The organism is Afifella sp. H1R, from assembly GCF_021462425.1.
Lineage (GTDB): Bacteria > Pseudomonadota > Alphaproteobacteria > Rhizobiales > Afifellaceae > Afifella > Afifella aestuarii.
Window position 1 is genome coordinate 625674 of record NZ_JAKEDY010000002.1, and the last position, 115343, is coordinate 741016.

94 protein-coding genes, 1 tRNA gene and 1 pseudogene (2 of these 96 cut by a window edge) are annotated in these 115343 nt (G+C 64.3%); 36 read left to right on the top strand and 60 right to left on the bottom strand.

Annotated elements, in window-relative coordinates; genetic code table 11:
- Together L0F51_RS14540 and L0F51_RS14545 are read right to left on the bottom strand one after the other, a co-directional pair.
- Window positions 1-601, bottom strand: the beginning of a protein-coding gene (locus L0F51_RS14540; protein WP_234629902.1) for a plasma-membrane proton-efflux P-type ATPase. 1877 nt of this gene lie to the left of the window's left edge; the window shows 601 of its 2478 coding nt (coding positions 1-601); it begins with the start codon at window positions 599-601; its stop codon lies off the left edge, out of view.
- A gap of 280 nt (window positions 602-881) precedes the next feature.
- On the bottom strand, window positions 882-1505 hold the full coding sequence (locus tag L0F51_RS14545) for a cupin domain-containing protein (RefSeq protein WP_234629903.1): 624 nt from the start codon (window positions 1503-1505) through the stop codon (window positions 882-884).
- Between the two features lie 270 nt (window positions 1506-1775).
- Here L0F51_RS14545 and L0F51_RS14550 point away from each other — a divergent pair, with 270 nt between their 5' ends.
- From L0F51_RS14550 to L0F51_RS14565, 4 genes are all read left to right on the top strand, one after another.
- On the top strand, window positions 1776-2519 hold the full coding sequence (locus tag L0F51_RS14550) for a substrate-binding periplasmic protein (RefSeq protein ID WP_370642417.1): 744 nt from the start codon (window positions 1776-1778) through the stop codon (window positions 2517-2519).
- 79 nt (window positions 2520-2598) lie between these two features.
- Window positions 2599-3255, top strand: a complete 657-nt coding sequence (locus L0F51_RS14555) for an amino acid ABC transporter permease (protein ID WP_234629904.1) — start codon at window positions 2599-2601, stop codon at window positions 3253-3255.
- Window positions 3252-3983 (top strand): amino acid ABC transporter ATP-binding protein, encoded by a 732-nt coding sequence (locus tag L0F51_RS14560; RefSeq protein ID WP_128290323.1) that lies wholly within the window; start codon window positions 3252-3254, stop codon window positions 3981-3983. Before L0F51_RS14555 ends, L0F51_RS14560 begins: the two co-directional genes overlap by 4 nt.
- Before the next feature lie 23 nt (window positions 3984-4006).
- On the top strand, window positions 4007-5272 hold the full coding sequence (locus tag L0F51_RS14565; protein ID WP_234629905.1) for an FAD-binding oxidoreductase: 1266 nt from the start codon (window positions 4007-4009) through the stop codon (window positions 5270-5272).
- A 177-nt stretch (window positions 5273-5449) separates the two neighbouring features.
- Here L0F51_RS14565 and L0F51_RS14570 read toward each other — a convergent pair.
- The 12 genes from L0F51_RS14570 to L0F51_RS14625 form a co-directional block, all read right to left on the bottom strand.
- Window positions 5450-5534, bottom strand: a tRNA-Leu gene (locus L0F51_RS14570).
- A gap of 41 nt (window positions 5535-5575) precedes the next feature.
- Complete coding sequence (locus L0F51_RS14575) at window positions 5576-6655, bottom strand: hemolysin family protein (protein WP_234629906.1); 1080 nt, start codon at window positions 6653-6655, stop codon at window positions 5576-5578.
- 65 nt (window positions 6656-6720) lie between these two features.
- A complete protein-coding gene (gene ybeY / locus L0F51_RS14580; protein WP_234629907.1) occupies window positions 6721-7221 on the bottom strand; it encodes an rRNA maturation RNase YbeY in 501 nt (166 codons plus the stop codon).
- A 6-nt stretch (window positions 7222-7227) separates the two neighbouring features.
- Window positions 7228-8259, bottom strand: coding sequence for a PhoH family protein (locus L0F51_RS14585; protein ID WP_234629908.1), 1032 nt, complete (start codon window positions 8257-8259; stop codon window positions 7228-7230).
- Window positions 8259-9635, bottom strand: a complete 1377-nt coding sequence (gene miaB, locus L0F51_RS14590; RefSeq protein WP_234629909.1) for a tRNA (N6-isopentenyl adenosine(37)-C2)-methylthiotransferase MiaB — start codon at window positions 9633-9635, stop codon at window positions 8259-8261. The genes L0F51_RS14585 and miaB overlap by 1 nt, the downstream gene beginning before the upstream one ends.
- A gap of 67 nt (window positions 9636-9702) precedes the next feature.
- Window positions 9703-10548, bottom strand: a complete 846-nt coding sequence (locus L0F51_RS14595; RefSeq protein WP_234629910.1) for a 1-acyl-sn-glycerol-3-phosphate acyltransferase — start codon at window positions 10546-10548, stop codon at window positions 9703-9705.
- 131 nt (window positions 10549-10679) lie between these two features.
- Window positions 10680-11159 carry a GNAT family N-acetyltransferase gene (locus L0F51_RS14600; RefSeq protein WP_128290330.1) on the bottom strand — a complete coding sequence of 160 codons (480 nt, stop codon included), beginning with the start codon at window positions 11157-11159 and terminating at the stop codon, window positions 10680-10682.
- Window positions 11156-11875, bottom strand: coding sequence for a tRNA (adenosine(37)-N6)-threonylcarbamoyltransferase complex dimerization subunit type 1 TsaB (gene tsaB / locus L0F51_RS14605; RefSeq protein WP_234629911.1), 720 nt, complete (start codon window positions 11873-11875; stop codon window positions 11156-11158). The genes L0F51_RS14600 and tsaB overlap by 4 nt, the downstream gene beginning before the upstream one ends.
- Before the next feature lie 63 nt (window positions 11876-11938).
- On the bottom strand, window positions 11939-12493 hold the full coding sequence (locus L0F51_RS14610; protein WP_128290332.1) for a NifU family protein: 555 nt from the start codon (window positions 12491-12493) through the stop codon (window positions 11939-11941).
- A gap of 141 nt (window positions 12494-12634) precedes the next feature.
- Complete coding sequence (locus tag L0F51_RS14615; RefSeq protein WP_234629912.1) at window positions 12635-13300, bottom strand: O-methyltransferase; 666 nt, start codon at window positions 13298-13300, stop codon at window positions 12635-12637.
- A 78-nt stretch (window positions 13301-13378) separates the two neighbouring features.
- On the bottom strand, window positions 13379-14266 hold the full coding sequence (locus L0F51_RS14620) for a bifunctional helix-turn-helix domain-containing protein/methylated-DNA--[protein]-cysteine S-methyltransferase (RefSeq protein WP_234630369.1): 888 nt from the start codon (window positions 14264-14266) through the stop codon (window positions 13379-13381).
- An 80-nt stretch (window positions 14267-14346) separates the two neighbouring features.
- Window positions 14347-14880 (bottom strand): DUF2244 domain-containing protein, encoded by a 534-nt coding sequence (locus L0F51_RS14625; protein ID WP_234629913.1) that lies wholly within the window; start codon window positions 14878-14880, stop codon window positions 14347-14349.
- On the opposite strand from L0F51_RS14625, the gene nth reads away from it, so the two are divergent.
- Complete coding sequence (gene nth, locus L0F51_RS14630) at window positions 14774-15616, top strand: endonuclease III (RefSeq protein WP_370642418.1); 843 nt, start codon at window positions 14774-14776, stop codon at window positions 15614-15616. The genes L0F51_RS14625 and nth overlap by 107 nt on opposite strands.
- Before the next feature lie 173 nt (window positions 15617-15789).
- Here the strand turns inward: nth and cysK are convergent, their stop codons facing one another.
- The 7 genes from cysK to dut all read right to left on the bottom strand — a co-directional run bounded on the left by cysK (window position 15790) and on the right by dut (window position 23318).
- Window positions 15790-16782, bottom strand: a complete 993-nt coding sequence (gene cysK, locus L0F51_RS14635; protein ID WP_234629915.1) for a cysteine synthase A — start codon at window positions 16780-16782, stop codon at window positions 15790-15792.
- Between the two features lie 207 nt (window positions 16783-16989).
- Window positions 16990-17448 (bottom strand): hypothetical protein, encoded by a 459-nt coding sequence (locus tag L0F51_RS14640; RefSeq protein WP_128290338.1) that lies wholly within the window; start codon window positions 17446-17448, stop codon window positions 16990-16992.
- A 137-nt stretch (window positions 17449-17585) separates the two neighbouring features.
- On the bottom strand, window positions 17586-18911 hold the full coding sequence (locus tag L0F51_RS14645; RefSeq protein WP_234629916.1) for an alpha-amylase family glycosyl hydrolase: 1326 nt from the start codon (window positions 18909-18911) through the stop codon (window positions 17586-17588).
- Between the two features lie 198 nt (window positions 18912-19109).
- Complete coding sequence (proX, locus tag L0F51_RS14650) at window positions 19110-20132, bottom strand: glycine betaine/L-proline ABC transporter substrate-binding protein ProX (RefSeq protein ID WP_234629917.1); 1023 nt, start codon at window positions 20130-20132, stop codon at window positions 19110-19112.
- 77 nt (window positions 20133-20209) lie between these two features.
- The gene (gene proW / locus L0F51_RS14655; RefSeq protein ID WP_234629918.1) at window positions 20210-21412 is read right to left on the bottom strand and encodes a glycine betaine/L-proline ABC transporter permease ProW; all 1203 of its coding nucleotides are present in this window, start codon (window positions 21410-21412) and stop codon (window positions 20210-20212) included.
- Entirely contained in the window at window positions 21405-22610 is a 1206-nt protein-coding gene (gene proV, locus L0F51_RS14660; RefSeq protein WP_234629919.1) for a glycine betaine/L-proline ABC transporter ATP-binding protein ProV, read from the bottom strand. The genes proW and proV overlap by 8 nt, the downstream gene beginning before the upstream one ends.
- 234 nt (window positions 22611-22844) lie before the next feature.
- Window positions 22845-23318 (bottom strand): dUTP diphosphatase, encoded by a 474-nt coding sequence (dut, locus tag L0F51_RS14665; protein ID WP_234629920.1) that lies wholly within the window; start codon window positions 23316-23318, stop codon window positions 22845-22847.
- Window positions 23319-23537: 219 nt separating this feature from the next.
- Here dut and L0F51_RS14670 point away from each other — a divergent pair, with 219 nt between their 5' ends.
- Complete coding sequence (locus L0F51_RS14670; RefSeq protein ID WP_234629921.1) at window positions 23538-24428, top strand: MBL fold metallo-hydrolase; 891 nt, start codon at window positions 23538-23540, stop codon at window positions 24426-24428.
- A 43-nt stretch (window positions 24429-24471) separates the two neighbouring features.
- Here L0F51_RS14670 and L0F51_RS14675 read toward each other — a convergent pair whose 3' ends face one another.
- The 11 genes from L0F51_RS14675 to mutM all read right to left on the bottom strand — a co-directional run bounded on the left by L0F51_RS14675 (window position 24472) and on the right by mutM (window position 46423).
- Window positions 24472-26103 (bottom strand): alpha-D-glucose phosphate-specific phosphoglucomutase, encoded by a 1632-nt coding sequence (locus tag L0F51_RS14675; RefSeq protein ID WP_234629922.1) that lies wholly within the window; start codon window positions 26101-26103, stop codon window positions 24472-24474.
- Window positions 26100-27575 (bottom strand): glycogen synthase GlgA, encoded by a 1476-nt coding sequence (gene glgA / locus L0F51_RS14680; RefSeq protein WP_234629923.1) that lies wholly within the window; start codon window positions 27573-27575, stop codon window positions 26100-26102. The genes L0F51_RS14675 and glgA overlap by 4 nt, the downstream gene beginning before the upstream one ends.
- 8 nt (window positions 27576-27583) lie before the next feature.
- The gene (gene glgC, locus L0F51_RS14685; RefSeq protein ID WP_234629924.1) at window positions 27584-28864 is read right to left on the bottom strand and encodes a glucose-1-phosphate adenylyltransferase; all 1281 of its coding nucleotides are present in this window, start codon (window positions 28862-28864) and stop codon (window positions 27584-27586) included.
- Window positions 28865-29006: 142 nt separating this feature from the next.
- Window positions 29007-30839, bottom strand: a complete 1833-nt coding sequence (gene malQ, locus L0F51_RS14690; RefSeq protein WP_234629925.1) for a 4-alpha-glucanotransferase — start codon at window positions 30837-30839, stop codon at window positions 29007-29009.
- 57 nt (window positions 30840-30896) lie between these two features.
- Window positions 30897-32972: a glycogen debranching protein GlgX gene (glgX, locus tag L0F51_RS14695; RefSeq protein ID WP_234629926.1), complete on the bottom strand. Its 2076-nt coding sequence runs from the start codon at window positions 32970-32972 to the stop codon at window positions 30897-30899.
- Between the two features lie 36 nt (window positions 32973-33008).
- Window positions 33009-35228 (bottom strand): 1,4-alpha-glucan branching protein GlgB, encoded by a 2220-nt coding sequence (gene glgB / locus L0F51_RS14700; RefSeq protein ID WP_234629927.1) that lies wholly within the window; start codon window positions 35226-35228, stop codon window positions 33009-33011.
- Window positions 35225-38500, bottom strand: a complete 3276-nt coding sequence (gene treS / locus L0F51_RS14705) for a maltose alpha-D-glucosyltransferase (RefSeq protein WP_234630370.1) — start codon at window positions 38498-38500, stop codon at window positions 35225-35227. The genes glgB and treS overlap by 4 nt, the downstream gene beginning before the upstream one ends.
- Before the next feature lie 68 nt (window positions 38501-38568).
- Window positions 38569-40575, bottom strand: coding sequence for an alpha-1,4-glucan--maltose-1-phosphate maltosyltransferase (locus L0F51_RS14710; protein WP_234629928.1), 2007 nt, complete (start codon window positions 40573-40575; stop codon window positions 38569-38571).
- A gap of 157 nt (window positions 40576-40732) precedes the next feature.
- Window positions 40733-44470 (bottom strand): bifunctional proline dehydrogenase/L-glutamate gamma-semialdehyde dehydrogenase PutA, encoded by a 3738-nt coding sequence (gene putA / locus L0F51_RS14715; protein WP_234629929.1) that lies wholly within the window; start codon window positions 44468-44470, stop codon window positions 40733-40735.
- A 214-nt stretch (window positions 44471-44684) separates the two neighbouring features.
- Entirely contained in the window at window positions 44685-45458 is a 774-nt protein-coding gene (locus L0F51_RS14720) for an enoyl-CoA hydratase (protein ID WP_234629930.1), read from the bottom strand.
- Window positions 45459-45532: 74 nt separating this feature from the next.
- Window positions 45533-46423 carry a bifunctional DNA-formamidopyrimidine glycosylase/DNA-(apurinic or apyrimidinic site) lyase gene (mutM, locus tag L0F51_RS14725; protein ID WP_234629931.1) on the bottom strand — a complete coding sequence of 297 codons (891 nt, stop codon included), beginning with the start codon at window positions 46421-46423 and terminating at the stop codon, window positions 45533-45535.
- Window positions 46424-46543: 120 nt separating this feature from the next.
- Here mutM and ubiE point away from each other — a divergent pair, with 120 nt between their 5' ends.
- The 3 genes from ubiE to coaBC are packed head-to-tail and all read left to right on the top strand — an operon-like array spanning window position 46544 to window position 50168.
- Window positions 46544-47293, top strand: coding sequence for a bifunctional demethylmenaquinone methyltransferase/2-methoxy-6-polyprenyl-1,4-benzoquinol methylase UbiE (gene ubiE, locus L0F51_RS14730; protein ID WP_234629932.1), 750 nt, complete (start codon window positions 46544-46546; stop codon window positions 47291-47293).
- Between the two features lie 27 nt (window positions 47294-47320).
- Window positions 47321-48892, top strand: a complete 1572-nt coding sequence (ubiB, locus tag L0F51_RS14735) for a 2-polyprenylphenol 6-hydroxylase (RefSeq protein ID WP_234629933.1) — start codon at window positions 47321-47323, stop codon at window positions 48890-48892.
- A gap of 40 nt (window positions 48893-48932) precedes the next feature.
- Complete coding sequence (gene coaBC, locus L0F51_RS14740; RefSeq protein ID WP_234629934.1) at window positions 48933-50168, top strand: bifunctional phosphopantothenoylcysteine decarboxylase/phosphopantothenate--cysteine ligase CoaBC; 1236 nt, start codon at window positions 48933-48935, stop codon at window positions 50166-50168.
- 47 nt (window positions 50169-50215) lie between these two features.
- On the opposite strand, the gene L0F51_RS14745 is transcribed toward coaBC, so the two are convergent.
- The 3 genes from L0F51_RS14745 to dctP form a co-directional block, all read right to left on the bottom strand.
- On the bottom strand, window positions 50216-52687 hold the full coding sequence (locus L0F51_RS14745) for a glycogen/starch/alpha-glucan phosphorylase (RefSeq protein WP_234629935.1): 2472 nt from the start codon (window positions 52685-52687) through the stop codon (window positions 50216-50218).
- A gap of 144 nt (window positions 52688-52831) precedes the next feature.
- Window positions 52832-54409 (bottom strand): malonyl-CoA synthase, encoded by a 1578-nt coding sequence (locus L0F51_RS14750; RefSeq protein WP_234630371.1) that lies wholly within the window; start codon window positions 54407-54409, stop codon window positions 52832-52834.
- Between the two features lie 66 nt (window positions 54410-54475).
- Window positions 54476-55555 (bottom strand): TRAP transporter substrate-binding protein DctP, encoded by a 1080-nt coding sequence (gene dctP / locus L0F51_RS14755; protein ID WP_234629936.1) that lies wholly within the window; start codon window positions 55553-55555, stop codon window positions 54476-54478.
- 199 nt (window positions 55556-55754) lie between these two features.
- Here dctP and lnt point away from each other — a divergent pair, with 199 nt between their 5' ends.
- Together lnt and L0F51_RS14765 are read left to right on the top strand one after the other, a co-directional pair.
- Window positions 55755-57377: an apolipoprotein N-acyltransferase gene (lnt, locus tag L0F51_RS14760; protein ID WP_234629937.1), complete on the top strand. Its 1623-nt coding sequence runs from the start codon at window positions 55755-55757 to the stop codon at window positions 57375-57377.
- Between the two features lie 93 nt (window positions 57378-57470).
- Window positions 57471-57899 carry a helix-turn-helix domain-containing protein gene (locus L0F51_RS14765; protein WP_234629938.1) on the top strand — a complete coding sequence of 143 codons (429 nt, stop codon included), beginning with the start codon at window positions 57471-57473 and terminating at the stop codon, window positions 57897-57899.
- 76 nt (window positions 57900-57975) lie between these two features.
- Here the strand turns inward: L0F51_RS14765 and L0F51_RS14770 are convergent, their stop codons facing one another.
- The 4 genes from L0F51_RS14770 to L0F51_RS14785 form a co-directional block, all read right to left on the bottom strand.
- Entirely contained in the window at window positions 57976-58722 is a 747-nt protein-coding gene (locus tag L0F51_RS14770) for a M48 family metallopeptidase (protein ID WP_234629939.1), read from the bottom strand.
- Between the two features lie 165 nt (window positions 58723-58887).
- The gene (locus tag L0F51_RS14775) at window positions 58888-59319 is read right to left on the bottom strand and encodes a DUF2852 domain-containing protein (RefSeq protein WP_092811783.1); all 432 of its coding nucleotides are present in this window, start codon (window positions 59317-59319) and stop codon (window positions 58888-58890) included.
- A gap of 173 nt (window positions 59320-59492) precedes the next feature.
- Window positions 59493-61124, bottom strand: coding sequence for a polyhydroxyalkanoate depolymerase (gene phaZ / locus L0F51_RS14780; RefSeq protein WP_255701446.1), 1632 nt, complete (start codon window positions 61122-61124; stop codon window positions 59493-59495).
- A gap of 89 nt (window positions 61125-61213) precedes the next feature.
- Window positions 61214-62014: an ABC transporter permease gene (locus L0F51_RS14785; RefSeq protein ID WP_234630373.1), complete on the bottom strand. Its 801-nt coding sequence runs from the start codon at window positions 62012-62014 to the stop codon at window positions 61214-61216.
- A gap of 226 nt (window positions 62015-62240) precedes the next feature.
- Between L0F51_RS14785 and L0F51_RS14790 the strand changes: the two genes are divergently transcribed.
- A complete protein-coding gene (locus L0F51_RS14790; RefSeq protein WP_234629940.1) occupies window positions 62241-63008 on the top strand; it encodes an NAD(P)-binding domain-containing protein in 768 nt (255 codons plus the stop codon).
- Window positions 63009-63023: 15 nt separating this feature from the next.
- On the opposite strand, the gene L0F51_RS14795 is transcribed toward L0F51_RS14790, so the two are convergent.
- The 6 genes from L0F51_RS14795 to L0F51_RS14820 form a co-directional block, all read right to left on the bottom strand.
- The gene (locus L0F51_RS14795) at window positions 63024-63779 is read right to left on the bottom strand and encodes an ABC transporter ATP-binding protein (RefSeq protein WP_234629941.1); all 756 of its coding nucleotides are present in this window, start codon (window positions 63777-63779) and stop codon (window positions 63024-63026) included.
- A 116-nt stretch (window positions 63780-63895) separates the two neighbouring features.
- Window positions 63896-64207, bottom strand: a complete 312-nt coding sequence (locus tag L0F51_RS14800; RefSeq protein WP_128290368.1) for an HPr family phosphocarrier protein — start codon at window positions 64205-64207, stop codon at window positions 63896-63898.
- On the bottom strand, window positions 64204-64605 hold the full coding sequence (locus L0F51_RS14805; protein WP_092811793.1) for a PTS sugar transporter subunit IIA: 402 nt from the start codon (window positions 64603-64605) through the stop codon (window positions 64204-64206). Before L0F51_RS14805 ends, L0F51_RS14800 begins: the two co-directional genes overlap by 4 nt.
- Window positions 64606-64659: 54 nt before the next feature.
- The gene (locus L0F51_RS14810; protein ID WP_234629942.1) at window positions 64660-65106 is read right to left on the bottom strand and encodes an HPr kinase/phosphorylase; all 447 of its coding nucleotides are present in this window, start codon (window positions 65104-65106) and stop codon (window positions 64660-64662) included.
- Between the two features lie 6 nt (window positions 65107-65112).
- On the bottom strand, window positions 65113-66909 hold the full coding sequence (locus L0F51_RS14815) for a sensor histidine kinase (protein ID WP_234629943.1): 1797 nt from the start codon (window positions 66907-66909) through the stop codon (window positions 65113-65115).
- A gap of 14 nt (window positions 66910-66923) precedes the next feature.
- Window positions 66924-67625: a response regulator transcription factor gene (locus L0F51_RS14820; RefSeq protein ID WP_234629944.1), complete on the bottom strand. Its 702-nt coding sequence runs from the start codon at window positions 67623-67625 to the stop codon at window positions 66924-66926.
- A gap of 293 nt (window positions 67626-67918) precedes the next feature.
- Here L0F51_RS14820 and L0F51_RS14825 point away from each other — a divergent pair, with 293 nt between their 5' ends.
- Together L0F51_RS14825 and L0F51_RS14830 are read left to right on the top strand one after the other, a co-directional pair.
- The gene (locus tag L0F51_RS14825; RefSeq protein WP_234630374.1) at window positions 67919-69532 is read left to right on the top strand and encodes a phosphoenolpyruvate carboxykinase; all 1614 of its coding nucleotides are present in this window, start codon (window positions 67919-67921) and stop codon (window positions 69530-69532) included.
- Between the two features lie 140 nt (window positions 69533-69672).
- Window positions 69673-71145, top strand: coding sequence for a gamma-glutamyltransferase (locus tag L0F51_RS14830; protein ID WP_234629945.1), 1473 nt, complete (start codon window positions 69673-69675; stop codon window positions 71143-71145).
- A gap of 4 nt (window positions 71146-71149) precedes the next feature.
- Here the strand turns inward: L0F51_RS14830 and L0F51_RS14835 are convergent, their stop codons facing one another.
- The 6 genes from L0F51_RS14835 to rph form a co-directional block, all read right to left on the bottom strand.
- Window positions 71150-71908: a tRNA (guanosine(46)-N(7))-methyltransferase TrmB gene (locus L0F51_RS14835; protein WP_370642420.1), complete on the bottom strand. Its 759-nt coding sequence runs from the start codon at window positions 71906-71908 to the stop codon at window positions 71150-71152.
- A complete protein-coding gene (gene metK, locus L0F51_RS14840) occupies window positions 71850-73019 on the bottom strand; it encodes a methionine adenosyltransferase (RefSeq protein ID WP_234629946.1) in 1170 nt (389 codons plus the stop codon). Before metK ends, L0F51_RS14835 begins: the two co-directional genes overlap by 59 nt.
- A 153-nt stretch (window positions 73020-73172) precedes the next feature.
- Window positions 73173-75329, bottom strand: coding sequence for a transglycosylase domain-containing protein (locus L0F51_RS14845; protein WP_234629947.1), 2157 nt, complete (start codon window positions 75327-75329; stop codon window positions 73173-73175).
- A gap of 86 nt (window positions 75330-75415) precedes the next feature.
- Window positions 75416-76573, bottom strand: coding sequence for a radical SAM family heme chaperone HemW (gene hemW, locus L0F51_RS14850; protein WP_234629948.1), 1158 nt, complete (start codon window positions 76571-76573; stop codon window positions 75416-75418).
- Window positions 76574-76579: 6 nt separating this feature from the next.
- The gene (gene rdgB / locus L0F51_RS14855) at window positions 76580-77230 is read right to left on the bottom strand and encodes an RdgB/HAM1 family non-canonical purine NTP pyrophosphatase (protein ID WP_234629949.1); all 651 of its coding nucleotides are present in this window, start codon (window positions 77228-77230) and stop codon (window positions 76580-76582) included.
- Window positions 77230-77943, bottom strand: coding sequence for a ribonuclease PH (gene rph / locus L0F51_RS14860; protein WP_234629950.1), 714 nt, complete (start codon window positions 77941-77943; stop codon window positions 77230-77232). Before rph ends, rdgB begins: the two co-directional genes overlap by 1 nt.
- Window positions 77944-78074: 131 nt before the next feature.
- On the opposite strand from rph, the gene hrcA reads away from it, so the two are divergent.
- From hrcA to pyrE, 3 genes are all read left to right on the top strand, one after another.
- Window positions 78075-79136: a heat-inducible transcriptional repressor HrcA gene (hrcA, locus tag L0F51_RS14865; RefSeq protein ID WP_234629951.1), complete on the top strand. Its 1062-nt coding sequence runs from the start codon at window positions 78075-78077 to the stop codon at window positions 79134-79136.
- A gap of 107 nt (window positions 79137-79243) precedes the next feature.
- Window positions 79244-79918 (top strand): nucleotide exchange factor GrpE, encoded by a 675-nt coding sequence (gene grpE, locus L0F51_RS14870; RefSeq protein ID WP_234629952.1) that lies wholly within the window; start codon window positions 79244-79246, stop codon window positions 79916-79918.
- 189 nt (window positions 79919-80107) lie between these two features.
- Window positions 80108-80671: an orotate phosphoribosyltransferase gene (gene pyrE / locus L0F51_RS14875; RefSeq protein ID WP_234629953.1), complete on the top strand. Its 564-nt coding sequence runs from the start codon at window positions 80108-80110 to the stop codon at window positions 80669-80671.
- Window positions 80672-80689: 18 nt separating this feature from the next.
- On the opposite strand, the gene L0F51_RS14880 is transcribed toward pyrE, so the two are convergent.
- Entirely contained in the window at window positions 80690-81301 is a 612-nt protein-coding gene (locus L0F51_RS14880; protein ID WP_234629954.1) for an alpha-ketoglutarate-dependent dioxygenase AlkB, read from the bottom strand.
- Between the two features lie 290 nt (window positions 81302-81591).
- On the opposite strand from L0F51_RS14880, the gene dnaK reads away from it, so the two are divergent.
- The 11 genes from dnaK to trxA all read left to right on the top strand — a co-directional run bounded on the left by dnaK (window position 81592) and on the right by trxA (window position 99842).
- Complete coding sequence (gene dnaK / locus L0F51_RS14885; RefSeq protein WP_234629955.1) at window positions 81592-83517, top strand: molecular chaperone DnaK; 1926 nt, start codon at window positions 81592-81594, stop codon at window positions 83515-83517.
- Between the two features lie 350 nt (window positions 83518-83867).
- The gene (gene dnaJ / locus L0F51_RS14890) at window positions 83868-85007 is read left to right on the top strand and encodes a molecular chaperone DnaJ (protein ID WP_234629956.1); all 1140 of its coding nucleotides are present in this window, start codon (window positions 83868-83870) and stop codon (window positions 85005-85007) included.
- Between the two features lie 172 nt (window positions 85008-85179).
- Complete coding sequence (locus L0F51_RS14895; protein ID WP_234629957.1) at window positions 85180-85683, top strand: methyltransferase domain-containing protein; 504 nt, start codon at window positions 85180-85182, stop codon at window positions 85681-85683.
- A complete protein-coding gene (locus L0F51_RS14900) occupies window positions 85683-86261 on the top strand; it encodes an NADPH-dependent FMN reductase (protein ID WP_234629958.1) in 579 nt (192 codons plus the stop codon). Before L0F51_RS14895 ends, L0F51_RS14900 begins: the two co-directional genes overlap by 1 nt.
- Before the next feature lie 254 nt (window positions 86262-86515).
- A complete protein-coding gene (gene ahcY / locus L0F51_RS14905; RefSeq protein ID WP_234629959.1) occupies window positions 86516-87916 on the top strand; it encodes an adenosylhomocysteinase in 1401 nt (466 codons plus the stop codon).
- Window positions 87917-88084: 168 nt separating this feature from the next.
- The gene (locus tag L0F51_RS14910; RefSeq protein WP_234629960.1) at window positions 88085-90556 is read left to right on the top strand and encodes a PAS domain-containing sensor histidine kinase; all 2472 of its coding nucleotides are present in this window, start codon (window positions 88085-88087) and stop codon (window positions 90554-90556) included.
- Window positions 90553-92076, top strand: coding sequence for a tRNA (adenosine(37)-N6)-threonylcarbamoyltransferase complex ATPase subunit type 1 TsaE (gene tsaE / locus L0F51_RS14915; protein WP_234629961.1), 1524 nt, complete (start codon window positions 90553-90555; stop codon window positions 92074-92076). The genes L0F51_RS14910 and tsaE overlap by 4 nt, the downstream gene beginning before the upstream one ends.
- Window positions 92077-92117: 41 nt before the next feature.
- Complete coding sequence (locus L0F51_RS14920; RefSeq protein ID WP_205649846.1) at window positions 92118-92816, top strand: nucleotidyltransferase family protein; 699 nt, start codon at window positions 92118-92120, stop codon at window positions 92814-92816.
- Between the two features lie 4 nt (window positions 92817-92820).
- Window positions 92821-95934 carry a double-strand break repair protein AddB gene (gene addB, locus L0F51_RS14925; RefSeq protein ID WP_234629962.1) on the top strand — a complete coding sequence of 1038 codons (3114 nt, stop codon included), beginning with the start codon at window positions 92821-92823 and terminating at the stop codon, window positions 95932-95934.
- Window positions 95931-99470, top strand: a complete 3540-nt coding sequence (addA, locus tag L0F51_RS14930; protein ID WP_234629963.1) for a double-strand break repair helicase AddA — start codon at window positions 95931-95933, stop codon at window positions 99468-99470. The genes addB and addA overlap by 4 nt, the downstream gene beginning before the upstream one ends.
- A 51-nt stretch (window positions 99471-99521) precedes the next feature.
- Window positions 99522-99842, top strand: a complete 321-nt coding sequence (trxA, locus tag L0F51_RS14935) for a thioredoxin (RefSeq protein WP_128290393.1) — start codon at window positions 99522-99524, stop codon at window positions 99840-99842.
- Between the two features lie 63 nt (window positions 99843-99905).
- Here trxA and L0F51_RS14940 read toward each other — a convergent pair whose 3' ends face one another.
- The 7 genes from L0F51_RS14940 to L0F51_RS14970 all read right to left on the bottom strand — a co-directional run bounded on the left by L0F51_RS14940 (window position 99906) and on the right by L0F51_RS14970 (window position 106174).
- Window positions 99906-101216 (bottom strand): folylpolyglutamate synthase/dihydrofolate synthase family protein, encoded by a 1311-nt coding sequence (locus tag L0F51_RS14940; protein WP_234629964.1) that lies wholly within the window; start codon window positions 101214-101216, stop codon window positions 99906-99908.
- Between the two features lie 3 nt (window positions 101217-101219).
- Window positions 101220-102188: an acetyl-CoA carboxylase, carboxyltransferase subunit beta gene (accD, locus tag L0F51_RS14945; RefSeq protein WP_234629965.1), complete on the bottom strand. Its 969-nt coding sequence runs from the start codon at window positions 102186-102188 to the stop codon at window positions 101220-101222.
- 9 nt (window positions 102189-102197) lie between these two features.
- The gene (trpA, locus tag L0F51_RS14950) at window positions 102198-103055 is read right to left on the bottom strand and encodes a tryptophan synthase subunit alpha (RefSeq protein WP_234629966.1); all 858 of its coding nucleotides are present in this window, start codon (window positions 103053-103055) and stop codon (window positions 102198-102200) included.
- Window positions 103045-103290: a hypothetical protein gene (locus tag L0F51_RS14955; RefSeq protein ID WP_234629967.1), complete on the bottom strand. Its 246-nt coding sequence runs from the start codon at window positions 103288-103290 to the stop codon at window positions 103045-103047. The genes trpA and L0F51_RS14955 overlap by 11 nt, the downstream gene beginning before the upstream one ends.
- A gap of 10 nt (window positions 103291-103300) precedes the next feature.
- The gene (gene trpB / locus L0F51_RS14960) at window positions 103301-104548 is read right to left on the bottom strand and encodes a tryptophan synthase subunit beta (RefSeq protein WP_234629968.1); all 1248 of its coding nucleotides are present in this window, start codon (window positions 104546-104548) and stop codon (window positions 103301-103303) included.
- 30 nt (window positions 104549-104578) lie between these two features.
- Complete coding sequence (locus L0F51_RS14965; RefSeq protein WP_234629969.1) at window positions 104579-105286, bottom strand: phosphoribosylanthranilate isomerase; 708 nt, start codon at window positions 105284-105286, stop codon at window positions 104579-104581.
- 72 nt (window positions 105287-105358) lie between these two features.
- A complete protein-coding gene (locus L0F51_RS14970; protein WP_234629970.1) occupies window positions 105359-106174 on the bottom strand; it encodes a carboxylesterase in 816 nt (271 codons plus the stop codon).
- A gap of 96 nt (window positions 106175-106270) precedes the next feature.
- On the opposite strand from L0F51_RS14970, the gene L0F51_RS14975 reads away from it, so the two are divergent.
- The 8 genes and pseudogenes from L0F51_RS14975 to pheT all read left to right on the top strand — a co-directional run bounded on the left by L0F51_RS14975 (window position 106271) and on the right by pheT (window position 114925).
- Window positions 106271-107434 carry a glycosyltransferase family 4 protein gene (locus tag L0F51_RS14975; RefSeq protein WP_234629971.1) on the top strand — a complete coding sequence of 388 codons (1164 nt, stop codon included), beginning with the start codon at window positions 106271-106273 and terminating at the stop codon, window positions 107432-107434.
- Between the two features lie 159 nt (window positions 107435-107593).
- A pseudogene (gene infC / locus L0F51_RS14980) lies at window positions 107594-108124 on the top strand (translation initiation factor IF-3); the annotation flags it as partial.
- Between the two features lie 624 nt (window positions 108125-108748).
- A complete protein-coding gene (rpmI, locus tag L0F51_RS14985; protein WP_234629972.1) occupies window positions 108749-108949 on the top strand; it encodes a 50S ribosomal protein L35 in 201 nt (66 codons plus the stop codon).
- Window positions 108950-108961: 12 nt separating this feature from the next.
- Window positions 108962-109363 carry a 50S ribosomal protein L20 gene (gene rplT, locus L0F51_RS14990; protein WP_234629973.1) on the top strand — a complete coding sequence of 134 codons (402 nt, stop codon included), beginning with the start codon at window positions 108962-108964 and terminating at the stop codon, window positions 109361-109363.
- A 141-nt stretch (window positions 109364-109504) separates the two neighbouring features.
- Entirely contained in the window at window positions 109505-110587 is a 1083-nt protein-coding gene (gene pheS, locus L0F51_RS14995; RefSeq protein WP_234629974.1) for a phenylalanine--tRNA ligase subunit alpha, read from the top strand.
- Window positions 110584-110754 carry a hypothetical protein gene (locus L0F51_RS15000; protein ID WP_234629975.1) on the top strand — a complete coding sequence of 57 codons (171 nt, stop codon included), beginning with the start codon at window positions 110584-110586 and terminating at the stop codon, window positions 110752-110754. Before pheS ends, L0F51_RS15000 begins: the two co-directional genes overlap by 4 nt.
- A 108-nt stretch (window positions 110755-110862) precedes the next feature.
- Window positions 110863-112197 carry a globin-coupled sensor protein gene (locus tag L0F51_RS15005; RefSeq protein ID WP_234629976.1) on the top strand — a complete coding sequence of 445 codons (1335 nt, stop codon included), beginning with the start codon at window positions 110863-110865 and terminating at the stop codon, window positions 112195-112197.
- Window positions 112198-112519: 322 nt separating this feature from the next.
- A complete protein-coding gene (gene pheT / locus L0F51_RS15010) occupies window positions 112520-114925 on the top strand; it encodes a phenylalanine--tRNA ligase subunit beta (protein WP_234629977.1) in 2406 nt (801 codons plus the stop codon).
- A 149-nt stretch (window positions 114926-115074) separates the two neighbouring features.
- Here pheT and L0F51_RS15015 read toward each other — a convergent pair whose 3' ends face one another.
- Window positions 115075-115343, bottom strand: partial view of a universal stress protein gene (locus tag L0F51_RS15015; RefSeq protein ID WP_234629978.1) — the 3' portion only. Its footprint extends 214 nt past the window's final position; the window shows 269 of its 483 coding nt (coding positions 215-483); the start codon falls outside the window, past its right edge; its stop codon occupies window positions 115075-115077.

Sequence of the window (115343 nt, forward strand, 5' to 3'; positions counted from 1 at the left end):
TCATCTCACCGAGTTTCACGACGGAGCCGGAATAGGCGGTGTCGCCCGCGGCCTTGTCGACGGGCAGGGATTCACCCGTCAGAGCCGCCTCGTCGGCGCTCAGATAATCGCCGGCGACGAGCCGGATGTCGGCGGGCGTGACATTGCCGATGCGCAAAAGCACGACATCGCCCGGCACCAGATCCTTCGCGGGCAGCGTCTGCCAGGTGCCGTCACGCAAGACGCGGGCGGTGAGTGCCAGGCTCTCCTTCAAAAGCTCGATAGCGTTGCCGGCCTTGCGCTCCTGCCAGAAATCCACGGCCGCGTTGACGAGAAGCATGGTGACGATGATGGCGAAATCGGCCCAGTCACCGAGCGCTGCGGAGAGGATTGCAGCCGCCTCGATCATCCACGGGATCGGCGCCCAGAAATAGCGCATGAGACGCTGGAGAGGGCTCGTCTTCTCTTCGCTGATGGCGTTTTCGCCGAACTTCGCCAGCCGCTCCTGGGCCGTCTCGCTCGTCAGGCCGGTTTTGAGATCGGTCTCCGGCAGGGGCGCCTCAGCCGGCGTCGCACCCTCCGGCAATTCTTGAGGGGGCTGTGGGGCCGTTTTATCGTTCATATCTTCGATCCTCCGCCAGATCACGACCAGGGGAACAGCGCTGCGCGCCCCGCCGTATCCGCGTCATCTCCTGTGATGAAGGATCCTCCTTAACGTCTGACTGCACCGACCCGCCGAAGGTGAATTCGGCGATCGCCGGTGGTGCGGCTTATGCTGCCGCAGCGTCACCAACGCCTCAGAAAAGGCGATCTTGTGGAGACAAAATTAAGTTCGCGAAAGATTTGGCCGAGAGGGCGTCGCTTCCGCGCGGAGCGCGGGCTGGTGGCCGGGCTTCGTCCCCTCACCAGACCGGCGGCGTGGTGACCCAGAGAATGCGCGTCCTCGCCTCTGCGAGGTTGCGGAAGCGGTGCGGCAGTCGGCTTTCGAAGGCGAAGGCATCGCCCTCCTTCAAACGGTAGACGCTGCCGTCGACGAAGAGCTCCAGGCGGCCTTCGAGTACGACGCCCGTCTCTTCGCCATCGTGGCTGTAGGCTTCCTCGCCCGAGCCGCCGCCAGGCTCCAGGACGATCTCCATCATCTGGAGCGTGCCTTCTTCGTTCGTCGTCAGGAAGGATTTGATCATGCCCTTGGCGCCGAAATCCACCTGCCGGCGTTCGGCCGCACGAACGATGCGCCGGGCTTCGAGTTCGGACTTCGCCTCCATGTCGCCGAAGAGCGTGAAGACCGGCATGTCGAGCACGTTGCAAATCGCCCTCAGCGCCCGCACGGAAGGCGAAGAAATGCCCCGCTCGATCTGACTCAAGAGACCGACCGAGATTCCGGCGCCGTCAGCGACCTGCTTCAGCGAAAGACCGCGGCTGCGGCGGGCTTCGCGGACCGCCGAGCCGAGCGAACGGTCCTCTTCCCCCGGCTCTTTGTCGAGTTCCTGGACGGCCAGGGCTTCGCGCGGGTTCGAACCCATCATCCGTACGCTCTCTTTTTCATCACCATGAACACAATATGGGATTTCTGCTTTCTGGGAAACCGTTCGGCAGCGAGCTTCGCCATTCCAGCTCCTCGAAGCCAAGGAACACGCCGACCTCTGCCACAAAATCATTCAATTCGCGGGTTTGCGCGTTTATCGAATTTCATGATAATGAACGTATGCGCGTTTTCCTGACGCGTCCGATCGCCAAGCCTCGCTCAGTTGCGGCGCTTTTATCGATCACAGCGGAAGAAATAAATGGGGAATTTCATGGATATGAAACACGTCGCCTCGCTCGCCTTCGGTCTCGCGATGGCGTTTGCAGCCCCTGCCTATGCCGAATCCGTCAATGTCGGCGTCACCACGACAGGCGTTCCCTTCACCTTCGTCGACACGGCCAGCCAAGAGCCGACGGGCGCGATGGTCGATCTCGCCAAGGCCATCACGGCGGATATCGGCGACGAGGCCGAGTTCAAGGTGGTGGCGTTTTCCGCACTGATCCCCGCACTTTCCAGCGGCAAGATCGACCTCATCTCGGCCGGCATGTTCGCCACCGACGAGCGCAAGAAGGTGGTCGACTTCTCCACCCCCGTCTATTCCTACGGCGACGCCATGTTCGTCGCGGCAGACGATACGACGGACTACACCCTCAATGATCTGAAGGGGGAGACGGTCGGCGCGCAGATCGGCACGACCTTTGCCGACAAGCTTCAGGCTCTCGGCACCTTCGGCGAGGTGAAGCTCTACGATTCCATCGCCGACATCATGCGCGACGTGAAGCTCGGACGCATCAAGGCGGGCTTCGGCGACAAGCCGATCGTCGCCTATCAGGTCTCCCAAAAGCCGGAGCTCGGCGTGCGCCTCGTGGAGGGCTACGAGCCCATGCAGAAGGGCGATGTCGCTGTGGCCGTCTCCAAGGAAAATCCCGCCCTTCTGGAAAAGGTCAATGGAGCGATCGCGAAGCTGAAGGAGAGCGGCGAGCTCGACAAGATCTTCGCCAAATACGGCCTGTGAGAGAGGCTTTCGAACGTCGCGGTATGATCCTTCTCATGCGTGAGGCAGCCTTCGGGCCGCCTCACCGGCGAGGTCTCGCATGAGCGACTTTTTCGTCAGTGCGCAAACCTACCTGCCCATCCTCCTCAAAGGCATGTGGCTGACGATTTCCGTCACGCTCCTGTCGCTGGCGCTTGCCACCGCGCTCGGGCTGGTCTGGGCGTTGTTTCGCACCTCGGGCCTCCGCTGGCTTTCCATCTCGACACGCATCGTGGTGGAATTCGTGCGCGGCATCCCGATCCTGGTCGTCCTCTTCTACATCTATTTCGTGATGCCGGAATTCGGCCTCGACCTCACCGCCTTCCAGGCGGGCGTGGCGGGCCTCGCGCTCACCTATTCCTGCTATATCGGCGAGACGTTCCGGGCGGGCATCGAGGCCGTCGACCGGGGCCAGGTGGAGGCCGCCAAATCGATCGGCATGAAGACGCCCTTGATGATGCGGCGGGTGGTGCTGCCGCAGGCCTTCAAGATCGTGGTGCCGCCCTATGCCAACAACATGGTGATGCTTCTGAAGGATTCCTCGCAGGTGTCGGTGATTTCGGTCGCCGAGCTCACCATGCAGGGCAAGATGCTCGCCTCTTCCACCTTCGACAACATGACCGTCTTCACGCTCGTCGCACTTCTCTATCTGTGCCTGACGGTCCCGCTCAATTTCGCCATGCGCTATGTCGAGGTGAAGATGGGACCGGCGCGATGATCAAGCTCGAAAACGTCCATAAGAGCTTCGGCGACCATGAAGTCCTGAAGGGCGTCGACGCGGAGATCGACAAGGGGCAGGTCGTGTGCCTGATCGGCCCGTCGGGTTCCGGCAAATCGACGCTTTTGCGCTGCATCAACGGGCTCGAAACCTACCAGGCCGGCCGGATCAGCATCGACGACGAGACCGTCGACGTCACCGCGCCTTCGATCCACGATCTGCGCACGCGCGTCTCCATGGTCTTCCAGCGCTTCAATCTTTTCCCGCACAGGACGGCGATCGAGAACGTCATGGAAGGGCCGCGCTACGTCCTGAAGCAGGACAAGGCGGCGGTGCGGGAGAAGGCGGAGCGGCTGTTGACGCGGGTCGGGCTCGCCGACAAGCTCAACGCCTATCCCGCTGCCCTTTCCGGCGGCCAGCAGCAGCGCGTGGCGATTGCCCGGGCGCTCGCCATGGAGCCAGAGGCGATCCTCTTCGACGAGCCGACCTCGGCGCTCGATCCCGAAATGGTCGGAGAAGTCCTGCAGGTGATGCGGGCGCTGGCGGAAGAGCACATGACCATGCTCGTCGTCACGCACGAGATCCTGTTTGCGCGCGAGGTCGCAGATCGCGTGCTTTTCCTGGACGGTGGCCGCATCGTCGAGGAAGGTGCGGCCGATGAGGTGCTGCGGCAGCCGAAGAACGAACGCACCCAGGATTTTCTACGCCGCGTCACCCATCCGGTTTGATCATCGAACCTTCGGACACTGCCATGTCAGAACATGTCGCTTCTCTTTGGGCCGCCACCGCCACGCCGGCGCCGGACACACTGCCGCTCATCGGCGAGGTCAGTGCGGATGTCGCCGTCATCGGCGCGGGCTTTACGGGTCTTTCCACCGCGCTCAGGCTCGCCGAAGGCGGCGCCAAGGTCGTCGTCATCGACGCATACGAGCCGGGCTTCGGCGCGAGCGGGCGCAATGGCGGCCAGGTGATCCCCGGCCTCAAATACGATCCCGAGACGCTCGACAAACTCTACGGCGAGGCCACGACGGAGTTTGCCGGACGCACGGCGGACACGACGTTCGCGCTCATCGCCAAACACGGCATCGCCTGCGATGCCGCCCAGCACGGCTGGATCCAGGCCTCGCTCAAAGAGAGCCACCTGCCGCTCCTGCGCACCCGCATGGAAGAGTGGCAGCGGCGCGGAGCGCCGGTGGACATGCTCGACGCCGCTGGCATGGCGGAAAAGACCGGCAGCGCGCGCTTCGCCGGCGGCTGGATCGACCGCCGCGCCGGGCGCCTGCACCCGCTCAAATACGCCCGCGGGCTTGCCAAAGCGGCGATCGCGGCCGGCGTGCGCGTGTGCGGCGACAGCGAGGCGCGTTCGCTCACACGCACGGAGAGCGGCTGGATGATTGCGGTCGGCTCAAGGGGCAAGCTCCGCGCCAATGAGGTGGTCGTGGCGACCAACGGCTATACCGGCAGCCTGTGGCCCAAGCTGAAGGCGACGGTGGTGCCGGCCATCAGCATCCAGATCGCCACCAGACCGCTTCCCGAGGACCTTCTCGCCAAAATCTTGCCCGAGCGCAGCGTCGTCTCAGACAGCCGGCGCATCGCCAATTATTTCCGCATCGGCCCGGAGAACCGCTTCATGATCGGCGGGCGCGGCCCCTTCGGCACCCCGGAAGTGCCAGGCCATTACCGCCGGCTGATTGCGGCCGTGCACACGCTCTACCCGCAGACGCGGGAGCTCGCGATCGACTATTTCTGGGCCGGACGCGTGGCGATGACGCGCGATCACCTTCCGCACGTGCATCAGCCGGCGCCCAATCTCACCATGGCACTCGGCTACAACGGCCGCGGCGTCGGGCTTGCGACCTCGCTCGGCCAGGCGATCGGCGCGCATCTTCTCGACCGCTCAGCACCCCTGCCGCTGAAGCTCACCGACATCACGCCTTTGCCGGCGCACGGCCTGCACCCGATCTACGCCACGGCGATGATCAACTATTACCGGCTGAGAGATTTTTTCGAGAAGTAGGGCGACAACTTTCGGCGCCCGTTCGCGAGGATGGGCGCCAAGCGTCTCCGCCAAACCTGAAGCCACGCACCCAAGCCGCGCTCACGCCCGCGAAGGGCGGCAAAAGCATAAAAATGTCGTTGGAAGAACGCTTTTGCGGGGTGCCGGCGCGCCTCAATCGGCGCGCCTCCCGAAATGTGGTGCCCAGGAGAGGACTCGAACCTCCACGCCTTGCGGCACACGGACCTGAACCGTGCGCGTCTACCAATTCCGCCACCTGGGCTCGGGAGCGGGCACCCCCTTAAGCCCTGCCGAGGGGTGAAGTCAATCGGAAGTGTCGCTTGATGACGGACTTTCCGTCGCGCGCGGCTTATCGGCAATCTGAAGGGCCGGCGGGGCACCCGACGGGGCCGGCAAAGCGGGGTCTGCGGCCTGGCGGCTCTTCACCCTTTGCACCAGCCGTCCCTTGCGCCGCTCGCGGATCCTGACCCGCTTGATTCGGCGCGGATCGGCCTCCAGGATCTCGATCTCGAAACCGTCGAGCGCATTGACGATCTCGCCCCGGACCGGGATGCGACCAAGCAGCGTATAGATGAGCCCGCCCACGGTCTCGACCTCCTCGCCGAGCTCGCCCATCTGGAAGGCCGGGCCGATCACGTCGGCCAGCTCGTCGAGTTCGGCACGGGCATCGGCGACGAAGACGCCTTCCGCCACCTTGGCGATATCGGCATCTTCCTCGTCGTCGTGCTCGTCTTCGATTTCGCCGACGATGGTTTCCACGAGATCCTCGAGCGAAACGAGACCGTCGGTGCCGCCATATTCGTCGATGACGAGCGCCATCTGGGTGCGTCCTGCCTGCATCCGCTCCAGGAGCATCCGCGCCGGCATGGAAGGCGGCACGAAGAGGATGGGGCGGATGATGCCGGACGAGCGCAGCGGCTGGCTGAGATCGACGGGCGAGAAATCCAGAGAGGCAGAGAAGCGAAAGCGGCGTTCCGTCTCCTCCTCGGCCGCAGCCATGCTTTCAGGCTGCTCCAGATCCTTGCGCGCATGCTCCAGCATCCAGCCCACGACGTCTTTCAGATGGACCATGCCCATCGGATCATCGAGCGTTTCGCGATAGACGGGCAGGCGCGAATGCCCGGCCTCCTTGAAGGCCATCAGGACGGTCGCGAGCGGCACGTCATGGTCGACCGCGTCGATATCGGCACGCGGCACCATGACATCGTCGACGCGCATATCCCCGAGCTTGAGGACGGCGCGCAGCATGGCGCGCTCTTCCGGCGCGAAGGCTGCTCCGTCGACTTCGTCGGCGGCGAGCACATGCTCGATTTCGGATCGCGCCGAACCGTTCGACTTGCCGCCGATCAGGACCTTGAAAGTCGCGCGCAGGCGATCTCCCACACTTTCGGGCGTAGATTCAGAGACATCGTAAGAAAGTCCCGCAGGACTTCGAGATCGGTCGTCGTTCATGATCCTGGGACCGGAAAGGCAGCATCGGCCTGACGATAGGGATCGGCAATGCCGAGCCGGGCCAGCGCGTCCTTCTCCAGCGTTTCCATCTCCTCTGCTTCACTGTCTATTTGGTGATCATGGCCCAGCAGATGCAAGCAGCCATGCACCAGTAAATGGGCGAAATGGTCGAGAAAAGCTTTCTTCTGCTCTTCGGCTTCACGCTCGATCGTCTCAAAAGCAAAGACGATGTCGCCCAAAAGGGGCCCCGGCGGCTGCGGATAGGACAAGACGTTCGTCGGCTTGTCCTTGCCGCGCCAGTCACGATTGAGGCGCGCGATCGTCGCATCGTCGGTCAGGACGATGCTGAGTTCGACAGGCTCAAGGACACCTTGCGGAGGCGTCCAGCCGGCCACGGCAAGGGCCGCGTCGACGGCCTTGTCCATCAACCGGTCGAGCTCGTCCTGCGAAGGCCAGGCCTCCGTCTCGCGAATCACGTCGATCGCAACGGCAGACATGTGTCCTCAGAGCTCGCCCTTGGAGACGGCACGGCTTTGCTTGTCATAGGCGTCGACGATGCGCTGCACGAGAGCGTGGCGCACCACGTCCTCCGCGCCGAAGCGCACGATCTCGATGCCTTCCACGCCGTTGAGGATGCGCGTCGCTTCCATGAGGCCGGAAATGTCGCCTTCCCTGAGATCGATCTGCGTCGGATCGCCCGTCACCACCATTTTCGACCCCTCGCCGAGACGGGTCAAAAACATCTTCATCTGCATGGCGGTGGTGTTCTGCGCCTCGTCGAGAATGACGACGGCATGGGCGAGCGTGCGCCCGCGCATGAAAGCGAGCGGCGCGATCTCGATCGTGCCGGAGGCTAAAAGCCGCTCCACTTTGTCGGCGGCCATCATGTCATAGAGGGCGTCGTACAGAGGCCGGAGATAGGGATCGACCTTCTCGCGCATGTCACCCGGCAGAAAGCCGAGCCGCTCGCCGGCTTCGACGGCCGGGCGCGACAGGATGATGCGTTCGATGTCGCCGCGCTCCAGAAGGGCGGCGGCGAAGGCGACCGCGAGATAGGTCTTGCCGGTGCCGGCCGGACCGATGCCGAAGATGAGCTCGCAGCGGTCCATCGCACGAATATACGTGTCCTGGCGCGGCGTGCGGGCGGTGACGGAGCGCTTGCGCGTGCCGATCTGAGCAAGCTGCACGCGCGAGCCCGTCTCCAGGCTCGGCAGCGACCATTGTGCGCCCGGCGTGTCGGCCATGCGGATCGCACCCTCCACGTCGCCCTGAAGCACGTCATGGCCTTCCAGGAGGCGCTGATAGAGCGTGTTGAGGATGGCGCGCGCCTGACGCAGCTCGTCCGGCTCACCGATCAGGCGCACGACATTGCCGCGGGCGACGGCTTCGACGCCGATCCGCCGCTCGATCAGGGCAAGGTTCTGGTCGTATTCGCCGAAAAGAGCACTCGCCAGACGGTTGTCGTCGAAGACGAGTTCGATCTCTTCCGAAGTCGCGGATCTTTCCCGCTTCGGCCGCGGACGCGACACTGCCATCAGGCGGAAAGCCTTTCCAATGGGGGGCTCATCAGGCTGGCGAAAAGAGAGTTGGCGCCGATCTCATCCACCTTCACGGAGACGATCTCGCCAATGAGATGCGCCGGCGCATCGACATGCACGGCCTGGAGGAACGGCGAGCGGCCGACGAGCTGGCCTGGACGCCTGCCGGGCTTTTCCAGGAGCACATCGATCACCCTGCCCTGCATGGCCGCATTGAAGCGCGTCTGCTGCTCGCTCAAAAGCGCCTGAAGGCGCTGCAGACGTTCCGACTTCACGGCTTCGTCGAGCTGCTCACGCTCGGCCGCCGGCGTGCCGGGACGCGGCGAATATTTGAAGGAATAGGCCGAGGCGTAGCCGACGCGGGCGACGAGATCCATCGTGGCGGCGAAATCGTCCTCGCTCTCGCCCGGAAAGCCGACAATGAAATCGCCCGACAGAGCAAGATCGGGGCGCGCTTCACGCAGCCGGTCGACGAGACGGAAATACTCCTCGCGCCCATGACGGCGGTTCATGGCGGCCAGGATCTTGTCGGAGCCCGACTGCACGGGAAGATGCAGATACGGCATGAGCTTGTCGCAGTCGCGGTGGGCGGCGATCAGATCGTCGGCCATGTCGCGCGGATGCGAGGTCGTGTAGCGGATGCGCTCCAGCCCCTCGATGTCCGCCAGCTCCAGCACGAGACGGGCAAGCGACCAGTCGGACCCGTCCTCGGCCTCGCCGTGATAGGCGTTGACGTTCTGGCCGAGGAGCATGATCTCGCGCACGCCGGAGCCGACGAGGCGCCGCGCTTCGGCGAGGATCTTGGCGACCGGACGGGAGAATTCGCCGCCGCGCGTATAAGGCACGACGCAGAAGGTGCAGAACTTGTCACAGCCTTCCTGCACCGTGAGGAACGCCGCCGGATTGGCCGCAAGCCCGGGACGGGCGCGCGCTCGCGACGGAATATGGTCGAATTTGTCTTCCGCCGGGAATTCGGTTTCCACCGCCGCGCCGCCTTCACGGGCGCGCGCAAGCGCGGCACCGAGACGATGGTAGCTCTGCGGGCCGACGACGACATCGACGATCGGCGCGCGCCGGATGATCTCCTTACCCTCGGCCTGCGCCACACAGCCGGCGATGGCGATCTCCACGCGCCGGCCTTCCTCCTTCGCCGCCTCTTTCAAGGGGCGCAGGCGGCCGACCTCGGAATAGACCTTTTCGGCGGCCTTTTCGCGGATATGGCAGGTGTTCAGGACAATAAGATCGGCGTCTTCCGCCGTCTCGACAGCATCATAGCCGTCACGTGCCAGCACGTCCGTCATACGATCGGAATCGTAGACGTTCATCTGACATCCGTACGTCTTGATGAAAACTTTGCGTCTCGCCGTGTTCATGAAAAACGGCGCGTGCTCCTCGCCAAGCGCATCATATACCAGCTTTAACCGAATTGAGCCGCGCTCGCTAGGCCCTTTCAGGCTCAGGTTCAAGCGATATTTCTTCGGCCATGCGCATCACTTTTTGGGGATCGCGGCCGGCATTGAGCTCGGCCACCACCTCTTTGACGAGCGCACCCGCCGCGCGGGTGACGCGCTTGCGGTCGCCGTCGCGCGCGATCGTTACGGGTGGCAGGAAGGCGACATGCACGTCGACCGCGCCCTGTGACATCAAGCGGCTCAGATGCGGCAGGAGATCCATACCGCCATACCAGGCGACCCAATGCCGGTGCTGGCGACCGAAAGGCATGCCGAGCATGCGGGTATAGGCTATCGCCACCGGCTGCAGCGTGACGGGCCGGCCGTCCGAAAAACTGCGCTGGGCGGCCCCGACGATGGCAGAGCGAAAGGCGAGCACCTTGTTGCCGTCGGACGACGTGCCTTCGGGAAAAAGCACCATGACATCGCCCGCGACGAGGCGCGCAGCGATTTCATCGGCCGCTTTGCCGGTCTGATGGCGCCTATCCCGGTCGATGAAGACGGAGCGCTGCAATTTGGCGAAAAGGCCGAAAAGCGGCCAGTCGGCCACCTCCTTCTTGGCGATGAACGAGACCGGGGCGATCGCGCTCAAGACCGGGATATCGAGCCAGGAGATGTGATTGGCGAGGAGAAGCAGCGGGCGTTCGCCGGCGATCTTCCCATGCACGAAAAGGTGGATATCGAAGAGGCGCAGAACAAAGCGGTGCCAGTACAGCGGCACGATCTTCGCCCAACGGCCACCGAGCCAGAGGCCCAGCGCCTGCGCCGGGATGGCAAAAGGCAGAGACAGGAGGAAGAGAAAGGCCGCCACGGCAAGCCGGAGATGTGCAAACATCCGAGCCTTACCCTGCGATCGGCGCCGGCACGGCGCGCACCAGGCGGAACGAGAGACCGCCGCAACGGCAGGCACTCGCAGGATGCGGGCAACGCGGCGTGTCTTGCATGGGCTTGTCTCCGGTGCTGCGGCTAGAGGAGATCCCGGCGCATGACAAGCGCCGGCAGGCGGGTCTGATCATCGCGGGCATAATAGGCCGGCCTTTTGCCGACCTCCTCGAAGCCGAGCTTGCGGTAGAGCGAGACGGCGGCCGCGTTGCCGGCCTCCACCTCCAGATGCAGCGTCGCCACCCGCTCGTGGTAGAGCCGGCGCATCGTCTCTTCGACGAGCCTCTGGGCGATGCCGCGCCGCCGATAGGCGTTCAGGACGGCAAGCGTCAGCACCTCCGAATCGTCCGCTGCCTGACGATAAAGGATGAAGCCGGCCGGCGCCCGACGCGTCACGCGACCGGTATGGAACGCCACCAGCGCCTTCACGCCATTCTGAGACAGGAAGGACGCGAAGTCGCCATCGGTCCAGGCGTGACGGAAGGCGTCGGCGTGGATGCGGGCGAGAATCGGGCTGTCCTCGGACGTCGCCTCGCGCAGGGTGATCTCGGTGCGGGGAATCATGATGTCTTAAGGCGCCGTCTCAGGGATTTGTCCGTCTGCGGTTTGGCGTCGGGAGGACGCAGATAAAGCGGTGCGGGCGGGCTCAGCGCATGCCCTGAAAGGGCAAGACGGGCGACCATGGCGATGTCGGCGGAGGGACGCGCATCGGCGACGATTGCGGGAAGACCGTCGGCTGCGAGCATCCCCGCAATACCATTGGCGCCCGCGCCGCAAAGCACGAGCCCCTCGAACGCATAGGGCGCAAGAAAGGCGGCCGCCTCGTCCTGCACCTCCCGTTGCGAGGCGATGATCTCCTCTCGGGAGGAAATCTCTTCCATGCGCAGGAAGACGTTGCCGCGGCCGGCATCAAGGATCGCTGCGACGAGACCCGCCGCACGATGCGCGGCCTCGCCGTGGCGCACGCCCTCGCACAGCGCCTCGAGGACATCGACGCCGAGGGCAGGGATTTGCAGTGCGAGCGCAAGCCCGCGGGCGGCCGCAACGCCGATGCGGATGCCGGTGAAGGAGCCCGGGCCGAGCGTGGTCGCAACCGCCGTCAGATCGGAATAATCGACGGAAGCGTCAGCCAGGCATTCCTCGATCAAGGGGAAAAGCCGCTCGGCGTGACCGCGGCCGATCTCCACCTCGCGGCGGGCATGACAATTGATCTTGCCGTCTTCGAGGGTCGCGAGCGCGACGGCGCAAAAAGGTCCGGCAGTGTCGAGGGCGAGAAGCATCACCCCCGCTCTACTCACGGGGGCAATCGCTGTCGAGATGAAGAAAGCGAAGGGCTGACCCGATCAGACCGGGCGCACCTCCTGAACGTCCGGCACGAAATGACGCAAAAGGTTCTCGATGCCGTGCTTCAAGGTCGCCGTCGACGACGGACAGCCGGCGCAGGCGCCGCGCATGTTGAGAAACACGACGCCGTTCTTGAAGCCCTTGAAGGTGATGTCGCCACCGTCATTGGCGACGGCCGGGCGCACGCGCGTCTCGATCAATTCCTTGATCATGCCGACCGTCTCACTGTCGGCATTGTCGAAGAATTCGTCGCCGTCTTCTTCCTCATGCGCGTCGGCGAGCACCGGCTCGCCGGAGAGGTAATGCTCCATGATGGCGCCAAGGACGGCCGGCTTCATGTGCTGCCATTCCGCATCGTCCTTGGTGACGGTGATGAAATCCTGGCCGAGGAAGACGCCGGCGACGCCGTCCACGGCGAAGATCCGTTCCGCCAAAGGCGAAGATGCGGCTTCTTCCGCTGTGCGGAAATCGCGCGTATCGGCCGGCAGCACGTCCCGCCCGGGCAGGAATTTCAGCGTTGCTGGGTTGGGCGTTTCTTCGGTCTGGATGAACATCGAAACCTCATCGCACGCGACAAATTGCGCGCTTTCACATCGTGGACCGGAGATGGACCCGGCGCCCCGCTTCGTCAAGGGCGGCGCGACCGGTGCCATCTTCCGGCAAACCTCTGACCCACCTGCCGAAGCGCCAGCCCGTCAGACAACGAGGGCGAGAACGAAGCCGTCCCATCCCTTGGCACCCACGGTCTGGATCGCCGTCGCGGAGAGGCGCGGCTCATCACCGATCATCTCCAGGAATCGGCGTGTGCCGACGACACCCGGCTCGGAGGATTGCGGGTCTCTCACCTTCCCGTCGCGCACGACATTGTCGCCGAGGATGACGGTGCCGGACCGCGAGAGCTTCAGCGCCCATTCCAGATAGGCCGGGTTGTTCGGCTTATCTGCGTCGATGAAGATGAAATCAAATGGTCCCTCCCCGTCCTCGACGAGGCGCGGCAGCGTCTCGAGCGCCGGGGCGACACGGATCTCGACCTTCTCCGCCAGCCCTGCCCTCGCGATATTGCCGCGCGCCACCACCGCATGCTCTTCCGCCGCTTCGAGGCTCACGAGACGGCCATCGTCCGGCAGGGCACGGGCCAGCCAGATCGTCGAATAGCCGCCGAGCGTGCCGATTTCGAGAATACGTTTTGCCCTCGCCATGCGGGCGAGAAGGTGAAGAAGTTTGCCCTGAGCCGGGGAGACATCGATCGCCGGGAGGCCGGCCGCCTCGTTGGCGGCGAGCGCCGCCTGAAGCGCGTCATCCGACCCCACGACGGTCGCTTCGAGATAGCTGTCGACCGCCTGCCATTCCTTTGTCGTCATCGTCGTCTCCCGCTCGGCCGTCAGACTATGCGGATGGGCTGTCCCGAGGTCCAGCCTGAGCGAGACCCGCGGGCGGCTTCAATCCTTCGTGAGGAGCCCCGATTCCCAGCCGAGCATGGCGCGCTTGCGGGTGATGCCCCAATGGTAGCCGGTGAGCGCGCCCTTCGCCCCGACGACGCGATGACAGGGGACGACGAAGGAGATCGGATTGCGGCCGACAGCGGCACCGACGGCACGGGCCGCCTTCGGCCGTTCGAGCTTTTTCGCCAAAGCGCCGTAGCTCGTCGCCGCGCCCACGGGAATTTTGAGGAGGCTTTCCCAGACGCGCACCTCGAAGTCGGAGCCGATGAAGACGACGCGCAGAGGCTCCTCGGCTCGCCAGGCGGAGGGTTCGAAGACGCGCTCGGCATAGCGCGCCGTCGCGTCCGGGACATGGCGATAGCGGGCCTGCGGAAACCGCCCCGTCATTTCGGCAAGTGTCGCCTCTTCCTCGCCCGGATCGGCGAATGCGAGGCCGGCGAGGCCGTAATCCGTCACCAAAAGCAGAGCCTTGCCGAAGGGCGAGGCGTGGAAGCCATAGGCGATCTCCAGCCCCTCGCCCCGGCTCTTATAGGCGCCCGGCGTCATGGCGTGGTGGGTGACGAAGAGATCGTGGAGGCGCCCAGGACCCGAAAGGCCGAGCTCGTAGCTCGTGTCGAGAAGATTGGCGGATTGATCGAGAAGCCGCTTGGCGTGATCGAGGGTGACCGCCTGCAGAAACCCCTTTGGCGACAGGCCGCACCAGCGCGTGAACAGCTTGTGCAGGCGCGTCGGGCTCATGCCGACCTCTGCGGCAATCTCCTCGAGTTCCGGCTGGTCCCGGTAATTCCGGCTGAGATAGGCGATCACCGCGCAGACGATTGCGTAGTCGGTCTCGGGGTTCGTCGGGTCGCGGTTCGTCATGGAAGAAGCAAGGGGGCTGTGCATGGTCATAGCGGTCCTCCAGGCTGTACGATGACCGCGCTTCGACGCCGCTGCCACCCGTTTCTTGCACATCGGGTGGTGGCCTAGCCCGCCTCCATCATGGTTTCGGCAAAGGCAGGCGGACGTCTGACGGCATGGAGCGCGTCGCGCAGCGCATCGGCAAGGCTCGCCCGGTCGTCGGGATTGAGGAATTCACCGATGGTCACATTCTCGCCCCGGCTGACGAGGTGAAGGCGCACCACGCCTTCGTCTTCGAGCTCGCGCACCTCCAGCCGGCTCCAATAGGGATCGAGCCTCAGCTCACGCGCCCGCCCATTCGGGGCGACCTTGCGGATGAGGAGATCTCTGCGGCTCACGGTCACGTCCTCGAAGGCACGACCGGAGCGGTAACTGAGCGCGAAGGCGCCCCACAGGATCAGGAAGTCGAGGCCAAAAAAGGCGCCGATCGGCCAGGCTCCGAGACGCCAGAACAACAGGCCGGATAGAAAACAGGTGGCGCCGAAGACCGCCATGACCGCAACAAAGCCCCGCGGGCCGAGCGAACGGTGCGGCGTCAACGTGACCGAAAAGATCTCCGCGTCGCCGGAGGCGGCGACAGGCGCGTTGCTCTCATTCATTTGGAATGATTATAGGGAGAAGATGGGCAAAAACACGAGTGTCAAAAGGAAGAAAGCGGCTCCCGCCGGCTCCCTCCTATCCAAAGACGAGATCGTCACCTTGTTCTCGCGGCTGAAGGCGGAGCGGCCGGAGCCGACGAGCGAGCTCGTGCACACCGACCCCTACACGCTGCTCGTCGCTGTGGTTCTGTCGGCGCAGGCGACGGATGCCGGGGTCAACAAGGCGACCAAAGAGCTCTTCCGCGTCGCCCCGACCCCGGACAAGATGGTGGCGCTCGGCGAGGAGGCCGTGCGCGAGCACATCAAGACGATCGGACTTTACCGCAACAAGGCGAAGAACGTCGTGGCGCTGTCGCAGCAGCTCATCGCCGAATATCAGGGCGAAGTCCCGCCGAGCCGGGAAGCCCTGGAAAAGCTGCCGGGCGTCGGGCGCAAGACCGCCAATGTCGTCATGAACGTCGCCTTCGGCGAAAAGACCATCGCCGTCGACACGCATATTTTTCGGGTGTCCAACCGGACGGGGCTCGCGCCCGGCAAGGATCCTCTCGCCGTGGAGCTGATGCTCGAAAAAGTCGTGCCCGACGATTTCAAGCTCCACGCCCATCACTGGCTGATCCTGCACGGGCGCTATGTCTGCGTGGCGCGCAAACCGAAATGCCCCGATTGCGTCATCGCCGATCTCTGCCGTTACGAGGCGAAGACGGAGCCGGCCGGATTGGTGCTGGACAAGGGATAAGCGGTCCGATGTGAGCGCGCGGCTCCTTCCTGCGCCTCAGCAAGCGAACAACAGGCGCAGCACGCGTCACCTGCCCCCGCGATGAAAAAGGGGGCCCAACGAAAAAGGCGGCCCGAAGGCCGCCTTTCCCGGAGAATATGGTGCGAAGCCTGTGTCGGCGTCGATCCTGTCTCTTACTCGCCGAGACCTTCGAAAAGCGGCGTCGACAGATAGCGCTCGGCGAAGGAGGGGATGATCACGACGATGTTCTTGCCCGCAAATTCCGGCCGCTGGCCGAGCTTCACGGCAGCCGACAGGGCCGCGCCTGAAGAAATGCCGACAGGCACGCCTTCGAGCTGCGCGACGAGGCGGGCATATTCGAAAGCTTCGTCGTTGGTCGCCGGAATGATCTCGTCATAGATCGAGGTGTCGAGCACCTTCGGGGCAAAGCCTGCGCCGATGCCCTGGATTTTGTGCGGGCCGGGATTGCCGCCGGCCAGAACCGGGCTGTCGGCCGGCTCGACCGCAACAATGCGGATATCGGGCTTGCGCTCCTTCAGCACCTGGCCGGTGCCGGTGATGGTGCCGCCCGTGCCAATGCCGGCCACGAGAGCATCGATCGCGCCGCCGGTATCGTTCCAGATCTCCTCAGCCGTCGTCTTGCGGTGAATCTCCGGATTGGCCGGATTGTCGAACTGCTGCGGCATGACGGAATTCGGCGTCTGCTCGAGAAGCTCTTCCGCCTTGGCGATGGCGCCCTTCATGCCCTTCGGGCCTTCGGTGAGGACGAGCTCGGCGCCCAAGAGCGCCACCATCTTGCGACGCTCGATCGACATCGTCTCGGGCATGACGAGGACCAGCTTGTAGCCCTTGGCGGCCGCTGCGAAGGCGAGCGCGATGCCGGTGTTGCCGGATGTCGGCTCAATCAGCGTCGTCTCGCCGGGCTTTGCCTTGCCGTCGCGCTCCAGCGCTTCCAGCATGGCCACGCCGATGCGGTCCTTGACCGAGGCGATCGGGTTGAAGAATTCGAGCTTCGCCAGAAGATTGGCCTGAACGCCCTTCTCCTTGGCGAGCTTGTCGAGCCGTACGATGGGCGTGTCGCCGATCGTCTCGGTAATCGAATTGTAGATGCGGCCACGGCCCGGCTTGCGGGCAGTGACGTCGCGCTGAAGCGCCTGATCGTTCATGGCGTCCTCCGTCGGAAATTTCGGAAATCTCTAGGCCAACAACCTAGGCCCCGCCGCTGTTCCCGGCGAGGTGCAGCTCCGCGATTCCAGCCTCCAGAACAGAACACGATTTCAGAAACACGGGCGCACAGAGCACGAGATTCCATTTCATCCGAAGCGCAAGGCGGACCCTGCCGTCCATGTCCGTCGATGCGCCCCAACGATCATTTATCGGCGGCGGCGCTCGATCATGTCGGTGGCGAGCGCCGTCGCCACGCCGAAGATGATATGCATGCCGAAGCGCTTGCCGGCCTGACCCTCGGGAGCGCGAAAGCGGCCATGGGCGATGCCGACCGCACGGCCGAGGCCCGCCGAGGTCACGACATGCAGGAGCGCGCCGAAACCCGCCCCGAGGAGCGCCGGCGAGACCGTCGGAAAGCGCTCGCGCACAACCGAATAGGCCTGACCGAAGCCCGCGGCGGCGAGGAGATGGTTGCCCTGGGCCGATGCCCAGACACGCGCATCGTGCCGGCGCGAGAGGGCCTGCGAGGGCCGATCGAACAGCGCCTCCTCCTCTTCTGGAAGCGCGATGTCGGCCAGTCCGCTCTGACGGCCGGCCGCGATCACGGCGGTCACGATCGCGCCGCCGATGAGGCCGCCCAACATGGCATTGATGGTGCTGGTCAAGGGCTGCTCCTTTGTCTCCACCTCAGGGTTGTCGATACCAACTGCCGGGCGGCCCAAAAGGATGCGCAAGGGCCTCATGGCCAAGAAATGCTGCGCGCCCGCGGCGTCGTGTTATCTCCCGGGTAGGGCGTGGGGCATCAGCAGCAAAACACTGCAAAGCCATGCCCCGGAACCACAGCGACACGCTCCGCGCCATCGCCTTCGAGGGTCGCCTCTCCCGCAAGCCGCTCGCGCGCCGCCGGTACCGGCAGGCGGGCCGGTGCATCCTGCAGATTGAGGGCGACCAGTATCTTTTCCCCCTCTGCCGCGCTCTCATAAACGAGTGCTGAATTTTCGAGATGATGCACCGTGACCCGCGCGCCGTGCAGCCAGGCATGGCGCCGCCGCAGGCCGATCAACTCCTGATGCAGACGGAAGATCGGCGCCCCGAGCTCCGACAGCTCAGCGGAGCTCTCGGGAAACGCCGGGCGGATCGCATCATCGCCACCGATCCGGTCTTCCTTGACGCCCCGGAAAGCCTGTTCGTCCCCGTAATAAACGAAGGGCGTGCCAGGCAGGGTGAAGAGGAGCACCACGGCATGCGGCAGATGACGCTCGTCGGTGAGCTTGGAGGCGATGCGTGTCACGTCGTGATTGCCGAGGAAGGCGACGGGCACGAAATCGTCCAAAAGCGCGTCATTGCGCTCCAAGGCCCAGGCGAGCTCGAAGAAGTTGCGGTCGTTGAGGGCGCTCCATAAGGCCTTCCACAATTCGTACTGGGTGAGCGAATCCAAGCCCGATTCCCGGACGATGGCTGGATAGTCGCCGTGAATGACCTCGCCGAAGATGAAAGCGTTCGGGTGCTTCTGGCGAAGGCCAGGCAGGATCTTTGCCCAGAACGCTGGCGACACGGCGTAAGCGGCATCGAGGCGCCAGCCATCGGCACCACGCGTCAGCCAGTGATCCATCACCGAGGCGACGTATTCCGCCACGGCCGGCTCGTCATGATTGAGCGCAACGAGCTGATCATGGCCTTCGAAACTCTCGTATTGCGGCTCGCTGCCAGGCCGCCAGTCCTGCGGCCATGTCAGGCGAAACCAGGCCGCCTTATCGCTTTTTGGGCTGTGCTCGATCACATCGCGGAAGAACGGGTGGTCACGGCCGACATGGTTGAACACGCCGTCGAGAATGATCTTGAGGCCGCGGGCATGAGCCTCGTGGACGAGATGATCAAAGTCGCCATCGTCACCGAGGCGGCGGTCGACGGCGAAATAATCGAGCGTGTCGTAGCCGTGCGTGGCCGACTGAAAGATCGGCCCCAGCGCAAGTGCAGAGGCGCCGAGCTCCACGGCATAGTCGAGGTAGTTTTCGAGCCGCGGGAGGCGGTGCGCCACCGGCGCGGCGCGATCGTTCTCCGCCTCCGCGCCCACAAAACCCAGCGGATAAACATGCCAGGCAATGGCGTGCCTCACCCAATCGACCATGCGTCGCCCCCTTTTCGCTTCAGCCTGTCGTCGTGCCACCGCAAAGAGCGCGGTCCCGAGATTTGACCACCCCTGCGCGCTCGAAAGAACCCGCACGCGGCCCAGGAAAGTGGCCAAAGAAAAAGGCCGGCTCGCTCGGAGCCGGCCTTCCAGAATTCTTGGATGCGGCACCGCGGCCGCATCCTGGTGGGCTGTCGCTTACTCGGCCGCGGCGCGAGCCTGGTCCAGCCAATCGTTCCAGGTGTCCTGATGGGCCTTGATCCAGGCATCAGCGTGACGCCCGATGTCTTCCTCAGAATCCTGGCCGTCGCGCATCAGAAGGTTCTCAGCGGAAATGTCGTTCGCCGAGATCTCCATGACGGAGAAGAGCTTCGCGGCCGCCGGGTTGGCTTCCGCAAATTCGCGGTTGGCAGCGATCTTCTGCTCGTTCGCCTGGAAGCCGTAGTTGGAGCCGTCCGGCAGCGAAGTGTCGACGTCCTTGCGCTCACCCGGAAGCGAAGAGAACGGCACGTTCAGCCAGACCACGTCCTTGCCCGGAACGAGCACGCCCGACACCCAGTAAGGCGTCCAGGTGTAATAGAGGACCGGCTCGCCCTGCTTGTAGCGGGTGATCGTGTCGGCGATGATCGCGGAATAGGAGCCCTGGTTGTGGGTGACCGTGTCGCGCAGGTCGAACGCGTCGAGCTGATGCTCGATCACCTTCTCGCAGCCCCAGCCCGGGGTGCAGCCGGTGAGGTCGGCCTTGCCGTCGCCGTCATGGTCGAAGATCTTGGCGATCTCCGGATCCTTGAGCTGGCCGAGATTGGTGATGTTGTGCTCTTCGGCCGTCTTCTTGTCGATCAGATAGCCCTGCAGCGCGCCCGGTGAGTAGACGCCTTCGCGGTAGATCTTATCCGTGCCGCCGGCTTCCTCGAAGAAATCCTTGTGCAGCGGATCCCAGCTGTCGGCCATGAAGGTGCCGTCGCCATTGGCGAGCGCCACATAGGCCGTCGCATATTCCAGCTCCTTGATCGGCTGGACGTCGTAGCCCAGCTCTTCAAGCGCCTTGTTGACGAGAACGGTCTGGAAGGTCTCCTCCGCAATAGAGGATTTGAGCGGAATCACTTCCACGCCTTCGCCCGGCTTGTCCTGGGCAAGCGCAGAGCCCGCGGCGAGCGCGGCCGTGAGGCCGGCAGCAGCCGCAAGCCCGCGCAAGGCTTTCGGTGTCATCGGGTAGTTCATGATGTGATCTCCCTTCGGGGTTTTCAACGTGGCCGCAAAGCGGCCGTTTCTGCAGGTCCGGCTGGGTGCTGCCGGGCCTACGCTTCTCTGGGCTCGGTCTTCGCGTTCTTCGACGCTGCAGACCCCCGCCCGGTGAGGCGCCGCACCAATCCGACCGGGCCGGTCTCGTACCAGGCGATATTGCCGCGGTCCCGTTTGGTGATACCAAGCGACTGTGTCATCCGGTCGATGATGATGGCCAAAAGCACGATGCCAATGCCGCCCACGGTGGCGAGGCCCATATCGAGACGGCCGATGCCGCGCAGAACCATCTGACCGAGGCCGCCGACCGCAATCATAGAGGCGATCACCACCATCGACAGCGCCAGCATCAGCGTCTGATTCACGCCGGCCATGATCGTCGGCATGGCGATCGGCAGCTGCACCTTGTAGAGGAGCTGCCGCTTCGATGAGCCGAAGCTCTTGGCTGCTTCGATGAGATCGCCCGGAACCTGGCGGATGCCGAGATTGGTGAGGCGGACCAGAGGCGGCAGCGCGAAGATGATCGTCACGATGACACCCGGCACGTTGCCGATACCAAAAAGCATCACGATCGGCACAAGATACACGAAGGCCGGCGTCGTCTGCATGGCATCGAGGATCGGCCGGACGATCTGCGCGACGCGGTCGTTGCGCGCCAGCCAGATGCCCATCGGCAAACCGATCAAAATGCAGAAGAAGACTGAGGTGAAGACCAGCGCCAGCGTCACCATGCTCTGATCCCAGGCGCCGATCGCGCCGATGAAGGTCAGAGCGATTACCGCGCCGATGCCGAGCCGTGGCCCAGCCGCCTGCCAGGCGAGCAGACCAAGGAGGACGATCATGACGACTGCCGGCACGCCGAGAAGGGCGCTTTGAATGGCCGACAGCACCCAATCGATCGGCAGGCGCACGGCCTGAAAGATCGGACGGAAATTGGCGACCACCCAGTCGAGGAGATGCTCCACCCAGTCTTCGATCGGAATGATCGCCCGATCGAACGGATGCATGATATCGAAATGGTGCTGCGGCGGGGGTGCCGCCTGGCTCAACCAATCCGGCGTCGAAGAGCCGCCGCCGGCCGGAACGCCGGCATCGGAACCGCCGCTCGCGCCCCAGGGATTGGCGGAACCGGAGGCCGCATCGGCCGCTCCGGAGGCGGCGCCATCTGAGGTCTGTGCGACAGCGTCGGCGCCGGAAGAGGCCGCGCTGTCGGCACCACTTTGGGCCGACGAGGCCCAGGGATTGCTGGTCTCAGGCATCTTGCGCGGTCTCCCTGTCCAAGGCTTGCAGAAGCAGCGCCCTTGAGACGACGCCGAGATAGCGCCCATTGTCGTCGACCACCGGCAGGCCGCAGGGCGCGGCCGCAACAGCGCCGATGATCTCTCCGATCCTCGTATCCGCCTTCAAAGGCTCGATATCGGGAAGGAAGGCATTCCGGAGCTCCGGTTTTCCCGACTTCACCTGCTCTTCGAGCGAGGCGGCGGACACCACGCCGTGGAAATGCTGACGCCGGTCGAGGACATAGGCATAGTCGCGGTCGGCCTTGCCGATCCGCTGCAAAATGCTGCGGATCTGGCCGTCGCGCTCCACCGTCGTCACCTGCTCCCGCACGGCCACGTCGCCGGCGGTGAGGACGTTCGACACGTTCACGCCGCGGAAGAAGGAAGCGACGTAATCATCGGCCGGGTTGTTCAAGATCTCGTCAGGTGTACCGACCTGGACGACGCGGCCGCCTTCCATGATGGCGATGCGATCACCGATGCGCATCGCCTCGTCGAGATCGTGGGAGATGAAGATGACGGTGCGCTGCTGCTCTTCCTGCAGTGTCACAAGCTCGTCCTGCATCTCCGTTCGGATCAACGGATCGAGGGCCGAGAAGGCTTCGTCCATCAGAAGGATGGATGGATCGTTGGCGAGCGCGCGCGCCAGACCGACGCGCTGCTGCATGCCACCCGAGAGTTCGTTGGGGTAACTGTCGCCGCGGGCCTCGAGCCCGACCTGGGCGAGCGCGGTGCGGGCTCTTTCCTCACGCTGGGCCAGCGGCACGCCGGCGAGCTCCAGCCCGAAGGCGGCGTTCTGCACAACGCTCAGATGTGGCATCAGCGCGAAGGATTGAAACACCATGCTGATGTGTTTGCGACGGAAATGCATGAGCTCCTTGTCGGACATGGCCGCAATGTCGGAGCCCTTGACGATGATCTCGCCAGCGGAAGGATCGATCAGCCGGTTCAACATGCGCACGAGCGTCGATTTGCCGGAGCCGGAAAGCCCCATCACGACAAAGATTTCGCCCTCGTGAACCGTAAAACTGGCGTCACAGACGCCGACCGTCATCCCCGTCTTCTCGTATATCCCGTCTTTATCGAGCCCCTCCCGGTAGAGGGAGATCGCCTTGGCGGGGTCGTCGCCGAAAACCTTAAAAAGATTTTTGACAACAAGCGTCTCGCTTTCGCTCAAGTCGCTTGGTCCTTTGCGATTTCAACTAAAAGAGGATTGGGTGGCAGGAGAGGTATGGCCGAGGGGCCGATGAGTCAACCTTTAGCCGCCATCTTTTCGCCTCAATGGAGCCAAGATCGGCGGTTTTCCGGGGCTGCGAGCCATCTCGAAGAGGAGCGCACAAATTGCATCTCCTCGAACACTTTTCATCTCGTGAAACGGATGTGCGCGATCTTGTGGATCGATCCGACGAGATCAGCCCGTCGAGCCGAAGCCGCCCTCACCCCGCTCGCTAAGGCCCGAAAACTCCGCCACTTCCTGAAAACGCGGTGTCAGGACCGGCACGAAAAGCATCTGCGCGATGCGTTCTCCGGGCTCGATCAGGATGGCGTCACCCGAGGCGTTGCGGTTCCAGGCGCTGATCATGATCGGACCGTGATAGTCCGCGTCGATCAGCCCCACGCCATTGCCGAGAACAAGGCCCCGTTTGTGCCCGGCCCCGGAACGCGGCAGGATCAGAGCCGCGATGTGGGGATTGGCAATCGAAAGGGCGAAGCCCGCCGGAATGAGCACCGCGGGCGCTCCGGCATCGAGCGTAAGAGGCGCTTCGAGGCACGCCCTGAGATCGACCCCGGCCGCCATTGCGGAATGCGCGAAGGGCAGGCCCCAATCCCGGAGACGCTCATCCAGGATCTTGATTTCAACGCGGGGCGACGCATCGACGCTCATCAGCACTCTTCCTCACCAGGGCCGGCCATAGCTCACAAAGGACACGGCTCACCAAGGGCATGGGGCCGGCTCGTCAGGCGGGGCGCTCTTCGCAGGCCATCCCGATCGCCACGGCGTTGCAGGAAGGGTCCCGCCGGTCAAGGGAGCAGAGGGTGGTCACCCACATTTGCAATTTTCTGAATGTGATCCATGTGGTGGGCGTCAGGAACCAGAGAGGACATGATGCGCCATTCCGCAAAGCCCGCCGTGACCGCTTTTTTCGATAAACGAACGTTTTCCGTGCAGTATGTCGTGGCAGATCCCGCAACGAAGCGCTGTGCGATCATCGACCCGGTGCTCGATTACGATGAGAAATCCGGGGCGACGGCCACCTTCAACGCCGACCAGATCCTCGCTTTTGTCGAACGCGAAGGGCTCGTCGCGGAATGGATCCTCGACACGCATCCGCATGCCGACCATCTCTCGGCTGCCCATTACCTGCAGGAAAAGACCGGCGCTCCCCGCGCCATCGGCGCGCATGTCGCCGACGTGCAGAAGCTCTGGAAGGGTCTCTACAACTGGCCGGACTTCCCGGCTGACGGGCGCCAATGGGACAGGCTTTTCGCGGATGGCGACGATTTCCGCATCGGCGAGATCGAAGGCCGCGTCATGTTCTCTCCGGGCCACACGCTTGCCTCCGTCACGTACGTCATCGGCGATGCGGCCTTTGTCCACGATACGCTGTTTCAGCCGGATTTCGGCACGGCGCGGGCGGATTTTCCCGGCGCCGATGCCGCGACGCTTTGGAACTCTATCCAGGAGATTCTGAAGCTTCCCGAGGAGACGCGCCTCTTCACCGGCCACGATTACATGCCGGACGGGCGCGAGCCGCAATGGGAATCGACGGTCAGCGAACAGAAGGCGAAGAACAAACACCTCCAGCAGGCGCAAACGCAGGCCGCCTATGTGGAACTGCGCAACAAGCGCGACAAAAACCTGCCGATGCCGAAGCTGATCCTGCACGCGTTGCAGATCAATATGAACGGCGGGCGCCTGCCGGAACCGGAGGCAAATGGCCGGCGCTATCTCAAGATTCCACTCAACACGCTCGAAGGCGCGGCCTGGGAGTAGGGCTTCAGGCCGCGCTTTTCTCCTCACACAAAGGCATCACCGCTCAGGTGATGACGTCGGGCTCGGTGCGGCCGGTGTGTTTTTCGATCCCGGCCACCTCGCCCGCGGCCGCAATGATTTCGGCGAGCGCCTGCTGCGGCTCCTGAGTGTGATCGCCGCCCGCCGGCTCGAAGCGCTCCAGGTAGACACGCAAGGTCGCGCCCTCCGTGCCGGTGCCCGACAGCCGGAAGACGGCGCGGCCGCCGCCCTCGAAGAGAATGCGAAGCCCCTGATGCTCGGCGAGGGAGCCATCGATCGGGTCGTGATAGGCGAATTCGTCGGCGCCTTCGATGGTGAGGGAGCCGGCTGTCTCACCCTTGAGAGAGCCGAGGCGTGCCGTCAGCTCCGACATCAGCGTTTCCGCACGCTCCGTCTCGATCGCCTCATAATCGTGGCGCGTATAGTAATTGCGCCCGAAGCGCGCCCAATGCTCGCGCACGATCTCGGGAATCGACTGACGGCGGACGGCGAGGATGTTGAGCCACAGAAGCACCGCCCACAGACCGTCCTTCTCGCGCACATGGTCGGAACCGGCCCCAGCACTTTCCTCGCCGCACATGGTGATTTTTCCGGCATCGAGAAGATTGCCGAAGAATTTCCAGCCGGTCGGCGTCTCGTAGAGGGAAATGCCGAGCTCTTCGGCCACGCGGTCGAGGGCGCGGCTCGTCGGCATGGAGCGCGCCATGCCGGCAAGGCCACGCTTGTAGCCGGGCGCAAGATGCGCATTGGCGGCAAGGACCGCAATCGAATCGGACGGCGAGACCGGCAGGCCGGGGCCGAGAACGAGATTGCGGTCGCCGTCGCCATCGGAGGCCGCGCCCATATCGGGCGCCTCCGGCGCTGCCATGAGGTCGAAAAGCGCCTTGGCGTGGACGGGGTTCGGATCGGGGTGCAACCCGCCGAAATCCGGCAGCGGCTCACCGTTGCGCACCGTCCCCACGGCCGCCCCCAGGCGGCCTTCCAGGATCGCCTTCGCATAGGGGCCGGTCGCAGCATGCATCGCATCGTAGGCGAGGCGGAAGCCGGAGGCGAAGAGCCCCGAGATCGCATCGAAATCGAAGAGCTCTTCCATGAGGGCGGCATAATCGGTGACCGGATCGATCACTTCGATCATGACACCGTCATGCTCGACCGTCGCCACTTTGGAGAGGTCGATCTCGTCGAGATCGGCAATCTTGTAAGAGGAGAGCGTCTGCGTCGCCGCGTAGATCGCGGAGGTGACGTTTTCGGGGGCCGGCCCGCCATTGGCGAGATTGTATTTGAGACCGAAATCGCCGTGCTCGCCGCCGGGATTGTGACTGGCGGAGAAGATGAAGCCGCCCGTCGCCTGACGCTTGCGGATAACGCAGGAGGCGGCCGGGGTCGACAGAAGCCCGTTCTGGCCGATGATGAGATGCTTCGCGCCTCCAGCCGCGAGCATGCGCACGAGCGTTTTGATCGCCTGACGATTGCCGAAGCGGCCGTCACCGCCGATCACCATCGTGGCGCCTTCAACGCCGCCGATACCTTCGATGATCGCAGCGATGTAGTTTTCGAGATAGCCGGGCTCCAGAAAGGCCGCGGTCTTCTTCCTGAGGCCCGACGTGCCGGGCTTCTGTCCGGCGATCGGCTTTGTCGACACGGTCTCAATGTTCACCTTGTCTCTCCCATCTTCTTCTGGCGCGCGTCTTTGAGCATGCGCCGGTAGAGGTTTCTGTAGAGCCGGGCCGAGGCGGACCAGCCGAAATCGGAGTGCATCGCGGCGCGCCGGGCGACACGCCAGGCTTTTCGGTCGGCCCACAGATCGAAGGCACGGTCGAGCGTATGGCGCAATCTTTCAGGGGTTACCGGCGCGAATTGGAAGCCGGTCGCCGTTCCCGCCTGAACGGCAGCGGCATTGGCATCGATGATCGTGTCGGCGAGCCCGCCGGTGCGCGAGACGATCGGCAAAGTGCCGTAGCGCAGGCCGTAGAGCTGGGTCAGGCCGCAGGGCTCGTAGCGCGATGGAATGACGATCGCATCCGCCCCCGCCTGCAGGAGATGCGACAGCGGTTCGTTGTACCCGATGACGGTCGCGACCCGGCCTGGATTGTTGAATGCCGCCTCGCGGAAGCCCGCTTCCAGATGCGTCTCACCGCTGCCCAGAACGGCAAGCTGCCCGCCACGCCATAAGAGCTGCGGCAGGTTTTCCAGAAGAAGATCCATGCCCTTTTGCTGAGTCAGGCGACTGACGACGCAAAAGAGCGGCGCGTTCGGATCGTTTTCAAGGCCGAGACGCTCCTGCAGCGCCTCCTTGTTGCGCGCCTTGCCCGCCGGCTTCTCGGCCGAATAGGGCGCCGCGATCAACGGATCGTTCGCCGGATCCCAGACGCCGGCATCGATGCCGTTCAGGATTCCGCACATATCGGCCTGGCGGTGGCGGATGAGGCCGTCGAGGCCCCAGCCGAATTCAGGGCTTTCGAGCTCGCGGGCGTAGGTCGGACTCACCGTCGAGACCTTGCTCGACATGGCAATGCCTGCCTTCAGGAAGGAGATCTGGCCCCAGAATTCGGTCAGGTCGCGGTGGTAATAGCGCCCCGGCAGACCGAGGCGCGTGATCTCCGCCGCGGGAAAGACACCCTGGAAGGCGATGTTGTGAATGGTGAAGAGGGTCGGCAGATCGATCTCATCCGCAGCGAGATAGGCCGGCACGAGGCCGGCCTGCCAATCATGGATGTGCAGGAGCTGCGGCCGCCATCGGCCGACGCCGTGCGCCGCGATATCGGCGGCGACGCGCGCCAAGGCGGCAAAGCGCAGATGATTGTCCGGCCAGTCATGGCCATTCGGCCCGACATAGGGATTGCCGACGCGGGCAAAGAAGGCCGGCACGTCGAGCGCCCAGACCTTGAGCCCTTCCTCTGTCGTCGCGGCGAGAAGGCGGCCTTCCTGGCCGAGAACTTTCCCGCCTGGCAAGGGGAGCGCTTCCGCTTCCCTCAGCCGCTCGCATACCTCCGGGTAAGCCGGCAGCAGAACGCGCGCATCGACGTCTTCCCCGGCAAGCGCGAGCGGCAGGGCCCCGATGACATCGGCGAGCCCCCCGGTCTTGACCAGCGGATAGCATTCGGAGGCGACGAAAAGGACTTTGTTCACGGCAACACTTATGCCTCGGAATCGAGGCGGTCGAGCATCCGCTGCGTGATCAGGCAGATGCCGTTGTCGGTGCGGCGGAAGCGGCGCGCATCTTCTTCCGGATCCTCGCCGACGACGAGGCCGCGCGGAATGACGACACCACGGTCGACGACCACGTTGGTGAGGCGGGCATGCCGGTTGATCGTGGTGTGCGGCAGAACCACAGCGCGGCAAAGCTCACTGTAGGAATGGGCGTGAACGCCGGTGAACAAGAGCGATTTGTCGATGCGCGCACCCGACAGAATGCAGCCGCCGGAAACCAGCGAGCTCACGGCCGAACCGCGGCGCCCCTCTTCGTCATGCACGAACTTTGCCGGCGGCGTGACCTCACTGTAGGTCCAGATCGGCCAATTGTGATCGTAAAGGTCGAGGCCGGGGACGAAATCCGTGAGATCGATATTGGCTTCCCAGAAGGCGTCGATGGTGCCGACGTCGCGCCAGTAGGGTTCGGGCTCCGCGCCCGACATGACGCAGGATTCGGCGAATCGATGCGCCACCGCGCCGCCTTCCTTGACGATCCGGGGAATGATGTCGCGGCCGAAATCGTGGCTTGAGTCCGGATCGTCGGCGTCGCGGCGCAAATGCTCGAACAGCACCTTCGTATGGAAAACGTAGATGCCCATGGAGGCGAGCGCGAGGTCCGGATTGTCGGGCATGGCGGGAGGATCGGCCGGCTTTTCGACGAAATCGACGATGCGGTTGCCGGCGTCGACATGCATGACACCGAAGCCCGTCGCTTCCATGCGCGGCACGGCGATGCAACCGACGGTAACCTCAGCACCGCTGTCGACATGCTGGGCCAGCATGATCTCATAATCCATCTTGTAGACGTGATCACCCGCGAGGATGATGATCAGTTCCGGCCCATAATCTTCGATAATGTCGATATTCTGCGCCACGGCATCGGCGGTGCCGACATACCATTTGTCTTCGGCCACACGCTGGGACGCCGGCAAGAGATCGAACGTCTCGTTGCGCTCGGGCCGAAAGAAATTCCACCCTCGGTTGAGATGCCGGATAAGGCTGTGGGCCTTGTATTGCGTGGCAACCGCGATGCGCTTGATGCCGGAATTGAGCGCATTCGACAGCGCGAAGTCGATGATTCGGCTCTTGCCGCCGAAATAGACGGCGGGCTTCGCTCGATTGTCCGTCAGCTCCATGAGACGGCTGCCCCGGCCCCCAGCCAGGACGAAAGCCATCGTGCGCCGGGCCAAGCGGCCACCCAGCGCATCCGGATCGATTCTGCTCATTGAAAATCTCCCCCGCCGAACCATCCCCCGCCGGCGCGCGGACATACCATGGGCCGAACGCAAGCCCGGCTCAAGGGCGAGGTCGCGTTCTGCGTGAAGGTCTTAAGGCTGCACATCGGGTTCCCGCCAGGGCATCACCACGTCACGGCTGCGGCCTTTCTTCGCGGAGCGCTTCGATGGTGCGCCGATAGAGTTCACTGGCGCGCAATTCGTCGAGATCGACGCGAAGACGCCGACGCCAATTCGGGTGTTCGTCCATGGTCCCCGGCACGTTCGGCTGGTCGCGCGCTCCGGCGAGATCGTCGAGGGAGACGGCAAGAAGGCGTGAGGGGCTTCGCGCCAGAAGCCTGGAGATTTGCACGGCGGCCTCGCCTGCGGAACCTTCCGCATCGTCGGCGTCGATCTCGCCAAGCCCGTGCTCGGCAAGAAGCCGCGCCACCGCCCGGCGGTCCCCCGCCCGCTGCTGCCTTTCGCTGTCCGCCTGATCCGGGCGCAGGAGATCGAGCCCAAGACGCACGTCGATGTCGTGCCCGGTCCACCAGCCGAGAAGGCTCGGCGTGTCGTGGGTGGTGACGCAGGCAAGCGCGGCCGGCGGATATTCCTGCGGTCCCCGGAAACGGCTCTCCTCGCGCTCGAACAGGAATACCTTGTAGGCATGGAGCGCCGTGTCGCGCATCACTTCGCGGAAACCGTCCGGCACCACGCCCAGATCCTCGCCGATGACGAGACTTTCATAAGCCTGCGAAACTTCGGCGAGAACGGCGAGCATCGCCTTCAGCGGATAGCGCATATAGGCGCCCTTCGCCGGGCCTAGTCCCTGCGGGATCCAGAACTGACGATAAAGGCCCATCGCATGGTCGATGCGGATCGCGCCGGCATGGCACATCATGCTGTCGAGCAGCGCCCGAAAGGGTTCGAGATCGTCGTCCAAGAGCCCGGCGGGCGAGAGCGGCGCCAGCCCCCAATCCTGGCCATTGGCGTTGAAATAGTCCGGCGGCGCCCCGACGGTGATGCCGTTCACAGTGGTGCGGGTGTCGGTCCAGGTGGCCGAGCCGTCGGGGGCGACGCCAACGGCAAGATCGAGGTAGAGCCCGATCCGCATCCCCGCGCGCCGCGCCCGCCGCTGCGCCTCGGCCAGCTGGGCGTCGGCGGTGAATTGCAGCCACATCTGAAAGAGCACGGCATCGCTGTTTTCTTCCGCGTAGCCGCGAGAGGCGGCGCTGTCCGGGCTGTGAAACTCATCACTCCAGACATGCCAGCCGCCAGGCGTCGGTGAGGCGAGCCCCCCGAGCGACAGGGCCTCGAACAAGGCATGGTCGTAGAGCGCCTGGCCCCCGCGCTCGCGAAAACGCGCGAAATCCTGATCGACCAGGATCTGCTCGCGCTCGCGGTTGAAGATCCGCCACAACGCTGAGAGCTTGTGGCGCGTTACGCCCGGATAATCGACGAGCGTCGCGGCACGCGCCTCATTAAGCCAGCTTTGCGGCGGCCTATCCTCCTGCGTAAAACCGGCCACGTCGTCGACTGCGATATAGAGCGGGTTCAGAAACCGCCGGCTCGAAGGATAAAACGGGCTCACCCGCTCCGGCAGAGCCAGAAAGAGGGCGTGCAGCGGATTGACGCCCAAAAAGTCGGCGCCATCGGCGGCGAGCATTTCGGCAAGCCTTGCGAGATCCTCAAAGTCGCCCATGCCCCAGTTGCGAGCCGTGCGCAGCCCATAAAGCTGACAGGCGACGCCCCAGCAGCGACCGTCTTCGAGAAAGCCGGGCACGAAGCAGGCCTTTTCCGGCGCCTCCAGCCCGCCGAGAGCCGGCCGCAGGCTTGGCCGTTCGGCACCCTCCGAGACGTCGACGCCAAGGGCGGTCAGGATCGCCTCTTTGGTGTCGTCGCCCGCGAAGACTTCTTCACCGGACAGTGCCCAATAGCGCGTCTCGATCCCGAGGGCGTCGGCCAGCCTGTCGAGAGTGTCACTCATTCCTTCGCCCTTTCGCCGAGGTCAGCCCCGGTCTCTTTGGTCAGTTTTCACGGAGGATCATCCCTCGAGAAGGATCATCGAGCGCGCCGTCATCGTCACCTCCGAGTCAGGTGCAAATTCCGCGCCGCCAACGTCGCCGTGAACTGTTTCAAGCCGCCTCTGCCACATCTCCACACCCTTGGCCGCCGGCAGTCGGAAGCTCAAATCGTTCGGCGCTGCGTTTATGAGGATCAACACGCAGCTCGTGCCTTCGTCACACAGCATCAGACCGATGCATTTGCGCAAACCATCCTGCCAATCCTCCGCAGCCATGAAGCCGCCCTCGGGCTTCAGCCACTGAACGTTGGGGATGTCGCGCCCAGGAACCTCCTCGCCGTGCAGAAAGCGGGTCTGGCGCAGGAGCGGATGGGCCTTGCGGAAGGCGATCGCGGCCGCGGTGAAATCCCGCAAGGCAAGATCGCGTTCGGGCAGGTCCGCCCATTTCATCCAGCTCGTTTCATTGTCCTGGCAATAGGCATTGTTGTTGCCGTTCTGCGTACGCCCCTGCTCGTCGCCCATGACGATCATCGGCGTGCCCTGGGACAGGAGAAGCGTCAGAAGGAAGTTGCGCCGCTGCTGATCGCGCAGTTGCAGGATGGCCGGATCGTCCGTCGGACCTTCGACGCCGCAATTCCAGCTGCGATTGTCGTCGTGCCCGTCACGGCTGTCCTCGCCATTCTCCTCGTTGTGCTTGTCGTTGTAGGAGACGAGGTCGTTCAGCGTGAAACCGTCATGCGCGGTGATCAGGTTGATGCTCGCCCACGGCTTGCGGCCACGATGTTCGAAGAGATCGGCAAAGCCGAGAAGGCTGCGGGCGAGATCCGGAAGCATGCCGTCGTCACCCTTCCAGAAGGACCGCACCACATCGCGGTACGCGCCGTTCCATTCCGTCCAGCCGGGAGGAAAATTGCCGAGCTGGTAGCCGCCCGGCCCGATATCCCAGGGCTCCGCAATCAGCTTGGTGCGCGACAGGACCGGATCCTGGCGGATGGCGTCGAAGAAGGCCGCATCGTTGTGGAAGGTGTCGCGGTCGCGCCCGAGCGCCGTCGCGAGATCGAAGCGGAAGCCGTCGACATGGCATTCCTCGACCCAATAGCGCAGCGAATCCGTGACCATCTGCAGAACGCGCGGATGGCGCAGATTGAGCGTGTTGCCGGTGCCGGTCGTGTCGAAATAATAGCGGGGATCGTCGCCGAGAATATAATAGCTCGCATTGTCGATGCCGCGGAACGACAAGGTGGGGCCGAGCCGATTGCCTTCGGCGGTGTGGTTGTAGACCACATCGAGGATCACCTCGATGTTCGCCTCGTGCAGCTTGCGCACCATGGTCTTGAATTCATGGATGCTGGCGCCGGGAGAGATAAAGCGAGGCGCCGGGGCGAAGAAGGCCGCAGTGTTATAGCCCCAATAGTTGGACAGGCCTTTGCGCACCAGAAACTCGTCGTCGAAGAAGGCATGCACCGGCATCAGCTCGATCGCGGTGACGCCGAGCTTGACCAGGTGATCGATGACGTCCGGATCGGTGAGACCCGCAAACGTGCCGCGCACCGGTCCCGGAATTTCCGGATGCAGCGCCGTCATGCCGCCGACATGGGCCTCATAGATGATCGTATCCGACCAGGGCGTCTTCGGCGCCACATCCGCGCCCCAGGTCACGGCCGGGTCGATAACCACGCATTTCGGCATCGACCGCGCCGAATCGCGTCGGTCGAAGGAAAGATCCCCCCGCGACGAGGATACGCGATAGCCGAAACAGGCTTCGTGCCAGCGCAACTCGCCGTAGAGCGCCTTCGCGTAGGGGTCGATCAGAAGCTTGTGCGGATTGAAGCGATGGCCGGCCTTCGGCTCATACGGCCCGTAGACGCGGTAGCCGTAAAGCTGGCCCGGACGCAGGTCCGGAAAATAGCCGTGCCAGACTTCATGGGTATGTTCGGGCAGCGGGATGCGTTCGAGCTCGCGTCGTCCCTGCCGGTCAAACAGGCACAGCTCAACCTTTTCGGCGTGGGCCGAAAAGAGGGCAAAATTGACGCCAGAGCCGTCCCAGGTCGCCCCCAATGGATGGGGCGTACCGGGCCTCACGCGAAGCCGCGACATGCATTGATCCTTCTAAAAAGAAAGTCGAAATAGAGTTCAGGGCTGGTATCTCAAGACGATCACGGCGAGCGGCGGCAGGGTGAGAGCCGCTGATGCCGGTTGACCATGCCATCCGACCTCTTCCGCACGAACTTCGCCGTCATTGCCGACATTGGAGCCGCCATAGACGCCCGCATCGGTGTTGAGGCATTCCTGCCAGCGGCCCTGGAAGGGCAGTCCGACCCGGTAGCCGTGCCGGACGACCGGCGTGAAATTGCAGATGACGGCGACGACATCCTCGCCGCGTTCACCGCGACGCAGATAGGAAAAGACGCTCTGATCTGCATCGGACGCGTCGATCCACTGGAACCCGGCCGGCTCGCAATCACGCTGATGGAGTGCCGGCAGATCGCGGTAAAGATGGTTGAGGTCGCGCACGAGCCGCTGCATGCCCGCATGTCCCTCGCCGCCGAGGAGATGCCAGTCGAGCGACTGATCGTGGTTCCATTCCCGCTCCTGAGCGAACTCGCAGCCCATGAAAATCAGCTTCTTGCCGGGATGTGTCCACATGAAGCCGAAATAGGCTCTGAGATTGGCGAAACGCTGCCATTCGTCGCCCGGCATCTTGCCAAGGAGAGAGCCTTTTCCATGCACCACCTCATCGTGGCTGATCGGCAGAACGAAGTTCTCCGAGAACGCATAGAGCAGGCCGAACGTCATCTGATGGTGATGGTAACGGCGATGCACCGGGTCGTTGTGGATGTAGGCGAGCGTGTCGTGCATCCAGCCCATGTTCCACTTGTAGCCGAAGCCGAGGCCGCCCGTTTCGACAGGCCGCGACACGCCCGGCCAGGCGGTCGATTCCTCGGCAAACGTCGTCGCACCCTCGAAGCCCCCGAAGACGTTGGTGTTGGTGTCGCGCAGGAACGAGATGGCTTCGAGATTCTCGCGGCCACCATGGACATTCGGGACCCAGTCGCCCGGCTCGCGGCTGTAATCGAGGTAGAGCATGGAGGCCACGGCATCGACGCGCAGTCCGTCGATGTGGAACTCATCCATCCAGTAAAGAGCGTTCGCCTCCAGGAAGTTGCGCACCTCCCGCCGGCCGAAATTGTAGATGAGCGTGTTCCAGTCGCGGTGGAAGCCCTGGCGTGGATCGGCATGTTCATAAAGGGCCGTGCCGTCGAAACGGGCGAGACCGTGCTCGTCCGTCGGGAAATGCGCCGGCACCCAGTCGATGATGAGGCCGATGCCTTCAGCGTGGCAACGCTCCACGAAGCGGCCGAACGCCTCTGGCGAGCCGAAGCGCGAGGTCGGGGCATAGAGCCCGATCGGCTGATAGCCCCAGGAGCCGGAAAAGGGATGCTCGGAAATCGGCAAAAGCTCGATATGCGTGAAGCCCATATCCTTCACATAGGGGATGAGCTGATCGGCCAGCTCATCGTAATCGAGATAGGTGTTGCCCTCGCCGCGCCGCCAGGAACCGAGATGCACTTCGTAAATCGAGATCGGCTGGGCACGATCGTTGCGCGCGCGCCGGGTCTGCATCCAGTGCTCGTCGTGCCATTGGCGATCGGGGAGGCCCGTCACACGCGAGGCGGTCGAAGGGGGCACTTCCTGAGAGAAGGCGAAGGGGTCGGATTTCAGCGGCAGAAGCCGCCCTTCGGGCGAGAGGATCTCGTATTTGTAGTATTGGCCCGGCCCGATACCCGGCAGGAAGATTTCCCAGACACCGTTTTCGACACGCTTGCGCATGACGTGGCGGCGCCCATCCCATTCGTTGAAGCTTCCGACGACAGACACACGCTGCGCGTTCGGCGCCCAGACGGCAAAGGTCGTGCCTTGAACGCCGTCGATCGTAGTCGGATGCGCGCCGAGCTTCTCGTAGAGGCGGCGGTGGCTGCCCTCCGAGAGGAGGTGCAGATCGAGCTCGCCGAGAATCGGCGGAAAGCGGTAGGGATCATCGACGGTCCAGGATTGATCGCCGGCATAGAAGCGGATGCGGTAAGGAAGGCTCGGATCCTGCCCCTCGAGCAGGGCCGCAAAGAAGCCCGCCTCGAGCCGCTCCATCTGAGCCAGGACCTCATCGCCCGCCATGCTGAGGATTTCCGCTCTCTCAGCACCGGGATGAAACGTACGGATGCTCAGGCCGGCAGAGGCCCGGTGCGGACCGAGAAGCGAAAACGGGTCGCCATGGCGCCCTTCGATCAGCGCAGCGATCGCAGAGCGGTCGATCTCCGGAAAGGAGATCAGGATCTCTTTGCGCCAGGTGTTCATAGCTTTGCCTCAGTGGTGATCAGGTTAAGAACGCCGCGCAGCGGAATGTCGATCCAATCGGGGCGATTTGCCGCCTCATAGAGGATCTCGTAAAAGCCCTTCTGCAGGAGGAAGAGCCGCAAGAGGCGCTCTGCCGCCGCCTCGTCGTTCGGAAGTGTCGACACGCCTTCCATCCGGGCAAAGTAGCTCGCACGGAAATCGGCGATCGCCTTGTCGCGCCATTGCTGGGCGCGTTCACGGATCGCCTCGGGCACCTCCATATGCCGTGCCAGGAACTGGCGTTCGGCCGCGGCTGCGGCATAGTCGAAGGAGCGCAGCATGCCGGCGACGTCCCGCAGGGGCGAGGACTTCGCGCGCCGTTCCGCGAGCGAGCGTTGCGGCTCGCCTTCGAAGTCGATGATGACGATATCGGCCTGGGAAACGAGGACCTGTCCAAGATGATAATCGCCGTGGATGCGCGACTTGCCGCCCGACGGAGGGCTGGACGCCAGCGCTTCCAGCTCGGCCTGAAGCGCCCCGCGCCGTTCGGCGAGGTCGGCCGCCATCTCGCGCGTTTCGGCAGGCAGCGTCGCCGCCATCGCCTCGAGCCGCTCGATCGCCTGGTCGGCAAGGCTTGCGACATCGACGGCCATCGCGCCCACATCCTCCTGCTCCAAGGGCTCCACCTTGAAAGCCGGCAGATCGGTTTCGACGGCGAGCGCCACGTGCATTTCGGCCGTGCGCAGGCCCATAGTCATCGGCAGGTCGAGCGGATGCCCGAAGGGAATCGGGGCTGCCGCCGGGGCGGTCTCCGCTGCGGCCACCGCATTCAGCGCCGTCGCCTCCAGATCGCGGTCGAGCGCATCGACGAGAACGGCCCAGCCGTCGCCCTGATTGCGCACAAAGGAGAAGACCGCGGCAAGCGCCGTCGGCTCACCGTCGTTCGGACGGTATTCGACCGTTCCAAGGAGCTGCGGCGTGTTGTCGAAGCCGGCGACATCGGTGAGGAAACGCGCGACTTCGACCTCGGGCTGATCGCCCTCGCGCAGCCGGCGATAGACCTTTAGGAGCGCGCGGTCGCCGATGATGACGGAGACGTTCGACTGCTCGACGCCAAGCGGACGGACATCCGTCTCCTCGGCAGCTTCTGCAAGATCGGCCTGACCGGCAAAGACGAGTTCGCCGTCCTTGGCGGCGACCGGCTCACCGGCCGCCATCGCCTTCAACAGAGCTCTCGCGAAATCCTCGTCAAAGGCCGCATCGACGAGTGCGCCGACGCGCGGACCCCGTCTGATCTTGGCCAGCGTGTAGGAGAGTTTCGGTGCGCCGAAATGCAGGTTCTCTTCGCCCCACAGCGCGGAGAGCGGCAGGAAGTAACGCTGCGTCTCCTCGTTGCGAAGCGTCACGTCGACGGTCGCAATGGCGGTGCGCCCCTCCGCCACGCTCGTCAGAGGCGACAGCGAAACCCCGTCAATGGTGCCGCCCTTGCCGGCGAACCAGCGCTGGCGCTGCAGGAACTCAGGCAGCGCCTGGGCTTCGAGCTGGCGGCCGTCGCGGCCGGAGAGCGCGGCACTCAAATCGGCGCGCGTGGTGACGGTGATGAATTCGGGCATGACCTCAGGTGCGGGCGTGTGCCATTGCGGCACGTCCGTCTCCTCGGTGAGAAGAAACCAGAAGAAACCGTAACCGGGCAGCGTCAGCATGTAGGGCAATTCACCGATCGCCGGGAAAGCGGAATGGCCGGAAAGCTCTACCGGAACCCGGTGACGGAAACGCGACAGGTCGAGCTCGACGGCCTGGGCGGAGCGAGAAAGATTGGCGACGCAGAGAATGTCTTCGTCTTCGTAACTGCGGATATAGGCGAGGATCTTCCGGTTCCCCGGATAGAGGAAGGTCATCTCGCCACGGCCGAAGACCTTGTGCTGCTTGCGCACGGTCACCATGCGCCGCATCCAGTTCAGAAGCGATGACGGGTCGGATTGCTGCGCCTCGACATTGATCGCTTCATAGCCGTGGATCGGGTCCTGCACCGGCGGCAGATAAAGCTGCTGCGGATTGGCGCGCGAGAAGCCGCCATTGCGGTCGCCCGACCATTGCATGGGCGTGCGCACGCCGTCGCGGTCGCCCAGGAAGTAATTGTCGCCCATGCCGATCTCGTCGCCGTAATAGAGAACGGGCGTGCCCGGCATCGACAACAAGAGTGCATTCATCAATTCGATCTTGCGGCGATCGTTCTGCATGAGCGGCGCCAGACGGCGGCGGATGCCGAGATTGATGCGCGCCTTCTGATCAGACGCATAGGTGCGCCACAGATAGTCGCGCTCCGTATCAGTGACCATTTCGAGCGTCAGCTCGTCGTGGTTGCGCAGGAAAATCGCCCATTGGCAGGGATCGGGGATTTCCGGCGTCTGACGGATGATATCGGTGATCGGATGGCGGTCCTCCTGCGCCAGCGCCATGTACATGCGCGGCATCAAGGGGAAATGGAATGCCATGTGGCATTCGTCGCCCTCGCCGAAATAGGGACGCGTATCCTCCGGCCATTGATTGGCTTCGGCGAGCAGCATCCGGTCGGAGTAATTCTCGTCGAGATCGCTGCGGATCTGTTTCAGGACGACATGCGTCTCCGGCAGGTTCTCGTTGTTGGTGCCGTCGCGCTCCACGAGATAGGGAATGGCATCGAGCCGGAGCCCGTCGACCCCCATATCGAGCCAGAAGCGCATCACCGACAGCACTTCCTTCATCACCCGCGGATTGTCGAAGTTGAGATCCGGCTGGTGGGAATAGAAGCGATGCCAGAAGAATCCTTCCGCGACGGGATCCCAGGTCCAGTTGGAGGTCTCCGTGTCGAGGAAGATGATCCGCGTGCCCTGGTATTTCTGATCGGTGTCGCTCCAGACGTAGTAATTGCGCGCCGCCGATCCGGGCTTTGCGTTGCGCGCCCGCTGGAACCAGGGATGCTGGTCGGAGGTGTGGTTGATGACGAGCTCGGTGATCACCCGAATGCCGCGCTGATGGGCCTCCGACACGAAGCGGCGGAAATCGCGCATCGTGCCGTAAGACGGATTGATCGCGCGGTAGTCCGCGATGTCGTAGCCGTCGTCGCGCAAGGGCGAGGGATAGAACGGCAGAAGCCAGATCGCGGTGACGCCCAAGCTCTCGATGTAATCGAGGCGTTCGAGAAGACCGCCGAAATCACCAACGCCATCCCCGTTCGAATCGAGAAACGCTTTGACGTGCAGCTGATAGACGATCGCGTCCTTGTACCATTCGGTGTCGGAGCGATCGATCACTCCGTCGATGCGATGATGGGGGCGCTCGGAACGATTGGATTTTTGCATGTTGTCTGTCGGACCTGCGTTCACGTGAGCCGCTCTTGAGGCGAAATCAGGCGCCAGGCCGCATAGGTGCGCTCGGACGGGTTGAGCCAGACATGTTGCATCTTGCCCTGCCAGGTGAAGCGACGATCGAGAACGAGGTCCTCGGCCATGATCGGCGCATCGTCAGACAGCCCGAATTCCCAAAGCGGCACCTCGAATTGCGCGCCCTGCGCGTTCAAGGGGTCGAGGTTGACGGCAAACAGTAAGAAGCTCGACAGATCGTCGGTGTATTTGCCGTAGTAGAGAATGTTGTCGTTGTAGGCGTTGTAGAACGACAGATTGGTGAATTGCTGCAGCGCCGGATGAGCCCTGCGCCAGGCATTGAGGCGGCGCACGTCGTCCTTGATGTGGCCAGGCCTGTCCCAATCCCAGGCACGGATCTCGTATTTTTCCGAATCGAGATACTCTTCCTTGCCAGGCATCGCCGCGGCCTCGCAGAGCTCATAGCCTGAGTAGATGCCGTAATTCGTGGCAAGCGTCGCCGCCAGGAAGAGCCGCACCTGGAAGCCGGCGCGCCCGCTGTTCTGCAGATAGAACGGGTTGATGTCCGGCGTGTTGGTGAAGAAGTTCACCCGCATGTAATGGCGGCATTCCTCGGTGGTGAGCTCCGTCAGATAGTCCGTGAGCTCGGCCTTGTTGTTGCGCCAGGTGAAGTAGGAATAGGACTGGGTGAAACCGACCTTGGCGAGACGCTTCATCATCTTCGGTCGCGTGAAGGCTTCCGCCAGGAAGATCGTGTCGGGGTGGCGGCGGCGCACTTCGGCGATCATCCACTCCCAGAACGGCAGAGGCTTGGTGTGCGGATTGTCGACGCGGAAGATTTTGACCCCGTGCTCGACCCAGAACAGCACCGTATCGCGTAATTCGTGCCAGAGCCCCGGGATGGCATCGCGGTAGAAATGGACGTTGACGATGTCCTCGTATTTCTTCGGCGGGTTTTCGGCGAACCTGATGGTGCCGTCGGGACGCCAATCAAACCATTCCGGGTGCTCCTTGATCCAGGGATGGTCGGGCGAACACTGGATGGCGAAATCGAGCGCGATCTCCAGCCCGTGCTCCGCCGCCGCCTTCACCAGACGATGAAAATCCTCAAACGTGCCGAGTTCGGGATGGATGGCCTTGTGACCACCTTCCTCGGAGCCGATGGCATAGGGGCTGCCGGGATCGTCGGCACGCGCCGTCAGCGAATTGTTGCGCCCCTTGCGGTTCGTCTTGCCGATCGGATGGATGGGCGGGAAATAAAGCACATCGAAGCCGAGATCGCGCACATAGGGGAGCTGCGCGATGACATCGTCGAAGGTGCCATGGCGGGCAGGATCCCCGGACTGGGAGCGCGGCATCAGCTCGTACCAGCTTGAGAAGGCGGCGCGCTTGCGGTCGACGAAGAGATCGAGGAGCCGCAGGTAATACGACAGGTTGCTCCGCGGTCCGCCGGCCGTCATCAGACCAAGAAGATCCTCGCCCATGAGGACGGAAAACTGCTGGGCCGGATCGGCAAGGCGGGCGATATCTTCGGTGACGCGCTGCAGCCTTGCCCGCCTTTCGGGATCGAGCCGGTCGCTTTCAGAGAGCGCCTTCTTCAGAATATGCAGCCCCTCCTTGAGTTCGGAGGTCACATCCTGGCCGGCATTCTTCTTTTTTGAAACGTCGGAACGCCAGCTGCGAAAGAGATCGCGCCAGGCAATCACGGTATATTCGTAGGTCGTGTTCTCGACGGGTACGAAGGAGGCGCGCCAGCGATCGTTCTCATAGAGGCGCATCGGCGTTTCAGACCACGCCTTGTCACCCTTTCGGCGCGTCAGAAGCGCTGCGTCGATGAGGTCGTGGCCATCGGAAAAGATATCTGCCTCCACGACCACGACTTCCCCGATGGCGGCTTTGGCGGGAAAGCGGCCGCCGTCGATCTCGGGCGTCACCGCCTCGATGGCGATGCGGTTGTCGGCGAGGGCGTGCAGCAGGCGATCGGCGGGTTTGAGAGCCTGTTCCATGATCCTGTCGGCTTGGACGTTTCCAATAGGGCGCCACCGGCGGAAGGCCGCCGGCGATACAATTCGAGCTAGGTCAGGCCGGAGCGAGGTCCAGCCTGTTGTCTAGGCTAACGAGGGAGTCGGTCGAGAGTTGCAAGCGTTCTGCCTGCAAGCTCCCTCAACTGCCGGCAAGCGTCAGAAGCGTCGCATTTCCGCCCGAAGCGGTGGTGTCGATCGACACGACGCGCTCGGTGGCAAAAGCCGCCACGCCGTCCGCGAGAGACAGAAGCGGCAGCCGCGCGCCCTGGCGTTCGGCAAGGGCGATGCGCAACGTTCTCGCCTGCGTCCCGCCGCCCTCATACGCAACGAGGCCGAGCCCTTGAAGGCCAGCGGCAAGCGCCACGGGCTCGCCCTCGACCACGACGACGAGACCCGCCGGGGCGCCGACACGTTCCAGAGCCGTCTTGAAGGCCACCACGGCGGCATCGACGAGAGCGGCCGGCACGACGGCGCGATTGCCCGCCGCGAGTGCGGTCACGACCTGCGCCAGAAGCGCGCCCGGCCGTGCTCCATCCTCATCTGCCGGGTTTTCATCGCGCCGGGGGGCACCCAGACAAAGCGCCAGCCCACGGCCATGCAGCGACAGGCGATTGGCCTCGCCCGTCGGGCCCGGCAACGCCACGACGCCGGCAATCTCGGGCCGCGCTGCCTCAATCACCTCATGCGCGACTTGTCGGGCAGGTTCCGGCAATTCGCCGGCAGCGCTCGCCAAGACCATGATCCGAGCGGAGTTCGCCTCCCACTCGCTCATATCCGGCAGGGTCGCGAGATCGGCGGGAGCCAGGGCGGCGACCTGCGGCCGCTCATCGTCGCCCTGAAGCGGAGCGGCGGTCACCTCGACCGGCCGCGTGAAGCGGGCAAGATAATGCGGGCCACCGGCCTTCGGACCGGTACCGGATAGCCCTTCGCCACCGAAGGGCTGCACGCCGACGACCGCACCGATCTGATTGCGGTTCACATAGATGTTGCCGACATGGGCATGGTCGCAAATGCGCTCCACCCGCTGATCGATGCGCGAATGGATTCCGAGCGTTAGGCCATAACCCGACGCGTTGATGGCCGCCACGACCGCATCGATCTCCTTCGCCTTGAAGGTGATGACGTGCAGGACCGGCCCGAAGATCTCGCGCTCGAGCTCGTCGAAACGATCGAGGCGAAGCGCCACGGGCGCAACGAAATTGCCTTCACCCGGCATTTTCTCGTGGGTGAAGAGGAGCCGGCCTTCGCTTGTGAGCTTTGCCACATGGGTTTCGATCGTCTGCCGGGCTTCCTCATCGATCACCGGGCCGACATCGGTCGCGGGATCCCACGGATCGCCAATGACGAGCTCTTCGGTCGCCCCCTTCAGCATCTTCAAGAGCGTCGGTGCGACGTCCTCCTGCACGAAGAGAGCGCGAAGCGCCGAACAGCGCTGTCCGGCAGATTGGAAGGCCGATTGCACGATATCGCGGACCGCATGCTCCGGGAGCGCGGTCGAATCGACGATCATCGCATTGAGGCCGCCGGTCTCCGCGACGAGCGGCGCGCGCACGGGACCCGCTTTCGCCAAAGCCCGGTCGATCAAGATCGCCGTGTCCGTCGAACCGGTGAAGCAGACGCCACTGACCCTCGGATCGGAGGTGAGCGCGGCACCCACCACAGAGCCCTCTCCCGGAACGAGATTGAGCACGCCTTTCGGCACGCCCGCCTCGTGCAGAAGCGCCACGGCCTTTGCCGCCGTCAGAGGCGATTGCTCGGCGGGTTTCGCGACGACGGCATTGCCGGCCACAAGCGCGGCCGAAAGCTGACCGGTGAAAATCGCCAGAGGGAAGTTCCACGGCGAGATGCAGACGAAAACCCCGCGGCCGCGCCGCTGTGCACCGCCTTCGGAGAAGAGCCGGCGCGCCTCGTTCGCGTAAAAGCGCAGGAAATCTGCGGCTTCGCGCACTTCCAACACACCGTCGAGACGCGTCTTGCCGGCTTCGCGGGTGGCAAGCGCGATGAGTTCGGCGGCGTTCTCCTCATAAAGCGTCGCGGCGCGCTCCAAAATCTCGGCGCGCGCATCCGCCCCGATCTCCTGCCAGGCCGCCACCGCATCGGCGGCGACGCCAAGGGCGTGTTCGGCGGTTTCCGCATCCGCATCCACGACGACGCCGACCTTTTCGGCCGGGTGCGCCGGGTTGAAGACATCTCGCGCGCTGCCGGGGCTTTCTTCGCCACCGATCAAGGGAGCTGCACGCCATTCCGCCGCCTCGAACGGCCTCATGGCTTCCGACAGCGCCTCCAGATCGAGCGGATTGTTGAGATTCCAGCCTTTGGAGTTCTTGCGCTCCGGCTCATAGATGTCGGGTGGCAGCGGGATCAGCGGATGGGCGACCGGCTTTGCCTGCTCGACCAGCGAAATCGGGTCTTCGACCAGCTTTTCCGCCGGCACGTCTTCGTCGAGAAGCTGATGGACGAAGGAGGAATTGGCGCCGTTCTCGAGCAGCCGGCGGACGAGATAGGCAAGCAGATCCTTGTGGATGCCAACCGGCGCATAGATGCGGCAGGGACGGCCCGTGTCTTTCCTCAGGCGTTCGTGCAGCGCCTCGCCCATGCCGTGCAGACGCTGGAATTCAAAGCGCGCGTCGAGCGGCGCGATTGCCAGAATGGCGCAGGCCGTATGGGCGTTGTGCGTCGCGAACTGGGGGAAGATACGGTCGCAATGTGCCAGCAGAAAACTCGCGCCGGCCAGATAGGAGACGTCGGTCGACGGCTTGCGGGTGAAGACCGGATAGGCGGCAAGACCGAGGATCTGCGCCTGTTTGATCTCGTAATCCCAATACGCGCCTTTGACGAGGCGCACGGCAAAGCGGCGGTCGAGACGCTCCGCCAGATCCACGATCCAATGAAGGACCGGGAGGGAGGCTTTCGAGAACGCCTGGACGACGAAGCCGAAGCCGTCCCAATCGGCGAATTCGGACTCCGACAGGGCCCGTTCCATCACCTGAAGCGAGAGATCGAGACGGTCGGCCTCTTCCGCATCGACGGTGAGGCCGATGCCGGCGGCCTTCGCCTGGCGCATCAGCTGGACGAGCGTCGGTACGAGCTCGGCCAGAACCCGCTCCTTCTGCACCGTCTCATAGCGCGGATGGAGCGCGGAGAGTTTCACCGAGATCGACGGATTGTCCGTGACACGCTCGGCCTTGGCGGCCTTGCCGATGGCGCTGATCGCGTTCGAATAGGAGCGAAAATAGGCCTCGGCGTCTTCGCGCGTTCGCGCCGCCTCGCCCAGCATATCGTAGGAATAGCGATAGCCCTTGCCGCGCATCGGCTCGGCGCGGCGCAGCGCCTCCTCGATGTTGCGCCCAAGCACGAATTGCGCGCCCAACACCTTCATCGCCTGCGCGACGGCGGCACGCACCACCGGCTCGCCGACGCGCTGCACCATGCGGCGCATCGTATGGATGAGATGCGCCTCGGTCTGCTCGTCCTGCCCTTCCGATCCGTAAAGGCGGCCGGTCAGCATCAGGCCCCAGGACGAGGCATTCAGCAAAAGCGATTCACTCTGCCCGCGATGGCTGCCCCAATCGGCTCCCCCGATCTTGTCGCGGATCAGCGCATCGAGCGTGTGCGCGTCCGGCACGCGGAGATAAGCTTCGGCGAGGCACATCAGTGCCACGCCTTCGTCGGTGGAGAGACCATATTCGGAGAGAAAGCGCTCCATCAGATGCGGCGCCGGATCGGCCCGCAGGGCCGACACCATCCCCGCAGCCTTGGCGCCGGCGCGCTTGCGTGCCGCTTCGTCGAGATTTATCGCGGCGAGACGGCTTCTGACCACCGCCTCCTCGTCTTCATAAGGCGCGCGACGGATGGCAATACGAGAATCAGTGGCCATGGAGGCTCCGGAAGGCAGAATGGGTAAGGGTCGGTGACCTTCCGCAATGCTGCCCGCAAATAGGACTTCTTTTCAACTCACCGAAATACCAAGTCGGGCATGATCACCCGCGAAATCGCGGTGGCCGAGACTTCACTGACGAGAAGAGGCCGGCTGAGAGATTCCTGCCCTGTCCCGGCGCGCATAACGGCGCCAGGACGGCTCGGCGGGATGCTCAGCGGTTGTTGAATTGCGGCGAGCGCTTTTCCGTGAAGGCGAGCATGCCTTCTTTCTGGTCTTCGGTCGCAAACAGGGCCTGGAAGATCCGACGTTCGAAGCGAATGCCTTCCGCCATCGTCGTCTCATAGGCGCGATTGACGCTTTCCTTCGCCATCATGACGGCCGGAAGAGAGAAGGACGCGATCTTCTGAGCGGCCTTCACCGCCTCTTCCAGAACATCTCCGACGGGCACGACACGGGAGACGAGGCCGGCGCGCTCCGCTTCGTCAGCCTCCATGAGACGCCCGGTCAGGCACATATCCATTGCTTTCGCCTTGCCGACGAAGCGGGTGAGACGCTGGGTTCCGCCGGAGCCCGGAATGACGCCGAGGCTGATTTCCGGCTGGCCGAACTTCGCCGTCTCCGCCGCGATGATGAAATCGCACATCATCGCGAGCTCGCAGCCCCCGCCGAGCGCATAGCCGGCGACAGCCGCGATCAACGGCTTGCGGCGCTGGCCGACCTTGTCCCATTCGGAGATGAAATCGTCACGATAGGCAGTGACGAAATCGAGCTCCCTCATTTCATTGATGTCGGCACCCGCGGCGAAGGCTTTCTCCGAGCCGGTGATGACGATCGCACCGATCTTGTCGTCGGCCTCGAATTCATCGAGCGCCGCATTGAGTTCAGCGACGAGACCGGCCGACAAAGCATTGAGCGCATTCGGGCGGTTCAAGGTGATGAGCCCGGCGCGTCCGCGGCGCTCCACCAGAATATAATCGTAGGCCATGCCCCCTCCTGACTGACGTTTCCCTGGCGATAGCCGTAAAGCGGTTGTGCAAAACCGGCAAGGCAACCTTGGCCTTACCTCTGACAGACAGGGCAAAAGAACGTCGACCGGCCCGACTGCACGATACGGGAAACCACGCCCGAACAAGTGGGCCGCGGGCACGGGAAATCTTCCCGGTCATAGACGGCAAAGCTCTCCTGGAAGCGGCCGACGGAGCCGTCGGCCTGGACGTAATCGCGCAAAGAGGAGCCGCCCGCGGCGACCGCATCGGCAATGACGGCGCGGACCGCCTCCACCAGCCGTGTCAGACGCGCGCTCGGCTCCCCATCTTGGCGCACCAAGGTTCCGGCCGCGCGCCGGGGCGAAAGCCGCGCACGCCAAAGCGCTTCGCAAACATAGATGTTGCCGAGCCCGGCGATGACGCGCTGATCCATCAACACCGCCTTCAAGGGCGCCTTGCGGCCGGCGAATTTCGTCGCGAGCAGCGCGGCGGAGAGAGCGTTGCCGGTCGGCTCCAGGCCGAGATGGGCGAAAAGCGGATGCTCCTCGAGATGGCCTGCGTCACCGAGGGCCATGAAGCCGAAGCGGCGGGCGTCGTTGAAGACGAGATCGAGATCGCCATCCAAATGGAACACGACGTGATCATGGATGGTCTTCTTTTTGTTGTCGAAATAGCGCCCTTCGGCTGGCGTGAGATTGAGAGATCCCTCAAAACGGAAGGACCCTGTCATGCCGAGATGCATGATGAGAATCGGGCCGCCGGCCTCGATGTCGGTTTCCACCAAAAGATATTTCGCGCGGCGGCCGACATGGTCGATGCGGCGACCTTCAAGGGCGGCGGCGAAGCCCGGCGGCAGGGGAAACCGCAGATCCGGACGGCGCAACTCGACCTTCTCGATCGATCGACCCTCCAGAACCGGCGCCAGTCCTCGCCTGATCGTCTCCACCTCCGGCAATTCCGGCATCCCCACTTATCCTTCATCTTTCCGCGTCACGCCGCATGGCGTGTCGCCAAGGCTTTCGTTATGGTCCGCGGCAACCGCGCCGCAACACCGGCGCCTCCGGATTTGTCCAGAGGATCAGCTATGAGTGAAAAGACCCAGTTCGGCTACCAAGAGGTGCCGATGGAGGAGAAGCAGGGGCGTGTCGACAACGTCTTCCATTCGGTCGCCCGGCGCTACGACATCATGAACGATCTGATGTCGGGCGGTCTGCATCGGCTTTGGAAGAACGCCATGGTCTCCTGGCTCGCCCCGCCCCATTCGGGACGGCCCTACCGGGTTCTCGACATGGCGGGCGGTACCGGCGACATCGCCTTTCGTATCTCCGACCGCTCCCGCGGTCACGCCGAGATCACGGTTGCCGATATCAACGGCTCGATGCTGGAAGTCTGCCGCGAGCGGGCCGAGAAGCACGGCTACACCAACCTTTCTTACGCGGAAGCCAACGCCGAGGAACTGCCCTTCGAGGACAAGAGCTTCGACGCCTATACGATCGCCTTCGGCATCCGCAACGTGCCGCGCCTCGACAAGGCGCTGTCGGAAGCCTACCGCGTCCTGAAGCCCGGCGGACGCTTTCTCTGCCTGGAGTTCACGCCGGTTTCCACGCCGGTGATCGCGCAGCTCTACGAGACCTATTCCTTCCGCGTCATTCCGATGATCGGGCAGGTCGTCACCGGCGACCGCGAATCCTATCAATATCTGGTGGAATCGATCCGCGTCTTCCCGAACAAGGAGCGCTTCGCCGGCATGATCTCCGACGCCGGCTTTGAGCGCGTCAGCTATCGTGACTATACAACCGGCGTCGTCGCCCTGCATTCGGGCTGGAAGCTCTAACGCGATAAAGTTCTAAGGTCGCATAGCGTGCTCAATCTCATCCGCCTCACAAAGGCGGGCTTTCATATCGTCCGCGCCGGCGCGCTCGGCTTCGTCGATGTCGACGAAGTGCCGCCGGTCGCGGCTCGTTTCGTGCGTTTCGCGCGGCTTTTCGAGCCGCGCGGGCTTTCGGATGCCGAGCGCGGCCGGCGCCTTTCGGCCCGGCTTCACCGGCTCGGTCCCTCCTATGTGAAGCTTGGGCAGTTCCTGGCGACGCGGCCGGATATCGTCGGCAACGATGCCGCCGAAGCCCTGTCGGGCCTCAAGGATGAGATGCCCCCCTTCCCGACGGAAGAGGCGAAGGCGATCATCGAGATCAATCTCGGCCGCACGGTGGAGGAGATTTTCACCTCCTTCTCGGAGCCCGTGGCAGCCGCCTCCATCGCCCAGGTCCACCACGCCACACGCGTCGTCGACGGCGAGGAGCGTGAAGTCGCCGTCAAGGTTCTGCGCCCGCATGTGCGGGGCGGCTTCCAGCGCGATCTGGAGACGTTTTATGCGGGGGCACGCTTCCTGGAGCGACTGTCGGCGGAGGGCAAACGGCTGAAGCCGGTCGCCGTCGTGCAATCGCTCGAGCGCACCGTGCTCCTGGAAATGGATCTCAGGCTCGAGGCTGCAGCCTATTCGGAGCTGTCGGAAAACATCATCGGGGAAACGGAATTCCGCGTGCCGGCCGTCGATTGGGCTCATACCGGCCGCGACGTCCTGACGATGGAATGGATCGACGGCATCAAGCTCCGGAATACGGCGGGCATCATCGAGGCCGGAATCGATCGCCAGAACCTCGCCCGCATCGTCGTGCAGTCGTTCCTGCGCCATGCCTTGCGCGACGGGTTCTTCCACGCCGACATGCACGAGGGCAATCTCTTCGTCGACCGGGAAGGACGTCTCGTCGCCGTCGATCTCGGCATCATGGGGCGCATCGGGCCCAAGGAACGTCGCTTCCTCGCCGAGGTCCTCTACGGCTTCATCAAGCGCGATTATCTCAAGATCGCCAAGCTGCATATCGAGATCGGCTATGTGCCGCCGATCCATTCGGCGGAAGATTTTGCCCAGGCGTTGCGCGCGATCGGCGAGCCGATCCACGGCCAGCGCGCGAGCGAAATTTCCATGGCGCGGCTTCTCGGTCTCCTCTTCGAGGTAACGGCGCTCTTCAACATGCAGACGCGGCCGGAGCTCATCCTCTTGCAGAAGACCATGGTCGTGGTCGAGGGCGTTGCCCGGCGCCTCGACCCGGACTTCGACATGTGGGCGGCGGCCGATCCCGTCGTCACGGAATGGATTTCACGCCATCTCGGCCCCGTCGGGCGGCTTGAGGAAGCAGCCGATTCCTTGCGCGAGATCGGCAAGTTCGTCGAACACCTGCCGGACACGCTGACACGCGTGGAATCGGCCGTCGACCGGCTCGCGGCGTTCTCCGCCGGCGGCATCAAGCTCGACGATCAGACGGTGGACCGGCTCGCCGACGCCGGCACGCACGAGCTTTTCTGGACGCGTTGGGCGGTTCGGCTCGGCGGGCTTGCGCTCGTCGTCATGGCCGTCGCCTCTGTGTGGCGCTAAGACGGCCTGGGCAAGCGGCCTTTTCGACGGAGCGGCAGGCATGACGAAGCTCAAAGACAAGCGCATCCTGCTCGTCATCGGCGGCGGGATTGCCGCCTACAAATGCCTGGAGCTCATCCGCCTCTTGAAGAAGGCGGGGGCCTCGGTCAGCACCGTGATGACCAAGGCGGCGCAGGAATTCGTCACGCCGCTCGCCGTCGGCGCCTTGAGCCATGAACCGGTCTTCAGCGAACTCTTCGACCGTCAGGCGGAGGAAGATATCGGGCATATCCGCCTGTCGCGGCAGGCGGATCTCATCGTCGTGGCGCCGGCGACAGCCGACCGGCTGGCACGGCTTGCCTCCGGCCTTGCCGACGATCTCGCAGGCGCGGTGCTGCTTGCAAGCGACAAGCCTGTGCTTCTCGCCCCGGCCATGAATCCGAGGATGTGGGCGCATCCGGCGACACGGCGCAACGTCGCGCAGCTTCACAGCGATGGATACGGCTTCATCGGCCCGGAAGCCGGAGAAATGGCGGAAAGAGACGAGAGCGGCGAAGGCCGGATGAGCGAGCCGCAGGCGATCTTTTCAGAGATCGAACGGCGCCTCGGCGGCGAGGCCGGAACGTCTCCGGCAGATGCCCGGCCGCTCTCGGGCCGGCGCGTGCTCGTGACCTCGGGCCCAACGCATGAGCCGATCGATCCGGTGCGCTATCTCGCCAACAGGTCTTCTGGGCGGCAGGGGCACGCTATCGCCGCCGCCTTTGCCAGAGCCGGTGCGCATGTGACGCTCGTTTCCGGGCCGGTCACGATCCCGGCGCCTGCGGGCGTGGACCTCGTGGCGGTGGAAACCGCCCGGGAGATGCTTGCGGCGGTCGAAGCCGCACTTCCCGTCGACATCGCAGTTCTTGCCGCGGCCGTCGCTGACTGGCGCACGGCGGAAGAAGCGGAACGCAAGCTGAAGAAGACGCAATCGGGCGCTCCGGCCCTCACCTTGGTGGAGAACCCGGATATCCTGGCCACGCTCTCCCGGCACGAGAGGCGTCCGCGCCTCGTCGTCGGCTTCGCTGCGGAAACCAACGACGTCGTCGCCCATGCCCGCGCCAAACTTCAGCGCAAGGGCTGCGACTTCATTCTCGCCAATGATGTTTCGCCCGCAACTGGCATCATGGGCGGCACGGAAAACGCCGTGCAGCTCATCGGACCTGCCAGCCACGAAGAATGGCCGCGGATGAGCAAGGAGGCCGTGGCGGAGCGGCTCGTCGCACGGCTCGGCGCGGAGCTTTCCACCAGGATGTGAGGCGCCTCGGCCGCGCCGATCGCGGCCGGGCTTTCACATCTCGTCGGCTACTCGCTGCCCTGATTGATCTCTTCCGCCGAAGGCGTCTCGACGTTCCAGATCTCGCGGGCGTAGTCGCGAATGGCACGGTCTGCGGAGAACCAGCCGACCCGCGCCGTGTTCAAGATCGTCCGCCGCGTCCAGTCTTCCTTGTCCATGAACGCCCGATCGACCTTGCGCTGCTCGTCGAGATAGGCGGCGAAATCGGCCGTGACGAAGAAATAATCGTCATAGGAGAGCCGGTCGACGATGGCCCGGAAGCGGTTCGGATCCTCCGGCGAGAACACACCTGAGCCGATCGCATCGAGAACCGTCTTGAGGGTCTCGTTGCCGTCGATGACGGCGCGCGAATCGTAGCCGGAGATGCGATAATTGGCGACGTCCTCCGCAGTCAGGCCGAAGATATGGATGTTTTCGCGCCCGACCCGATCGCAGATCTCGACATTCGCGCCGTCGAGCGTGCCGATGGTCAAGGCACCATTGAGAGCCAGCTTCATGTTGCCGGTGCCGGAGGCCTCCATGCCTGCCGTCGAGATCTGCTCGGAGAGGTCGGCGGCGGGGATGATGCGCTCGGCGGTCGAGACGTTGTAGTTCGGCAGGAAGACGATCTTCAACCGGTCGCCGACGACGGGGTCGCTGTTGACGGCCCGTGCGACGTCGTTGATCAGCTTGATGATCAGCTTCGCCATCTCATAGCCGGGCGCGGCCTTGCCGCCGAAGATCTTGACGCGCGGCGTCCAGTCGGCCGCCGGATCGTTGCGGATGGCAAAATACTGCGCCACCGCCTCCATGATGTTGAGGAGCTGGCGCTTGTATTCGTGCATGCGCTTGATCTGCACGTCGAACATGGCATCCGGCGAGACATGGATGCCGACGCGGCTCTGGATCTCCGCCACCAGACGGCATTTGTTCTCGTGCTTGGCGGCACGGAAGCGCTCGCGGAAAGCGGCATCCTCCGCATAGGGCGCCACCGCTTCGATGGCCTCCAAATCGCCGATCCAATCCTCGCCGATGGTCTCGATCAGGAGATCGCTCAACGGCTTGTTGCAGGAATGCAGCCAGCGGCGCGGCGTAACGCCGTTGGTGACGCCGAGGATGCGGCTCGGATAGAGCGAATCGAGATCGTGGAAGACGGTCTGCTTCATCAGATCCGCATGCAGGGCCGAGACGCCGTTGACGCGGTGGCTGCCGACGAAAGCGAGATGCCCCATCCGCACGCCCTGGCCGTTGGTGTGGTCGACGATGCGCACGCGTTCCAGATCGAGCGTACGCTTGGCGGCGGCCGCCGTTCGCAGATGCTGCTCGTCGATCCAACGAATGATGTCGAGGTGGCGCGGCAGGACGGAGCCGAAGAGCTGCAGGGACCAGCGCTCCAGCGCTTCCGGCATCAAGGTGTGGTTGGTGTAGGAGAGCGTGTTGCGGGTGATCTGGAACGCCACCTCCATCGACAGGCCGTGCGTGTCGACGAGAAGGCGCATGAGCTCAGCAACCGCGATCGCGGGATGCGTGTCGTTGAGCTGGATCGCCACCTTCTCCGGAAGCTTCATGATGTCGTCATGCGAGGACAGATAGCGACGCAGAAGGTCCTGCAGCGATGCGGAGGTGAAGAAGAATTCCTGGCGCAGGCGGAGGTTCTTGCCTTCTTCGGTGGTGTCGTCCGGGTAGAGGATGCGCGAGACCGTCTCCGCGCGCACCGCCGCCTCCATCGCGGAAAGATATTCGCCGCGGTTGAAGCGATCGAGATCGACGCGCTTGGCGGGCTTGCCAGCCCAGAGCCTGAGCGTGTTGACGTGGCGCCCGCGCCAGCCGGCGATCGGCGTGTCGTAGGCTGCGGCCAGCATGACCTCTGCCGGGTGCCAGACCGCCTTGCCTTCCGGCGTGGTGATGACCTCGCCGCCGAAGGGGATGTTGTAGACGACTTCGGGGCGCTCGAACTCCCAATTGTGGCCGGTGACCAGCCAGTCCTCCGGCTCTTCCGCCTGCCAGCCGTCGCGAATCGACTGGCGGAAGAGACCGTTCTCATAGCGGATGCCATAGCCATGGGCCGGAATGCCCAGGGTCGACATGGAATCGAGGAAACAGGCCGCGAGGCGCCCGAGACCGCCATTGCCCAAGGCTGCGTCAGGTTCTGAGCGCAGGATCTCGTCGTAATCGGCACCGAGCTCCGTCAGCGCTTCGCGCACCGGCGCTTCGAGCCCGAGATTGATGATCGTGTCTTTGAGCAGCCGACCGATCAGAAATTCCATCGACAGGTAATAGACCCGTTTCTGATCCTGCTCGTAGGCACGGCGGGTGGAGGCCATCCAGTGATCAACAAGCTGATCGCGTACCGCCAGAATGAGCGCCGCGCTCCAGTCCTGCCGGACCGAATGCTCCGGATCCTTGCCGACCGCATATTTCAGCTTCTCGATGATGAGCCTTTTCACATCTTCCGCATCCTCGATGCGGCGCGAAAGAGTGACGGCTGTCGCTGCATTCATGATCGCGCTCCTCGCGATTGTCGCCCGACGCGTCTGCGCTTCGAGGCAAGTTGTCACCCACACAAACGGCCGTGACAGCTGACCGGCCGGGCGGGTTCAATGACGTTTGTGTTCGTGGCGTTGCAATCCCCGGGGCAAACCACCCTATGATTGCTTGCCTACAGGAATCGGCCGGTCCTTGCCTGCCTCAATTTCCTGCAGCACGTGACTGAATTGCGCGCGCAACTTGCTCTTTTCGACCTTCCCCATGGCGTTGCGGGGCAGGTCTTCCATGAAAATAAGGGCCTTCGGTTGCTTAAAGCTTGCGAGTTTCTGGACAAGAGCGGCGCTCAGCTTCTCTGCTTCGGGCGCTTCCCCCGGCTGGGGAACGACGAGCGCGATCACCGCCTCCCCGAAATCGGGATGCGGAACCCCGATGACCGCTGACTCCAAAACGCCGGCGCAGGCATCGAGGACAATTTCGATCTCCTTCGGATAGATGTTCAGACCGCCGGAAATGATCAGGTCCTTGGCCCGCCCGACGATGTGGACATAGCCGGCTTCGTCGATCAGGCCGAGATCTCCGGTGCGAAACCACCCATCATGGAATTCCTCCGCCGTCTTCTCCGGCATGCGCCAATAGCCCTTGAAGACGTTCGGTCCTTTCACCTCGATGACACCGATCTCGCTCATCTTCTTCGGCGAGCCCGTTTCCGGATCGGCAATGCGAAGATCGACGCCTGGCAAGGGCAGGCCGACCGTTCCAGGCCGGCGGTCGCCCTCATAAGGGTTCGACGTGTTCATGCTCGTTTCCGTCATACCGTAGCGTTCCAAGACGGCATGGCCGGTCCGTTCGAGAAAGGCAGCATGGGTTGCAGGCAGGAGAGGTGCGGAACCGGAAATGAAAAGTCGTACTTCCTGCACCAGTTTGTGCACGAGGCGCGGATCGTCAAGAAGACGGGTGTAAAAAGTCGGCACCCCCATCATCACCGTGGCTTGCGGCAGCGCCTCGATCACCAGGTCGAGATCGAAGCGGGGCAGGAAAATCATCGACGCCCCGGCGGCAAGAACGACATTGCACGCCGTGAAAAGACCGTGGGTGTGGAAGACCGGCAGCGCGTGGAGGAGGACGTCGTCTCCGGAAAACTGCCAAAGATCCGTCAAGGTGAGGGCGTTGGAGACGAGGTTGTCGTGGCTCAGCATCGCGCCCTTGGAACGGCCGGTCGTGCCGGAGGTGTAGAGGATCGCAGCGAGGTCGTCGTCGGCTCGCGCCACCGTCTTGAATTGATCACCGGCCGAAACACCGAGGCGATCGAGACTGCCCGAGGCTTTTTCGCGCTTCTTGCGCACACCGAGCGTCTCAAGCCTGGCCCCGGCTTCTTCCGCGACCGGTGAGAGGATCTCCGCCTTACCCGGATCGCAAACGAAGAGCGCCGGCTCGGCATCTTTCAGAAAATACGCGACCTCGGCCGGCGTATAGGCGGTGTTGAGAGGCAGGAAGACAGCCCCGGCGCGAACGGTCCCGAGATAGAGAAGCACCGCCTCGATGCTCTTTTCGACCTGGACGGCGACCCGATCGCCGGGCTTGATCCCAAGCTCGACGAGCACGTTGGCAAAGCGGGCGGAGCCTTTTTCCACGTCGGCATAGGTCAGCCTTCGCCCGTCCGTCAGGCGCGCAAAGGGCGCGGCTTTGGTCGCGGCGGGAAAAAGGGCGGCAAGACGGGTGTAGAGATTGCGATCCATGACCGCCATTCAGGCAGCTCACGCGTTTTTGAACAAGAGGTGGCGCGGCCGCAGCCTCAAAGGCTTTCAATCGCCCGTGATCGCTTCAGCGAGAAGACGCTTGCCGTCCTTCACGTCGCGCGCGAAATCGCGCCAGCTCGATTCCACTGCGACGGCCAGCCATTGGTCGAGCGCGGAGCGCGGCATCTCTTCCACCGTGGCGCCCGCCTTCCGATACATCTGCACCAGCCGATCGTCCTGGGCGCGGGATTCCCGCGCAGCCCAGGCCGTGACTTTTTCGCCCGCCGCTTTGAGGGCGGCACGTTCGTCCTCACTCAAGGCTTCCCAGCTCGGACGCGCGATGACGATCGGCTCGTAGCTGAACCAGAGAGCGTCGCTGCCGGGCGCCGTCAGGCATTCGGCGGCACGCGCCAGTTCGGGGTCGGCAAGGACGGAGGACGAGGCAAGCGCGCCATCGATGACCCCGCCCGCAAGGGCTGCAGCGAGGCGCGCACGCGGCGCCCGCGCCACCGACGCTCCGGATTTCGTCAGGACGGTGCGCAGAGGCTCGCCCTCGGCATGCAGGGTCTTGCCGCTCGTCGATGGCGGCCCGTCAAGACAGGCCCCGGAGGAGACGAAACCGCCGGCAAGCCAGGCATCGGCGAGAACGATCATGCCGGCATTGTCGAGATGGGTCTTGAGGTCGGCCATAAACGCCGACCTGGCAAGGGCGTCCGCATCGGCATGCCGGCGCGCCAGACCGGGCATCGACGCCGCCCCGAAAATCGGATCGGAGGAGGTGGCCGCAGCGAGCGGCAGAGCCGCGACATCGACACGGCCGGTCGCGAGCCGGTCCCAGAGAGCCTCGGGCTCGAAGGCCTCCGGCTTTCCGTCCCCTGCCTCGCCCGTCGCCAGGCGCCTCAAAACGAGATCGGCCTTCTCGTCCTGAAGCGCACGTTCGAGCTCGTCGATCATCGCACCGGAAAAGCTCTCCGCCCCGCCCGCCGTCACCTGGCCGGTGCGGAGCATGGCCGCCGCGGCCGGGAATTCGGAGGCGAGGAGGCCGGCGAGGCTCAAAACCGCGACGAGAGCGTGGTGAACAGGTCGGGTGCGGACAGATGCGGCACGGACGGAGGAAATGACAGCACGGGCTCTTTGAAAAAACATCGAGGCTCCAGGCAGGCTTCCGTCGACCGCCTTGCACCTTTTGGGGCTCTGGCGCTGAAATCGGCCGGCGATGGTTACGAAAACGCACCGTCCGCGGCGAATTGGACGATTGAAGGGCGGGAGGGGGAAAGCCCGGCTTGATTTCGCGCCGCTTAGGCCGTCATCTCGCGAACGCACCGGCAAGCGATTCGAGTTGCACATGAATAGGCTCGCTCAGGCGATCATTCTTTCATGGGGGTGGCGCCGACGGGGCATCGCTTTTTCGGCCGGAGCGGTTTCGGCCCTCGCACAAGCGCCCTTCTTTCTGTTCCCACTCCTGTGGCTGACGCTGCCGGTTCTAGTCCTTCTTGTCGACGGCGCCGTGTCGTCGCGGTTTTCCGGCCGCACCGGCCGATTGATGGCCGCTTTCGGGGCCGGATGGTGGTTTGGCTTCGGCTATTTTCTCGCCGGCCTCTGGTGGGTCGGATCGGCGTTCCTCGTCGAGGCTGATCAGTTCGGCTGGCTGATGCCCTTCGCCGTCGTGCTTCTGCCTGCGGGCCTTGCGATCCTCTGGGGCCTCGGGGTCGTGGCGGCGCGGCTCATCTGGTCGAGCAGCAGCTGGCGGATCTTCGCGCTCGCTTTCGGGCTCGGCAGCGCCGAATGGCTGCGCGGCCATCTCTTCACCGGTTTCCCGTGGAACGCCCTGGGTTATGCCCTGACGGCCGGCGAAGTGATGATGCAGTCGGCTTCGCTTGCCAACATCTATGCCTTGAGCTTTCTCGCCGTCGTCGTCTTCGCCGCGCCCGTCACGCTCCTGACCGGCGAACGACGCAAATACGTGGCACCCCTCCTCTCGGTGGCTGTGGTTCTGGCACTGGCGGGCTACGGGCTCGTGCGCCTCGGCTCTGCCTCCGATGCGAGCGTCCCAGGCATCAATCTGCGCATCGTCCAGCCGGCGGTCGACCAGGCCCAGAAATGGCTGCCGGAGAACCGGAACCGCGTCTTTCAGGATTATCTGACGCTGAGCGCCGAGCCGGGCAGCCATCCCCTCGACGGGCAGACGCTGGTGGTCTGGCCGGAAACGGCCCTGCCCTTCATCCTGACGGACGAGCCCGCAGCCCTTGCCGCCATCGGCAGGCTGCTGCCGCAGGGCGCACATCTCGCCACCGGCGCCGCGCGGCTTGAAAACGAAGCGGACGGCAGTCGCCGGGTTTTCAACTCGATCTACCTCGTCGACAGCGACGGAACGATCGTTGGATCGTACGATAAGGTGCATCTAGTACCGTTTGGGGAGTACCTTCCGCTGCAGGATTTGCTCGATCGCATCGGGCTTCAGCAGCTGTCTCTGCTTGGCGGCGGCTTCTCGTCTGGCACCCGCCGGCGAACCCTCACTCTGCCGTCGACACCGCCCTTCGTTCCGCTGATTTGTTACGAAATTATCTTTCCTGGTGAGATTCTCGCCGACGACGGCGATCGCCCAGGTTTCTTTTTGAACGTCACCAACGACGCCTGGTTCGGGCACACTCCGGGCCCCTATCAGCATCTCCATCAGGCTCGCGTTCGCGCCGTGGAAGAGGGCATACCGGTCGTGAGAGCCGCCAATACCGGCATTTCGGCGATCATCGACGCGTATGGCCGCGTCCGGGTGAGCGCAGCGCTCGGTGCCAAGACGTTCATCACCGGCGGCCTCCCTGAAGCTGCTGAAATTCCCCTGGCTGCACGCTGGGGTGGCATATTTACGTTAATTCACTTGTTAATCTGTTTTTCAGCCGGATTTTTGGCTCTCAACCGAGAAAACGCGCCCGTACCATTGACTCAGACGGCCTCCCGGCAGAAACGGTGACCCTAGGTTACCAAGTGATCGGACGCCACGAACCGACCCAATCGCGGGCATGATCAGCCCAAGAAAAATTGGCCGTAGCGTGTAAGGAAAAACATGAACGATAAGCGGAAGCCGAAGTCGCCGGACGAAATCGACGCTCATATCGGCAGGCAGGTCCGGATGCGCCGCAAGATGGCCGGCCTGTCTCAAGAGAAGCTTGGCGAACAGCTCGGCGTCACGTTCCAGCAAATACAGAAATACGAAAAAGGTGCAAACCGCATCGCTGCGAGCCGACTCTTCCAGATCGCAGAGGTTCTCGGCAGTCCTCTGTCTTATTTCCTGCCCGACAACTCAGGAAATGGCAGCGAGGAAGGTTTCGCGGAGCGTCAGACTGCTTTCGTGATGGACTTCGTCTCAACGGCCGAAGGCGTTGAACTGAACCGTTCTTTCACGCACATCAAAAGCAGCAAGGTTCGCCGTCGCCTGATCGAGCTGGTTTCTGAGATCGCGCGCGACCAAAACAACGACGCGGGCCAGGAATAGTTTTCAGAGAACGCCGCAACCGGCGATCTGTGGCTCTTTCACCGATTTTTCTCATCAAAAGCCGCGTGGAGGTCGCTCACAACGTCTGAGCGGCCGCCCGACCGATGCGATGAAGCTCGGCACCGTGACGGCGCAGCCATCCGCGGGCCTCTTCGTAGCCGGGATAGGCTTCGTCCACGAGGCGCCAGAAGCGCGGTGAATGGTTCATTTCCCGCAGATGAGCGACTTCGTGGGCTGCGACATATTGCAGCACGCGCGGCGGCGCCAGAACGAGGCGCCAGGAAAACGACAGCGTTCCGGTCGATGAACAGGAGCCCCAGCGGCTCCTCGTGTCGCGCACGGCGATGCGCCGGTGCCGCACGCCGAGCGCCGTGCAATAGCGGGCGACAGCCGCGTCGAGATCGTGGCGCGCCTGGCGTTTCAGCCAATCGGAAAGTCGCCTCTCCAGGTGGCGTGGATCACCCGGAACGATGACGACGCGTCCTTCGTCCGTGTCCGCCACCCGCACGAGCCCGCGAGATGGGCCCGTCTCGATGAGGCATTGTTCTCCCCGCAGCGAAAAGTACGCTCCCGGCGTAAACGGGGTTCCGCCCTCATGGGCCTGCATCCGTTCGGCGAGCCAGTCGCGGTGACCGGCCAGAAAGCGTTCGCCTGCCGAGAGCGGGACAAAGGCCGGCAGCGTCAAAAGTGGTTCGCCTGTCGCAGCGTCGAGCCGCAGGATCATACGCCGGGCCCGGCTGGAGCGGCGCACCTTCACGGCAAGCTCGCTCTCCTGAAAGGCAAGACGGCAGGTTTCGGGGTTTTTGCGGCGGGAGAATCGCATAGCGCGCACTATGCCTCGTCTACGGCCGTCGCCAAAGGCGTTGCTCGTTTCGCCCGCGCATCTCGGCCAAGCCGGCGGTCCCAGCGCTCAAGATCATCTTCGACCGCCCAAAACGACAAACGGGGCCCTGCGGGCCCCGCTGTCTTCGCAATCCGTTCCTGAACTTTAGAACGCGCCCTGCGTTCCGTCGTCTGTGCGCCGGCGGTACTCGGCCATGAAGCGATCGAACTCTTCCTTGTCCTTCGCCCGCCGCAGCTCCTTCACGAAGGTCTCAAACTCGGTGCGCATGCCTTCGACCTTACGGCGCTCTTCCTCGATCCGCTCCAACTCACGGGCGCGGTACTCGTCGAAAGCGATATTGCCGGTGTCGCCGACACTGAATCCGGCCTGGCGCGTGATGCCGCCGAACTGGCTGCGGAATTGATTGCGCATGTCCTGTCCGAACCGGACCAATTCCTGGCCCCAGATCATCCAGGCCAGCATGGCAAGGCCGAGCGGCCAGAACAGAGCAAAACCGATCACCATCAGAAGAATGTTCAGCGGTGACCAGCGGCCCCGAGTCGAACAGGCCCGATTGGCAGTAACAGTTTGGTTCATCGAACTCCCCTCAAGCAGTGGATGAACTGGAGATGGGGAGCGCAAAATCGGGATTCAAGAAAAACCGGAAGCCCTTCGCCCCAAAGAGCTCTCGACCTCTCGCGACGGCGATCGCGGCACTTCGACCGGTCAGTGCATCGACGGCGGGGGTCCGGCCAACGGTAAACGTCCGATCAGTGCCGCGTCTCGACGGTCATGCCCATCATGCGCCGCGCCTGTGCGACCCAGCTCTCGAGCGCCTCGCCCGCATGAGGCGACATCTCCCCTTGCAAGGCCTCGATCGCCTCGCTCGTCATCTCGGCGAGCTGGCTCACCTGGAAGATGCCGAACTCGTTAAGGCTGTCGGCTGCGGCCGGTCCGAGACCGACGATCTCGTTCAGATCCGTCGCGACCGCCGGGAGGTTGTCGACGGCGAGCGCCGAGAAGCCCATCGCATCGGCAAAACGCGCGTGATAATCCTCGCGCGGATTGCTGCGCACGGCCTCTGCCGCCCCGTTCAAGGGCTTGGCGTCCTCCCGCGCGAAGCGGCGGATGAAATCTGCGATGACGGGCACGATCTCCTTGCGGAACCGGCTGCCGTTGAAGACACCGTAATGGCCGACCTTCGGCTGCAGATGGTGGTGCTTCATCTCGTCGGGCAGGCTGGAGCAGAGGGACTGCGCCGCTTCCGTCTGGCCCACACCGGAAATGTCGTCGCGCTCACCTTCCACCGTCAAAAGCGCCGTCTTTTTGATGAGTTCCGGGCGCACGAGGCGGCCACGATGGCGCATCTCTCCGCGCGGCAGATCGTGGCGGATGAAGACGGTCTCCACCGTCTGCAGATAGAACTCCGCCGTCAGATCCATCACGGCGAGATATTCGTCATAGAAGTCGCGGTGCTTTTCGGCGCTGTCGCCGTCGCCGTCGACGAGGTGCTGAAAGAACTCGTGATGGGCGCTCACATGCCGATCGAGATTCATGCTCATGAAGCCCGAGAGCTGCAGGAAGCCCGGATAGACGGCCCGCATGAAGCCCGGATGCGGGAAAGGCACGTTCATGATGACGTGCCGCCGGAACCAGTCGACGCTCTTGCCGTCGGCAAACATGTTGACGGCGGTCGGATTGCGCCGCGTGTCGATCGGCCCGCCCATCAGCGTCATGGAGGCGGCCTGACAGGGGTCGTCGTCTTCCGCCATCACAGCGGCTGCGGCGAGGACCGGGACGGACGGCTGGCACACCGCCATGACATGCGTTCCGGAGCCCAGATGATGCAGCATCTCGACGATGTAATCGACGAAATCGTCGAGATCGAAATGCCCCTTGGACAAGGGCACCATGCGCGCATCGGTCCAATCGGTGATGAAGACCTCATGGAAGGGCAGCATCGCTTCCACCGTTCCGCGCAGCAAAGTGGCGTAGTGGCCGGACATCGGCGCGACGATCAGAAGTTTCGGATCGCGCGGGCGGTCAGACGGCAGGTCGCGCTTGAAATGGAGGAGATCGCAGAAAGGCTTCGACCACACCACGCGCTCTTCGATGGCAACGGTCTTGCCGTCGACCTCGACATCTTTCAGGCCGAACTCCGGCTTGCCGTAGCGCCGCGTCGTGCGCTCGAACAACTCCGCCGCGGCCGCGACCGACCGGCCGAACGGCGTCTCCGCGAACGGATTGAATGGATTCTGGAAGGCGAGCCGCGTCACATCGGCCATGGCCCGCCACGGCGCAAGCACGGCGTGATTGAGCTCGTAGAACTGATAGATGCCCACGTTTCCCGCCCTTTCTTTCACCTTGACGCCGGTGTCGGGGGCATTGCGGCGTCGCAGCATAGTCTTCTGCATCGCAGAATAGGCCGTTTAGTTTCAAAGGCAACTGCGGCACGCCAAAAGTCTTCGGGCGCGATGCTTGCGCGGACCTGTTATTCGCCAAGCTGAAGCAGGGCGCCCGACCGGCGAGCCGAGCGCAGAAACGCAGCAAAAGCAATGGATGCGGCGGCCAAATAAACAAGATTGAGGCCGCCGGCCCACAACATCTCGCCCACATCGAAGCGATTCTCCAAAATGAGAGCCCGCATACCCTCGAAGACATGCGTCGGCGGAAGCGCGAGCGAAATCGGCTGCAGCCAGGCGGGCAGAACCGTCACGGGGTAGTACACACAGGCGAGCGGAAGCAGGAGGAACGAGACGCTCCAAGCGAAACTCTCCGCACCGAGCCCGTTGCGCAGAACGATGCCGCAGGCGAGAAGCCCGATCGTCCAACTTGTCATGATGAGATTGGCGAAGAAGGCGGCGAGCGCCAGACCCAGCCCCCACAGATTGAAGCCGAAGAAGACGATCGCCAGCACCGTGACCGGCACCAGCCCGATCAGGAGCCTGATGATGCTCATCACGCCGAGGGCGGCCAGAAGCTCGTACATCCTGAGCGGCGTCATCATCAGATTGCCGAGATTGCGCGACCACATCTCCTCCAGGAAGGAGACCGAAAAGCCGATCTGGCCGCGAAACAGGATGTCCCACAAAAGGACGGAGCCAATGAAGGCCCCGCCAGCGAGCGCGGCAACAGAGGTCTTCTCGGCCAGATAAGTCTGCAAGAAGCCCCACATCAGCATCTGAACGGTCGGCCAGTAGACGAGGTCGACGAAGCGGGGCCAGGAGCCTCTGAGAAGATACCAATAGCGCAGAACGAGCGCGAAGATGCGGTTGAGGGAGGCGGAGAGCATCGTGTCGTCCTTGAGCGTTCCGGCGGCGAAAAGGCTGGGCGAAGCGGCCGCCCGGCAATCGTAGACCCGCCGCCGCAGCGCGAAAAGCCGGCAAAAGCCGGAGAAAAAAACGCCGCCGACCTGGTCCCGACCCATTGCGTCGACCCTTTCCTCGCGCCGCCCCCTCCCTTCGGCGACCATCATTGCCTAAGGTCCTCGCCACCGAATTCAGTGAAGAGGAAGCCTCATGGTCTATGGCATCATCGGCGTCGGAGCGATCGCCCAGGCGATCGTGGAAGGCTTGTGCAGCGTCGACGTGGGCGCACCCGCAATCGTGCTGTCGCCGCGCAATGCCGAGATTGCCGCCGATCTTGAGCAGAGATACGCAAGCGTCACGGTTGCGGAGGACAATCAGGCCGTCATCGACCGCTGCTCGGTCGTGATCCTTGCCGTCAGGCCGCAGGATGCGGCGGCGGCACTCAAGGATCTCGTCTTTCCCAAAGAGCGCCCGGTCATCAGCCTGTTGGCCCGCACACCGCTTGCGCAGCTTTCTTCGCTCGTCGCGCCGGCCACAGAGATCGCGAGAGCCATCCCGCTGCCGCCCGTGCGCACACGCTCAGGCATCACGCCCGTCTTCCCGGCCGGCGGGGAAGCCAAAACCCTGTTCGATAGGCTCGGCAGCGCCGTCGAGCTGCCGAGCGAGGAAAGCTTTGAGGCTTTCGCCACGGCTTCTGCGACGGTCGCGGCGCATTTTGCCTATCTCGACACCATCGCCGGATGGCTCACCGCTCAGAACGTGCCGCAGGAGGCCGCGTCACAGTATATGGCGGCGGTCTTCGCCGGTGTGGCGGGCTCGCTCCAGGAGGACAAGCCGGATTTTGAGCGCCTCGCCAAGGATCACGCGACGCCTGGGGGCATCAACGAAGCGTTTCTCACCGCCCTTACCTCGGCCGGGGTCTTCGACAAGGTGAGGGACGGGCTCGAGACGCTCGCCGCAAAGACTTCGCTTTCCTAGAGGTTTCAGACCGCTTCAGGCCGCCTCGCCCTGCCTGCGGCCGCGGGCGACATCGAGGAAGACGTCTTCCATGGTCTCGCGGCCATAGCGCGAGATAAGCTCCGAGGGGGCCCCCTGATCGACGATCACGCCCCCCTTCATCATGACGACGTCATCGCAGAGACGCTCCACCTCGGGCATGTTGTGCGAGGCGAGGAGAATGGTGGCGCCGCGTTCGCGGCGATAGCGCTCCAGATGGGTGCGCACCCAATCGGCGGTGTCGGGATCGAGCGAAGCGGTCGGCTCGTCGAGGAGGAGGACCTCGGGCCGATTGATCAGGGATTTCGCGAGCGCCACGCGGGTTTTCTGTCCGGCGGAAAGCTTGCCCGACGGGCGGTCGAGAAAATCCCGAAGCGCCAGCTCGCCGGCGAGCTCGTCGATGCGCTCCTTGAGGTCGGCGACACCGTAGAGCCGCCCGAAGACCTTGAGGTTCTGCCGCACGGTGAGCCGCATCGGCATTTCCACATAGGGACTTTCGAAATTGATCCGGTGGAGAACCTGGTAGCGCTGGCGCGCCATGTCGGCACCCAGTATGCGGGCTTCCCCCGAGCTCGGCGTGATCAATCCCATCAGCATGGCGATCGTCGTCGTCTTGCCGGCGCCGTTGCCGCCGAGGAGGCCGGTGACGGAGGCGGCGGGCACCGAGAAGCTGATGCCGTCGACGGCGCTGACCGGGCCGTAGCGCTTGGCGAGGCGCGTCACCGCAATCGGGCTGACACCCAGCTGTTGCATCCTCGTGGTCCTCACGCAGTGCTTCGCCGACGCCGGGCGCAGATCTTGCGGCCCCCGGTCGAACGGCTTTGAAAACGTCTCCTGAGATTACGGAGGGACGGCCGGCACTTCCAGCCTCAGTCGCGCGGCTCGCGGGTCACATCTTCGCCGAACCCGCCTTCGACGAGGGCAGCAAGCGCCTCAAGCGCGGCATCCGCATCCGGCCCGACGGCGGCGATATCGATGAAACAGCCGGGGGCTGCGGCGAGCGTCATCAGACCCATGATGGAGGTGCCGCCGACGCTTTGGCCGTCCTTGATGACCACCACCTCTGCATCGAAACAGCTTGCGAGCTTCACGAACTTCGCCGAAGCGCGTGCGTGAAGGCCCCGCTTGTTGCAGATGGTGAGGCGTCGCAAAGGCAGGCTCTCCAGAGCGATCGTGGTCATTTGGCGGACAAGATCCGGCTGGCAACGTTGATGTATTTCCTCCCGGCATCTTGCGCCGCGACCGTCGCCTCGTCGAGCTCCGCATCGCCGCGGATGCTCGCGAGTTTGATCAGCATCGGCAGGTTGACGCCGGCCACGACCTCGATACGGCCAGGCTCCATCACTGAGATCGCAAGGTTCGAAGGGGTGCCACCGAACATATCGGTCAACAGGATCACGCCGTCGCCGGCGTCGACCTCCTGCACCGCCTGAACGATGTCCTGGCGCCGATCCTCCATATCGTCATCGGGGCCGATGGAGATCGTCGCGCAGCCCTGCTGAGGCCCCACCACATGTTCCAAAGCAGCGCGAAATTCAGAAGCGAGCTGGCCGTGGGTGACGAGGACTAATCCGATCATACGGGGTTTGCCGATCCATTGTGCAAGGGTTGTCATCTTGGCCACAAAAATGCGTCACCTTGCAAGTCCCTCGCTGGGCTGAAGGGCTGCGGCAAGCGCTGTTCGCACGAGCAGCAGCGTCGCAGGGCTCCGTGCCGGAGCCGGTTGGCGTGGCAGGCGTATCCCGGCGATCTCCGTCGTGAGATCCTCGGCATCCGGCAGGCGTTCGAGAGCCGCCTCCGGGATGAGATCGATGACAAGGCGAATCACCGCTGCCTGTTCATGAGGCAGGTGCACGAGCCCGCGGCCCCGCAGCTCTATCAACCCCTCGGTCGCTGCGGGCGAGGTGGCGACGAGGCGGCCATGGCAGGCCGTCAGATCGCAGTAATCATCGGCAACGAGGCGTCCACCTTCCGCAAGGACCGACCAGGCGAGCATGGATTTGCCGCTTCCCGACGCGCCGCGAATGAGAATGCCGGCCCCTTGCCAGAGAACACAGCTTGCGTGCAGCCGCAGCGACATGGCCCCTCAATCGGCTGCCGGCAGGACGACCGTGAAGCGCGCACCCGCCACGGAGCCGTCCCGGTTGCGCCTGTTTTCCGCAGTGATCGTGCCGCGGTGCGCGACCACGATCTGCCGCGAAATCGCGAGACCGAGACCAGAATTGTTGCCGAAAGCCTCCTTCTCGGGGCGGTCGGTGTAAAAGCGTTCGAAAATGCGCTCGAAATTGTCTTCCGGGATGCCGCGGCCGTCATCATCGACCACGACCACGATCCGCCCGGGCAAGCGCTCGGCCACGACCCGCACCACGCCGTCGTCGGGGGAGAAGGACAGCGCGTTGTCGATCAGATTGTTGAACACCTGACCAAGGCGGCTGTCATGGCCGAGGACGTAGAAGGCGTCCTTGCCGAACTTTCCGGACTTGAGGCTGAGGGTGAGCTGGCTCGGATCGGTCGTGCGCACCTCACGCGCGACGCTCACCACCGCCTCGAGAAGGCGGGCGATATCCACCGGCTCCGTGTCCTCGCGCGCCAGTTCGGCATCGAGGCGGGAGGCATCGGAGATGTCGCTGATCAGCCGATCGAGGCGACGCACATCGTGCTTGATGACATCGAGAAGCCGCTCGCGGTTCTCCTCGCTTCGCGCGATCGGGAGGGTCTCGACGGCACTTCGGAGCGAGGTCAGCGGGTTCTTCAGTTCATGCGCGACATCGGCGGCAAAGCGTTCGATCGCGTCCATACGGCTGTAGAGCGCGTTGGTCATGTCGCGCAGCGAACGCGCCAGATGGCCGATCTCGTCCTTGCGCTCGCCGAAATCGGGGATCTGCATGCGCGAGCGCACGCCGCGCCCGACCCGTTCCGCAGCCTGAGAGAGGCGGCTGATGGGGCCCGCGATCGTGCTCGCCAGCAGGATCGACAACAGGACGGTCGAACTCGCAGCGACCAGGAAGACGCGGAAGATGCCCATGCGTTCGGCATGGACGATCGCATCGATGTCGCCCGATTCGGTCGACAAAAGCAGCGCGCCGAGGACGGCACGGAAGCGCTGCACGGGCACCGCGACCGAAACGATCAGGCCGCCGTCTTCTCCGACGCGCACGACGGACCCGGCCTGGCCTGAAAGGGCGTTGACCACTTCGGGATAGGCCCGGCCGTCGCCGGCACCGACCTCATGATATTTCGGCAGATCGCCGCGCCGCAGCCAGAGGCGGAGCTTGTCCCAGGACTTTTCCCACCACGACCGGGTTTCTTCCGGTGCCGGCAGATCGAAGCGCAGGATCTGACCGCGCGTGTAAAGCCCCTTGGAATCGACGATCAGGTTGCCTTCCTGATCGTAGAGGCGGCCGCGAATGCGCGTCGGCGTCATCAGCCGCTTCAACAGGGGAGCGACGCGTTCCGGGTTGATCGGAAAATCGGCCGAGGTCTCGCCGACATCGAAAGATGAGACGCTTTCGCCCGCCTGCAATTCCAGGAGCTTGTCGGGATCGATGGTGATCGCGTCGGTTTCGACCGTCGCCTGCGCGGCGATCGCCGCGGCAATGATCTCCCCCTGCGTTCTCAGGCTTTCGACGCGGGCATCGATCAGGCCGGCGCGAAACTGGTTGAGGTAGAGAACCGCAAGGACGAGCGCGATGAGGCCGGCGAGGTTGAGGGTGACGATGCGGCGGCTGACGCTCGAAAAGCTCGCCTGGGCAAGAATCGACAGGCCTCTGGCGAACGGCAAGACCAGGAGCCGTCGCCAACGCCGACGCGCCCGCAGCGCTTCATTTTGCCGCGGGGTCTCTTCGCGCCTGTGCGTCTCGCCTGGATGCGTCTCAGCCACCATGGGCTAAAGCGCTCTCATGTCTCGCGGAAGCGATATCCGACACCGTAGAGGGTCTCGATCATGTTGAACTCGTCATCGACGGCCTTGAACTTCTTGCGGAGCCGCTTGATGTGGCTGTCGATGGTGCGGTCATCCACATAGACCTGATCGTCATAGGCCGCATCCATCAGCGCATTGCGGCTTTTGACCACGCCCGGGCGCTGGGCCAGCGCAAAAAGAATCAGGAATTCGGTGACGGTCAGGGTCACATTCTCGTTATTCCACGTGCAGGTGTGGCGTTCCTGATCCATGACAAGGGCGCCGCGCTCCAATGTCTTCGAGCTGTCGCCGGTGCGTGTAGGGCCCATTTCCTTCGGCTGGGCCCGGCGCAGGACGGCGCGCACCCGTTCAACCAGAAGACGCTGCGAGAACGGTTTCTTGATGAAATCGTCGGCCCCCATCTTGAGGCCGAAGAGCTCGTCGATCTCTTCGTCCTTCGAGGTCAGAAAGATCACCGGGAGGTCGGTCTTCTGTCGCAGTTTGCGCAGGAGCTCCATGCCGTCCATGCGCGGCATCTTGATATCGAGGATGGCAAGGTCCGGCGGAGCCTGCGTCAGCCCGTCCAGCGCGGAGGCGCCGTCGTTGAATGTGGTGACGCGATAGCCTTCCGATTCCAGCGTCATCGCCACGGAAGTCAGGATGTTGCGATCGTCATCCACGAGTGCGATGGTCGCCATGGGGTGATGCTCCTACCGGTGGTTTGCGGCGCCAAAGACTGCGCCTGCGCCGCTCTTGTGACAGAATGCGAACGAATTGTGGCAGGTTGCACAAAAAATGCCGTTGCGGAACATGAGAAATCTGTAAGGTTCCGTAACTTAAAAGATGCCTGCCGTCGCAGGGACACAACTGCGAATTAGGGATCAGAGTTGCAAATGTCGCTCTTGCGACTGCGCATAGCACCCGTCTATGCAGAAACAGGGGTAGCCGGCTCCGGGGGGATGTCCGGCTCAAAAACATATAGGAGTGAATGGTGGAGGAGAGTGGCAAGCGCAACCCCGCATGCGGGGTCGAAGCTGTTGGGCTTGATAGGGTCAAAAGGGTTTTCTGGAATCTTCCGCAGGCGGAGCTTGCCGAGCACGCCATCCGGCGGGGCGAAGCCCGCTTTTCTTCAGACGGCGCGGTCGTCGCCACGACCGGCAAGCACACCGGTCGGTCGCCGAAAGACAAGTTCATCGTCCGCGACGAAAAGACGGAAAACACCATCTGGTGGGGCGGCAATGGCGCCATGGAGGCGGAGGCTTTCGAGCGTCTTCGCGAGGACTTTCTCGCCCATGCCGACGGCATGACGCTCTATGCGCAGGACATGTGCGGTGGGGCCGATCCGGTTCATCGCCTCAATGTTCGCGTCTACACCGAGCTCGCCTGGCATTCGCTGTTCATTCACAACCTTTTGCGCGTACCGGACGCAGAGGCCCGCGCCTCCTTCCTGCCGGAGTTCACGGTCATCGATCTGCCGAGCTTCAAGGCGGATCCCGAGCGGCATGGCTGCCGCACCGAAACCGTGATCGCGGTCAACTTCTCGAAGAAACTCATCCTCATCGGCGGGTCCGCCTATGCCGGCGAGATCAAGAAGTCGGTCTTCACGCTTCTCAACTATCTCCTGCCGGAGAAGGGCGTTATGCCGATGCATTGCTCGGCCAACGAGGCGGACAATGGCGACGTCGCCATCTTCTTCGGCCTGTCGGGCACCGGCAAGACGACCCTGTCGGCCGATCCTGAGCGCACGCTCATCGGCGACGACGAGCATGGTTGGAGCGAGAACGGCGTCTTCAATTTCGAAGGCGGCTGCTACGCCAAGACGATCCGGCTTTCCGCGGAGCAGGAACCGGAGATCTACGCCGCGTCCACCCGCTTCGGCACGGTTCTGGAAAACGTCGTCCTCGACGAGGACACGCGCAAACCAGACTTCGACGACGGATCGCTGACGGAAAACACCCGCTCCGCCTATCCGCTCGACTATATCGCCAATGCAAGCGAGACGGGCATGGGCGGCCAGCCCAACCACATCGTCATGCTGACCTGCGACGCGTTCGGCGTTCTGCCGCCGATCTCCAAGCTCTCGGCCGAGCAGGCGATGGTGCATTTCCTGTCGGGCTATACCGCCAAGGTGGCGGGCACCGAGCGGGGTGTGACGGAGCCGGAGGCGACCTTCTCGACGTGCTTCGGCGCGCCGTTCATGCCGCGCCTTCCCGCCGTCTATGGCGATCTTCTGCGCGAGCACATCAACAAGCACGCCGTCACCTGCTGGCTGGTCAACACCGGCTGGAGCGGTGGCCCCTACGGCGTCGGCAAGCGCATGCCGCTGAAGCTGACGCGGCGGCTGCTGGAAGCCGCGCTCGAGGGCACGCTGGAGAAGGCGCCGATGGAGAAGGAGCCGGTCTTCGGCCTCGAGATCCCGACCGAGCTCGAAGGCGTCGATGGCAAGGTTCTGCATCCGCGAGAGACCTGGAGCGACAAGGCCGCCTACGACCGTCAGGCCGAGAAGCTCCTGGAGATGTTCTCTGAGAACTTCAAGCAGTTCGCCGACGACGTCGATGCGGAGGTTCTGGCGGCCGCTCCGCGTCTGAAAGCCGCCGCCGAATAGGCGACGCCGTCATTTTTGTTGTCACGGCCGGCGTATCGCAAAGGTGCGCCGGCCGTTTTGTATCTGGCTTCGGGACCCGTCCAACTGATTCCGGGTGCCGGTTCATCGTTTCGGTCTCACCTGCGACTTAGCGAGGCTTCATGGGCAAAGAGCAGGCAAAGGGCGCCGTCGCCTGCGGCCATCCTGAGACGGCGGCCGCCGCGGTCGCCATTCTCTGCGAAGGCGGCAATGCCGTGGACGCCTGCATCGGGGCGCTGCTGACCGCCTGCGTCACCGAACCGATCCTTGCCGCGCCGGGTGGGGGTGGTTTCCTCATGGCCTATGACGGCGCGCAGCCACATCTCTTCGACTTCTTCTGCGACGCGCCCCTCGCTTTGCCGCCCGACGGAGACATCGATTTTTTCGAGATCCATGCCGATTTCGGAGAAACCACCCAATCCTTCCATATCGGTGCGGGCGCGGCGGCAACGCCCGGTTTTCTTGCCGGGATCGCGGCCGCCTCAGAAAAGCTCGGCCGCCTGCCGCTCAGCGATCTCGTGGAGCCCGCGATCGCAGTCGCCCGCAAAGGGGTGACGATCGAGCCATTGCAGGCGCGCATGTTCGAGATCGTCGAACCGATCATCACGGCGGATAACGACGTGCGCCGGCTTTTTGCCCCTTCGGGGCACCTTTTGCAGACCGGCGACGTCTTCCGCAACGAGGCGCTCGGCGAGGCCTTCCAGGAAGTCGGAGCCGGACGCCTTGCCACGCTCGAGGCGGCGATGATCGAGCAGTGCACCACGCATGGAGGCCTGCTCGAAACCGCGGATTTCCGCCGCTACCAGGTGCAGGAGCGCGATCCGCTTGCCCTTTCGCTCGGCGAAACGACGCTCTTCCTCAATCCACCCCCGTCACTCGGAGGCAGTCTTTCGGCGATCGCGCTCCAGGCGCTCGTCCGGCAAAAGAAAAGCGACGCGCCCGCCAGGCTGACAGCCCTCAGGGAGATGGAGAAAGCCCGCCTTTCCAGAAATTTCGACGCGCTCCTTGCCGACCGAGACGACGATGGTCCGGCAAGCCGCGTCGTCAGCCGCGGCACGACGCATGTGAGTGTCGTCGACCGCGCCGGCATGGCGGCCGCTGCGACCGTCTCCAACGGCGAGGGCAACGGCCGGATGGTGCCGGGAATGGGCTTCATGCTCAACAACATGCTGGGCGAGGAGGATCTCAATCCGAAGGGCTTCCACGCCTGCGAGGCGGGCATGCGCCTTTCCTCCATGATGGCGCCGACGCTGGCGCTCGGCCCGGATGGCGAGATCACCGCCTTCGGCACGGGAGGATCCTCGCGCATCCGCACGGCAATCTTCAACGTCGCGGCCAACCTCTTTCTGGAACATGCGGATGCGGACACGGCCGTGTCGGCGCCGCGCCTGCATTTCGAGAACGGGCAGCTCGACGTGGAGGCGGCCGGCGAGAGCACCGATCTCGCACGGCTCAGAGACATCGAGCCGGAGCTCAGGGCCTGGCGCGAGCGCTCGCTTTATTTCGGCGGCGTGCATGTCGCCGAAAACGACGGAAAAGGCCGCTTTTCCGGTGCCGGCGACGCACGTCGCGGCGGCGTCTTCGCCCGCGCCTGAGGCGCTAGATTTTTCGGAAAGTCAGATAAGCCGGCCGACGCCCTTCCCGCAGTGCCTTCGCCTCGTAGCGCGTGCCGGGCCAGCCGGGATAGGGCTCGCGCCAGTCCGCCACCGTCTCGGCCGGCCATGCGAAGCCGCCATGGCGCAGGACGCGGATCATCGTCCAATCGACGTAAGAAGGGATGTCGCTTGCAAAGCGGAAAATCCCGCCCGGACACAGCACACGATGAATGCGCGCAAGGTTTCCGGCATTGACGAAGCGGCGCTTCCAATGCCGCCGCTTCGGCCAGGGGTCGGGATAGAAAAGATCGACGCGCGACAGGCTCGTCGGCGGCAGCCAATCGAGAAGGTTGGCCGCATCGCCGTCGTAAAGGCGGATGTTCGCCAGCTCTTCGCCTTCGATCGCGGCGACGGCCTTCGCCATGCCGTTCACGAAAGGCTCGACACCGAAAAAGCCAGAGGACGGCGCTTTCTGGGCTTCGTGGATCAGATGCTCGCCCCCGCCGAAGCCGATCTCCAGGCGCAGATCCTCGACGCCAGCCGCAAAAAGCCCCGACAGACTTTCGGGCGCCGGCTCGCTCAGATCGAGCGCAAGCTGCGGCAAGAGGCGCTCCATGAGCGCCTCGCGATGGGCGGTGAGCTTCTTGCCCTTGCGGCGGCCGTGAAGCGAGCTTGTGGTCGGCCGGTCCGCGGCCGACCCATTCTCAGAGCGCGTCGCGGATGCTGTCGGCGAGATCGGTCTTTTCCCAAGAGAAGCCGCCATCGGCCTCCGGCGGCCGGCCGAAATGACCATAGGCAGCCGTGCGGGCATAGATGGGGCGATTGAGCTGCAGGTGCTGGCGGATGCCGCGTGGCGAGAGATCCATCACCTTGTTGATCGCACGTTCGATGTCGGAGGCACGCACATTCTTCGCCGTCTCGTGCGTATCGACATAGATCGACAAGGGCTTGGCGACGCCGATCGCATAGGAGAGCTGGATGGTGCAGCGTTCGGCAAGATCGGCCGCAACGATGTTCTTGGCGAGGTAACGCGCCGCATAAGCGGCCGAGCGATCGACCTTGGTCGGATCCTTGCCGGAGAAGGCACCGCCGCCATGGGGAGCCGCACCGCCATAGGTGTCGACGATGATCTTGCGTCCGGTCAGGCCGCAATCGCCGTCCGGGCCACCCACCTCGAACTTGCCGGTCGGATTGACGTGCCAGGTGGTCTCGTCGTTGATCCAGCCTTCCGGCAGCGCCTTATAGACGAAGGGCTCGACGATCTTGCGCACGTCCGCGGAGGTCAGGCCTTTGGCATGCTGCGTCGACACCACGATCGAATGCACGCCGACCGGCACACCGTTTTCATAGCGCACCGTCACCTGCGATTTGGAATCCGGCATCAGCTCCGGCGCATGGCCGGCGTGACGCGCTTCCGCCATCAGGTGGAGGATCTTGTGCGCGTAAAGGATCGGCGCCGGCATGAGCTCCGGCGTCTCGCGACAGGCGAAGCCGAACATGATGCCCTGGTCGCCAGCGCCTTCTTCCTTCGCCTCGCCCGCATCGACGCCCTGGGCGATGTCGGGAGATTGTTCATGAAGGAGCACATCGACCTGGCAAGTCTGCCAGTGGAACCCTTCCTGCTGATAGCCGATGTCGCGGATCGCCTCGCGGGCACATTGCTCGACAACGGCCGCATCGACCTCGGGCGAGCCGCGCACTTCACCGGCGATCAGGACACGGTTGGTCGTCGCCAGCGTCTCGCAGGCCACGCGAGCTTCGGGAAACTTTGCCAGATGGGCATCGACCACGCAGTCCGAAATACGGTCGCACACCTTGTCGGGATGGCCCTCAGACACCGACTCGCTGGTAAACAGGAAATGTTCTCGGGGCACGCACACGCCTCCTTTGAATATGGGAGAGCTACCCGAAGGCTGATCCGCACGGGCAGGAAGGTCGTTCGGTGGGTCTTGCCCGGGAGGGACGTCGCCGTCAAGGTCGCTTTGCATGCGCAAGGCGGGCCTGTTGTCGCGATGACATAAATCCTTCTAATTGCCGAAGATACGGCCGAAGAATCCGCCAATGCCTCCCTGGCCGCCATTGCCGCGCTGCGGCCGCGATGGACCGGTCTGCGTGCGGTCGCCGTCGCGGTTGAGAATCCAGTCGCGATATTGCGCATCGCCCCCGGATCCCGCGGCCGAAGGCTGTCCCGCCCCAGGGTTTTGCGCGATCGCAGGGCTGTAGAGCCCCTCGCCCGGCAAGGCCTCCACCGCAACGCCGCGATGCGCCGCATTCATGAAATCCGCCCAGATCATCGACGGCAGATTGCCGCCCGAAGCCTTCTTGGTCGGCGAATTGTCATCATTGCCGACCCACACCCCCGCCGTCAGATTGGCCGTGTAACCGACGAACCAGGCATCGCGCCAATCCTGGCTTGTGCCGGTTTTGCCGCCGGCGGGCCAGCCGGGGATCTGGGCCTTGCGCCCGGTCCCGATCTCCAGCGTCGCCTTCATCATCTCGTTCATCATCGCGACGGTGTGCAGATCCACGACACGTCCGAGCCCCGGGGTGGAACGCTGGAAGAGCGTTTTGCCGTCATCGGTGACGACGCGCTCGATCGCGTGCGGGAGGACGGCGAAACCGCCATTGGCAAGCGGCGCATAAGCACCCGTCAGCTCCAACAGGCTCACTTCCGACGTTCCGAGAGCGATCGTGGCATTGGCCTTGAGGTCGGAGCTGATGCCCATCCGGTGGGCCGTCGCGACGACGTTCTGCGGTCCGACTTCGGCGGCAAGCTGCGCAGCGACCGTATTCAGCGAGCGGGCGAGCGCCGTCTTCAGCGTCACCGGCCCTTCGTATTTGTTGGAGTAATTGTGCGGCTCCCAATTGCCGATCCGCACCGGCTTGTCGACGCGCACCGTCTCCGGCCTGAGCCCCTGTTCGAGCGCTGTCAGGTAGACGAAGGGTTTGAAGGAGGAGCCGGGCTGGCGCTTCGCCTGAACCGCGCGGTTGAACTGGCTCTTGTCGTAGGAACGCCCGCCGACCATGGCACGGATCGCCCCGGTTCCGTCGAGCGCCACCAGAGCCCCCTGATGCACGCCGTATTTGTCGCCGTTCGCTTTCAGACCTTCGACAAGCGCCGATTCGGCCTCGCGCTCCAGCGAGAGATCGATGGTGGTGTAGACCGTGACGTCCTCGTCGATCGCACCGACATAGGAGGGGAGCCGATCCATGACGAAATCGGCAACGTAGTTTTCCGCATGAACGCGATGGCGCGAGGCGATGCGTGGCGGATTCTCCTTGGCGTGCTTCGCCTGCGCGGCGGTGACAAAGCCTTCGCGCGCCATCGCATCGAGGACGAGGCGGGCGCGCGCCTCGGCCGCATCGAAATTGCGGTCCGGCTGATAATGCGACGGTGCCTTGACGAGACCCGCCAGCATCGCGGCTTCGGCCAGGTTGAGATTGCTCGAATCCTTGGCGAAGAAGCGATGGGCCGCCGCATCGACGCCATAGGCGCCCCCGCCGAAATAGACCCGGTTCAGATACATCTCCAGGATTTCGCCCTTGGAGTATTTGTGCTCCAGCCAGAGCGCCAGAAGCATTTCCTGAATCTTTCGCCGGATCGAGCGTTCGGGCGTCAGGAACATGTTCTTGGCAAGCTGCTGGGTGAGCGTCGAGCCGCCCTGCACGACACCGCCGGAGACGAGATTGCGCACGACCGCACGGGAAAGGCCGATCGGATCGACGCCGAAATGCTGGCGGAAGCGATGATCCTCGATCGCGATCACCGCCTCGGGCACATAATCGGGAAGTTCGGAGAGCCTGACTGCCTGGCCGCCGGTGTCACCCCGATTGCCGATGAGGGCGCCATCGACCGCGAGAATGCGCACATTGGGCGGCCGCTCCGGCACCCGCCATTCCGACGTCGGCGGCATCTGGACGCCATACCAGGCAATGATGCCGACGACGGCGATCAAGCCCCACACGGCCAGAACCGACCCCCAGTAGACCGTCCGCCTCAGAAATCCGCCGCCCGATCCGCGCGCCTTTCTTCTGCGGGGCGCGGAGGAACGGCTTTTTGCCGTCTTGGCTTTCGGTTTGCGCTGCGACGTCCCGCCGGCCGGCCGGTCGCGCGCCTCCACGCGGATGCCGCCGCTCTCGCCGAGCCGCGGCTCGACGCGCTGCTTTGCCTTCCGCCCCGCCATCAGATGTCCTGCACTGCCATAAGGATCCGGTGTAACGCTAAAAGCGGCAATTTAAGGCCGGGTTAACCACCACCTTAAGGCTCTCATCACGCAGCAAGATCGGCCACGACGGCATCGAGGACGACGAGACCGGCAGGCGTCGCGCGCAGACGGCCGTCCGGCTCCAGCTGCATCATGCCGTGCTCCACGAGGTCGTGGATCCGGCTTTCCTGCAGCGGGCGGCCGGCAAGCGCCTGATAACGCGCAAGATCGATGCCCTCGACGAGACGCAGACCCATAACGAGGAGCTCGTCCGCCTCCTCCTCCAGGCTCAGAAAACGGTCTTCGATCAGGCCGTTGCCTGCTTCTTCGACCCGGCTGCGCCATGTCTCCGGATGCGCCTCCGCCACGGTCGCAAAACGCCCACCCTCGCCGCGCACGCGGCCATGGGCGCCGGGACCGACGCCGACCCATTCGCCATAGCGCCAGTAGGTGAGGTTGTGACGGCTTTCCGCCCCCGGCCGCGCATGGTTGGAGATTTCGTAGGCCGGCAGGCCTGCGGCAATCATCATCTCCTGCGTCAGCTCGTAGAAATCGGCCGAAGCGTCGGGATCGGGCAACGTGAGCTTGCCGGCCTGATGGAGGGCCGCAAACGGCGTGCCCGGCTCGATCGTCAGCTGATAAAGAGACAGATGATCGGCCGCAAAGCCGATGGCCTCGCCGAGCTCGCGCCGCCAATCCTCAAGCGACTGGTTCGAGCGCGCATAAATGAGGTCGAAGGAGAGGCGTGGAAAGATCTCGCGGGCGAGTTCGACAGCTGCGAGCGCCTCGGCGCGGTTGTGCAGCCGGCCGAGCGCCTTCAGCGACGCGTCGTCGAGGGCCTGCACGCCAAGTGAAACCCGGTTCACACCCTCTTTGCGATAGCCGCGGAAGCGCTCCGCCTCGACGCTCGAAGGATTGGCCTCGAGGGTGATTTCGGCGTTTTCCGCAACCGTCCAGTTCGCGGCGATCGCCTCGAGAAGCGCTGCGACCGTCGCCGGCTCCATCAAGGACGGTGTGCCGCCACCGAAGAAGATGCTCGTCACCCGGCGCCCGCGCGTGCGCTCGGCAAAAAAGCCGAGCTCGCGCCGGAAAGCCGAAACGAAAGCCGCCTGGTCCACCTTCTGGTGCCGCACATGCGAGTTGAAGTCGCAATACGGGCATTTGGCCGCGCAGAAGGGCCAATGCAGATAGATGCCAAATTCCGTCTCCGCGGCCGGGATCATGCAGCATCAGCCTCCGTTGAGACCGAGACAGGCAACGGCGAACGCTTCGAACGCACGCGCCCGATGCGAAAGCGGATTGCGTTCACCGGGCTTCCAGCCGTGTTTTTCTTCCGCACTCATCTCGCCGAAGGTGCGCTCATGGCTCTCCGGCTGAAACATCGGATCGTAACCGAAGCCATGTTCGCCGCGCGGCGGCCACACCAGCGTGCCCTCCACTTTTCCTTCAAAGCTCTCCACCACCCCATCGGGCAAAGCGAGCGCCAGGACGCAGACGAAGGCTCCGCCGCGGGCTTCGGGCGTCACCGCCCCCTGCATCTGAAGCTTTTCCTCGATGTTGCGCATCGCCTGGGCAAAGTCCTTGTCCGGCCCTGCCCAGCGGGCGGAATAGATGCCGGGATCGCCGTTCAGCGCATCGACCGTGAGGCCGGAATCATCGGCAAGTGCGGGAAGGCCCGCGGCGTCGCAGGCGGCGCGTGCCTTCAAAATCGCGTTCTCGGCGAAGGTCGAGCCGGTTTCCTCCGGCTCGATCAGACCGAGATCGGCCGCGGAATGAACCGTGAAGCCGAACGGGTCGAGGAGCGCCCGGATCTCGGCCACCTTGCCGGGATTGTGGCTCGCAACGACGAGAGGTCCGGGCTCCAAGGCCAGTTTCACCATCACTCGACCGCCATCTTCTGCAAATCGACGAGACGACCGATACCTTTGCGCGCCAGGCCCATGAGGGCGATAAGCTCTTCCTCGCTGAAGGGCTTGCCCTCCGCCGTCGCCTGCACTTCGACGAGATTGCCGCTGCCGGTGATGACGAAGTTCGCATCCGTTTCCGCGTCGGAATCTTCCGCATAATCGAGATCGAGCACCGGCTCGCCGCGATAGATGCCGCAAGAGATCGCGGCCACATGGTCGGTGAGGACCGGAGCCTTGACGATGTCGCGGGCGCGCATCCATTCGAGCGCGTCGTGCAGCGCCACCCAGGCACCGGTGATCGCCGCGGTGCGCGTTCCGCCATCGGCCTGGATGACGTCGCAATCGACGGTGATCTGGCGCTCGCCGAGAGCCTTCAGATCGACGACCGCGCGCAGTGAGCGGCCGATCAGGCGTTGGATTTCCATGGTGCGGCCGCCCTGCTTGCCCTGGCTCGCCTCGCGGCGCATGCGATCGCCGGTCGAGCGCGGGAGCATACCATATTCGGCCGTCACCCAGCCGCGGCCACCGCCGCGCAGCCACGGCGGCACCTGCTCGGCAACACTTGCCAGACACATCACCTGCGTGTCGCCGAAGCGAACGAGGCACGATCCTTCCGCATATTTCGAAACCCGGCGCTCAAGCGAGACGGCGCGCATCTCCTCGGCGGCCCGTCGCGATGGGCGCATGAAATCCTCCTTCAAGAATGTGGGCCCTGTTACGCATTCCATCCGCCGACGGCAAGGCGAGTGCCTTGCGTGATGCCCTCGACGAAGCAATATGAGGCATCAAAGGTGCCCCCGGCACCGGGGAATGTCCCATGATGAAATCGGAAATGCTGACAGCCTTGGACGACCGTTCGCGGGAGATCTTTCGGCGCATCGTCGAGAGCTACCTGGAACGCGGTGAACCGGTCGGCTCGCGCAACATCAGCCGCCTTCTGTCGACGGCCTTGTCGCCGGCGTCCGTGCGCAATGTCATGTCGGACCTGGAATCCATGGGTCTCGTCTTTGCGCCGCATACGAGCGCCGGACGCATGCCCACGGAGATGGGCCTCAGGTTCTTCATCGATTCGTTTCTGGAGGTCGGCGGCCTCAGCGACAGCGAGCGGCAGGCGATCGAGAAGCAGGTGCGCACCGGCGATGGCGAAAAGAGCGTCGAATCGCTGCTGACGGAGGCGAGCCAGACCTTGTCGGGCCTGTCGGAAGGCGCCGGCGTGGTCGTTGCCGCCAAACAGGATCTGCGGCTCAAACACATCGAATTCGTGCGCATCGAACAGGATCGGGCGCTCGTCGTTCTCGTCGCCGATGACGGCACGGTGGAAAACCGCGTCGTCACGGTGCCGCGCGGCCTGCCGACCTCGGCCCTGACGGAAGCCTCCAACTATCTCAACGCCCATATCCGCGGGCGCACGCTGGCGGAAGCGCGCGCCGAGCTCGAGCGCAAGCGCGAAGAGCGCCGGCAAGCCATCGACGCCCTGTCGGAGACGATTATTTCGGAGGGGCTGGCGCAATGGTCGGGCCCGGCACAGGAGCCGGCCACCCTCATCGTGCGCGGCCGATCCAAGCTACTGACGGATCTCAGGGCGATCGAGGACCTGGAGCGCATCCGGATCCTCTTCGACGACCTTGAGACCAAGACGGACATCATCCAGCTCCTCAACCTGACGGAAGAAGGCGAAGGAGTGCGCATTTTCATCGGCTCGGAGAACAAATTGTTTTCGCTCTCCGGCTCGTCGCTCGTCGTGGCGCCTTTTCGCGACAGCGGAGAACGCGTCGTGGGGGTGCTCGGCGTGATCGGCCCGACGCGACTGAACTATGCTCGCGTCATTCCCGTGGTCGATTACACGGCGCAGCTGATGACCCAGCTCATTCGCCGCTGAGAATGCGTGATTAGACATAGGTTGCGGGCGTGCGGGTTGATTTTCCCCGTGTGAGCCCTGATATGCCGCTCGACTTGAGATCACCTACGAGAGATCGAAGCTTCGCGATGGATACCGAAAAGCGTAACACCGAAACCAACGAAGCGCCGAGACAGGACAACGAGCCGCCGCTTGGCGCTGGCGCCGAATTTGCTATGGACGCCGCAGAGGCAGACGCCGCCGCGCAGGCCGCCGAGGACGCCGCCGCACAGGAGAGTGTGGAAGAGCTGATCGCCCGGCTGGAGGCGGAGAAATCCGACCTCACGGACCGGCTTTTGCGGGCTGCCGCCGAGGCGGAGAATCTTCGCCGCCGCGCCGCCCGCGACGTGCAGGACGCGCGCCGCTATGCCATGACCAAATTCGCGACCGACATGCTGCAGGTCGGCGACAATCTGCGCCGTGCGCTGGGTGCCGTCGACGAAAAGGCCTGGGGCACGGAAGATCCGGAGCTGAAGGCGCTGCTCGAAGGCGTGCAGATGACGGCGCGCGAGCTCGACCGCATTCTGGAGCGCCATGAGGTCGTGATGATCCCGGCGATGGGCGAACGGTTCGATCCGCATCGCCATCAGGCGATGTTCGAGGTCCCGGATCCGAGCGTGCCGGCCGGCACCATCGTGCAGGTGGCCCAGGACGGCTACATGATCGGCGACCGGGTTCTGCGCGCGGCCCTCGTCGGCGTCGCCAAAGGCGGACCGACCCCGGACAAGGCCGCCAATCAGGCGCCGAAGCCAGAGGCGCAGTAAGCGCCACTGCCACCGGATTTGACCAATGCGCCTCCTCGCAAGAGGGGGCGTTTTTCTTTGTGCAGCGTCAGGTGCCGCGGCGCACGCTCGGCAGTGTTGCCGGCCGAAAGGCCTGCACAAATCCTTGCCCGGCACGCTGAAGGCTTGACCCGCCGCCGGCTTTCCTGCCTTTCGGGAGGCGGAGGCGACATGGACGATCAAGCAGCACTTTTTTCCATCATCAAGGAACGCTCCTTCCGCCAGGGCGGCGAGTTCACGCTCGTCTCGGGGCGCAAGAGCACGATCTACTTCAACCTGAAACCGACGATGCTCGATGCGGAAGGCGCACGCCTCATCGGTGCAGCCGTCGCGGCAAAAGCGCATGAATTGAAGCTCGTCTATGTCGGCGGGCTCGCCATGGGCGCCGTGCCGCTTGTCTCGGCGACGGCGGCGATGAGCGCGGTTGCCGGCACGCCGGTGAAGGCGATCTTCGTGCGCAAGGAAGCGAAGGGCCACGGCACACAGAGCCAGATCGAAGGGCTCGCGGAAGGCGAGAGCCTCACAGGCCAGTCCCTTCTCGTCGTCGAGGACGTCACCACCACCGGTGGATCGGCCATGCAGGCGATTTCGATCCTGCGTGAGGCCGGCGCCGAGGTGAAGCACGTGTTGACGCTCGTCGATCGGCAGGAAGGTGCGGAAGAGGCTTTCCGTCAGGCCGGCATCACGCTCCACGCTCTCTTCCGCAAGAGCGATTTCGGCAAGGATCTGGCATAGGCGCCTACGAGGGCGAACCTATTCGCCCTTCGTCACCCGCCGCAACGTCAGATTGATCCGCCCGCCTTTCGGCAAAAGCGTCGAGGTGCCGGCGATGATCCGGTCGACACCGTGGAAGGCGAGACGCGCCTCCCCGCCCAGAACCAGCGCGTCGCCGGATTTCAGGCGCAGCGAACGGGTCGGATCCTTGCGGCTGTGTCCGCCAATGCGGAACACGGCCTCGTCACCGAGCGACAGCGACACGACGGGTGCTGCGAGATCCTCTTCGTCGCGGTCCTGGTGCAGCCCCATGCGCGTTCCAGACGCATAGAAATTGACGAGGCAGGCTTCCGGCGGCCTCGAATAGGCGCCGAGTTCCGCCCAGGCATCCAGAAGAGCCTGTGGGATCGCGGGCCATGGCCGACCCGTCTCGGGATGCGTCGGCTGGTAGCGATAGCCGGCGCGGTCGGACACCCAGCCGAGCGTCCCACAATTCGTCATGCGCACCGAGAAGGGCTTGCCGGAACGCGGCATGACGGGCGTGTAGAAGGGTGCCTCTTTCAGGAGCGCACGCAGATCTTCGACGAGCTGCTCCTGCGCGCCCCGGTCGAGGAAGCCTGGCGCCAATTTGAAACCCTCAAGAGCTGTCATGCCGAATCTTTCAATCCAGACCTTCTGTGTTTTCAAACGCTTGCCAGCGAGCACGAGACGCTGCGACAGCGGTGTCATCAATATCTCGGTTGGCCGCACGGCTTGTGCAACCTCAGGGCCCTTCTTACTTGCGGCTCCGAAACCCCCTTCTTATATGACCGTCAACGCGCGGCGGAGAGCCAGCGCGAAAGGTTTTCGAACGTCAGACCATGGGGGCTGGTGAAGGCGTTTTGCCTCGTGCGGATGCCAGAAGGGGTCCGGCCGGCCTGCCGACAAAGGAGTGATTGAACATGGCGAAAGTCATCGGCATTGACCTCGGCACGACGAATTCGTGCATCGCCGTCATGGACGGCAAGAATCCTAAAGTCATTGAGAATTCCGAAGGCGCGCGCACCACGCCGTCCATGGTGGCTTTCACCGAGGACGACGAGCGCCTCGTCGGCCAGCCGGCGAAGCGCCAGGCCGTCACCAACCCGCAGCGCACCGTCTTCGCCGTCAAGCGCCTGATCGGCCGGCGCTTCGACGACCCGACCGTTGCCAAGGATCAGAAGCTCGTTCCCTACAAGATCGTGCGCGCCGACAATGGCGATGCATGGGTCGAAGCGAACAGCGAGAAATATTCGCCGTCGCAGATCTCGGCCATGATCCTGCAGAAGATGCGCGAAACGGCGGAAAGCTATCTCGGCGAGAAGGTCGAGAAGGCCGTCATCACCGTTCCGGCCTACTTCAACGACGCGCAGCGCCAGGCGACCAAAGACGCCGGCAAGATCGCGGGTCTGGAAGTTCTGCGCATCATCAACGAGCCGACCGCGGCCGCCCTCGCCTACGGCCTCGACAAAAACGACGGCAAGACCATCGCCGTCTATGACCTCGGCGGCGGCACCTTCGATATCTCGGTGCTGGAAATCGGCGACGGCGTGTTCGAGGTGAAGTCGACGAACGGCGACACCTTCCTCGGCGGCGAGGATTTCGACATGCGTCTCGTCGATTATCTCGCCGACGAGTTCAAGAAAGAGCAGGGCATCGACCTCAGGAACGACCCGCTCGCACTGCAGCGCCTCAAGGAAGCCGCGGAGAAGGCGAAGATCGAGCTTTCTTCTTCGCAGCAGACCGAGGTGAACCTGCCTTACATCACCGCCGATTCGTCGGGCCCGAAGCATCTCACCATGAAACTCTCGCGCGCCAAGTTCGAGAGCCTGGTGGATGACCTCGTGCAGCGCACGGTCGACCCGGTGAAGGCGGCGCTCAAGGATGCCGGCATCGCGGCCGGCGACATCGACGAGGTGGTTCTCGTCGGTGGCATGACGCGCATGCCGAAAGTCCAGGAAGTGGTGAAGAACCTCTTCGGCAAGGAGCCGCACAAGGGCGTCAATCCGGACGAGGTCGTCGCCATGGGTGCGGCCATTCAGGCCGGCGTGCTGCAGGGCGAGGTGAAGGACGTTCTGCTTCTCGACGTGACGCCTCTGTCGCTCGGCATCGAGACGCTCGGCGGCGTGTTCACGCGCCTCATCGACCGCAACACGACGATCCCGACCAAGAAGAGCCAGGTCTTCTCCACGGCCGAAGACAATCAGAACGCCGTGACGATCCGCGTCTTCCAGGGCGAGCGCGAGATGGCTGCCGACAACAAGATCCTCGGCCAGTTCAATCTCGAGGGCATTCCGCCCGCACCGCGCGGCATGCCGCAGATCGAAGTGACCTTCGACATCGACGCCAACGGTATCGTCAATGTCTCGGCGCACGACAAGGGCACCGGCAAAGAGCAGAAAATCACCATCCAGGCCTCGGGCGGTCTTTCCGACGAGGACATCGACAAGATGGTGAAGGAAGCCGAAGCCAATGCCGACGCCGACAAGAAGCGGCGTGAGGTGGTGGAAGCCAAGAACCAGGCCGAAGCCCTCATCCACGGCACCGAGAAGTCGCTGTCTGAGCATGGCGACAAGGTCGACGGCGAAACCAAGCAGGCGATCGAAACCGCGCTTGCCGAGTTGAAGGAAGCCGCCAAGGGCGACGACAAGGCCGACATCGAGGCGAAGTCGCAGGCCCTGGCGATGGCCTCCATGAAACTCGGCGAGGCCGTCTACAAGGCGCAGGAAGAATCCGGTGCCGAAGGCGGTGCGGAAGCCGCCGGCGAGGCCAGCGGCAACAAGGACGAGGATGTGGTCGACGCGGATTTCGAGGAAATCCAGGACGACGACCAGAAAAAGTCCGCGTAACGCCAATGATCGAGAGCCCGAGGCATCGCCTCGGGCTCGTAATTTCCGCCCGGTCCATGGCCATTGCTGCAATCCTCGCCGCGACTTTTCCCTTCCGCTGCACCTCTTGTGCGGATGAAGGGGACAATCGCGCGGGAACGCGGCATCGAGAGCGTCTTTGCTTTCCGTCGGCTTGCCGGGCTGCACGATTTGCAGTGGTAAATAAAGGCAATCGGCGCAACCTGCGCCCGTCTCGCATTGCAGCCGTCCGGCGCGCCCGCTACACGCAGGGAAAGCGCAGCCGCGGCAAACTCGCTTTGCGGCCGGTGGGGGTTGTGCCTTTCGCATCAATCAAGAGGAGCGCCTGAGCCGTGGCCAAGCGCGACTATTACGAAGTTCTGGGCGTGGGCCGAGAGGCCGACGAGAAGGCTCTCAAATCAGCCTTTCGCAAAATGGCCATGCAATACCATCCGGATCGCAATCCGGGTGATGAAGAGGCCGAGCACCGCTTCAAGGAAATCGGCGAAGCCTACGAGGTGCTGCGCGACCCGCAAAAGCGCGCCGCCTACGACCGCTTCGGCCATCAGGCCTTCGAGAATGGGGGCTTCGGGCGCGGTGGCGGCGCCGGTGCCGGGGCTGCGGGCTTCGGCTCCTTCTCCGACATTTTCGACGATATTTTCGGAGAGTTCATGGCCGGCGGGCGCCGCTCCGGCGGACGCGAGCGCGGGTCGGATCTCCGATACAATCTCGAAGTCACGCTCGAAGAGGCGTTCAACGGCAAGACGGTGGAGATCGAAGTTCCGACCTCCGTCACCTGTGACATCTGCTCGGGTTCCGGCGCGAAGCCCGGCTCTTCGCCAACCACCTGCCCGACCTGCCGCGGCGCCGGACGCATCCGCGCCACGCAGGGTTTCTTCCAGATTCAGCAGACCTGCCCGACCTGCCATGGCCGCGGCACCGTCATTTCCGATCCGTGCAGCAAATGCTCGGGCTCCGGGCGGCTTTCGGAGCGGCGGACCCTGTCCGTCAACATTCCAGCCGGCATCGAAGACGGCACGCGCATCCGCCTGGCCGGCGAAGGCGAGGCGGGCCTCAGAGGCGGACCGGCGGGCGACCTCTATATCTTCCTGTCGATCAAGCCGCATGAATTCTTCCAGCGCGACGGAGCCGACATTTTCTGCCGCGTGCCGGTCTCCTTCACCACGGCGGCGCTCGGCGGTCAGTTCGAAGTGCCGACGGTCGAAGGCGGGCGCACGCGCGTCCGGGTGCCGGAGGGGACCCAGACCGGCAAGCAGTTCCGCCTCAAAGGCAAGGGCATGCCGATCCTGCGCTCACGCAATTTCGGCGACATGTATGTGCAGATCGTCGTCGAAACGCCACAGAACCTGTCGCGGCGGCAACGCGAAATCCTCGAGGAATTCGAAAAGGCGCAGTCGGAGGACAACAATCCTGAATCTACGGGTTTCTTTGCCCGGGTGAAGGATTTTCTGGAATCCCTCGGCGACACATAAGTTTCATGGAAATGCCTGAAACGGGGGAAGCGGCGCATTACTTTATGAGTGCCGTGACAAGAGCATGAAAGGTCGAAAAATGGTCCAAACGGGGACGCCTTTAGCGGAACGGATCGAAGACGAATTCCGCTTCTTCAAGACTTGGGCCCAACGCCCTTTAAAAATGGGGGCGGTGTCGCCGTCCAGTCGCGCCTTCGCCCGCATGATGATCAAGCACGGCCGGCCCGATCCGGAAGGCTGGACATTGGAACTCGGGCCCGGCACCGGCGTCATCACCGAGGAGCTCATCCGCTCCGGCATTCCGCAGGAACGCCTCGTCTGCGTGGAGTTCGAGCAGCATTTCTATGACCTGCTGAAGAAGCGCTTTCCGAGGGTCAATCTCATCCGCGGCGACGCTTTCGACCTTCAGAACACGCTCGGCGAGTTCGCCGACACCAAGTTTTCCGCCGTCCTGTCCGGCGTGCCCGTGCTCCTCATTCCCGAGGAGAAGCGGCGCCGGTTCATCGAAGACTGCCTGTCGCGCGTGCGCCCTGGCGGAAATCTGACCCAGCTTTCTTATTCCTTCACATCGCCGCAGAAGTCCGTTCCCGGCTCCTTCACGGTGGAGAAGTCGCCGTGGGTGGCCTTCAACCTGCCTCCCGGGCGGGTCTGGATCTTCGAAAAAGAGGCTGCCTGATGGCCATTCGGGTGCTGGTGCTGCCGGGCTCGCTGAGCTCCGGTTCGCTCAACACCCGTCTTGCCGCCGTCGCCACCAAGACGCTCGCCCTTCGGGGTGCGGAGGTGACGCGCGTGTCGCTCGGCGACTACCCTTTGCCGTTCTACGAGGGCGATGTGGACTTGCGGGGCGGTGTCCCGGAGAAAGCCCGCGCCCTCGCCCGGCAATTCCGAGCTCACGATGCCGTCCTGATCGTAAGCCCGGAAGACAATGCCGGCATCCCCGCCGTCTTGAAAAATGCCATCGATTGGATGGGCCGGGAGGACGTGAGGCCCTTTCGCGACCGCGTCTTCGCACTCGCATCGGCGTCGGGCGACCCGTTCGGCGGTCTTTGCGGGCTTCTCGCTCTGCGGCAGGTGCTCGAGGCGAGCGCACTTGGCGCTCTCGTGATCCCCGAGCATTTCCTTTTGCCGGGGGCCGAAAACGCCTTTGACGAGCGTGAGGAGCTGAAGGACCGCGCGGCATCGCGACGCCTCGACGGTGTGCTTCAGGCATTGATGCAGCGTGCGGCTGCGCTCAAGCTCGCCCGTGAAAGCTGAACTGGGCTTCGCCCGATGCAACGCTCGCCACATTTCACCGGACCGGCGCGCACGTTGAAACCGGGCGACAAAAGCCCCGGACTTCCTGCCGTTTTCGTATCGGTGCCGGCTCCGCCAGCTTTTACGAGACAGCCCCGCGCAGGTTCCCTATCGTCAACTGGCGCTCGACAGAGGCCGCGGCCGCGACTTGCTGGCCTCTGCCCACCATGGTAACCGCGCGCCAAGCAACTGATCTTCCACAAGCCGAGAACCGCATGTCCCAGAACGAAGATTTCATCGTCAAAGATCTTTCGCTGGCCGATTGGGGCCGCAAGGAAATCGAAATCGCCGAGACCGAAATGCCGGGCCTCATGGCGCTGCGGGAGGAGTTCGGCGAATCGAAGCCCCTCAAGGGCGCGCGCATCGCCGGCTCGCTGCATATGACGATCCAGACGGCAGTTCTCATCGAGACGCTGGTCGCTCTCGGCGCGGAAGTGCGCTGGGCCTCGTGCAACATCTATTCGACCCAGGACCATGCGGCCGCCGCCATCGCCGCTGCCGGCATCCCGGTCTATGCGATCAAGGGCGAGACGCTTCCCGAATACTGGGATTACGCCGACCGCATCTTCGAGTGGCCGAACGGCGAAACCGCCAACATGATCCTCGACGACGGCGGTGACGCGACGCTTCTCATCCTCCTCGGCGCGCGCGCCAAGAACGACCCGTCCCTCATCTCCGACCCTCAGAACGAAGAGGAAGAGGCGCTCTATGCGGTGATCAAGCGCCGGCTGGAGAAGGACCCCGAGTGGTTCGTGAAGGTGCGGAGCGCCATCCGCGGCGTCTCGGAAGAGACCACGACGGGCGTCATGCGCCTCTACGACCTGCAGCGGAAGGGCCTTCTTCCGTTCCCGGCCTTCAACGTCAACGACAGCGTCACGAAGTCGAAGTTCGACAACAAATACGGCTGCCGCGAATCGCTCGTCGACGGCATCCGTCGCGCCACCGACGTGATGATGGCCGGCAAGGTCGCTCTCGTCTGCGGTTACGGCGATGTCGGCAAGGGCTCGGCGCAGTCGCTCAGGGGCGCCGGCGCCCGGGTGAAGGTCACGGAAGTCGACCCGATCTGCGCCCTGCAGGCGGCGATGGACGGCTTTGAGGTCGTCACGCTCGAAGAGGCGGCTCCGGAGGCCGACATCTTCGTCACCGCCACGGGCAACAAGGACGTCATCACGCTCGACCACATGCGCGCCATGAAGGACATGGCGATCGTCGGCAATATCGGTCACTTCGACAACGAAATTCAGGTCAGCGCACTGCGCAACCTGACATGGACCAATATCAAGCCGCAGGTCGACATGGTTCAGTTCCCGGACGGCAAGCGGATGATCCTCTTGTCGCAGGGGCGCCTCCTCAATCTCGGCAACGCCACCGGCCATCCGAGCTTCGTCATGTCCGCCTCGTTCACCAACCAGGTGCTGGCGCAAATCGAGCTGTGGACGAAGTCGGAAAAGTACGAGAACCAGGTCTACGTGCTGCCCAAGCATCTGGACGAAAAGGTTGCGTCTCTGCACCTCAAGAAGCTCAACATCACGCTGACCAAACTGCGGCCGGATCAGGCGGACTATATCGGCGTCTCGCCGGAAGGGCCGTTCAAGGCCGACCATTACCGCTACTGATTCGTTTCAGCGAAGCGCTTCATCGGGCCGGCCGCTCCCCAGCGGCCGGCCCGAATGTTTATTAACTCGCGGTAACCTTTCCGACTTTCGGCGAAGCGGGTAAGGTACGATTCGGGTGTGAATGCCGGGGCGGTCACCCGGTATCAAGCAGACGTGGCGGAGACGATATTGAACCGGCAGGCCCGGCACAGAGCGATTCGAGCTTCGGGCAGGCTCATCCCCGGCGTCGCGACCGCCGCCCTCTTCGCCTTTTCCGCCGACAGTGCGTTCGCCCATCCGCTTTTCGGAGAAGGGACGGGTTTTTCCCAGATCCTCTGGCTCGCCATTACCGCGGGCTTCGCCGGCGCGGCCACGATTGCGTTGTCGCTCTTGTTGCGGCGCGACCGCGACAACGGCCTCGCCGCCGCACAACAGCAGATCGCCCGGCTCAAGCAGGCGCTCGATCGCTCCGAAGCGCTCCTTGCCAGTGACGACCAGAAGACCCTGTGCTGGAGCCGTCCCGACGCCGCCGCGGACGTACATGGGACGTTGCCGAGCCATGTCGGCGCGCCGACCTCCGGCGAGCTCTTTCTCGATTTCTTCTCCTGGCTCGAACCGCGCAGTGCCGAAGAGCTGCAATGGGCCCTCGATCAGCTCTGGGAAACGGGGGAAGCCTTCCATCTCTCGCTGCGCACGCAGACCGACTGCTTCCTGGAGGCGAACGGGCGTACCAGCGGCCCCCGCGTCATTTTGCGCCTGCGCGAGCTGACCGGCGAACGCCGCTCGTTCGCCGAATTGAAAGAACAGGCCGGCGTCGTCATCGCCGAGATGACGGCGCTGCGCAGCCTCGCCGAGGCGCTGCCCTTCCCGCTGTGGCGCCGCAATCAGCACGGGCGGCTCAGCTGGGCGAATTCCGCCTATGTTCAGGCCGTGGGCGCACCCGATCTCACCATGGTGACGACACGCGGCACGGAATTGCTGGAGCCGGCAACGCGCGGCGCCGTGCGCGAGGCGCATCGCGACGGGGCCCATTACCATGCGGTGGCCCCGGTCGAGATTGCCGGTGCCGAAAAGCAGATGGAAATCTTCGACATCAAGGTCGAGAACGGCACGATCGGGCTTGCCATCGACGTGACGGAAGTCGAGACCGCGCGCCAGGAGCTCAAGCAGAACATCGAGGTCAACTCCCGCCTCCTCGACCAGCTTTCGACGGCCATCGCGGTCTTCGACGGCGAGGCACGGCTGCAATTCGCCAATGCCGCCTTCCGGGCTCTGTGGGACCTGCCTGCGCGCTTTCTCGCGACCGGCACCGAAGAGGGCGTCCTTCTCGACCAGATTCGGGCCGAGCGGCGCCTGCCGGAACAGGCGAATTACCGCGAATGGCGGCGCCAGCATCTTGAACATTACGCCGATCCGCAGCCGCGCGAAGAGATGTGGCACCTGCCGGACCGGCGCTCCTTCCGCATGATCGCCACGCCCAATCAGCAGGGCGGCTTCACCTATATCTACGAGAACGTCACCGAGCGCCTGTCTCTGGAAAGCCGGGTCAACGCCCTGTCGCGCATGCAGGGGGAGACGCTCGACCACCTTTCGGAAGCGGTGGGCGTCTTCGGATCGGACGGGAGGTTGAGGCTCTACAATCCGGTGCTTGCCGAGATGTGGCAGCTGTCGCCCGATTTCCTCAAGGAAGAGCCGCATATCTCGACCCTCATCGGGCATTGGATGCTGTTCTTTCCCGAACAGGGCGCCTGGACCAAGATCTCCAACGCCATCACGCGGATGGAGGCGGCTGAGAGCCTCGCGGGGCGGATGGAGCGGCGCAACGGCTCCATCATCGAATATTCCACCGTGCCGCTGCCGCAGGGTATGACGCTCCTCACCTTCGCCGACGTGACGGAGAAGGCCGAGGCGCATCGCTTCCTGGAAGAGCGCAACCGGCTGCTTGAGGAAACGGACCGGCTCAAATCCGATTTCATCCAGCACGTCTCCTACGAGCTGCGTTCGCCCCTCACCTCCATCATCGGCTTTGCGCAGATCCTGGCCGCCGGCGCGGCGGGCGAACTCAACGCCCAGCAGCGCGAATATATGGACCACATCGCGCAATCCTCAGATTCGCTCCTCGTTCTCATCAACAACATCCTCGATCTCGCCACCGTCGATGCCGGCATCATGGAGCTCGAGATCGACGAGGTGGACATCAGCGAAGTCGTGCACGGCGCCGTCGTCGGCGTGCGCGACCGCATCGAGGAGAAGGAGATCGACCTGTTCATCCAGGCCGACGAGACGCTTGGGCATTTTCGCGCCGACGCGTCCCGCGTGCGCCAGATCCTCTACAACCTCCTCTCCAACGCCATCAATTTCTCGCCGCCGGGAAGCCGGGTGGAAATCCGCGCACAGCGTCAGGACGGTTCGGTCGTCTTCGTGGTGCGCGACCAGGGGCCGGGCATCCCGCCGGAAATCCGCGACGACGTCTTCGAACCCTTCGAAGGCACGGCACCTGAAGGCGGCCGGCGCGGCGCCGGCCTCGGCCTGTCGATCGTCAAGCGGCTCGTCGAGCTGCATCAAGGCGACATCGCCATCGATTCCGAACCCGGTGAAGGCACCACGAGCTGGGTGCGGCTCCCTGCCGATATCAGCAAGGCTCAAGAAGCCGCCGAATGACCGACGGGGGCGCGATCGAGCTGAAAGAGGCGGAAACGGCGCCGAGCTTCAGGCTGCACCTTGCCGACGAGGAGGCGACGAACCGGCTGGCAGAAGATTTTGCGGCCGCCGCAAGACCCGGCAATCGCATCCTCCTGTCGGGCGATCTCGGCAGCGGCAAGACGAGTTTCGCGCGCGCCTTCATTCGCAGCCTCGCGGGCGATCCCACCTTCGAAGTGCCGAGCCCCACCTTCCCGCTGCGCATCGATTATCCCTTCGCACGCTTTCCGGTCGTGCATGCCGATCTTTACCGGCTGGGTGACCCCGACGAGGCGGAGGAGATCGGGCTTTTCGACCTTGCAGATGACACCGTGCTTCTCGCCGAATGGCCGGAGCTCGGCGACCTCGCCTGGCCCGAGGCCGCCAATCTCACGTTCGAACTCGCGGCCGAAGGGCGCGACGTTATGGTCGTCGCCGGTGGCGACTGGGGCGAGCGGCTGACACGCAGCTTCGCGATCCGCCGATTTCTCGATCGCTCGGGACGGGCCGGCGCCACGCGCACTCCAATCCTCGGCGATGCCTCCGGGCGCAGCTACGAGCGCATCGTCGACGGCGCCGAGGCGATCTTGATGAATGCCCCCGCCCGGCCCGAGGGACCGGCGGTCTGGCAGGGCAAGAGTTACGACGCGGTGGCGCATCGCGCGCGCGATCTCTCGGCCTTCCTCAATGTCGGCTCGCTCCTTGCCGAGCGCGGCGTACGGGTGCCGCAGGTCCTGGCGCAGGATTTGAGCGACGGGCTGCTTCTGGTGGAAGATTTCGGCAGCGAGCCGATCATCACGGCCGACCGCCGGCCGATCATCGAACGCTACGAAGCCGCGGTCGATCTTCTCCTGCGCCTGCATCTTTGCGAGGTCTCAGCGAACTCCTCGGCATCTCGCGGCATCCGCGCACCCGATTTGCCGCCCTACGACACCGAGGCGCTTCTCGTCGAGACGGCCCTCTTCGCCGAGCATTTCGCCGGGCGCGAGGCGGGACCGGAGATGAGCGACGCGGCGCGCGATGAGTTTCTGGCGCTCTGGCGCGCGCTTTTCGACAGGCTTGCCGGCCGTGAACGGGTGATCGTGCTGCGCGATTATCATTCGCCGAACATCATCTGGCGCGAAGGGGCCGACGGGACCGACCGGGTCGGTGTCATCGACTTCCAGGACGCGCTTTTGGGCGATCCCGCCTATGATGTCGCATCGCTCGCACAGGATGTGCGCGTCGACATCGACGAGGCGGAGGAAGAAGCCCTCGTCGCACGCTATATCAGAGGTCGCCGTGCCGCCGATCCCGCCTTCGACGAGGCGCCCTTCCGCGATGCCTGCGCCATTCTCGGCGCACAACGTGCTACGAAAGTGCTCGGGGCCTTCGCGCGGCTTGCACACGAGGGCAAGCCGGCCTATCGCAGCCATATCCCGCGCATCCGCGCGCGGCTCCGTCGCAGCCTCGAGAGGCCGGTTCTGTCGGAGCTTCGCCGATGCTATGACCCCTATCTCTGATCGTTTCGGAGTTGCCGCACTTGGCCGTTCTCTCCACCGCCATGGTGTTGTCCGCTGGCTATGGCCGGCGTATGCGCCCGCTTTCCACCACCACGCCCAAACCTTTGATCGAGGTCGCGGGCAAGGCTCTCATCGACCATTGCCTTGACGGCCTCGCGGCTGCCGGCATCGAGAAGGCCGTCGTCAACGTCCATTACATGGCGGACCTCGTCGAGGCGCATCTCGGACGCCGTCGCGCGCCCAAGACCATCGTCTCCGACGAGCGCGCGAAGCTCCTCGATACGGGCGGCGGCTGCCTCAAGGCCCTGCCGCTTCTGGGCGAGGGTCCGTTTCTTCTGCGCAATTGCGATTCCTTCTGGCTCGAAGGCGTGCGGCCCAATCTCGATTGGCTGATCAGCGGCTGGAACGACGATGAGATGGACGGGCTTCTCCTTCTCGCTTCGACCGTCGCCTCGGCCGGCTATTCGGGCACCGGCGATTTCATGCTCGGCAAGGACGGTCGCCTGACGCGGCGGGCTGAGCGCACCGTGGCGCCGTTCGCCTATGCGGGTGCTGCGATCCTGTCGCCCCGTCTCTTCCGCGACCCGCCGGGAGAGGTTTTCTCTCTCAACGCGCTTTTCGATCGCGCCCTCGAAGAAGGTCGGCTTTTCGGGGTGCAGCTCGACGGTCTGTGGATCAACGTGGAAAACCCGGACGCCGTCAAAGCCGCCGAAATGGCCATTCTGGAGAGCGCCGCCTGAAGCGATGACGACGAGCACCGGCACGCAGGACCATCCCAACGTTTTCACACTGCCTGCCGGTGTCGCCTTTCTCGATGAGCTGGTGGAGGCGCTCTATGACGGGCGTCTTCCGGGCGTGGGAGGCTTCGACGACCCACTGGCACTCGCCGACCTCACGCTTTATCTGCCGACGCGCCGCGCCGCCCGAGCCATCCGCGGCAACTTCCTCGCCCGCAGCCGTGCCGGCATCATCCTGCCGAAGATCCGCACGCTCGGCGATCTCGACGAAGACGAACCGCTCAGCGCGCTCGACGGGCTCGATGCGGAGGATCTGTCCCGCCCGGTGATGGCGCCGCTTTCGCGGCAATTGATTTTGACGCGGCTCGTGCTCGGCTGGTCGGGCGCGATCGCGCGGCAGAAGGCGGGTCTTGGCGACGAGCCGTCGTTCATCCCGGCATCGCCCGCCGATGCGGCGCGCCTCGCCGCCTCACTCGCAACCCTTCTCGACGATGTCGGCCTTGCGCCGGAGCGCTGGCAGGCACTCGGCCAGCTCGCGCCGGACGACCTCGCCCGCTACTGGCAGATCACCCAGGAATTCCTGACGATCGTCTCAGACGCCTGGCCTTCGATCTTGAGCGAGCGCGGCCTCGCCGATCCGGGTGCGCAGCGCGATCTGCTTCTGCGGGCAGAGGCGCGCCGTCTCGCCGAGCAGGGACCGAAAGGCCCGGTGATTGCTGCCGGCTCCACCGGCTCGGTGCCGGCAACGGCGGAGCTTTTGGCCGTCATTGCCCGCCTGCCGAACGGCGCCGTGGTGCTGCCGGGTCTCGATCAGGAGCTCGACGCGGCCGGATGGGAGGCGATCGGCGATGCGCGCAACGACCCTGCCGATGCCGGTCATCCGCAGTTCGGGCTGAAGAAGCTGCTTGAAAGCCTCGGCTGCGCGCGTGACGCGGTGATCCCGCTCGCATCCGCCCCCGCCGGCCTCGGCCGGCGCTTGCGCTTTGTCTCCGACGCGCTCAGACCGGCCGCCACCACGGATATCTGGGCGGAGACGGTGCCGGCACCGGAGGCTCTCGCGGACGCACTCGACAACGTCGCGCTGATCGAGGCCGCCGAAGAGCGCGAGGAAGCGTTGGCCGCCGCGCTCGTCCTGCGCCGAGCCGTCGAAGACGGGCAGACCGCCGCCCTCATCACACCCGACAGGGCGCTCGCCCGCCGCGTCTCCGCCATGCTGGAACGCTGGCAGATTCGCGTCGACGATTCCGGCGGCATGCCGCTGTCGCTGACCCCGCCCGGCATCCTGGCGCGGCTCGTCGCGGAGGTGGCCTGGCGCGGTGCGGCCGCGATCCCGCTTCTCGCACTCCTCAAACACCCGCTCGCCCGCTTCGGCTGGCCGGCAGGGCGCGTGCGGCACGCCGCCCGTGTTCTGGAACGCGCCGTGCTGCGCGGCCCCGTCCTTGCCGAAGGGCTGGAGCCGCTTCAACGCGCCTTCCAGAAACGCCGTGCCGAGTGGCTGGCGAAGGAGGCACGGAGCGCAACCCTCAACGGGCTCGAAGAGCGCGATTGGGACGAAGCAGAGGCGCTTTTGGCCGAGCTTCTGACTGCGCTTCAGCCCATGCTGGAGGTGCCGCGAGAGGCGCCCCTCTCAACACTCCTCAAGGCGCATGTCGCTGCTCTCTCAGCCATCGGACGCGACGAGGAGAGCGGCCCTGGCGAGCTCTGGCAGGACGAGGCGGGCGAGGCCATGGCCGCGCGTCTCGACGCGTTGACAGAGGCCGCACCCGAGGGTCCGGAGCTTTTTTACGGCGATTATCCAGCGCTCTTCGAGGCGCTGATTGGCGATGTTCGGGTGCGCCGGCGCGGCGGCAACGATCCGCGCGTACATATCTGGGGTGCGCTCGAAGCCCGTTTGCAGACGGTGGACGTCGCCATTCTCGGCGGCCTCAACGAAGGTGTCTGGCCGCGCCCCTCGCAAAGCGATCCGTTCCTGTCGCGGCTGATGGCGGCCTCGATCGGTCTCGATCCACCCGAACGCCGGCTCGGCCTCTCGGCTCATGATTTCTATCAGGCGCTCGGCCATCCGCAGCTCTATCTCAGCCGCGCATTGCGGCAGGGAGCGGAACCGATGGTGCCGTCGCGCTGGCTGCAGCGGCTGACCGCCCGCGCCGGCGAGAGCGCAACACACGCATTGCGGGCACGCGGCGACGAGATCCTGGGCATGACCCGCCTTCTCGACCGGCCGGAGACGAGTATTTCGCTTGCCGCGCCCGAGCCGCGACCGCCGCTCACCGCCCGCCCGAAACGGCTTTCCGTCACGCGCATCGAAACGCTCATCCGCGATCCTTATGCGATCTACGCGCAATATGTGCTGGGCCTCGACGCCTTCGAGGAGATCGCCTCGCCCGCCGGCGCGGCCGAGCGCGGCATGCTGATCCACGATATTTTGGAGAATTTCATCAAAGAGCGCCCGGCAGGCCCTTATGACGAGGCGGCAAAGGCGCACCTTGCAGAAGTGGGTCGTGAAGCTTTCGCAGCCTACGAGGATTGGCCGGAAGTGGCGGCACTGTGGTGGCCGCGCTTTCAACGCATCGCCGACTGGTTCCTCGCCCAGGAGCGCGGCCGCACGGAGGTCCAGAAACGTCATGTGGAAGCGACGGGCGACTGGGCCCTCAGCCCGGAATTTCGCCTGACGGGCCGGGCCGACCGCATCGATCTTCTGAATGACGGGCGGCTTGCCATCATCGATTACAAGACCGGCACGCCGCCGAGTGCCAAGGCTGTCCTGTCGATCAGCCCGCAATTGCCGCTGGAGGCGCTGATGGCGCGGCGCGGCGCCTTCAAAGACACGCCGTCCGGCGAAACCGCCGAACTCCTCTATTACCATCTCTCCGGCCGTGGCGAAGGCGGGCAGGTGCACGCGCGCGGCTTCCGCAAGCCGACGAAAAGCGAGCCGGGCGTCAGCCTGGAGGAATGCCTGCGGGCGACGGAAGACAAACTCATCGCGCTCATTGCGCATTTTGCGCAGGCCGAGACGCCCTACCTTTCCAACCGCGTGCCGCGCTCGGAACGAGAGTTCGGCAGCGATTACGATCATCTTGCCCGCATCGGTGAATGGTCGCTCGGCGAGAGCGAGGAATGAAGCGTCCGGCAAGCCCCACCGAACGCCAACAATGGCAGGCCTCAGATCCCGCAGCCTCCGCCTGGGTGGCCGCCAATGCCGGTTCCGGCAAGACGCATGTCCTGACCCAGCGCGTCGTACGGCTGCTGCTCGCCGGGGCCGATCCCGCTGCCATCGTCTGCCTCACCTACACCAAGGCCGCAGCGGCGGAGATGTCGGGCCGCGTCTTCAAGATGCTCGGCGAATGGGCGACGCTCCCGGACGCAGAGCTGACGGAGGCGATCGCCAGAAGTCAGGGCGAGACGCCGCGACCCGAAACCCTGACGCGGGCACGTCGGCTCTTTGCGCAGGCGCTGGAGACACCGGGCGGCCTCAACATCCAGACGATCCACGCCTTTTGCGAACGGATCCTGCACCAATTCCCCTTCGAGGCGAACGTGCCGGGGCATTTCGAGGTGCTGGACGAAACGGCCGCCGAGGGGCTGCTCCTCGAAGCCCGGCAGGCCGTCCTGCGCGCAGCCAAATCGGACGGTTCTCGTCTCGGCACCGCCTTCACCCGGCTTGCGACACTGCGATCCGATCAGGACATCGAGGCGGCTCTTGCGGCGCTCGTGGCCGAACGCGACCGGCTGGAGCGATGGATCGCGTGGGCGGCGACAAACACCCACACCCCCTCCGAGGACATCGACGATGCGATTGCCGATCTCCGGCGCCGGCTGGGGCTTGAAGCGGACGAGAGCGAAGAAGCGCTGTGCGCAGAGATCTGCCGCGCCTCGGGGTGGGCATCGGGAGATTGTCGAAGCCTGTGCGACGCCCTTTCGGCAGAGGCGGCGAACCGCACCGACGAGGGGGCACGGAGCGCACTGGAAGCGATCCTCGCTCATGAGGGCGGACCGCTTGAGGCTGATTTCCGCGCCGCCTTCTTCCTGACGGCAAAGCCGGAGGGCTGGTCCGTCCGCAGCGAGAGCCGGCGTTTCTCGGCCGCCTTCCGCCGCAACCGGGACGACCTCGACGCCCTCTTTTCGGCCGAAGCCGTCCGCCTTCAGCCCTTGCGCGAACGTCTGTCGCTGGCGCGCACGGCGGAAGCGACGGAAGCGCTTCTCCTCATCGGAGGCGCCATCCTGCAGCGTTACCGCATCCTGAAGCAGCGGCGCGGCTTCCTCGATTTCTCCGACCTCATCCTGCGCACGCGCAATCTCCTGCAGCGGCCGGACGTGGCGGCCTGGGTGCAATACAAGCTCGATGCCGGCATCAGCCATCTTCTCGTCGACGAGGCGCAGGACACCTCCCCCGACGCCTGGGCGATCGTCGAGCGGCTGGCGGAGGAATTTTTCGCCGGCGAGAGCGCCGAACGCCGGCCACGGACGCTTTTTGCCGTCGGCGACGACAAGCAGTCGATCTACGGTTTCCAGGGCGCCGAGCCACGGCTTCTCGCCGAACTCGGCCGCAAGTTCAAAACCCGCGCCGAGGCCGCCGCGCAGGAGTTTCGCGCCGTCTCGCTCGGCGTCTCCTTCCGCTCCACGCAGGCCGTGCTCGACGCGGTCGACACCGTCTTCGACGGGCCGCTCTCCGAACGGGTGACGCGTCTCGGCTATCAGCGGCACCAGGCCTATCGGCAGAATGTGCCCGGACGCGTCGAAATCTGGCCGCGCATCATCCGGCCGAAGGGCGAAATGCCGGAGGATTGGTGGCAACCCTTCGACGCGCCTGCGGAATCTGAGCGGAAGCTCGCAGAAGAAATTGCCGACGAGGTCGCGCGCCTGCTTCACCCAGAGAAGCGGCTTCCCTCCGGCAAGGCGATCTCCGCCGGCGAGATCATGATCCTGACGCGCAAGCGCGGCAGTTTCGCCCGCGCCATGGTGCGGGCGCTCAAAGCCCGCAACCTGCCGACGGCCGGCGCCGACCGGATCGCGCTCGCCGACCACATCATCGTCCAGGACCTTCTGGCGCTCGCCGATGTCGTTCTCCTGCCGGAAGACGATCTGCAACTTGCGGCCCTTCTGAAATCGCCGCTCTTCGGTTTCGACGACGACGATCTGATGGCGCTTGCGATCGGCCGCGGCAGAGAGACCCTCTTCTCCCGGCTTCGTGCGAGCGAGGACCCCCGCCACAGCCAGGCCACGGAACGCCTGCGGCATTGGATGGCGATGGCCGACCAGATGCCGCCCTTCGCCTTCTATACGCGCCTCGTCGAGGCCGAGGGGGCGCGCAAGGCCTTCCGGGCGCGCATGGGGAGCGAGGCGGACGACGTGCTCGACCTTTTCCTCTCGGCCACGCTCAGCCTGGAGCGCGTCTCTCCGCCCGGTCTGCAGGCTCTGGCGGCCGCACTTCGTGAAGGCGGCGGCGACATCAAGCGCGAGCTTTCGGAGACAACCGATGCCGTCCGCGTGATGACCGTGCATGGGGCGAAAGGGCTCGAGGCCGACATCGTCTTCCTCGCCGATACCGGCGGCCAGATTGCGGCACCCCAGCACCGTGACGCACTCGCCTTCATCGGCGACGATGACGATCCCGCCTTCATCTGGCGCCAAAGCAAAGAAGACGCGACGCCACAGCAGCGAGAGGTGGAGGCGAAGGAGGCGGAGGCCGCACGCGACGAATATTTCCGCCTCCTCTATGTGGCGATGACGCGCGCCCGCGACGTTCTCTACGTCACGGGCATCAGGGGCGATCGCACACCCAAGGATGGCTGGTACGCGGCGATCCGGAATGCGCTCGCGTCAGAGAACGATGAAAACGCGGAAGGAGATTCCGACGACGAGCTCGCCGAGCGCCTGCACTTCTTTGGGCTGGAACCGGGCGACGGCCCGCCGCCCGCACCCGAAGCAAGAGCCGAAACACCATCGGTTGCCGTTCCGGCCCTGCCACATTGGGCAGAGCATCCGGCCGCGCCCGCACCGCGGCCGCCGCAGCCGCTTCGCCCCTCCAGTGCCCTCGCCGAGGAAGATCCGCCGGACAGCGCGCCGGCGCCCGTCATCGCCGGACGAAGCGCGGCGATGCGCGCCGCAGCCGGCCGCGGCCGGGCGATCCACCGGCTTCTGCAGTTCATGCCCGACTGGCCTGCCGACGAAAGGCAGCGGCGTGGGGAGCGGCTTCTCGCGCGGGACTGGCCGGAGGCCGCGCCCGCAGATGTTGCGGCCGCGCTTTCGGAGGCTGCAGGCGTCCTCGCGCATCCCGACCTTGCCGGGTTCTTCGCACAGGGAAGCCGCGGGGAGGTGTCGCTCGTCGGCGAGATCGCGACCTCACGCGGGACCTTCGCCGTCGGCGGGCGCGTCGACCGCCTGGCGGTGACGGAGAGCGCCGTCCTTCTCGCCGATTACAAGACGAGCCTGTCGCCTCCCGCCTCGCTTGCTGCGGTCGACGAAGGAATGGTCCGCCAGCTTGCTCTTTACGCGCGTCTTCTCGGGCCGCTTTATCCCGGGCGGAAGGTCCAGGCCGCCCTCGTTTTCACCGCCGGTCCGCGCATTTTTCCAGTGTCCGCCGAGCGTCTCGCTAAAGCGCTCGCACCTCTCGACATCGCGCATGGCAGTCCATCTTCCGGTACGCCGCTCGCTTGACCGACCCCAAGGCCCTCCCTACGTTCCTCGTGAAATCTCAGGAGAATCTCTATGACCACCGAAACCGTGAGCGACGGCACATTCGAGGCCGACGTGCTCAAGTCCGAGACACCCGTCATCGTCGATTTCTGGGCGGAATGGTGTGGTCCCTGCAAAATGATCGCGCCGCATCTGGAAGAGATCGCGGGCGAAATGCAGGGCAAGGTGAAGATCGCCAAGCTCAATGTCGACGACAATCAGCAGACCGCGATCAAGTACGGCGTGCGCTCCATCCCGACGCTGATCATGTTCAAGGGCGGCGAGCCCGTCGACATGAAGGTCGGCGCGAGCGCCAAGAGCGATCTGCAGAAGTGGATTGCCGGCGCCGCCTGAGCCGCCGCCTTTTCTGCTACGTCTCCGTCCGATCGGCGGCGCGATTTCTCGACGGCCCTTTGCCTAAACCGGCAGAGGGCCGTTTTCTTTGAGCACCTGGCCGGCGAGATAAAGCGAGCCGCAGATGAGAATGCGCGGCGGTTCCGTCGCCATGTCGCCGATCGCCTGCAAAGCAGTCCGCACACCCGGCGCAGAGCGCGCCGGCAGCCCGACCTCGTTCGCACGCACGGCAAGCTCGCGCGGATCGAAGCCCGCATGTCCCTCGATGGGGACCGTGAAGACATATTGGGTGAGGCTGTCGAAGGCGGAGAAGAAGCCGTGCGGGTCCTTCGTCGTCAGCATGCCGGTGATGAGGAAGAGGGGCTTCGGCGCACGGTCGAAGAGCGAGGCCATTTCCGCTGACACGACCGAGCCGGCGGACGGATTGTGCCCGCCATCGAGCCAGACCTCGCTCCCGGGAGGAGAGGAGGCGACGAGCGGACCTTCGGAAAGACGCTGAAGGCGCGCCGGCCATTGCGCCTCGCGCAGGCCCTGGCCGATCGCCTCGGCGCTGATGTCGACCCCGATGGCGCGGAGGGCTGCAACCGCCGTTCCCGCATTGTCGATCTGGTGCTGACCGAGAAGCCGCGGCAAAGGCAGATCCAGCAGGCCGTCTTCGTCCTGATAGACGAGGCGGGCGTTTTCGCCGTGAGCGGCCCATTCCTGATTGTGCCGAAATGGAACGGCATGCGCCGCTTCCGCCTCCAGCCCCAGAAGCGCCATCACATGCTCGTCCTGGCGGCCGATGACGGCGGGGGCGCCAGCCTTCAGAATGCCCGCCTTCTCCATGGCGATCTCGGCGATTTCGGTGCCCAAAAACTCCGCATGGTCGAGGCTGATCGACGTGACGACGGAGGCGAGCGGCCTGGCGATCACATTGGTCGCGTCAAAGCGACCTCCAAGCCCGACCTCGACCAGGGCGAAATCGGCCGGACGTTCGGCAAAGAGCTTGAAGGCGATGGCCGTGGTGATCTCGAAGAAGGTGATCGGCTCGCCCGCATTCGCCTCGCGCACAGCCTCAATCGCATCCATGAGCGTTGCGTCGTCGACCAGGTGGCCGCCCCCCGCCGCGCCCAGCCTGATGCGCTCGTTGAAGCGCACGAGATGCGGCGAGGTGTAGACATGCGCCGTCTTGCCGGACGCCTCCAGCATGGCGCGCAGAAACGCGACCACGGAGCCTTTGCCGTTGGTGCCAGCGACATGGATAACCGGGGGCAGGCGCTCCTGCGGGTTGCCGAGACGCTCGAGCAGCCGGGCGATGCGTTCAAGCGAGAGATCGATACGCTTCGGATGCAGCGCCAGAAGCGCTTCAAGTCTCTCTTCGAGTGAGGCCATCTATCAGGCCGGCTGCGGCCCGGATGCGGCAGCCGGCTCTTCCGCCGGCTTCTCGGCCACCGCTGCCAACTGCGCCTCTTCCGCAAGCGTGTCTTCGTCGATCGTCGGCTCGGGCGGAGGTTCGGGCAGCTTCATCAGGAGGCGGCAGAGACGCGCCACCGTCGGTCGCAGATCCTGACGCGGCACGACCATGTCGATCATGCCGTGCTCGAGAAGATAATCGGAGCGCTGGAAGCCATCGGGGAGCTTTTCGCGGATGGTCTGTTCGATGACCCGCGGACCCGCGAAACCGATGAGGGCACCGGGCTCGGCGATATGGATGTCGCCCAGCATGCCGTAGGAGGCGGTCACACCGCCCGTCGTCGGATTGGTGAGAATGACGATGTAGGGCAGTCCCGCTTCCTTCAGGCGATCGACCGCGACCGTCGTGCGCGGCAATTGCATCAGCGAGAGGATGCCTTCCTGCATACGGGCCCCGCCCGATGCCGTGATGAGCACGAAAGGCACGCCACGTTCATATGCCGCTTCGGCGCCGGCAATCAGAGCCTCCGCCGCGGCCATGCCGAGCGAGCCGCCCATGAATTCGAAATCCTGCACGGCGACGATGAGCGAGACGCCCTCCACCTTGCCTTCGGCAACGAGGATTGCGTCTTTCAAGCCGGTCTTCGCCTTCGCGGCCTTGAGCCGGTCCGAATAGCGCCGTTCGTCACGGAAGCGCAGGGGATCGGTGACCGGCTCAGGGAACTCGATTTCCTGCCATTGCGCAAAATCGAGAAACAGACGCAGCCTGGTGCGCGCATCGATGCGCTGATGATAGCCGGAGCCCGGAAAGACGAACTGGTTCGCCTCCAGATCCTTGTAGAAGACCATGGTGCCGGTCTCCGGGCATTTGACCCAGAGATTGTCCGGCACTTCGCGTTTGGTCCAAAGACCGCGGATCTTCGGGCGGACGACGTTGGAAATCCAGTTCAACGGTGTCTCCTATTCGGCGGCCATCTGGCGCGCGAAACGCACGCCTTCGGCCAGCTCCTGCACCAGCGCCTCGACGGCGGCAACCGTGCCGTCGGTCGCGTGGCCTTCTTCATCCAGACTTCCGGCGACCGCCTGCACGATCGCGGAGCCGACGACGACCCCATCGGCTGTACGGCCGATGGCGGCTGCCTGTTCGCGCGTTCTGACGCCGAAACCAACGGCGACCGGCAGATCGGTATGCGCCTTGATGCGCTCCACCGCCGCCGCCACGTCGCTCGTCTTGGGGGCGGAGGAACCGGTGATGCCGTTGATCGAGACGTAATAGACAAAGCCGGAGGTATTTTGCAAAACCGCCGGCAGGCGTCTGTCATCCGTCGTGGGCGTCGCAAGCCGGATAAAATTGATCCCGCCCTTCAGGGCCGGGACGCACAATTCGTCGTCCTCTTCCGGCGGAAGATCGACGACGATGAGCCCGTCGACGCCGGCCGCGCAGGCATCGGCGACGAACTTCTCCGGCCCGTATTGATAGATCGGGTTGAAATACCCCATCAATACGATCGGCGTATCGGCATCGGTTTCGCGAAAATCGCGCACGAGGGCGAGCGTTTTCTTCAGCGTCTGGCCGGCATGGAGCGCGCGAAGGCCCGCCGCCTGGATCGCAGGCCCATCGGCCATTGGATCGGAAAAGGGCATGCCGAGCTCGATGATGTCGGCACCGGCCTTGGGCAAAGCGGCGAGAATGCGCGCGCTCGTTTCAAGGTCGGGATCGCCGGCGGTCACGAAGGTGACGAGGGCCGGCCGCAATTCCTGAGCGACGGCCGCAAAGCGGCGCGCGATCCGGCCGCCGGAAGACATCTCAGCTGACATGGTCTCTCACTTCGAAGGTCACGGCGAAAGCGAAGAAGCCGTCGCGGTCGATATGCTCGCGGGCGACTTCCGCATCGAAGGCGATGCGCGGGTTTTCGTCGTCGGGAATGTTGCGGAGAAAGACGAGATTCTCGCTGTTGCGAATGCCTTCAGCCTCCTCGCGATGATCGCCGGCACGCACGGCGACGTAATGATCGCGGTTTTGCAGCGAACGGTAGATCTCAAAATAGGTCATCGTCCCCCCTTCAGATCTCCATATCGAGATGCTCGGCCACAGCGAAGATGTCCTTGTCGCCGCGCCCGCTCATATTCATGACGATGATCTGGTCACGGTCCATCTGCGGCGCAAGCTTCAGCACATGCGCCAAGGCATGAGCCGGTTCGAGCGCGGGGATGATGCCTTCAAGGCGCGTGCACAGCTGGAAGGCGTCGAGGGCCTCGCGGTCGGTCGCCGAGACATAGGTGACGCGCCCCGTCTCCTTGAGCCAGGCGTGCTCCGGCCCGATGCCCGGATAATCGAGGCCGGCGGAGATCGAGTGGCCTTCGAGGATCTGGCCGTCCTCGTTCTGCAGAAGATAGGTGCGATTGCCGTGCAGAACGCCGGGCCAGCCGCCGTTCAGAGAGGCGGCATGACCGTTCTCCACATCAAGCCCATGACCGCCGGCTTCGACGCCGTAGATCTGAACGGCCGGGTCGTCGAGGAAGGGATGGAAAAGCCCGATCGCGTTCGAGCCGCCGCCGAGACAGGCCACGAGCGCATCCGGGAGCCGGCCTTCCAGGTCCTGAAGCTGGTCCTTCGTCTCATTGCCGATCACCGCCTGAAAATCCCGCACGAGCTCGGGATAGGGGTGCGGGCCTGCGGCCGTGCCGATGATGTAATAGGTGTCCTCGACATTGGTGACCCAGTCGCGGAGCGCCTCGTTCATGGCGTCCTTCAGGGTACCCGCGCCGGCGGTGACGGGCTTCACCTCGGCGCCGAGAAGGCGCATGCGGAAGACGTTTGGCTTCTGCCGCTCCGTATCGGTCTTGCCCATATAGATCGTGCAGGGAAGCCCGAAGCGCGCCGCCACCGTCGCAGAGGCGACGCCATGCTGGCCGGCACCGGTTTCGGCGATGATGCGCGTCTTGCCCATGCGGCGGGCAAGCAGGATCTGGCCGAGGCAATTGTTGATCTTGTGCGAGCCCGTATGGTTGAGCTCCTCGCGCTTGAAATAGACCTTGGCGCCCCGGCCGGCGCCCGCTTGTTCGCGCAGATGTTCGGTCAGCCGCTCGGCATAATAAAGCGGGCTCGGTCGGCCGGAATAATGCTTGGCGAGATGCGCAAGCTCGGCCTTGAATTCCGGATCGGCCTTGGCGCTCTCATAGGCCTCTTCGAGCTCGAGGATATTCGGCATCAAGGTTTCGGCGACGAACCGGCCGCCGAAAATGCCGAAATGACCGCGCTCGTCCGGGCCGGTGCGGTAGGAATTGGGCTTCATTGCTGGCTCAGCCATCAGGGCAATACCTTCACAGTCAAACGTTGCTCAGGCCGCGGCGACCGGGGCGGCTTTCGCCGCGGGCCTTGCATCTTTCGCGTCTCCGCGGCGCGCATCATGGGCGCGCACGGCCGCGACGAAACGCGCGATTTCGGCCGGATCCTTCTCGCCCGGCGCCCGCTCGACACCGGAGGACACATCGACGGCCGACGCTCTCGTCGCCGCCAAAGCGGCGCCAATGTTGTCGCCATTGAGGCCGCCCGACAAAAACCACGGCATTCCGGGCGCAAAATCTTCCAGGAGCCGCCAGTCGAAGGAGGCGCCGTTGCCGCCCGGCCTCGTCGCACCTTTCGGCGGGCGCGCATCGAGGAGCAGGCGCTCGACATGGCCGGCGTAAAGGGACGCCCTGTCGAGATCCGCGCGCTCGCCGATACCGAGCGCCTTGAGCGCGCGCAGGCCGAAACGTGAGCGGATTTCCGTCGCGCGCTCCGGCGTTTCCGAACCATGCAGCTGGATGAAATCGGGCTTCAGATCGCGCGCGATCTCTTCGATGAGATCGTCTTGCGCATCAACGGTCAGCGCGACGATGCCCACACGGCCTCGGGCGGGCGAAGCGAGCTCTGCCGCGCGCGCAACCGACAGCGATCGCGGGCTCTTCGCGAAGAAGACGAAGCCGATCCAATCGGCGCCGGCAGCAAGCGCCGCGTCGATGTCTTCAGGCTTCGTCAAACCGCAGATTTTGACCTCTGTCTTCATCGCCTTCCAGTCGCACGAATCCCAAGTCTTGTCCAACATCGGCAGGGTTTGAAGGCCAGGGTTCGGGACCCCTCATCCCCCTTTGCCGGAGGCCTGTTCGGCGGCCATCGCCTCCACCGCGGCAACGAGCCGCGCGAGATCCTGCGGCCGCGACAGACGGTGGTCGCCATCACGCACCAGCGTCAGGATCGCATCGTCATAGCAGAGGCGGTCGAGAAGCGCCTCGGCATGACGCCAGGGGACATCCGTATCGCGCATCCCCTGCAGGATGTGCACCGGACACCCGATCTCGATCGGCTCGGCGGCGAACAGATGCTTTTCGCCATCCTCGATCAGCTCTCGCGTCAAGATATAGGGTTCGTCGGCATAATCGGAAGGCTGTTCGATGAAGCCCTTCTCGGCCATCTGCGCCCGCTCCGCCTCGCCGAAATGATCACTCATCAAGGCCTTGGTCATGTCCACGGCGGGGGCAATCAGCACCATGCCGTGAAGCCGGTCCGTTTCGCCGCGTTCGGCCAGCGCCTTCGCCAGAAGAAGGGCGATCCAACCGCCCATGGAGGAGCCCACGACGATCTGCGGGCCTTCGGTCAAGGCCTCGAAAACGGCGAGCGCCTCTTCGAGCCAGCGCGAGATGGTGCCGTCGCGAAAGGCGCCTCCCGATTCGCCGTGCCCGGAATAATCGAAGCGGGTGGCCGCGTGGCCGTGCTGCGCCGCCCAGGCGTCGAGCGCCTCGGCCTTGGAGCCGCGCATGTCGGACCTGAAACCGCCGAGCCAGAAGACGCCGGGCGCGCGAACGCCCGAACTGCGGCCATTGCGCCGCAAAACGGCGATCCGGCGCTTTTCTTCGCCCTCCCCGACGGCGAGGCTTTGCAAGTCGGTCTCCGTCATTCTAAGTCTCGCTCCTCGCAGCTCGGCTGTGGACTATGGCGCAGGAGGTGCGCCGAGCCCGTGCCGGCGTCAACCCGTCCACAGCCCCTTTCGTTCATGCCAAAAACCATCCTGCAGGTAATCCCCCAGCTCGAAACCGGCGGCGCAGAGCGCACCGCCGTCGACATGGCCGCAGCCGTCGTCGAGACCGGCGGGCGAGCCCTCGTCGCCAGCGAAGGTGGGCGCATGGAAGAAGAGCTGCAGGCGAAGGGCGGGGAAGTGGTGCGGCTGCCGGTCGCCTCGAAGAACCCTTTCGTGATGGCGGCCAATGCCCGCCGGCTCGCCGCGCTGATCCGCCAGGAGAAGGTCGACCTCGTCCATGCCCGCAGCCGCGCCCCCGCCTGGTCGGCGCTTCTCGCCTGCCGCATGACCGGCGTGCCGTTCGTCACCACCTATCACGGCATCTACAATCAGAACGGCGCCGTCAAAGGCCTCTACAATTCCGTGATGGCCCGCGGGACGGAGGTCATCGCCAATTCCGATTTCACCGCCCGCATCATCATGCAGCGCCACGGCACGCCGCGGGAGCGCATTCGCACGATTTACCGAGGCACCGATCTTGCCCGTTTCGACCCGGCGGCCGTGCCGGAGGCGCGCATCGCGGCGTTGCGCCGGGCCTGGGACTTGCCCGCAGACCGGCCGGTCATCCTCAACGTCGCGCGCATCACGCAATGGAAGGGCCAGCCGACTCTGATCGAGGCGGCGGCGCGACTTGCAAAAAGCAAGGATTTTCTGCTGGTTCTGGCCGGCGACGCGCAAGGCCGAGAGGCCTATCTCGCAGGGCTGCGCCGGCAGGTTTCGGAGGCGGGGCTCAGCGAACGCGTGCGCATTCCCGGTCATTGCGACGACGTGCCGGCAGCGCTTGCGCTCGCCTCGGTCGCGGTCGTCGCCTCCGTCGAGGCGGAAGCCTTCGGGCGCTTCGCGGTGGAAGCTCAGGCCATGGGCGTCCCCGCCATCGTCACCGATCTCGGTCCGTCGCGGGAGACGGTGCTCGCCCCGCCGGAGGCCGGAGAGGCGGAGAGAACCGGGTGGCGCGTGCCGGCGGGCGATGCCGCGGCACTTGCTGCCGCCCTTGACCACGCGCTTTCCCTTACCCATCTGGAGATCGACGATCTGGCACGACGCGCCAGATCCCACGCGTCGCGTTTTTCCCTCGATGCGATGACCCGGGAGACGCTGGCGCTTTACGAAGAAGTTCTGTCGCGAGGCGCAAAAACCTAGGACAGATCCCGGCGGGTTGGCCCTGCGACCTTGTTTCGATGAGGTTTTTCTCGGCCCTGCGTTCCGATTTACGTCTCGAAATGCTATTGTGCCCGCCCAGCGCGGCTTGCGAGCCCGCTCCAAGCCTGCAAGACAGCAATTATATAAGGAGAGCTGACCATTCGCAGACCCCATCGTGCGCCACCTCCGGTGAAGGAGGGGCCCCGCGTCAACGACGAGATCCGGCTTCCCGAGATCCAGTTGATCGATCATGAAGGCACTAATCACGGCGTCATTTCCACGGACGAGGCCAAGGCCATCGCCGCGGAAGCGGGGCTTGATCTCGTCGAGATCTCGCCCAATCAGCGACCGCCCGTCTGCAAGATTCTGGACTACGGCAAGTTCAAATACATCTCGCAGAAGAAAGCCTCTGAGGCGCGCAAGAAGCAGAAGACCGTCGACGTCAAAGAAGTGAAGATGCGGCCGAACATCGACACGCACGATTACGAAGTGAAAATGCGCAATGCGCGCCGCTTCGTCGAGGACGGCGACAAGGTCAAGGTGACGATGCGCTTCCGCGGGCGCGAAATGGCGCACCAGGAACTCGGGCTGCAAGTCCTCAACCAGGTTCGTGACGAGCTGGAAGACCTTTCCAGGGTGGAACATGCCCCCAAGATGGAAGGCCGCCAGATGATCATGATCCTCGGCCCTGATCCGCGGAAGATCGCCGCTCTGCAGAAGGCGCAGAAGGAAGCCGAGAAGGCGCGCAAGCGCGAGGAACGCCTCGCCGCGCAGCGGGACGGCAACGCATCGGATGACGCCGAATCGAACGAGGCGGAAGAGACCGAAGTCGAAGAGACCGAAGTCGACGTCGATGCAGCGAACGAGCCGGAAGACGATACCGATCGGCAGACGGCTCAGGCGGGAGCCGAGGCCTAAGCAAAAGGGCTCAGCCCGACGCATCGCGAGGCGGGCATCGCCTGCGATCGGCCTCGGTGCGGCCTATCTGTCGAGGCGGAATGATTGCCGCGGCCGGCCTGGTCTCGCCAGTTTTTGGCTGCCGGGCCTGCCGCCGCATCGTCTTCGTGCAATGGCCAGTTCCTGCGATGACCAGGGGCACGGCAGAGCGGGAGCGATCCTCTCGTGACAATCGGCAGGGGCGGCGCCCTTGCCTTTAATTTTGCGCTTATCTATAAGCGCGCCTGCCGGATCGCCCGGCTATCTGCCTTCGGGCGGATTGGGCATGCCGTGGCGATCCAGAAAGCTCGTACATGAGCCGATCAGGGATGGGCTCCGCATCCGGCGGGGCCTCTTCCTTATGGAAAGGAGAGCAAAATGCCCAAGATGAAAACGAAAGCGGGCGCCAAAAAGCGCTTCAAATTTACCGCCTCCGGCAAGATCAAAGTGGCCGCGGCCGGCAAGCGCCACGGCATGATCAAGCGCACGACGAAATTCATCCGCAGCGCGCGCGGCACGATGGTGCTCAGCGACCAGGATACGAAGATCGTCAAAAAATACATGCCCTACCAGCGTTAAGGAGAGCGGATCATGGCACGTGTGAAACGCGGCGTGACGGCTCACGCCAGGCACAAAAAGGTCATCAAGCAGGCGAAGGGCTATTATGGTCGTCGCAAATCGACCTTCCGCGCCGCCAAGCAGGCGGTGGAAAAGGCCAATCAGTACGCCTATCGCGATCGGCGCGCGAAGAAGCGCAATTTCCGCGCTCTGTGGATTCAGCGCATCAATGCCGCTGCGCGCCTCAACGGTCTCACCTATGGTCGCCTGATCGACGGGCTCACCAAGGCGGGCATCGAGGTCGACCGCAAGGTCCTGTCCGATATCGCCATCCATGAGCCGGAAGCGTTCACGGCGCTCGCCAACAAGGCGAAGGATGCGCTGGCTTATCTCAAGGACCATACGCCGAACGAGTTCGAGGCCGCCGTCCGCTGAGGCCGGTTGAAGCATCCGATATCCAAGGGCGGCCACGGGCCGCCCTTTTTCGTTACGGCGATTTCCGAACGGCACACGCTTGCGTCAGAAAAGCGAGAGGTCTTTTCTCCGGCGCGCGATGACGCTAGAGCGGTTCCCACCATGACCGAAGACAATGATCTCGTCGCGCTGGAGCGCGATATCCTCGAGCGCATCGACACCGCAGAGAACGAGGCGGCGCTGGAAGACGCGCGCATCGCCTCGCTCGGCAAGAAAGGTGTCGTCTCGGAACGCCTTAAGGGGCTCGGCAAAATGACGCCGGAGGAGCGCCAGGTCGCAGGCCCCGCCCTCAACGGCCTCAAGGCGCGCATCACCGAGAAGATCGAGGCGCGGCGCAGCGTCCTCAAAGAGAAGGCACTGACAGAGCGGCTGAAGAGCGAGACGATCGACGTCACGCTGCCGGCACGTCCCGAACAGCGCGGCACCATCCACCCGACCACGCAGGTCTGGCAGGAAGTGATCGCCATCTTCGCCGATATGGGTTTCTCGGTCGCCGAGGGTCCGCATATCGAGAGCGACTGGTACAATTTCGGCGCGCTCAACATTCCCCCGGAGCATCCGGCCCGGCAGGAGATGGACACGTTCTATCTGAAGCCGAAGGAAGACGGCTCGCGCATGGTGCTGCGCACGCACACCTCGCCCGTGCAGATCCGCACGATGGAAAGCGAGACACCGCCGATCCGCATCATTGCGCCGGGACGCACCTTCCGCTCCGATTCCGATCGCACGCACACGCCGATGTTCCATCAGATCGAGGGCCTCGTCATCGACGAGACGACCCATATGGGCCATCTGAAGGGCACGCTGGAGGCCTTCTGCAAAGCCTTCTTCGAGGTGGACGACTTCAAGATGCGTTTCCGCCCGTCGCATTTTCCCTTCACCGAACCTTCGATGGAGATCGATATCGGCTGCCATTGGGAGGGCGGGGAGCTGAAGATCGGCGAGGGTGATGACTGGCTGGAGATTCTGGGCTCCGGCATGGTCCATCCGAACGTCATCCGCGCCAGCGGTCTCGACCCCGAAAAATACCAGGGCTTCGCCTTCGGCATGGGGCTCGACCGCATCGCCATGCTGAAATACGGCATTCCGGATCTGCGTGCCTTCTTCGAGGCGGATCTCAGATGGCTCCGGCATTACGGCTTTGCCGCGCTCGACATGCCGAGCGTTGCCGAAGGCTTGAGTTGATGCGCCAGGGAGTGCGGCTCCTTCCCCTCGTGTTTTTGATCCTTGGGCTTGCCGGCTGCCAGAACGCGCCGGCGCCCGCCCCGGCGTCCGACGACGCCGTCACGGTCGGCGATTGGACCGTGCGCACCGGCGCGGCCGTTCGCGTCGACGCTGTCTATTCGAAGTGATCTAAGAAAACTCCCCCCTCTGGTCGCTCTGCAAGCTTCGCACAACCCCAACATGCACAACCTCCCCGTGCAGTTCGCCTATTGGCGGAGAGCGATGGGGATGACGTTATGGAAACTGAATCGGCGCTGCGAGAGCGGCTGTCCTTTCTCCGAATCGGACAAGAAGAGCGCCAACAGCTGCACGCAATGTGGCCGCTGATCGAACCGGCCCTGCCGGAAATCATTCATCGGTTCTACGACCATGTCGGCAGGGTCCCGCATCTCAAGGCGATGATGGGCAACAAGCAGGAGCGGCTCGTCGGTCTGCAGGCCGGGCATTGGGGGCATCTCTTTTCCGGTGCTTTCGATGATGCGTATTTCGCCTCGATTCGCCGCATCGGCCTCATCCACCACAAAATCGGCCTGGAGCCACGCTGGTACATCGGAGGCTACGCCTTCGTCCTCAACGAGCTCGTCCGCCACATCACCTCGCTGGGCCGGGTCGGTCGCCGCACACGCAACCACTGGCTGACCACGATGAACAAGGCGGTGATGCTGGACATGGACATCGCCATCTCCGTCTATGAAGAGGTCCTCATCGAGGAGCGCCAGCGCCGCGGGGCAGCGCTCGCAGACGCGATCTCGGCCTTCTCGGTGGCGGTGGAAGAAAGCCTCTCCGTGTCGCGCCAGGCCAATCTCGACCTGTCGACGAGTGCGGAAACCCTCGACGGTACGACCGGGTCGGCGAGCGCGCTTGCGACACAGGTGGTGGCCGCGGCCGAACAGACGGCCTCGAACATGCAGGCGGGTGCGGCTGCGGCGGAACAGCTCGCCGCCTCCGTCCGCGAAATCGCCGAACACGCCGGACGCTCGGCGAAAATCGTCTCAAGTGCGGTTGTCGGCACCAAGACGACGAGACAATCGGTCTCCGGGCTCGCCGGGCATGCGCGCCAGATCGGTGCCGTCGTCGATCTCATCAACCAGATTGCGTCGCAAACCAATCTCCTGGCGTTGAACGCCACGATCGAGGCGGCACGTGCCGGCGAGGCCGGCAGAGGCTTTGCCGTCGTCGCCCAGGAGGTGAAAGCGCTCGCCGGGCAGACCGCCAAGGCGACCACGGAGATCGTCGGCCTCGTCACCGCCATCCAGTCCGCGACGCAGGAGACGGAAGATTCCATCGGCGACATCAGCCGCATCATCGAGGAAGTGAGCGAGACCGCCACGGCGATCTCGGCCGCGGTCGAAGAGCAGAACGCGGCCACCGCTGACATCGCCAACAACGTGAATCAGACCGCGGACAATGCGCGTTCGGTGGTGGAGAGCATGGAGATCCTCAATTCCTCCACGACGAACGCCGCCAATGTCGCCCATAAGGTCAAGACGGCAAAGGACACGCTCGACAGAGAGCTCGGCCGGCTGCAGGGCGACATCTCGAAGTTTCTGGAGACGGCACAGGCCGCCTGAACTTCGCCGCACAGGGCGGCGGAGTTCGGCCGCCCTCGCGGTCCGGGGGCTGCTGCGGTGAGCCGAAACCCACATGCATGCGCGCACTGCGGGACGGGCGCTCCTCTCGCGGCACGAGAAAAACCGGCGCCGCCTCCATGCGACGCCGGTTTTCATGATGACAGAGAGGCTCTCCCCGGCACGGATCGGTCGTTCCCGAACCCTGCCGACAAGCGCTTCTCGGTCGCTCTTCGTTGCTGTCGCGACACCTCGCCTGCCTGCCGACCTTGCTTGGTGCGGCAGAGGCGTCTAGGGATCGGCAACGATCGCGACGAAGACGAACATGAAATTCACTCTCTCCTGGCTCAAATCCTTCCTCGACACCGACGCTTCGGCAGAGGAGATCGCCGACAAGCTCACCATGATCGGTCTCGAGCTTGAAAGCCTCACCAATCCGGCCGATGCGCTGAAGCCCTTCGTCATCGCGAAGGTGCTCGAAGCCAAGCAGCATCCGAACGCCGACAGGCTGCGCGTCTGCCAGGTCGATCCGGGAACGGGCGAGGCCATTCAGGTGGTCTGCGGGGCGCCCAATGCGCGCACCGGAATGATCGGCGTTTTCGCGCCTGTCGGCTCTTACGTTCCGGGCACCGGCATCGAGCTCAAGGCCGGCAATCTGCGCGGCCAGGCCTCGAACGGCATGCTGGTGTCGGAGCGTGAATTGATGCTCTCCGACGATCATGAGGGCATCATCGACCTCCCCGACGACGCGCCGGTCGGCACGCCCTATGCGACCTGGGCGGGACTGGACGACCCCGTCATCGATATCGGCGTCACACCGAACCGGCCCGACGCTCTCGGCGTCTATGGCATTGCCCGAGACCTCGCCGCAGCCGGGATGGGCACGCTGAAGCCGCTCGAGGCGGCACCGGTCGAGGGAGCCTTCAAGAGCCCGCTCGGCGTCGAACTCCGGTTCGAGGACGGCGATACGAGCCCCTGCCCGCATTTCGTCGGCCGCTATATCCGCGGCGTCAAGAACGGCCCCTCCCCCGCCTGGATGCAGAAGCGGCTGCGGGCGATCGGGCTTCGGCCGATCTCGGCGCTTGTCGACGTCACCAACTACATGACCATCGCCTATGGCCGGCCGCTGCACGTCTTCGATGCCGCCAAAGTCAAAGGCACCATCCATGCGCGCCTGGCAAAGCCCGGCGAGACCATCGAGGCGCTCGACGGGCGCACCTATACGCTCGACGAGACGATGACGGTGATTGCCGACGATGCCGGGCCGGAAGGGCTCGCCGGCGTCATGGGCGGCGAGGTGTCGGGCGTCAGCGAGACGACGACGGACGTGTTTCTGGAATCGGCCTATTTCGATCCGATCCGCACCGCCTCCACCGGACGCAAGCTCAATCTTCTGTCCGATGCCCGTTATCGCTTCGAGCGCGGCATCGACCCGGCCTTCACCGAGCCGGGCGCGGAGATCGCCACCCGCCTCATCCTCGACATGTGCGGGGGCGAAGCCTCCGAGATCGTCATCGCCGGCGAAGCGCCGCTTCGAAACGCCAATGCGCGCCTGCGCATGAACCGCGTGACGACGCTCGCGGGCGTCGAGATCGCACCACGGACCCAGGTCGATATTCTGGAAAGCCTCGGCTTCGCGATTGCCGGGACCGACGAGGAGATCGTCGCAGCGATCCCCTCATGGCGTCCGGACGTCAATGGCGAGGCGGATCTCGTGGAAGAGATCGTGCGCATCTACGGGCTTGAGAAGATCGCTCATGTCATGCTGCCACGCACCGATGCCGTCACGAAGCCGAAGCTCTCCGTGCAGCAGCGGCGCCGGTTCAAGGCCGCCCGCGCGCTTGCCTCGCGCGGCTTCAACGAAGCCGTGACCTGGTCCTTCCTGCCCTCCGATCAGGCGCGTCTTTTCGGCGGCGGCGAAGACCTCCTCGCCCTCGACAATCCAATCTCGACGGAACTGTCGGACATGCGGCCGTCCCTGCTTGCCGGATTGATCACAGCCGCCTCCAGGAATGCCGATCGCGGCACGGAAACGCAGGCGCTTTGCGAGGTGGGGCAGGTCTATCCGGGCGACCGCCCGGAGGATGAACGCCTCCACGCCACGGGCATCCGCCTCGGTGTGACGGGGCCGCGCAGCGCGCTTCAGGCCCCGCGCGGCGTCGATCTCTTCGACGCCAAAGCAGACGTGCTCGCAGTTCTCGAACTTCTCGGCGCACCGGTCGACAAGGTGCAGGTGCAGGCCGAAGGGCCCGACTGGTATCATCCGGGGCGTGTCGGCACCGTCACTCTCGGCCCGAAGAACAAACTCGCGACCTTCGGTGAACTTCACCCCCATATCCTGGAGGCTTTCGATGTCTCGGGACCGCTCGTCGGCTTCGAGATCGACATCGACGCCATTCCGGTGCCGAAATCGCAGCGTGCCGCACGCGCGGCATTGAAGATTTCAGGCTACCAGGCTGTCCGGCGCGACTTCGCCTTCGTCATCGAAGACAATGTTCCCGCAGAAAAGCTGGTGCGGGCGGCCAAGGGCGCAGAAAAGAGCCTGATCAGCCAGGTCAACGTCTTCGACGTCTTCAGAGGCGCGGCAATCGGCGAAGGCTACAAGTCGATCGCCATCGAAGTGACACTGACGCCCGAAGACCGCACATTGACGGAAGCAGAGATCGAGGCAGTCTCCAGCCGCGTCGTTCAGGCCGTGGAGAAGGCAACTGGCGGTCAGTTGCGGCGTTGAACCCAACGAGATCTTCCACAGCTTGTGGTAAAGCTGTGGAAATCGCACGATTCGTACTGAAGAACGTCCGATATCTCAGGATGTTGGCGGATGTTTTTGTTTTGTCCTTCCCGGAGGGAAGGTTGAAGATCAAAGCAAGAACAAGACCGTCAAACGATCTCGTCCATCACCTCGTCTGAGAGGTTTTCCGGAACGATCGTGACCGGAATCGGGAATGCGGCACCGCCTTTTTGCGCAATCGAGGAGACGAGCGGGCCAGGCCCTTCCGAGCCGCCGGAGGCGGCAAGCACGAGAATGGCGATGTCCTCGTCTTCTTCGATGAGCTTGCGGATCTCGTCGGCGCGGATGACGAGCTCGGGCTCGATCCGCGACATGTCGGCCATGCGCGAGGCGAAGCGCCCAAGAATATTCTCCGCCT

What these genes read in the sequence shown, in the direction of transcription:
- L0F51_RS14545 (WP_234629903.1), bottom strand. Translation starts at nt 1,505, where the DNA reads ATGATGGGTTCGAACCCGCGCGAAGCCCTGGCCGTCCAGGAACTCGAC.
- L0F51_RS14550 (WP_370642417.1), top strand. Translation starts at nt 1,776, where the DNA reads ATGGATATGAAACACGTCGCCTCGCTCGCCTTCGGTCTCGCGATGGCG.
- L0F51_RS14555 (WP_234629904.1), top strand. Translation starts at nt 2,599, where the DNA reads ATGAGCGACTTTTTCGTCAGTGCGCAAACCTACCTGCCCATCCTCCTC.
- L0F51_RS14560 (WP_128290323.1), top strand. Translation starts at nt 3,252, where the DNA reads ATGATCAAGCTCGAAAACGTCCATAAGAGCTTCGGCGACCATGAAGTC.
- L0F51_RS14565 (WP_234629905.1), top strand. Translation starts at nt 4,007, where the DNA reads ATGTCAGAACATGTCGCTTCTCTTTGGGCCGCCACCGCCACGCCGGCG.
- ybeY (WP_234629907.1), bottom strand. Translation starts at nt 7,221, where the DNA reads ATGTCTGCCGTTGCGATCGACGTGATTCGCGAGACGGAGGCCTGGCCT.
- L0F51_RS14585 (WP_234629908.1), bottom strand. Translation starts at nt 8,259, where the DNA reads ATGGCAGTGTCGCGTCCGCGGCCGAAGCGGGAAAGATCCGCGACTTCG.
- miaB (WP_234629909.1), bottom strand. Translation starts at nt 9,635, where the DNA reads ATGAACACGGCGAGACGCAAAGTTTTCATCAAGACGTACGGATGTCAG.
- L0F51_RS14595 (WP_234629910.1), bottom strand. Translation starts at nt 10,548, where the DNA reads ATGTTTGCACATCTCCGGCTTGCCGTGGCGGCCTTTCTCTTCCTCCTG.
- L0F51_RS14600 (WP_128290330.1), bottom strand. Translation starts at nt 11,159, where the DNA reads ATGATTCCCCGCACCGAGATCACCCTGCGCGAGGCGACGTCCGAGGAC.
- tsaB (WP_234629911.1), bottom strand. Translation starts at nt 11,875, where the DNA reads ATGCTTCTCGCCCTCGACACTGCCGGACCTTTTTGCGCCGTCGCGCTC.
- L0F51_RS14610 (WP_128290332.1), bottom strand. Translation starts at nt 12,493, where the DNA reads ATGTTCATCCAGACCGAAGAAACGCCCAACCCAGCAACGCTGAAATTC.
- L0F51_RS14615 (WP_234629912.1), bottom strand. Translation starts at nt 13,300, where the DNA reads ATGACGACAAAGGAATGGCAGGCGGTCGACAGCTATCTCGAAGCGACC.
- L0F51_RS14620 (WP_234630369.1), bottom strand. Translation starts at nt 14,266, where the DNA reads ATGCACAGCCCCCTTGCTTCTTCCATGACGAACCGCGACCCGACGAAC.
- nth (WP_370642418.1), top strand. Translation starts at nt 14,774, where the DNA reads ATGACCGCAACAAAGCCCCGCGGGCCGAGCGAACGGTGCGGCGTCAAC.
- L0F51_RS14625 (WP_234629913.1), bottom strand. Translation starts at nt 14,880, where the DNA reads ATGAATGAGAGCAACGCGCCTGTCGCCGCCTCCGGCGACGCGGAGATC.
- cysK (WP_234629915.1), bottom strand. Translation starts at nt 16,782, where the DNA reads ATGAACGATCAGGCGCTTCAGCGCGACGTCACTGCCCGCAAGCCGGGC.
- L0F51_RS14645 (WP_234629916.1), bottom strand. Translation starts at nt 18,911, where the DNA reads ATGGTCGATTGGGTGAGGCACGCCATTGCCTGGCATGTTTATCCGCTG.
- proX (WP_234629917.1), bottom strand. Translation starts at nt 20,132, where the DNA reads ATGAACTACCCGATGACACCGAAAGCCTTGCGCGGGCTTGCGGCTGCT.
- proW (WP_234629918.1), bottom strand. Translation starts at nt 21,412, where the DNA reads ATGCCTGAGACCAGCAATCCCTGGGCCTCGTCGGCCCAAAGTGGTGCC.
- dut (WP_234629920.1), bottom strand. Translation starts at nt 23,318, where the DNA reads ATGAGCGTCGATGCGTCGCCCCGCGTTGAAATCAAGATCCTGGATGAG.
- L0F51_RS14670 (WP_234629921.1), top strand. Translation starts at nt 23,538, where the DNA reads ATGATGCGCCATTCCGCAAAGCCCGCCGTGACCGCTTTTTTCGATAAA.
- glgC (WP_234629924.1), bottom strand. Translation starts at nt 28,864, where the DNA reads ATGAGCAGAATCGATCCGGATGCGCTGGGTGGCCGCTTGGCCCGGCGC.
- malQ (WP_234629925.1), bottom strand. Translation starts at nt 30,839, where the DNA reads ATGAGTGACACTCTCGACAGGCTGGCCGACGCCCTCGGGATCGAGACG.
- glgX (WP_234629926.1), bottom strand. Translation starts at nt 32,972, where the DNA reads ATGTCGCGGCTTCGCGTGAGGCCCGGTACGCCCCATCCATTGGGGGCG.
- glgB (WP_234629927.1), bottom strand. Translation starts at nt 35,228, where the DNA reads ATGAACACCTGGCGCAAAGAGATCCTGATCTCCTTTCCGGAGATCGAC.
- L0F51_RS14710 (WP_234629928.1), bottom strand. Translation starts at nt 40,575, where the DNA reads ATGGAACAGGCTCTCAAACCCGCCGATCGCCTGCTGCACGCCCTCGCC.
- putA (WP_234629929.1), bottom strand. Translation starts at nt 44,470, where the DNA reads ATGGCCACTGATTCTCGTATTGCCATCCGTCGCGCGCCTTATGAAGAC.
- L0F51_RS14720 (WP_234629930.1), bottom strand. Translation starts at nt 45,458, where the DNA reads ATGGCCTACGATTATATTCTGGTGGAGCGCCGCGGACGCGCCGGGCTC.
- mutM (WP_234629931.1), bottom strand. Translation starts at nt 46,423, where the DNA reads ATGCCGGAATTGCCGGAGGTGGAGACGATCAGGCGAGGACTGGCGCCG.
- ubiE (WP_234629932.1), top strand. Translation starts at nt 46,544, where the DNA reads ATGAGTGAAAAGACCCAGTTCGGCTACCAAGAGGTGCCGATGGAGGAG.
- coaBC (WP_234629934.1), top strand. Translation starts at nt 48,933, where the DNA reads ATGACGAAGCTCAAAGACAAGCGCATCCTGCTCGTCATCGGCGGCGGG.
- L0F51_RS14745 (WP_234629935.1), bottom strand. Translation starts at nt 52,687, where the DNA reads ATGAATGCAGCGACAGCCGTCACTCTTTCGCGCCGCATCGAGGATGCG.
- L0F51_RS14750 (WP_234630371.1), bottom strand. Translation starts at nt 54,409, where the DNA reads ATGGATCGCAATCTCTACACCCGTCTTGCCGCCCTTTTTCCCGCCGCG.
- dctP (WP_234629936.1), bottom strand. Translation starts at nt 55,555, where the DNA reads ATGTTTTTTCAAAGAGCCCGTGCTGTCATTTCCTCCGTCCGTGCCGCA.
- lnt (WP_234629937.1), top strand. Translation starts at nt 55,755, where the DNA reads ATGAATAGGCTCGCTCAGGCGATCATTCTTTCATGGGGGTGGCGCCGA.
- L0F51_RS14765 (WP_234629938.1), top strand. Translation starts at nt 57,471, where the DNA reads ATGAACGATAAGCGGAAGCCGAAGTCGCCGGACGAAATCGACGCTCAT.
- L0F51_RS14770 (WP_234629939.1), bottom strand. Translation starts at nt 58,722, where the DNA reads ATGCGATTCTCCCGCCGCAAAAACCCCGAAACCTGCCGTCTTGCCTTT.
- L0F51_RS14775 (WP_092811783.1), bottom strand. Translation starts at nt 59,319, where the DNA reads ATGAACCAAACTGTTACTGCCAATCGGGCCTGTTCGACTCGGGGCCGC.
- phaZ (WP_255701446.1), bottom strand. Translation starts at nt 61,124, where the DNA reads ATGCTGCGACGCCGCAATGCCCCCGACACCGGCGTCAAGGTGAAAGAA.
- L0F51_RS14785 (WP_234630373.1), bottom strand. Translation starts at nt 62,014, where the DNA reads ATGCTCTCCGCCTCCCTCAACCGCATCTTCGCGCTCGTTCTGCGCTAT.
- L0F51_RS14790 (WP_234629940.1), top strand. Translation starts at nt 62,241, where the DNA reads ATGGTCTATGGCATCATCGGCGTCGGAGCGATCGCCCAGGCGATCGTG.
- L0F51_RS14795 (WP_234629941.1), bottom strand. Translation starts at nt 63,779, where the DNA reads ATGCAACAGCTGGGTGTCAGCCCGATTGCGGTGACGCGCCTCGCCAAG.
- L0F51_RS14800 (WP_128290368.1), bottom strand. Translation starts at nt 64,207, where the DNA reads ATGACCACGATCGCTCTGGAGAGCCTGCCTTTGCGACGCCTCACCATC.
- L0F51_RS14805 (WP_092811793.1), bottom strand. Translation starts at nt 64,605, where the DNA reads ATGATCGGATTAGTCCTCGTCACCCACGGCCAGCTCGCTTCTGAATTT.
- L0F51_RS14810 (WP_234629942.1), bottom strand. Translation starts at nt 65,106, where the DNA reads ATGTCGCTGCGGCTGCACGCAAGCTGTGTTCTCTGGCAAGGGGCCGGC.
- L0F51_RS14815 (WP_234629943.1), bottom strand. Translation starts at nt 66,909, where the DNA reads ATGGTGGCTGAGACGCATCCAGGCGAGACGCACAGGCGCGAAGAGACC.
- L0F51_RS14820 (WP_234629944.1), bottom strand. Translation starts at nt 67,625, where the DNA reads ATGGCGACCATCGCACTCGTGGATGACGATCGCAACATCCTGACTTCC.
- L0F51_RS14830 (WP_234629945.1), top strand. Translation starts at nt 69,673, where the DNA reads ATGGGCAAAGAGCAGGCAAAGGGCGCCGTCGCCTGCGGCCATCCTGAG.
- L0F51_RS14835 (WP_370642420.1), bottom strand. Translation starts at nt 71,908, where the DNA reads ATGGCGGCTTCTCTTGGGAAAAGACCGATCTCGCCGACAGCATCCGCG.
- L0F51_RS14845 (WP_234629947.1), bottom strand. Translation starts at nt 75,329, where the DNA reads ATGGCGGGGCGGAAGGCAAAGCAGCGCGTCGAGCCGCGGCTCGGCGAG.
- hemW (WP_234629948.1), bottom strand. Translation starts at nt 76,573, where the DNA reads ATGATCCCGGCCGCGGAGACGGAATTTGGCATCTATCTGCATTGGCCC.
- rdgB (WP_234629949.1), bottom strand. Translation starts at nt 77,230, where the DNA reads ATGGTGAAACTGGCCTTGGAGCCCGGACCTCTCGTCGTTGCGAGCCAC.
- rph (WP_234629950.1), bottom strand. Translation starts at nt 77,943, where the DNA reads ATGCGCCCATCGCGACGGGCCGCCGAGGAGATGCGCGCCGTCTCGCTT.
- hrcA (WP_234629951.1), top strand. Translation starts at nt 78,075, where the DNA reads ATGATGAAATCGGAAATGCTGACAGCCTTGGACGACCGTTCGCGGGAG.
- grpE (WP_234629952.1), top strand. Translation starts at nt 79,244, where the DNA reads ATGGATACCGAAAAGCGTAACACCGAAACCAACGAAGCGCCGAGACAG.
- pyrE (WP_234629953.1), top strand. Translation starts at nt 80,108, where the DNA reads ATGGACGATCAAGCAGCACTTTTTTCCATCATCAAGGAACGCTCCTTC.
- L0F51_RS14880 (WP_234629954.1), bottom strand. Translation starts at nt 81,301, where the DNA reads ATGACAGCTCTTGAGGGTTTCAAATTGGCGCCAGGCTTCCTCGACCGG.
- dnaK (WP_234629955.1), top strand. Translation starts at nt 81,592, where the DNA reads ATGGCGAAAGTCATCGGCATTGACCTCGGCACGACGAATTCGTGCATC.
- L0F51_RS14900 (WP_234629958.1), top strand. Translation starts at nt 85,683, where the DNA reads ATGGCCATTCGGGTGCTGGTGCTGCCGGGCTCGCTGAGCTCCGGTTCG.
- ahcY (WP_234629959.1), top strand. Translation starts at nt 86,516, where the DNA reads ATGTCCCAGAACGAAGATTTCATCGTCAAAGATCTTTCGCTGGCCGAT.
- tsaE (WP_234629961.1), top strand. Translation starts at nt 90,553, where the DNA reads ATGACCGACGGGGGCGCGATCGAGCTGAAAGAGGCGGAAACGGCGCCG.
- L0F51_RS14920 (WP_205649846.1), top strand. Translation starts at nt 92,118, where the DNA reads ATGGTGTTGTCCGCTGGCTATGGCCGGCGTATGCGCCCGCTTTCCACC.
- addB (WP_234629962.1), top strand. Translation starts at nt 92,821, where the DNA reads ATGACGACGAGCACCGGCACGCAGGACCATCCCAACGTTTTCACACTG.
- addA (WP_234629963.1), top strand. Translation starts at nt 95,931, where the DNA reads ATGAAGCGTCCGGCAAGCCCCACCGAACGCCAACAATGGCAGGCCTCA.
- trxA (WP_128290393.1), top strand. Translation starts at nt 99,522, where the DNA reads ATGACCACCGAAACCGTGAGCGACGGCACATTCGAGGCCGACGTGCTC.
- L0F51_RS14940 (WP_234629964.1), bottom strand. Translation starts at nt 101,216, where the DNA reads ATGGCCTCACTCGAAGAGAGACTTGAAGCGCTTCTGGCGCTGCATCCG.
- trpA (WP_234629966.1), bottom strand. Translation starts at nt 103,055, where the DNA reads ATGTCAGCTGAGATGTCTTCCGGCGGCCGGATCGCGCGCCGCTTTGCG.
- L0F51_RS14955 (WP_234629967.1), bottom strand. Translation starts at nt 103,290, where the DNA reads ATGACCTATTTTGAGATCTACCGTTCGCTGCAAAACCGCGATCATTAC.
- trpB (WP_234629968.1), bottom strand. Translation starts at nt 104,548, where the DNA reads ATGGCTGAGCCAGCAATGAAGCCCAATTCCTACCGCACCGGCCCGGAC.
- L0F51_RS14965 (WP_234629969.1), bottom strand. Translation starts at nt 105,286, where the DNA reads ATGAAGACAGAGGTCAAAATCTGCGGTTTGACGAAGCCTGAAGACATC.
- L0F51_RS14970 (WP_234629970.1), bottom strand. Translation starts at nt 106,174, where the DNA reads ATGACGGAGACCGACTTGCAAAGCCTCGCCGTCGGGGAGGGCGAAGAA.
- L0F51_RS14975 (WP_234629971.1), top strand. Translation starts at nt 106,271, where the DNA reads ATGCCAAAAACCATCCTGCAGGTAATCCCCCAGCTCGAAACCGGCGGC.
- rpmI (WP_234629972.1), top strand. Translation starts at nt 108,749, where the DNA reads ATGCCCAAGATGAAAACGAAAGCGGGCGCCAAAAAGCGCTTCAAATTT.
- rplT (WP_234629973.1), top strand. Translation starts at nt 108,962, where the DNA reads ATGGCACGTGTGAAACGCGGCGTGACGGCTCACGCCAGGCACAAAAAG.
- pheS (WP_234629974.1), top strand. Translation starts at nt 109,505, where the DNA reads ATGACCGAAGACAATGATCTCGTCGCGCTGGAGCGCGATATCCTCGAG.
- L0F51_RS15005 (WP_234629976.1), top strand. Translation starts at nt 110,863, where the DNA reads ATGGAAACTGAATCGGCGCTGCGAGAGCGGCTGTCCTTTCTCCGAATC.
- pheT (WP_234629977.1), top strand. Translation starts at nt 112,520, where the DNA reads ATGAAATTCACTCTCTCCTGGCTCAAATCCTTCCTCGACACCGACGCT.